The organism is Mycobacterium sp. 2-64, from assembly GCF_035918375.1.
Classification (GTDB): Bacteria; Actinomycetota; Actinomycetes; order Mycobacteriales; family Mycobacteriaceae; genus Mycobacterium; species Mycobacterium intracellulare.
On record NZ_CP142361.1, the window covers coordinates 3,237,166 to 3,350,498 of the forward strand.

The 113,333-nt window shown below is 69.9% G+C and carries 105 protein-coding genes, 1 tRNA gene, 1 other RNA gene and 5 pseudogenes (1 of these 112 running past the window's edge); 42 read left to right on the forward strand and 70 right to left on the reverse strand.

The features are described from left to right. Positions 1-147: 147 nt before the first annotated feature. The 5 genes from QGN31_RS15130 to QGN31_RS15150 all read right to left on the reverse strand — a co-directional run bounded on the left by QGN31_RS15130 (position 148) and on the right by QGN31_RS15150 (position 3,568). Positions 148-915, reverse strand: coding sequence for a 3'(2'),5'-bisphosphate nucleotidase CysQ (locus tag QGN31_RS15130; RefSeq protein WP_085976493.1), 768 nt, complete (start codon positions 913-915; stop codon positions 148-150). Positions 916-990: 75 nt separating this feature from the next. Beyond that, entirely contained in the window at positions 991-1,806 is an 816-nt protein-coding gene (locus QGN31_RS15135) for an SCO1664 family protein (RefSeq protein ID WP_263646723.1), read from the reverse strand. Then, positions 1,790-2,377: a DUF3090 domain-containing protein gene (locus QGN31_RS15140; protein ID WP_008256222.1), complete on the reverse strand. Its 588-nt coding sequence runs from the start codon at positions 2,375-2,377 to the stop codon at positions 1,790-1,792. Before QGN31_RS15140 ends, QGN31_RS15135 begins: the two co-directional genes overlap by 17 nt. Before the next feature lie 61 nt (positions 2,378-2,438). Continuing rightward, complete coding sequence (locus tag QGN31_RS15145; RefSeq protein ID WP_043954796.1) at positions 2,439-3,191, reverse strand: histidine phosphatase family protein; 753 nt, start codon at positions 3,189-3,191, stop codon at positions 2,439-2,441. Between the two features lie 74 nt (positions 3,192-3,265). Then, positions 3,266-3,568, reverse strand: a complete 303-nt coding sequence (locus QGN31_RS15150; protein WP_008256218.1) for a hypothetical protein — start codon at positions 3,566-3,568, stop codon at positions 3,266-3,268. Positions 3,569-3,704: 136 nt separating this feature from the next. Here QGN31_RS15150 and QGN31_RS15155 point away from each other — a divergent pair, with 136 nt between their 5' ends. From QGN31_RS15155 to QGN31_RS15165, 3 genes are read left to right on the forward strand one after another with little or no spacing between them, the layout of a single operon-like run. Beyond that, a complete protein-coding gene (locus QGN31_RS15155) occupies positions 3,705-4,745 on the forward strand; it encodes a YncE family protein (protein WP_233425333.1) in 1,041 nt (346 codons plus the stop codon). Continuing rightward, positions 4,742-5,011 (forward strand): DUF5703 family protein, encoded by a 270-nt coding sequence (locus tag QGN31_RS15160; RefSeq protein WP_008256210.1) that lies wholly within the window; start codon positions 4,742-4,744, stop codon positions 5,009-5,011. The genes QGN31_RS15155 and QGN31_RS15160 overlap by 4 nt, the downstream gene beginning before the upstream one ends. A 32-nt stretch (positions 5,012-5,043) precedes the next feature. Continuing rightward, positions 5,044-6,108: a quinone-dependent dihydroorotate dehydrogenase gene (locus QGN31_RS15165; RefSeq protein ID WP_162137764.1), complete on the forward strand. Its 1,065-nt coding sequence runs from the start codon at positions 5,044-5,046 to the stop codon at positions 6,106-6,108. Between the two features lie 2 nt (positions 6,109-6,110). On the opposite strand, the gene QGN31_RS15170 is transcribed toward QGN31_RS15165, so the two are convergent. Both QGN31_RS15170 and QGN31_RS15175 read right to left on the reverse strand, forming a co-directional pair. Then, entirely contained in the window at positions 6,111-6,641 is a 531-nt protein-coding gene (locus tag QGN31_RS15170) for a YbhB/YbcL family Raf kinase inhibitor-like protein (protein WP_014380005.1), read from the reverse strand. A gap of 36 nt (positions 6,642-6,677) precedes the next feature. Then, positions 6,678-8,051: a M20/M25/M40 family metallo-hydrolase gene (locus QGN31_RS15175; protein ID WP_373307895.1), complete on the reverse strand. Its 1,374-nt coding sequence runs from the start codon at positions 8,049-8,051 to the stop codon at positions 6,678-6,680. A 112-nt stretch (positions 8,052-8,163) separates the two neighbouring features. Here QGN31_RS15175 and QGN31_RS15180 point away from each other — a divergent pair. Together QGN31_RS15180 and QGN31_RS15185 are read left to right on the forward strand one after the other, a co-directional pair. After that, positions 8,164-8,249 (forward strand) — tRNA-Leu (locus tag QGN31_RS15180). Positions 8,250-8,531: 282 nt separating this feature from the next. Continuing rightward, positions 8,532-9,215, forward strand: a pseudogene (locus QGN31_RS15185) (phosphoribosyltransferase); the annotation flags it as partial. 3 nt (positions 9,216-9,218) lie between these two features. Here the strand turns inward: QGN31_RS15185 and QGN31_RS15190 are convergent. From QGN31_RS15190 to QGN31_RS15265, 16 genes are all read right to left on the reverse strand, one after another. Continuing rightward, positions 9,219-9,557, reverse strand: coding sequence for a phage holin family protein (locus tag QGN31_RS15190; protein ID WP_014379976.1), 339 nt, complete (start codon positions 9,555-9,557; stop codon positions 9,219-9,221). A 92-nt stretch (positions 9,558-9,649) separates the two neighbouring features. Beyond that, entirely contained in the window at positions 9,650-10,453 is an 804-nt protein-coding gene (gene wag31 / locus QGN31_RS15195) for a DivIVA-like cell division protein Wag31 (RefSeq protein WP_043954793.1), read from the reverse strand. A gap of 264 nt (positions 10,454-10,717) precedes the next feature. After that, complete coding sequence (locus QGN31_RS15200) at positions 10,718-11,008, reverse strand: YggT family protein (RefSeq protein ID WP_003878110.1); 291 nt, start codon at positions 11,006-11,008, stop codon at positions 10,718-10,720. Positions 11,009-11,173: 165 nt separating this feature from the next. Continuing rightward, complete coding sequence (locus QGN31_RS15205) at positions 11,174-11,818, reverse strand: cell division protein SepF (RefSeq protein ID WP_008256149.1); 645 nt, start codon at positions 11,816-11,818, stop codon at positions 11,174-11,176. 66 nt (positions 11,819-11,884) lie between these two features. Continuing rightward, positions 11,885-12,661 (reverse strand): YggS family pyridoxal phosphate-dependent enzyme, encoded by a 777-nt coding sequence (locus tag QGN31_RS15210; protein WP_009956061.1) that lies wholly within the window; start codon positions 12,659-12,661, stop codon positions 11,885-11,887. A 5-nt stretch (positions 12,662-12,666) separates the two neighbouring features. Further along, complete coding sequence (pgeF, locus tag QGN31_RS15215) at positions 12,667-13,374, reverse strand: peptidoglycan editing factor PgeF (protein ID WP_036458813.1); 708 nt, start codon at positions 13,372-13,374, stop codon at positions 12,667-12,669. Between the two features lie 100 nt (positions 13,375-13,474). Next, positions 13,475-14,632 (reverse strand): cell division protein FtsZ, encoded by a 1,158-nt coding sequence (gene ftsZ / locus QGN31_RS15220; protein WP_326544709.1) that lies wholly within the window; start codon positions 14,630-14,632, stop codon positions 13,475-13,477. A gap of 268 nt (positions 14,633-14,900) precedes the next feature. Beyond that, positions 14,901-15,863 (reverse strand): cell division protein FtsQ/DivIB, encoded by a 963-nt coding sequence (locus QGN31_RS15225; RefSeq protein ID WP_036458811.1) that lies wholly within the window; start codon positions 15,861-15,863, stop codon positions 14,901-14,903. Continuing rightward, positions 15,863-17,341 (reverse strand): UDP-N-acetylmuramate--L-alanine ligase, encoded by a 1,479-nt coding sequence (gene murC / locus QGN31_RS15230; protein WP_014941808.1) that lies wholly within the window; start codon positions 17,339-17,341, stop codon positions 15,863-15,865. The genes QGN31_RS15225 and murC overlap by 1 nt, the downstream gene beginning before the upstream one ends. Then, a complete protein-coding gene (murG, locus tag QGN31_RS15235; protein ID WP_043954784.1) occupies positions 17,338-18,555 on the reverse strand; it encodes an undecaprenyldiphospho-muramoylpentapeptide beta-N-acetylglucosaminyltransferase in 1,218 nt (405 codons plus the stop codon). Before murG ends, murC begins: the two co-directional genes overlap by 4 nt. Then, positions 18,552-20,249, reverse strand: coding sequence for a putative lipid II flippase FtsW (gene ftsW / locus QGN31_RS15240; protein WP_014941806.1), 1,698 nt, complete (start codon positions 20,247-20,249; stop codon positions 18,552-18,554). Before ftsW ends, murG begins: the two co-directional genes overlap by 4 nt. An 8-nt stretch (positions 20,250-20,257) precedes the next feature. Further along, the gene (gene murD / locus QGN31_RS15245) at positions 20,258-21,715 is read right to left on the reverse strand and encodes a UDP-N-acetylmuramoyl-L-alanine--D-glutamate ligase (RefSeq protein WP_326544629.1); all 1,458 of its coding nucleotides are present in this window, start codon (positions 21,713-21,715) and stop codon (positions 20,258-20,260) included. Continuing rightward, on the reverse strand, positions 21,715-22,794 hold the full coding sequence (gene mraY, locus QGN31_RS15250) for a phospho-N-acetylmuramoyl-pentapeptide-transferase (protein WP_008256140.1): 1,080 nt from the start codon (positions 22,792-22,794) through the stop codon (positions 21,715-21,717). Before mraY ends, murD begins: the two co-directional genes overlap by 1 nt. Beyond that, positions 22,791-24,338, reverse strand: a complete 1,548-nt coding sequence (locus tag QGN31_RS15255; protein ID WP_014941804.1) for a UDP-N-acetylmuramoyl-tripeptide--D-alanyl-D-alanine ligase — start codon at positions 24,336-24,338, stop codon at positions 22,791-22,793. Before QGN31_RS15255 ends, mraY begins: the two co-directional genes overlap by 4 nt. Further along, positions 24,335-25,903, reverse strand: a complete 1,569-nt coding sequence (locus QGN31_RS15260; protein WP_201359472.1) for a UDP-N-acetylmuramoyl-L-alanyl-D-glutamate--2,6-diaminopimelate ligase — start codon at positions 25,901-25,903, stop codon at positions 24,335-24,337. The genes QGN31_RS15255 and QGN31_RS15260 overlap by 4 nt, the downstream gene beginning before the upstream one ends. Before the next feature lie 65 nt (positions 25,904-25,968). Continuing rightward, positions 25,969-26,574, reverse strand: a complete 606-nt coding sequence (locus QGN31_RS15265; RefSeq protein WP_196771126.1) for a TetR/AcrR family transcriptional regulator — start codon at positions 26,572-26,574, stop codon at positions 25,969-25,971. A gap of 62 nt (positions 26,575-26,636) precedes the next feature. On the opposite strand from QGN31_RS15265, the gene QGN31_RS15270 reads away from it, so the two are divergent. Next, positions 26,637-27,767, forward strand: a complete 1,131-nt coding sequence (locus QGN31_RS15270) for an FAD-dependent monooxygenase (RefSeq protein ID WP_201359474.1) — start codon at positions 26,637-26,639, stop codon at positions 27,765-27,767. Here the strand turns inward: QGN31_RS15270 and QGN31_RS15275 are convergent. The 6 genes and pseudogenes from QGN31_RS15275 to QGN31_RS15300 all read right to left on the reverse strand — a co-directional run bounded on the left by QGN31_RS15275 (position 27,764) and on the right by QGN31_RS15300 (position 33,654). Then, positions 27,764-29,767, reverse strand: coding sequence for a peptidoglycan D,D-transpeptidase FtsI family protein (locus QGN31_RS15275; protein ID WP_009956031.1), 2,004 nt, complete (start codon positions 29,765-29,767; stop codon positions 27,764-27,766). The genes QGN31_RS15270 and QGN31_RS15275 overlap by 4 nt on opposite strands. A 68-nt stretch (positions 29,768-29,835) precedes the next feature. Then, positions 29,836-31,086 (reverse strand): hypothetical protein, encoded by a 1,251-nt coding sequence (locus QGN31_RS15280; protein ID WP_014384567.1) that lies wholly within the window; start codon positions 31,084-31,086, stop codon positions 29,836-29,838. After that, a complete protein-coding gene (gene rsmH, locus QGN31_RS15285; protein WP_414467988.1) occupies positions 31,086-32,201 on the reverse strand; it encodes a 16S rRNA (cytosine(1402)-N(4))-methyltransferase RsmH in 1,116 nt (371 codons plus the stop codon). The genes QGN31_RS15280 and rsmH overlap by 1 nt, the downstream gene beginning before the upstream one ends. A 77-nt stretch (positions 32,202-32,278) precedes the next feature. Further along, a pseudogene (locus tag QGN31_RS15290) lies at positions 32,279-32,405 on the reverse strand (16S rRNA (cytosine(1402)-N(4))-methyltransferase RsmH); the annotation flags it as partial. Continuing rightward, on the reverse strand, positions 32,380-32,811 hold the full coding sequence (gene mraZ, locus QGN31_RS15295) for a division/cell wall cluster transcriptional repressor MraZ (protein ID WP_014382396.1): 432 nt from the start codon (positions 32,809-32,811) through the stop codon (positions 32,380-32,382). The gene mraZ and the pseudogene QGN31_RS15290, both read right to left, overlap by 26 nt. Before the next feature lie 438 nt (positions 32,812-33,249). Continuing rightward, complete coding sequence (locus QGN31_RS15300; protein WP_008256119.1) at positions 33,250-33,654, reverse strand: DUF3040 domain-containing protein; 405 nt, start codon at positions 33,652-33,654, stop codon at positions 33,250-33,252. A gap of 326 nt (positions 33,655-33,980) precedes the next feature. Between QGN31_RS15300 and QGN31_RS15305 the strand changes: the two genes are divergently transcribed. Then, positions 33,981-34,589 carry a GNAT family N-acetyltransferase gene (locus QGN31_RS15305; protein WP_008256118.1) on the forward strand — a complete coding sequence of 203 codons (609 nt, stop codon included), beginning with the start codon at positions 33,981-33,983 and terminating at the stop codon, positions 34,587-34,589. Between the two features lie 166 nt (positions 34,590-34,755). After that, positions 34,756-35,406, forward strand: a complete 651-nt coding sequence (locus QGN31_RS15310; protein WP_009953480.1) for an LppM family (lipo)protein — start codon at positions 34,756-34,758, stop codon at positions 35,404-35,406. A 10-nt stretch (positions 35,407-35,416) separates the two neighbouring features. Here QGN31_RS15310 and QGN31_RS15315 read toward each other — a convergent pair whose 3' ends face one another. Further along, entirely contained in the window at positions 35,417-36,313 is an 897-nt protein-coding gene (locus QGN31_RS15315) for a mycobacterial-type methylenetetrahydrofolate reductase (protein WP_201407255.1), read from the reverse strand. Between the two features lie 261 nt (positions 36,314-36,574). Here QGN31_RS15315 and idsA2 point away from each other — a divergent pair, with 261 nt between their 5' ends. Further along, positions 36,575-37,624 (forward strand): bifunctional (2E,6E)-farnesyl/geranyl diphosphate synthase, encoded by a 1,050-nt coding sequence (gene idsA2 / locus QGN31_RS15320; protein ID WP_008256115.1) that lies wholly within the window; start codon positions 36,575-36,577, stop codon positions 37,622-37,624. A 4-nt stretch (positions 37,625-37,628) separates the two neighbouring features. Then, positions 37,629-39,176 carry an alpha-(1->6)-mannopyranosyltransferase A gene (locus QGN31_RS15325; protein WP_008256114.1) on the forward strand — a complete coding sequence of 516 codons (1,548 nt, stop codon included), beginning with the start codon at positions 37,629-37,631 and terminating at the stop codon, positions 39,174-39,176. On the opposite strand, the gene QGN31_RS15330 is transcribed toward QGN31_RS15325, so the two are convergent. Beyond that, positions 39,170-39,574 (reverse strand): Rv2175c family DNA-binding protein, encoded by a 405-nt coding sequence (locus QGN31_RS15330; RefSeq protein WP_008256113.1) that lies wholly within the window; start codon positions 39,572-39,574, stop codon positions 39,170-39,172. The genes QGN31_RS15325 and QGN31_RS15330 overlap by 7 nt on opposite strands. A gap of 80 nt (positions 39,575-39,654) precedes the next feature. On the opposite strand from QGN31_RS15330, the gene QGN31_RS15335 reads away from it, so the two are divergent. Beyond that, on the forward strand, positions 39,655-40,944 hold the full coding sequence (locus tag QGN31_RS15335; protein WP_008256112.1) for a protein kinase domain-containing protein: 1,290 nt from the start codon (positions 39,655-39,657) through the stop codon (positions 40,942-40,944). 6 nt (positions 40,945-40,950) lie between these two features. Here QGN31_RS15335 and QGN31_RS15340 read toward each other — a convergent pair whose 3' ends face one another. The 3 genes from QGN31_RS15340 to QGN31_RS15350 form a co-directional block, all read right to left on the reverse strand. Next, on the reverse strand, positions 40,951-42,339 hold the full coding sequence (locus QGN31_RS15340; protein ID WP_008256111.1) for a class II 3-deoxy-7-phosphoheptulonate synthase: 1,389 nt from the start codon (positions 42,337-42,339) through the stop codon (positions 40,951-40,953). A gap of 74 nt (positions 42,340-42,413) precedes the next feature. Further along, a complete protein-coding gene (locus QGN31_RS15345; protein WP_008256110.1) occupies positions 42,414-42,908 on the reverse strand; it encodes a polyadenylate-specific 3'-exoribonuclease AS in 495 nt (164 codons plus the stop codon). A gap of 9 nt (positions 42,909-42,917) precedes the next feature. Next, positions 42,918-43,778, reverse strand: a complete 861-nt coding sequence (locus QGN31_RS15350; RefSeq protein ID WP_172417573.1) for a hypothetical protein — start codon at positions 43,776-43,778, stop codon at positions 42,918-42,920. A gap of 117 nt (positions 43,779-43,895) precedes the next feature. On the opposite strand from QGN31_RS15350, the gene QGN31_RS15355 reads away from it, so the two are divergent. Then, positions 43,896-45,188 carry a glycosyltransferase 87 family protein gene (locus QGN31_RS15355; RefSeq protein WP_193375232.1) on the forward strand — a complete coding sequence of 431 codons (1,293 nt, stop codon included), beginning with the start codon at positions 43,896-43,898 and terminating at the stop codon, positions 45,186-45,188. Here the strand turns inward: QGN31_RS15355 and QGN31_RS15360 are convergent. The 5 genes from QGN31_RS15360 to QGN31_RS15380 all read right to left on the reverse strand — a co-directional run bounded on the left by QGN31_RS15360 (position 45,185) and on the right by QGN31_RS15380 (position 48,570). Next, positions 45,185-45,907, reverse strand: coding sequence for a lysophospholipid acyltransferase family protein (locus QGN31_RS15360; protein ID WP_008256099.1), 723 nt, complete (start codon positions 45,905-45,907; stop codon positions 45,185-45,187). The two genes, QGN31_RS15355 and QGN31_RS15360, sit on opposite strands and share 4 nt — an antisense overlap. Positions 45,908-45,994: 87 nt before the next feature. Then, the gene (locus QGN31_RS15365) at positions 45,995-46,378 is read right to left on the reverse strand and encodes a hypothetical protein (protein ID WP_014384562.1); all 384 of its coding nucleotides are present in this window, start codon (positions 46,376-46,378) and stop codon (positions 45,995-45,997) included. After that, complete coding sequence (locus tag QGN31_RS15370) at positions 46,375-47,634, reverse strand: ArsA family ATPase (protein ID WP_193375027.1); 1,260 nt, start codon at positions 47,632-47,634, stop codon at positions 46,375-46,377. Before QGN31_RS15370 ends, QGN31_RS15365 begins: the two co-directional genes overlap by 4 nt. Continuing rightward, positions 47,627-48,064, reverse strand: a complete 438-nt coding sequence (locus QGN31_RS15375; RefSeq protein ID WP_009953491.1) for an SRPBCC family protein — start codon at positions 48,062-48,064, stop codon at positions 47,627-47,629. Before QGN31_RS15375 ends, QGN31_RS15370 begins: the two co-directional genes overlap by 8 nt. A gap of 116 nt (positions 48,065-48,180) precedes the next feature. Continuing rightward, positions 48,181-48,570, reverse strand: coding sequence for a hypothetical protein (locus QGN31_RS15380; RefSeq protein WP_009953492.1), 390 nt, complete (start codon positions 48,568-48,570; stop codon positions 48,181-48,183). Positions 48,571-48,717: 147 nt separating this feature from the next. Between QGN31_RS15380 and QGN31_RS15385 the strand changes: the two genes are divergently transcribed. Further along, positions 48,718-50,520 (forward strand): AMP-dependent synthetase/ligase, encoded by a 1,803-nt coding sequence (locus QGN31_RS15385; protein WP_014384560.1) that lies wholly within the window; start codon positions 48,718-48,720, stop codon positions 50,518-50,520. 12 nt (positions 50,521-50,532) lie between these two features. Here QGN31_RS15385 and pimB read toward each other — a convergent pair whose 3' ends face one another. The 4 genes from pimB to QGN31_RS15405 form a co-directional block, all read right to left on the reverse strand. After that, a complete protein-coding gene (gene pimB / locus QGN31_RS15390) occupies positions 50,533-51,663 on the reverse strand; it encodes a GDP-mannose-dependent alpha-(1-6)-phosphatidylinositol monomannoside mannosyltransferase (protein WP_201407254.1) in 1,131 nt (376 codons plus the stop codon). Positions 51,664-51,718: 55 nt separating this feature from the next. Next, on the reverse strand, positions 51,719-52,534 hold the full coding sequence (locus tag QGN31_RS15395) for a DUF4157 domain-containing protein (RefSeq protein ID WP_008256084.1): 816 nt from the start codon (positions 52,532-52,534) through the stop codon (positions 51,719-51,721). A 58-nt stretch (positions 52,535-52,592) separates the two neighbouring features. After that, a complete protein-coding gene (gene ripC, locus QGN31_RS15400; RefSeq protein ID WP_201407253.1) occupies positions 52,593-53,744 on the reverse strand; it encodes a peptidoglycan hydrolase RipC in 1,152 nt (383 codons plus the stop codon). Between the two features lie 179 nt (positions 53,745-53,923). Next, on the reverse strand, positions 53,924-54,178 hold the full coding sequence (locus QGN31_RS15405) for a hypothetical protein (protein WP_263646885.1): 255 nt from the start codon (positions 54,176-54,178) through the stop codon (positions 53,924-53,926). A 107-nt stretch (positions 54,179-54,285) separates the two neighbouring features. Between QGN31_RS15405 and QGN31_RS15410 the strand changes: the two are divergent. Beyond that, positions 54,286-56,154, forward strand: a pseudogene (locus QGN31_RS15410) (DEDD exonuclease domain-containing protein); the annotation flags it as partial. On the opposite strand, the gene trpD reads toward QGN31_RS15410, so the two are convergent. Continuing rightward, positions 56,092-57,174, reverse strand: coding sequence for an anthranilate phosphoribosyltransferase (gene trpD / locus QGN31_RS15415; RefSeq protein WP_162130197.1), 1,083 nt, complete (start codon positions 57,172-57,174; stop codon positions 56,092-56,094). The pseudogene QGN31_RS15410 and the gene trpD overlap by 63 nt on opposite strands. Before the next feature lie 139 nt (positions 57,175-57,313). Between trpD and ctaE the strand changes: the two genes are divergently transcribed. The 4 genes from ctaE to qcrB are packed head-to-tail and all read left to right on the forward strand — an operon-like array spanning position 57,314 to position 61,741. After that, entirely contained in the window at positions 57,314-57,925 is a 612-nt protein-coding gene (gene ctaE, locus QGN31_RS15420) for an aa3-type cytochrome oxidase subunit III (protein WP_008256075.1), read from the forward strand. Between the two features lie 29 nt (positions 57,926-57,954). Continuing rightward, complete coding sequence (gene qcrC / locus QGN31_RS15425; RefSeq protein WP_026071573.1) at positions 57,955-58,818, forward strand: cytochrome bc1 complex diheme cytochrome c subunit; 864 nt, start codon at positions 57,955-57,957, stop codon at positions 58,816-58,818. Continuing rightward, positions 58,815-60,041, forward strand: a complete 1,227-nt coding sequence (gene qcrA / locus QGN31_RS15430; RefSeq protein ID WP_008256067.1) for a cytochrome bc1 complex Rieske iron-sulfur subunit — start codon at positions 58,815-58,817, stop codon at positions 60,039-60,041. Before qcrC ends, qcrA begins: the two co-directional genes overlap by 4 nt. Beyond that, complete coding sequence (gene qcrB / locus QGN31_RS15435) at positions 60,038-61,741, forward strand: cytochrome bc1 complex cytochrome b subunit (protein ID WP_014384554.1); 1,704 nt, start codon at positions 60,038-60,040, stop codon at positions 61,739-61,741. The genes qcrA and qcrB overlap by 4 nt, the downstream gene beginning before the upstream one ends. A gap of 167 nt (positions 61,742-61,908) precedes the next feature. On the opposite strand, the gene QGN31_RS15440 is transcribed toward qcrB, so the two are convergent. The 4 genes from QGN31_RS15440 to ctaC form a co-directional block, all read right to left on the reverse strand. Continuing rightward, complete coding sequence (locus QGN31_RS15440) at positions 61,909-62,553, reverse strand: DUF2561 family protein (protein WP_008256063.1); 645 nt, start codon at positions 62,551-62,553, stop codon at positions 61,909-61,911. Continuing rightward, on the reverse strand, positions 62,553-63,485 hold the full coding sequence (locus tag QGN31_RS15445; protein WP_201407016.1) for an MmpS family transport accessory protein: 933 nt from the start codon (positions 63,483-63,485) through the stop codon (positions 62,553-62,555). Before QGN31_RS15445 ends, QGN31_RS15440 begins: the two co-directional genes overlap by 1 nt. 188 nt (positions 63,486-63,673) lie before the next feature. Beyond that, positions 63,674-64,093: a cytochrome c oxidase subunit 4 gene (locus QGN31_RS15450; protein WP_008256055.1), complete on the reverse strand. Its 420-nt coding sequence runs from the start codon at positions 64,091-64,093 to the stop codon at positions 63,674-63,676. Between the two features lie 13 nt (positions 64,094-64,106). After that, the gene (gene ctaC / locus QGN31_RS15455; RefSeq protein WP_026071572.1) at positions 64,107-65,201 is read right to left on the reverse strand and encodes an aa3-type cytochrome oxidase subunit II; all 1,095 of its coding nucleotides are present in this window, start codon (positions 65,199-65,201) and stop codon (positions 64,107-64,109) included. A 145-nt stretch (positions 65,202-65,346) separates the two neighbouring features. Between ctaC and asnB the strand changes: the two genes are divergently transcribed. After that, the gene (asnB, locus tag QGN31_RS15460; RefSeq protein WP_008256053.1) at positions 65,347-67,305 is read left to right on the forward strand and encodes an asparagine synthase (glutamine-hydrolyzing); all 1,959 of its coding nucleotides are present in this window, start codon (positions 65,347-65,349) and stop codon (positions 67,303-67,305) included. Positions 67,306-67,455: 150 nt separating this feature from the next. Here asnB and QGN31_RS15465 read toward each other — a convergent pair whose 3' ends face one another. Then, a complete protein-coding gene (locus tag QGN31_RS15465) occupies positions 67,456-68,430 on the reverse strand; it encodes a carbohydrate kinase family protein (RefSeq protein ID WP_008256052.1) in 975 nt (324 codons plus the stop codon). Between the two features lie 183 nt (positions 68,431-68,613). Between QGN31_RS15465 and QGN31_RS15470 the strand changes: the two genes are divergently transcribed. Further along, positions 68,614-69,300 carry an Rv0361 family membrane protein gene (locus tag QGN31_RS15470; protein WP_008256051.1) on the forward strand — a complete coding sequence of 229 codons (687 nt, stop codon included), beginning with the start codon at positions 68,614-68,616 and terminating at the stop codon, positions 69,298-69,300. A 79-nt stretch (positions 69,301-69,379) separates the two neighbouring features. Here the strand turns inward: QGN31_RS15470 and QGN31_RS15475 are convergent, their stop codons facing one another. Continuing rightward, the gene (locus QGN31_RS15475; RefSeq protein ID WP_008256050.1) at positions 69,380-69,736 is read right to left on the reverse strand and encodes a HesB/IscA family protein; all 357 of its coding nucleotides are present in this window, start codon (positions 69,734-69,736) and stop codon (positions 69,380-69,382) included. A 79-nt stretch (positions 69,737-69,815) separates the two neighbouring features. Beyond that, positions 69,816-70,892, reverse strand: coding sequence for a glycerate kinase family protein (locus QGN31_RS15480; protein ID WP_008256049.1), 1,077 nt, complete (start codon positions 70,890-70,892; stop codon positions 69,816-69,818). A 242-nt stretch (positions 70,893-71,134) separates the two neighbouring features. On the opposite strand from QGN31_RS15480, the gene QGN31_RS15485 reads away from it, so the two are divergent. The 4 genes from QGN31_RS15485 to QGN31_RS15500 are packed head-to-tail and all read left to right on the forward strand — an operon-like array spanning position 71,135 to position 74,150. Further along, entirely contained in the window at positions 71,135-71,767 is a 633-nt protein-coding gene (locus QGN31_RS15485; protein WP_225331213.1) for a DUF3043 domain-containing protein, read from the forward strand. Positions 71,768-71,794: 27 nt separating this feature from the next. Continuing rightward, a complete protein-coding gene (locus tag QGN31_RS15490) occupies positions 71,795-72,331 on the forward strand; it encodes a bifunctional adenosylcobinamide kinase/adenosylcobinamide-phosphate guanylyltransferase (RefSeq protein ID WP_014382384.1) in 537 nt (178 codons plus the stop codon). After that, the gene (cobT, locus tag QGN31_RS15495; RefSeq protein ID WP_014384553.1) at positions 72,331-73,392 is read left to right on the forward strand and encodes a nicotinate-nucleotide--dimethylbenzimidazole phosphoribosyltransferase; all 1,062 of its coding nucleotides are present in this window, start codon (positions 72,331-72,333) and stop codon (positions 73,390-73,392) included. Before QGN31_RS15490 ends, cobT begins: the two co-directional genes overlap by 1 nt. Further along, positions 73,389-74,150 carry an adenosylcobinamide-GDP ribazoletransferase gene (locus QGN31_RS15500; protein WP_014384552.1) on the forward strand — a complete coding sequence of 254 codons (762 nt, stop codon included), beginning with the start codon at positions 73,389-73,391 and terminating at the stop codon, positions 74,148-74,150. Before cobT ends, QGN31_RS15500 begins: the two co-directional genes overlap by 4 nt. Positions 74,151-74,229: 79 nt before the next feature. On the opposite strand, the gene QGN31_RS15505 is transcribed toward QGN31_RS15500, so the two are convergent. Together QGN31_RS15505 and gcvT are read right to left on the reverse strand one after the other, a co-directional pair. Further along, a complete protein-coding gene (locus QGN31_RS15505) occupies positions 74,230-75,336 on the reverse strand; it encodes a branched-chain amino acid aminotransferase (protein WP_008256044.1) in 1,107 nt (368 codons plus the stop codon). Positions 75,337-75,391: 55 nt separating this feature from the next. Continuing rightward, positions 75,392-76,495: a glycine cleavage system aminomethyltransferase GcvT gene (gene gcvT, locus QGN31_RS15510; RefSeq protein ID WP_014384551.1), complete on the reverse strand. Its 1,104-nt coding sequence runs from the start codon at positions 76,493-76,495 to the stop codon at positions 75,392-75,394. Positions 76,496-76,545: 50 nt separating this feature from the next. Here gcvT and QGN31_RS15515 point away from each other — a divergent pair, with 50 nt between their 5' ends. Next, the gene (locus QGN31_RS15515; protein WP_041784955.1) at positions 76,546-78,093 is read left to right on the forward strand and encodes a leucyl aminopeptidase; all 1,548 of its coding nucleotides are present in this window, start codon (positions 76,546-76,548) and stop codon (positions 78,091-78,093) included. A gap of 8 nt (positions 78,094-78,101) precedes the next feature. On the opposite strand, the gene QGN31_RS15520 is transcribed toward QGN31_RS15515, so the two are convergent. Beyond that, positions 78,102-79,697: a phytoene desaturase family protein gene (locus QGN31_RS15520; RefSeq protein WP_201409282.1), complete on the reverse strand. Its 1,596-nt coding sequence runs from the start codon at positions 79,695-79,697 to the stop codon at positions 78,102-78,104. Then, the gene (locus QGN31_RS15525) at positions 79,694-80,143 is read right to left on the reverse strand and encodes an SRPBCC family protein (RefSeq protein ID WP_008256037.1); all 450 of its coding nucleotides are present in this window, start codon (positions 80,141-80,143) and stop codon (positions 79,694-79,696) included. The genes QGN31_RS15520 and QGN31_RS15525 overlap by 4 nt, the downstream gene beginning before the upstream one ends. A gap of 141 nt (positions 80,144-80,284) precedes the next feature. Here QGN31_RS15525 and QGN31_RS15530 point away from each other — a divergent pair, with 141 nt between their 5' ends. After that, a complete protein-coding gene (locus tag QGN31_RS15530) occupies positions 80,285-80,626 on the forward strand; it encodes a hypothetical protein (RefSeq protein ID WP_008256029.1) in 342 nt (113 codons plus the stop codon). A gap of 5 nt (positions 80,627-80,631) precedes the next feature. Here the strand turns inward: QGN31_RS15530 and QGN31_RS15535 are convergent, their stop codons facing one another. Beyond that, positions 80,632-82,410, reverse strand: coding sequence for an SDR family oxidoreductase (locus QGN31_RS15535; RefSeq protein ID WP_201407014.1), 1,779 nt, complete (start codon positions 82,408-82,410; stop codon positions 80,632-80,634). A gap of 195 nt (positions 82,411-82,605) precedes the next feature. On the opposite strand from QGN31_RS15535, the gene sucB reads away from it, so the two are divergent. Genes sucB through QGN31_RS15560 form a run of 5 tightly spaced genes read left to right on the forward strand, consistent with a single transcriptional unit; the run spans position 82,606 to position 87,782 of the window. Next, complete coding sequence (gene sucB, locus QGN31_RS15540) at positions 82,606-84,387, forward strand: 2-oxoglutarate dehydrogenase, E2 component, dihydrolipoamide succinyltransferase (protein WP_201409283.1); 1,782 nt, start codon at positions 82,606-82,608, stop codon at positions 84,385-84,387. 8 nt (positions 84,388-84,395) lie between these two features. Further along, positions 84,396-85,313 (forward strand): TIGR01777 family oxidoreductase, encoded by a 918-nt coding sequence (locus QGN31_RS15545; protein WP_008256026.1) that lies wholly within the window; start codon positions 84,396-84,398, stop codon positions 85,311-85,313. 48 nt (positions 85,314-85,361) lie between these two features. Continuing rightward, positions 85,362-86,063, forward strand: coding sequence for a lipoyl(octanoyl) transferase LipB (gene lipB, locus QGN31_RS15550; protein ID WP_014382376.1), 702 nt, complete (start codon positions 85,362-85,364; stop codon positions 86,061-86,063). Continuing rightward, positions 86,060-87,001 (forward strand): lipoyl synthase, encoded by a 942-nt coding sequence (gene lipA / locus QGN31_RS15555; protein ID WP_008256024.1) that lies wholly within the window; start codon positions 86,060-86,062, stop codon positions 86,999-87,001. The genes lipB and lipA overlap by 4 nt, the downstream gene beginning before the upstream one ends. A gap of 28 nt (positions 87,002-87,029) precedes the next feature. After that, positions 87,030-87,782, forward strand: coding sequence for a DUF4191 domain-containing protein (locus QGN31_RS15560; protein ID WP_008256022.1), 753 nt, complete (start codon positions 87,030-87,032; stop codon positions 87,780-87,782). A gap of 23 nt (positions 87,783-87,805) precedes the next feature. On the opposite strand, the gene QGN31_RS15565 is transcribed toward QGN31_RS15560, so the two are convergent. Then, entirely contained in the window at positions 87,806-88,228 is a 423-nt protein-coding gene (locus QGN31_RS15565; RefSeq protein WP_008256021.1) for an RDD family protein, read from the reverse strand. Between the two features lie 244 nt (positions 88,229-88,472). Here QGN31_RS15565 and glnA (QGN31_RS15570) point away from each other — a divergent pair, with 244 nt between their 5' ends. Further along, positions 88,473-89,909: a type I glutamate--ammonia ligase gene (gene glnA, locus QGN31_RS15570; RefSeq protein ID WP_008256020.1), complete on the forward strand. Its 1,437-nt coding sequence runs from the start codon at positions 88,473-88,475 to the stop codon at positions 89,907-89,909. A 130-nt stretch (positions 89,910-90,039) separates the two neighbouring features. On the opposite strand, the pseudogene QGN31_RS26360 reads toward glnA (QGN31_RS15570), so the two are convergent. Then, a pseudogene (locus QGN31_RS26360) lies at positions 90,040-90,758 on the reverse strand (NAD(P)-dependent oxidoreductase). 254 nt (positions 90,759-91,012) lie between these two features. On the opposite strand from QGN31_RS26360, the pseudogene QGN31_RS15585 reads away from it, so the two are divergent. Next, positions 91,013-91,456 (forward strand): annotated as a pseudogene (locus QGN31_RS15585) (MarR family winged helix-turn-helix transcriptional regulator). 23 nt (positions 91,457-91,479) lie between these two features. On the opposite strand, the gene QGN31_RS15590 reads toward QGN31_RS15585, so the two are convergent. From QGN31_RS15590 to QGN31_RS15615, 6 genes are all read right to left on the reverse strand, one after another. Continuing rightward, complete coding sequence (locus tag QGN31_RS15590) at positions 91,480-92,340, reverse strand: TIGR03619 family F420-dependent LLM class oxidoreductase (RefSeq protein WP_008255973.1); 861 nt, start codon at positions 92,338-92,340, stop codon at positions 91,480-91,482. Next, positions 92,337-92,981: a PaaI family thioesterase gene (locus QGN31_RS15595; RefSeq protein ID WP_008255971.1), complete on the reverse strand. Its 645-nt coding sequence runs from the start codon at positions 92,979-92,981 to the stop codon at positions 92,337-92,339. Before QGN31_RS15595 ends, QGN31_RS15590 begins: the two co-directional genes overlap by 4 nt. Beyond that, entirely contained in the window at positions 92,978-95,962 is a 2,985-nt protein-coding gene (locus QGN31_RS15600; protein ID WP_014941789.1) for a bifunctional [glutamine synthetase] adenylyltransferase/[glutamine synthetase]-adenylyl-L-tyrosine phosphorylase, read from the reverse strand. The genes QGN31_RS15595 and QGN31_RS15600 overlap by 4 nt, the downstream gene beginning before the upstream one ends. A gap of 50 nt (positions 95,963-96,012) precedes the next feature. Continuing rightward, on the reverse strand, positions 96,013-97,353 hold the full coding sequence (gene glnA, locus QGN31_RS15605; protein ID WP_008255967.1) for a type I glutamate--ammonia ligase: 1,341 nt from the start codon (positions 97,351-97,353) through the stop codon (positions 96,013-96,015). 81 nt (positions 97,354-97,434) lie between these two features. Further along, a complete protein-coding gene (locus QGN31_RS15610) occupies positions 97,435-98,997 on the reverse strand; it encodes an alpha/beta hydrolase (RefSeq protein WP_085978340.1) in 1,563 nt (520 codons plus the stop codon). Positions 98,998-99,134: 137 nt separating this feature from the next. Next, entirely contained in the window at positions 99,135-100,691 is a 1,557-nt protein-coding gene (locus tag QGN31_RS15615; protein WP_008255962.1) for an alpha/beta hydrolase, read from the reverse strand. Between the two features lie 189 nt (positions 100,692-100,880). Between QGN31_RS15615 and panB the strand changes: the two genes are divergently transcribed. Continuing rightward, positions 100,881-101,726 carry a 3-methyl-2-oxobutanoate hydroxymethyltransferase gene (panB, locus tag QGN31_RS15620; protein ID WP_008255960.1) on the forward strand — a complete coding sequence of 282 codons (846 nt, stop codon included), beginning with the start codon at positions 100,881-100,883 and terminating at the stop codon, positions 101,724-101,726. A 187-nt stretch (positions 101,727-101,913) separates the two neighbouring features. Beyond that, positions 101,914-103,122: a 1,4-beta-xylanase gene (locus QGN31_RS15625; RefSeq protein ID WP_201409285.1), complete on the forward strand. Its 1,209-nt coding sequence runs from the start codon at positions 101,914-101,916 to the stop codon at positions 103,120-103,122. A 10-nt stretch (positions 103,123-103,132) separates the two neighbouring features. Here QGN31_RS15625 and QGN31_RS15630 read toward each other — a convergent pair whose 3' ends face one another. Next, positions 103,133-103,513: a heme-binding protein gene (locus tag QGN31_RS15630; protein WP_026071569.1), complete on the reverse strand. Its 381-nt coding sequence runs from the start codon at positions 103,511-103,513 to the stop codon at positions 103,133-103,135. Between the two features lie 128 nt (positions 103,514-103,641). On the opposite strand from QGN31_RS15630, the gene QGN31_RS15635 reads away from it, so the two are divergent. The 3 genes from QGN31_RS15635 (at position 103,642) to QGN31_RS15645 (ending at position 106,867) form a co-directional block, all read left to right on the forward strand. After that, positions 103,642-104,853 carry an FAD-dependent oxidoreductase gene (locus QGN31_RS15635; RefSeq protein ID WP_080588010.1) on the forward strand — a complete coding sequence of 404 codons (1,212 nt, stop codon included), beginning with the start codon at positions 103,642-103,644 and terminating at the stop codon, positions 104,851-104,853. Positions 104,854-104,958: 105 nt separating this feature from the next. Continuing rightward, positions 104,959-105,213, forward strand: coding sequence for a hypothetical protein (locus QGN31_RS15640; protein WP_008255952.1), 255 nt, complete (start codon positions 104,959-104,961; stop codon positions 105,211-105,213). Positions 105,214-105,304: 91 nt separating this feature from the next. Further along, complete coding sequence (locus QGN31_RS15645; protein WP_008255950.1) at positions 105,305-106,867, forward strand: CYTH and CHAD domain-containing protein; 1,563 nt, start codon at positions 105,305-105,307, stop codon at positions 106,865-106,867. Positions 106,868-106,886: 19 nt separating this feature from the next. Here QGN31_RS15645 and rnpB read toward each other — a convergent pair. Beyond that, an RNA gene (gene rnpB / locus QGN31_RS15650) (RNase P RNA component class A) lies at positions 106,887-107,288 on the reverse strand. Positions 107,289-107,375: 87 nt separating this feature from the next. On the opposite strand from rnpB, the gene QGN31_RS15655 reads away from it, so the two are divergent. After that, the gene (locus QGN31_RS15655) at positions 107,376-108,086 is read left to right on the forward strand and encodes a 2OG-Fe(II) oxygenase (protein WP_008255948.1); all 711 of its coding nucleotides are present in this window, start codon (positions 107,376-107,378) and stop codon (positions 108,084-108,086) included. A 3-nt stretch (positions 108,087-108,089) separates the two neighbouring features. Here the strand turns inward: QGN31_RS15655 and QGN31_RS15660 are convergent, their stop codons facing one another. Further along, positions 108,090-108,719 carry a class I SAM-dependent methyltransferase gene (locus QGN31_RS15660; RefSeq protein WP_014941786.1) on the reverse strand — a complete coding sequence of 210 codons (630 nt, stop codon included), beginning with the start codon at positions 108,717-108,719 and terminating at the stop codon, positions 108,090-108,092. A gap of 46 nt (positions 108,720-108,765) precedes the next feature. Here QGN31_RS15660 and QGN31_RS15665 point away from each other — a divergent pair, with 46 nt between their 5' ends. From QGN31_RS15665 to QGN31_RS15675, 3 genes are all read left to right on the forward strand, one after another. Then, positions 108,766-109,338, forward strand: a complete 573-nt coding sequence (locus QGN31_RS15665) for a helix-turn-helix domain-containing protein (RefSeq protein WP_014379934.1) — start codon at positions 108,766-108,768, stop codon at positions 109,336-109,338. 84 nt (positions 109,339-109,422) lie between these two features. Continuing rightward, on the forward strand, positions 109,423-110,265 hold the full coding sequence (locus tag QGN31_RS15670; protein ID WP_014941785.1) for a helix-turn-helix domain-containing protein: 843 nt from the start codon (positions 109,423-109,425) through the stop codon (positions 110,263-110,265). After that, complete coding sequence (locus tag QGN31_RS15675) at positions 110,219-110,623, forward strand: VOC family protein (protein ID WP_014941784.1); 405 nt, start codon at positions 110,219-110,221, stop codon at positions 110,621-110,623. The genes QGN31_RS15670 and QGN31_RS15675 overlap by 47 nt, the downstream gene beginning before the upstream one ends. Here the strand turns inward: QGN31_RS15675 and QGN31_RS15680 are convergent. The 3 genes in view from QGN31_RS15680 to QGN31_RS15690 are tightly spaced (each overlapping or abutting the next) and all read right to left on the reverse strand, a layout consistent with a single transcriptional unit that may run on beyond the window. Continuing rightward, positions 110,612-111,751: a bifunctional RNase H/acid phosphatase gene (locus QGN31_RS15680; RefSeq protein ID WP_014941783.1), complete on the reverse strand. Its 1,140-nt coding sequence runs from the start codon at positions 111,749-111,751 to the stop codon at positions 110,612-110,614. The two genes, QGN31_RS15675 and QGN31_RS15680, sit on opposite strands and share 12 nt — an antisense overlap. After that, the gene (locus QGN31_RS15685; RefSeq protein ID WP_014941782.1) at positions 111,748-112,485 is read right to left on the reverse strand and encodes a zinc ribbon domain-containing protein; all 738 of its coding nucleotides are present in this window, start codon (positions 112,483-112,485) and stop codon (positions 111,748-111,750) included. The genes QGN31_RS15680 and QGN31_RS15685 overlap by 4 nt, the downstream gene beginning before the upstream one ends. After that, on the reverse strand, positions 112,482-113,333 hold the 3' portion of the coding sequence (locus QGN31_RS15690; protein ID WP_043954764.1) for a Nif3-like dinuclear metal center hexameric protein. 297 nt of this gene lie beyond the right edge of the window; 852 of the gene's 1,149 nt are visible here — the last part of the coding sequence; its start codon lies off the right edge, out of view; it ends in the stop codon at positions 112,482-112,484. Before QGN31_RS15690 ends, QGN31_RS15685 begins: the two co-directional genes overlap by 4 nt.

The following is a 113,333-nucleotide window of genomic DNA, read 5'->3' on the forward strand; positions in this document are numbered from 1 at the left end:
GCGTCGACGATGCGGCCCGCGCAGTGGGCCGCGGAGGAGCCGCGCAATCAGCCCCAGCGCGTCGACGATGCGGCCCGCGCAGTGGGCCGCGGAGGAGGCGCGCAATCAGCACAGCGCGTCGACGAAGCTGCCCGGAATCGCCCACCCTTAGCGCCAGGCGTCGCGGATGGCTCCCAGCAGGATCGGGGCCAGCTCGGCGCGGCACATGACGAAGTCGGGCAGGTACGGGTCGAGCTGGTTGTAGCGCATCGGCGATCCGTCGAGCCGCGAGGCGTGCATCCCGGCGGCCATCACCACCCCGGCCGGGGCGGCCGAGTCCCACTCCCACTGGCCGCCGGCGTGCACGTAGGCGTCGACGTCGCCGTCGATGATGGCCATCGCCTTGGCGCCCGCCGAGCCGATCGCGACCGGCTGAATGGGCAGCGTCTGCCGCATCCGGTGCAGGACCGCCGGGGGCCGGGTGGCGCTGACGGCGATGCGGATGGTGTCGGTGACGCCGGCGCGGGCGGCGCCGGCCGTCACGGTGTCGCTGCGGTAGACGATGTTGCCGCGCGCGGGCAATGACACCGCCGCGTCGGTGATCTCGCGTTGGCCATCGCTGGGTCGCTGCCACAGCGCGATGTGGACCGCCCAGTCGTCGCGGCCCGGCGTGGAGAACTCGCGGGTGCCGTCCAGCGGGTCGATGATCCACACCCGGTCGTGCTGCAGCCGGGACAGGTCGTCGTAGGCCTCCTCGCTGAGCACCGCGTCGCCGGGCCGCTCGACGCGCAGCCGCCGCAGGATCAGGTCGTTCGCCAGGCTGTCACCCGCGTCGCCCAGCGCCCAGGGATAGCCGAACCCGACCTCGTCGCGGACCTTTAGCAACAACTCCCCCGCTTCGGCGGCGAGATCGGCGGCCAGCGCGGCATCGGTCATCTCGTCCGACTCGTCGTCGGGGGCATGGCTCACCGGTTCAGTATCGCCGACGCCGTGCCGCGCTTGCGATCACCGCTAGAAAGCCGGCCACGGGATCGGGCGATGCCGGTTGGGTCCCGGCATCACCGGATTGTCCAGCAGCGCGTGCGCGCGCATGCGCAGCGCGGCGATCTCCGCGGACGTGATGTGCTCGGCCAGTTCGTCGCCGAACGAGCCGGTGAGGGCCTCGGCGAGGCCGGCGACGGCCTTACACGTCTGACTGTCGATCGGCTTGCCGGCCCACCCCCACAGCACGGTCCGCAGCTTGTCCTCCACGTGCAGGCACACACCGTGGTCGACCCCGAAGATGTGGCCGTCGAGGTCGCGCAGGACGTGGCCGCCCTTGCGGTCGGCGTTGTTGACCAGCACGTCGAACACCGCCATCCGCCACAGGCGAATGTCGTCGGCGTGCATCAACACGACCTCGTCGCCGGCGTAGTCGTAGGCGCGCAGCACCGGCAGGTAGCCGGGCTGGGCCTTGCCCGCGGGAAACAGGTCGACCAGATCCGGGCCCGGCCGCGGCTCGGTGTCCACCGTGTCGCCGGGTTGCTGCACCCACTGCTGCAACATGCCCGGGCCCGCCGGCCCGTGGCGAATGATCGTGTAGGGCACGATGTTCCAGCCCAACTGCGCCGACACCAGGTATGCGGCCCGCTCGCGGCCGGCCAGCGTTCCGTCGGGAAAGTCCCATAGCGGCGCCTCGCCGGCGACCGGCTTGTAGACGCAGTGCACCGCGCGCTCGTCGAGCGTCGATTCGCACAGGAAGGTGGCGTTGCTGGCCGAGCGGATCCGTCCGATGACCGTCAGCTCGCCGTTGCGCAACACCTCATGGTCGTCACACCTCGGGGTCATCGTCAGACCCGAGAAGCGCATTGCGCCGATAGCCGTTGGCGCGCGCGCAGATATGTCCCTCCGGGTCCAACGGTTCGTCGCACAGCGGGCACGGCGGACGCCCGGCCGAGATCACCCGGTTGGAGCGGCTGGCGAACTGCCGCGCCGACTCCGGCGTCAGGAACACCCGCACCGCGTCGGGACCCTCCTCGGTGTCGTCGAGCACCACCGACGCATCGAACTCGGCGTCGGTGACGGCCAGCAGCTCGACCACCACGGTCTGGGCCTCCGAATCCCAGCCCAGACCCATGGTCCCGACCCGGAACTCGGCGTCCACGGGCGTGATCAACGGCTTGAGGTCCTCGACCTCGGCGGGCTCGGGCGGAACCGGCGTGCCGAACCGGCGATTCACCTCGAGCAACAGCGCGCCGATGCGTTCGGCCAGTACGGCAACCTGCTGCTTTTCCAGGATCACCGAGACCACGCGCGCGTCGTGCACCGCCTGGATGTAGAACGTGCGATTTCCGGGCTGGCCAACGGTCCCGGCCACGAAGCGGTCGGGGGTGCGGAAGACGTGAATTGCGCGGGACATGGCACCTCCAAAATACCGGCTGTTGCCGTCGCCGTGCGATCCGATAGTGGTGGCAGTCGAATTAATCCGTCGAACCGCCGACCACGGCGTCGCTGGACGGGACTCCGCCGGCCGGTGGTGCCTGCGCCTCGCCGTTGGACTGCCCGTCGGTTTCCGCCTTTGCGTCTTCCTTCGGCGGCGGTCCGGCCCGCAGTGCGGCGGACAGCCGCGCGCCGGTGTGGTTGACGTGCAACACAAACGGGCGCAGTTCGGTGTACCGGATCACACTGACCGACGCCGGGTCGGCGGTGACGCGCTGGAACCCGTCCAGGTGCATGCCGTACGCGTCGGCAATGACCGCCTTGATGACATCACCGTGAGTGCAAGCGACCCACAGCCCGTCGCCACCGTGCTCCGAGGCCAGCCGGCGGTCGTGCTCGCGGACGGCGGCCACCGCCCGGGCCTGCACCTGCGCCAGGCCCTCGCCGCCGGGAAAGACCGCCGCGCTGGGATGGGCCTGCACGACCTTCCACAACGGCTCGCTCACCAGCTCGGCGATCTTGCGGCCCGTCCATTCCCCGTAGTCCACTTCGGCGAGGCGGTCTTCGACGAGCGGCGCGAGACACAGCGCGTCGGCCAGTGGCTCGAGGGTGCGACGGCAGCGCAACAGCGGCGAGGTGATCAACTCGCGGATCGGCAGATCACCGATCCGGTCGATCAGCGCGGCGGCTTGCTCGCGGCCCTTGTCGTCGAGGTCGACGCCCTCCGAACGACCGGCGAGGATGCCGGCGGTGTTCGAACTGGATCGGCCGTGTCGCAGCAGAATGACGGTCATGTCGACCACGACGCTACCCGGTAGGAGGCCCCGAGACCGCAGCTGAGTGGCCCGACGCCGGCGACCCGGGCGCCCTAGCGGGAAACCGGCTCCGCGTGCGCCACGGAGTCGCGCACCGCAGCGCTCAGGCTGCGCTCGTCGGTGAGGTCGATATCGACCAGGCTGCGGACTGCGGTGGCGACCACCTCGTCGGCCTGCGGAACGGGCCCGGCCAGGCGTGGCCGGTAAACTTCCACGACAAGTGATCGGTTCTCGATGTGGAACGAGAAACTTCGCCCATCACCGACTTGTCCGTATCCGCTAGCGAAAATACCTGTCGACATGTCTTCGACAGCAAACTCTTTCTGCGTCATATGACGGTCAGCGGTGACGGCCATGAGCCGACGATACCTCGCCGGTCCGGCCAGACGCGGGCAGCATGGCCCTGTGGGACCGACCTCGTTCCTTAGAATTTGTGTTCCACCGCCGCACCACGAGGGAAAGCACTTGCTGTCACAACCATGGCGCCACAAGCTGGCAGCTCAAGGCGGTGTGTTGAGCCTCGCGGTTTTGCTCGGTGCGACGGTCGGTTGCTCGTCGAATCCGCTCGCCGGCGCGCCGCGCACCATCGAACCCGCGGCGGCGGCCGTGTCGCCGCCGGCGTCGCAGTCGCCGGCCGGCGCGGTGCGGCCGCTGCCCGCCCATGCCGCCGCGGCGGTGTTCGATGCCGGCACCCGCCGGCTGGCGGTCCTGGCGCCGGGCAGCGACCCGGCAGCGCCGGGCAGCCTCACCGTTTTCGGTGACGCGCAGGCCCCGCCGCGCGTCGTCGACCTGCCGGGGCCGGCCAGCGCGTTGACCGACGACGGCCAGGGCACCGCCTATCTGGCCGCGCGCGGCGGCTACTTCGCGGTCGACCTGTCCACCGGCCACACGGCGCAGGTGAGCGTGAGCGACGCGGCCCAGACCGAGTTCACCGCGGTGGCGCGACGCGCCGACGGCCGGCTCGTGTTGGGCAGCGCCGACGGCGCCGTCTACACCCTCGCCTCCCCCAAGCCGGGCGCGGTGAGCGCCGCGAGCGTCGCCAGTCGCAACAAGGTCTTCGCGCGCGTCGATTGTCTTGTCACACAAGGCGATACGACGGTGGTGCTGGATCGCGGGCAGACGTCGGTGACGACGATCGACGCCGACGGCCACGTCCAGCAGGCCCTGCGTGCCGGCCGGGGCGCCACCACCATGGCCGCCGACGCGCTGGGCCGCGTTCTGGTCGCCGACACCCGCGGCGGTCAGCTGCTGGTCTACGGCGTGGACCCGCTGATCCTGCGGCAGGCCTACCCGGTGTCGCAGGCGCCCTACGGCCTGGCGGGTTCCCGCGCGTTAGCCTGGGTTTCGCAGACCGTTTCCAATATCGTCATTGGTTACGACCTGTCCACCGGAATCCCCGTCGAAAAGGTGCGCTACCCGACCGTGCAGCAACCCAACTCACTGGCCTTCGACGAAGCGTCGGACACCTTGTACGTGGTGTCGGGATCCGGTGCGGGAGTTCAGGTCATCGATCACGCGGCGGGTAGGCGTTGACCGCGGCGCGGCACAGCCGCCTGCCCGCGGGCTGGGACACCGAGATGTCCGACGAATACGAATGGGTGCCGCTGCGCCTACCCCCGGAAGTGACCCGGGTCAGCGCGTCGACCCGATTGTCCATCGAGGCCGAATACCGCGGCTGGGAGTTGACCAGGGTGCGGCTCTACAACGACGGCAGCAGACGAGTGTTGTTGCGCCGCAAGAAGTCTCGCCTGGACGGTACCGGTTACGAGGGGCGGCGGCCCGACCAGCCGCAACTGTGACACCGCACCGGCCACGCGCGGGCGGCCACCGGCTGTACGGCCTGCTGCGGCAGCTGTTTTTCGTGATCCCGCCCGAGCGCATTCACACGCTGGTCTTCGGCTTCCTGCGCGGCGTCACGGCCGTCGCCTGGGCGCGCCGGGCCTTGCGCCGGTTGCTGGCCCCGACCGATCCGGCGCTGGCCAGCACCGTGTTCGGGGTGTGTTTCCCGGGTCCGCTGGGCCTGGCGGCCGGCTTCGACAAGGACGGACTGGGCGTACTCACCTGGGGCGCGCTGGGTTTCGGGCATGCCGAGGTCGGAACCGTCACCGCCCACCCGCAGGCCGGCAACCCGGCCCCCCGCATGTTCCGGCTGCCCGCCGACCGGGCCCTGCTCAACCGGATGGGCTTCAACAACCTCGGCGCCGGCGCGCTCGCGATGCGGCTCGCGCGCCAGCGGCCGGAGGTGCCGATCGGGGTCAACATCGGCAAGACGAAGGCAACGCCGGCCGATCAGGCAGTCGACGACTACCGGGCGAGCGCGCGGCTGGTGGGTCCGCTGGCCTCCTACCTGGTGGTCAACGTCAGCTCGCCGAACACCCCGGGGCTGCGCGACCTGCAGGCGGTCGAGTCGCTGCGGCCCATCCTGTCGGCCGTGCTCGCCGAGACGACCACACCGGTGCTGGTGAAGATCGCGCCGGACCTCTCCGATGCCGATGTGGACGCCATCGCGGACCTGGCGGTCGAGCTGGGCCTGGCCGGCATCGTCGCCACCAACACCACGATCTCGCGGCAGGGTTTGCGGACGCCCGGCGTCGACGAGCTGGGCGCTGGCGGCATCTCCGGGCCGCCGGTGGCGCGCCGCGCGGTCGAGGTCCTGCGCCGGCTCTACGGCCGGGTCGGCGACCGCCTGGTGTTGATCAGCGTCGGCGGCATCGAAAACGCCGACGACGCCTGGGAGCGGATCACCGCGGGCGCCTCGCTGCTGCAGGGCTACACCGGCTTCATCTACGGAGGAGGCTTGTGGGCCAAGCAGATTCACGACGGCGTCGCCCGGCGGCTGCACGACGGGGGGTTCGCCTCGCTTAGTGAGGCGGTCGGCGCGGCGGCTCGGGGCTGAGCCTACTTCTGTTCGTAGGTGGCGTGGATGACCGCGCGGGCGATGGCGTGCTGGAACAGGTTGAACCCGAGGAAGGCCGGGCTGGCGTCCTCGGGCAGATCCAGCTTGTCGGTGTCCACGGCGTGCACGGCGATGTAGTAGCGATGCGGGCCGTGCCCGGCCGGCGGCGCGGCGCCGAGGTAGCGGCGCAGCCCGGCGTCGTTGACCAGCGTGAGCGCGTCACCGGGCAGGTTGCTGCCGTCGCCGGCGCCCTCGGCCAGCTCGGTGACGTCGGCGGGCAGGTTCGCGACCGCCCAGTGCCAGAACCCGGAGGCCGTCGGCGCGTCGGGGTCATAGACGGTGACGGCGAAACTGCGGGTCCCTTCCGGGAATCCCGACCAGCTCAGCTGGGGGCTGACGTCCTCACCACCGGCGCCCATGATGCCGCTGACCTGGGGCTTGGCCAGGGGCTGACCGTCGGTGACCGATTGCGAGGTCAACGTGAACGTCGGCAGCTTGGGCAGCGATGCGTATGGGTCGGGCGCAGTGCTCATGGCGGTCCTCTCGGGTGATCGGCTTGCGTTCGTCAACTAGCAGTGGGTCAGGAAGTGGGTCAGCACGTCGGTGCCGAACCGCAACGCGTCGATGGGTACCCGTTCATCGACGCCGTGGAACAGCGCGGTGAAATCCAGGTCCGGCGGCAACCGCAGCGGGCTGAAGCCGAAACAGCGAATACCCAAGCGCGCGAAGGATTTCGCGTCGGTACCACCGGAGAGCATATACGGCACGGTGCGGGCGTCCGGGTCGAGCGCCAGCACGGCGGCGTTCATCGCGTCGACGAGGTCACCGTCGAAGCTGGTCTCATAGGACGAGAAGTCCTTGATCCATTCGCGGGTCACGTCCGGGCCGAGCAGCTCGTCGATCTCGGCCTCGAACGCCTCCTTGCGACCGGGCAGGATCCGGCAGTCCACCACCGCCTCGGCGATCGCCGGGACGACGTTGGCCTTGTACCCGGCCTTGAGCATCGTGGGGTTGGCGGTGTCGTGCAGCACGGCCTTGAGCATGCGGGCCATCGGACCCAGCTTCTCGACCGCTCCCCGCAGGTCGCCCGACTCGGTGTCGAAGGTCAGCCCGGTTTCCTCGCTGACGGCCGCGAGGAACTGCGCGACGGTGTCGGTCAGCACCAGCGGAAACTGGTGCCGGCCCAGCCGGGCGACGGCCTCGGAGACGGCCGTGACGGCGTTCTGGTCGTGCACCATCGACCCGTGACCGGCGGGGCCACGGGCGGTGAGCCGCATCCACGACAGCCCCTTTTCGGCCGTCTCGATCAGGTAGAGCCGACGTTCTCCCCCGTCGCGGCGCGGCACGGTCAGCGAGAACCCGCCCACCTCGCCGATCGCCTCGGTGACCCCGTCGAACAGATCCGGCCGGTTGTCGACCAGCCACTGCGCCCCGAAGGTGCCGCCGTGCTCTTCGTCGGCGATGAACGCGAAGACCAGGTCACGCGGGGGGACGATGCCGGCCCGCTTCAACTGCCGGGCCACCACGATCATCATCCCGACCATGTCCTTCATGTCGATCGCCCCGCGGCCCCAGACAAAGCCGTCTTTGACCGCGCCGGAGAACGGGTGCACGCTCCACTCGGTGGGCTCGGCCGGCACCACGTCGAGGTGCCCGTGGATGAGCAGGCCACCACGCGAGGGGTCGGCGCCGGGCAGGCGGACGAAGACGTTGCCGCGGCCGGGGGCGCCGGATTCGACATACTGGGGGGCGTAGCCGACCTCGGCGAGCTGCTCGGCGACCCATTGGGCGCACTCGGCCTCGCCCTTGGTGGTCTCGGGTTCGCCGGTGTTGGTGGTGTCGAACCGGATCAGCTTGCTGACCACCTCGACGACGTCGTCACTCGGGTTGGTCGGCTCCTCGGTCGCCCCGCTCTGAATGGTCACAACCCCCTTTCCTACCATTGCCGCGGCCGGACGGCCCGATGCCGAGCATCGCGGCGTCACGAGGAGTCGGATTGGGTTCGCGGCAGGCAATCCGATAGCCTTAGCTGCCAACCCATGCTGGTTTGGCCTTGTCCGAGTGGCGGAATGGCAGACGCGCTAGCTTGAGGTGCTAGTGCCCTACTAATGGGCGTGGGGGTTCAAGTCCCCCCTCGGACACACGACTGAGCCGAATGGAATGAATGCTCGCATTCATTCCTGAGGCGATGGAGTGTGTTGAGCGGCGAAGCCGCGATCACACCCGAGCCGATGGACCATGTTGAGCGGCGAAGCCGCGATCACACCCGAGCCGATGGACCATGTTGAGCGGCGAAGCCGCGATCACACCGATACTGCGCCGCCGGCCAAATCCAATCGCCTTCCCGCGCAACCGTATTGCGCTTGCGCCGGCCGTCCCACCGGGCATGCACCGCCGAAGTGAGCTTTCCCACGTAGGCTGGTATACGACCAATGAATCGACCGAACGGCTTTCTCCGGCGAACGGCGACGCGCAACTTCCGTGACCGCCGCGAGGCCGGTCGCGCGCTGGCCGAGGAACTGACGTCCTACCGTGGGCGCGACGTGCTGGTGTTCGGGCTGGCGCGCGGCGGCGTGCCGGTGGCCTGGGAGATCGCCGCGGCCCTGGGCGCCCCCTTGGACGTGTTCCTGGTGCGCAAGCTCGGGGTGCCGAACTGGTCGGAGCTGGCGATGGGCGCCTTGGCCAGCGGTGGCGGCCTGGTGATGAACGACGACGTCGTGGCCAGCTTGCGCGTCACCGATGAGCAGGTGCGCGAGGTGATCGACAGCGAGACCACCGAACTGCTCCGGCGCGAGCACGCCTACCGGGGCGGCCGGCCGATCGCCGACCCGCGCGACCGGGTCGTGATCCTGGCCGACGACGGGATCGCCACCGGCGCCAGCATGTTGGCCGCCGTGCGAGCGGTGCGCGCCGCGGGGCCGGAATCAATCACCGTCGCGGTCCCGGTGGGGCCGGAGTCCGCCTGCCGCGACCTGGCGCGGGAGGCCGATGACGTGGTGTGCGCGACGATGCCGCCCGGATTCGAAGCCGTCGGGCAGGTCTACGACGATTTTCATCAGGTCAGCGACGACGAGGTGCGCGAACTGCTCGCCACGCCGACGGCCTGAGCGTTACTTGGCGGACTCGTCGCCGCGGCCCTCGGCCGCGACGCTGGATTCCCCCGTCGGCTCGGGCCCGTCGGTGACCGCCTCCGCTTCGCCCTCGGCGGAAGCCTCCTCGGGATAGTCCACGTAGTCGTCCTCGTCGGGACGGGCCTCACCCGCATCCTGGTCTTCGGCACCACCGGGCTCGCGGTGCTGGCGCTCGCGCAAGGCGTCGAGGATCAACAGGACCACACCCACCACGCTGGCGGCGATGCACAGCCAGGCGACCAGCTCGTTGCTCGTGACGACGGCGAACACCAACGCGACGAGCCCGATCAGGGCCAATACCAGCGCAATGACGAGCATCGGGCATCCTCCAGGCGACGAGCGGGACTGCGGTGTTCAGGACCTAGTGTGCCAACCCCGAGCTCGGCGAGCGTCCGGCACAGCTGAAAACGCTAGTTATTGCCCCGGTTGAATTGGTCGAACCCGCCGGCATCGGCGCTGGAGTCCACGGGGGCCGCCGACCCGCGCTGGCCGAGTTCCTCGAGCTGAGACTCCAGGTAGGTCTTGAGCCGGGTCCGGTATTCGCGCTCGAAGGTGCGGAGCTGTTCGAGGCGACCCTCCAGGACCGTGCGCTGCTGGTTGATGGTGCCCATGATCTCGGAATGCTTGCGTTCGGCGTCGGCCTGCAGGGCGTCGGCCTTCTCCTGGGCCTGGCGCAACTGGGTCTCCGAGCGGGTCTGCGCGTCCGCCAACATCGCGTCGGCGCGCTGCCGGGCCTCGGCGACCGTGGTCTCGGCGGTGCTGCGGGCCTCGCTGAGGATCTGGTCGGCGTTGGCGCGGGCGTCGGACAGCATCTTCTCCGACTCGGCCTGCGCGGTGCTGGTGAGCCGGTCGGCGGTGTCCTGGGCCAGGCTCAGCACCCGAGCGGCCTTCATGGCCTGTTCCTCGTTGTTGACCGCGGCGGCCGGCGCAGCCGCGGCCTTGACGGGCTCGGGCTCGGGCTCGGGCTCGCGGACCGGAATGGCCTGCGTGGGCGCGGCGGCCGCGGCCGGGGCGGCGGCCCCGCCGCCGGAGGCCAGCTCCTGGTCGAGCTCTTCAATCCGTTGGCGCAGATCGCTGTTCTCTTCGATGAGTCGCGTCAGCTCGGCTTCCACCAGATCGAGGAAGGCATCCACCTCGTCTTCGTTGTAGCCCCGCTTGCCGATCGGTGGCTTACTGAACGCCACATTGTGGACGTCGGCTGGTGTAAGCGGCATTGTTTCGTCCCCTCAAGTTCCTGTCGAACGTTCTGGAAAGTGTAGAACGCAGTGGTAGCCGTGGTGCAACTGCCGTCCATCCTGTCACACCAGGCGCGACGGTTGCTGATTAGCCCAATAAATAAGAGCCAATTTCAAACATTGAGGCCAATAAAATCCGAAACCTTAGAAATTTTAAATCGCGGGAACCAAACCGACGCTAAAACGTGTCCGAACCGTCTCCGGGGGCGGCGCGGGGGCCTCAGGCGGCGGGCCGGAACGGGGTCACGCCGCGGCGCCGAACGCCAGCTGCATCCCGATGAACGCGACCAGTAACAGCACCATGATCGACAGGTCGAAGCGGACCGCTCCGATGGTGAGTTGGGGGATCAGCCGGCGCAGCAGTTTCACCGGCGGATCGGTGATCGACATGATGATCTCCAGCACCACCACGGTGATCCCGGTGGGATGCCAGTCCCGGCTGAACGAGCGGATGAACTCAACGACGACCCGAGCGATGAGCAGCAGCCAGAAGATGAACAGCGCAAACCCAAGGATCTGAAAGAACAACACCAACTGAAGTGCCCCGACCTTATCGATGAGATGCCAAGCGCCGCGGACGTGCGCGGCGCCTGCCAGCCTACCGACTCCGGGTCAGCGGCCCCACCTCACGTGGTCTCGGGACTCGTTCAACCGTTCGAGGGTGCGGTCAGCTCTCGCTGCCGAGCGCGGCGGGTGCGCCTATTGGTAAGCGTAGAAACCGGTTTCGGCGATCCGGCGACGCTCCTCCGGGGACACGTCGACGTCGGCGGGCGACAGCAGGAACACCTTGGTCGCCACCTTGTCGAAGGATCCGCGCAGCGCGAAGGCCAGGCCGGCCGCGAAGTCGACGAGCCGCTTGGCGTCGGCGTTGTCCATCGACACCAGGTCCATGATGACCGGGGTGCCGTCGCGGAAGCGCTCGCCGATGGTGCGGGCCTCGCTGTAGTCCTTGGGCCGCAGCGTGGTGATCTTCGACAGCGGGTGGCCCTCTTCGAACATCATCGCCATCCGGCGGGGGTCCATCGCCAGCGCGCCGCGGGTGGAGTTGCGCAACCACGAGCCGAAGCGCGGCCCGCCTCGCTCGGCCCGGTCGAATTCGCGGGGGTGCACGGAGCCGTAGCGGGGTTCGTCGGCGTAGCCGCCGCGGTAGCCGGCGGGCGGCGGGTAGTCGGCGGGCTCGCGACGCGGGTCCTCGTAGTCGTCGCCGTCGTAGCGGCCGTAGCCGTCATCAAATCGGGGGCGCGGGAAACCGCGGGACGGCGCGCGGTCGTCGTAATACTCGTCCTCGTAGTCGTCCATTGGGGCCATACCGAAATAGGCCTTGACTTTGTGCAGTGTGCTCATTGCGTTGACCCTTCTAGCCCCTGGGATTCCTGGTGTTAGTGATAAAGCTGTTACTGCAGTGACTACTTACGGTGACGGTAACCTCCGACGGCCCAATAGGGCGGTACCGACACGCACACATGTCGATCCGTGTTTGACCGCGATTTCGAAGTCGTTGGACATGCCGGCGGAGAGCCCGACCGCGTTCCGGTGCGACTCCAGGACCCGCCGATGTTCCGATTGCAGCCGGTCAAAGGCCTCGTCGGGATCGGAGTCCAGCGGCGGGATGGCCATCAACCCGGCCAGGTCGAGATTGGACGCCTCCTCGACCTGGGCGCACATCTGGTCGACGGCCCCCGGCCGGGAAATGTCCACACCGCCGCGGGACTCGTCGCCGTCGAGGCTGACCTGGACGTAGATCCGCATCGGGTCGGTGCGGCGCCCTTCGGCCAGCGCCGCCGCCACCCCCCGGTCGAGGGCGGTCACCAGCTGGGTGCTGTCGACCGAGTGCGCGGTGTGGGCCCAACAGGCCACCGACCGAGCCTTGTTCCGTTGGATATGACCCACCATGTGCCAGCGCGGATTTCCCACGTTCGCCCGTTCGGGAGCCGCCAGGAGCCGAGTGACTTCGGCCACTTTTGCGGTCGCTTCCTGGTCCCGCGATTCGCCGACGGCCCGGCACCCCAATCGGGACAAAGTCACGACGTCGATTGCTGGAAAATATTTGGTAATCGGCAAAACCTCGATTTCCGCGGCATTGCGGCCCGCGGCTTGTGCTGCCGCGGCAAGGCGGGAGCGCACCGCCGCCAATGCGTGGGTCAATTCCGATTCGCGATCTCCCCCATTGGACATGTCCACCGCCATCGCGGTCACTCCATCCAGACCAGCGAGGCCAGCCGGCCGGTGGGCGCCTCCCGGCGATGACTGAACAACGTCGGGTCGGCGACCGTGCACCGCGGATCGATATCGATCGCGGTGACGCCCAAACCCTTGAGCTGGCAAGCGATTCCGGCCCGCAGGTCAAGCCCGGGGGTTCCGGCACCGGTGATGGTGCGACTGCCCGGCAGCGCAGCTTCGACCTCGTCGGCCATCGCCTCCGGCACCTCGTAGTTGTGGCCGCTGACCGCCGGACCCAGCAGGGCCGAGATGTCGTCGGGCTGCGCCCCCAGCTCGAGCATCGCCTCCACCGTGCGCGCCACCACGCCGCGCTGGGCACCGACCCGGCCGGCGTGCACCGCCGCGGCCACCCCCGCGCGCGCATCGGCCATCAACACCGGAACGCAGTCGGCGGTCACCACCGCCAGCGCCAGTCGCGCCGTGCGGGTCACCAGCGCGTCGGTGTCCTCCACGGCGGCCTCGCGTGGCCCGTCCACCACCTCGACCCGATCGCCGTGGACCTGGTTCATCCACACCACGCGGCCGGGGCGCAGACCGACGGCGGCGGCCAACCGGGCCCGGTTCTCGGCGACCGCGGCCGGGTCATCGCCGACGTGGTCGCCCAGATTGAAGGTGTCGAAGGGCGGCTTCGAGACACCACCGGCGCGGGTGGTGGTCACCCGTCGGACGCGAACGCTCACGTGATCAGTATCCGGAAGTTGTTGCCTGCCAGGCTGCATCGACGTAGGGCCACTATCTTTCGAGGCCGGTTTGTCGCGCAGTGGCAAGCAAATCGAGACCTCAGCGGCGCATGAACGGCGGCACGTCGACGTCGTCGTCATCGCCACCGATATTCAAGGTCGAACCGTTCGTGTGCACCGGCACGCTGACCGCGTCGACCGGTTCGAACAACGTCGAGGTGAGCTTGCCGGCCTTTGCCGACTCGATGCGGTGCGCGCCGACTTTCTCTTCCTTGTCGGCATTGCCGCCGATGACGGGTTTGCGGCCGGGGCCGGTGGCATCGAAGCCCGCCGCGATGACGGTGACGCGCACCCCGTCGCCCAGCGAGTCGTCGATGACGGTACCGAAGATGATGTTGGCGTCCTGGTGCGCGGCGTCCTGCACCAGCGAGGCCGCCTCGTTGATCTCGAAGAGCCCGAGGTCGCTGCCACCGGCGATCGACATCAGCACGCCCTGCGCACCCTCCATCGACGCCTCCAGCAGCGGCGAGTTGATGGCGATCTCGGCGGCCTTGAGCGAGCGGCCCTCGCCGCGCGCCGAGCCGATGCCCATCAGCGCGGTGCCGGCGCCGGACATGATGCCCTTGACGTCGGCGAAGTCGACGTTGATCAGACCCGGGGTGGTGATCAGGTCGGTGATGCCCTGGACACCGTTGAGCAGCACCTCGTCGGCGCTGCGGAAGGCGTCCATGAGTGACACCGCGGCGTCGCCCATCTGCAGCAGCCGGTCGTTGGGGATCACGATCAGGGTGTCGCAGCTCTCGCGCAGCGCCGCGATGCCGCTTTCGGCCTGGTTGCCGCGCCGCTTGCCCTCGAACGAGAACGGGCGGGTGACCACACCCACGGTGAGCGCGCCCAACTTGCGGGCGATGCTGGCGACGACGGGAGCCCCGCCGGTGCCGGTCCCGCCGCCCTCGCCGGCGGTGACGAACACCATGTCCGCCCCGCGCAGCAGCTCCTCGATCTCGTCCTTGGCGTCCTCGGCGGCCCTGCGCCCGACCTCCGGGTCGGCGCCGGCGCCCAGGCCACGGGTGGAGTCGCGCCCGACGTCGAGTTTGACGTCGGCGTCGCTCATCAACAGCGCCTGCGCGTCGGTGTTGATCGCGATGAACTCGACGCCTTTGAGGCCCTGTTCGATCATTCGGTTGACGGCGTTGACGCCGCCGCCACCGATACCCACGACCTTGATCACGGCCAGGTAGTTGTGCGGGGGGGTCATCATTCGTCTTCCTCCCTGATGGGCTCGGCTCTCCCGGTGGTGGGCTCCTCCGGACGGTGGCGGTCCTCCCTGGCAAACCCTCAACCTCAACCATAGAGTTAGAGTTATGTCAAGTAGTTCCGCGCAACCAGAACGGTATGGGCATGGCGCGCGCGAACCCCGCAGGCGCGCCGACGCGCGTCCCGCAAATTTTGCGCATTTTTCCGCGGCTGAGCGGGCGTGAGCGCTGTTCGGCGGCGCCGCGACGCGCGCGACGTGACGAAGATCGCTACTTGACCGTCGGCAGGTCCGGGCTGGACACGTCGTAGGTCTTGCCGGGCTGGGTCAACAGCGCGGACAGCTTCTCGGCCTTCTCGTCCGTGCGGTCGGTGGTCCCCCAGATCACCACCCGGCCGTCGCCGAGTGTGAGCGTGATCGAGGCCACCGAGGGCGCCGCGACCCGGCCGACCTGGTCGGCGACCTCGGGACGCAGCGCGGTGAGCACCTGCAGGGCGGCCTTGGTGGCTGGGTCGTTGGGCCCGGGATCGGCGACATCGAGGTAGGGCAGCGCCGGTGGCGGCGGTCCGGTCGCAAAGTCCACGCCGTCCCGGTCGAACAGGTGTGGCCCGTCGGGAAAATCCTTGACCGCCACCGGGACTCGCTCGACGATCGTGATCCGCAGCGCGGACGGGTACTGGCGCTGCACGCGCGCGCTGGCCACTCGGCGGATCGCCGCCACCCGGTCGGCGACCTGGCTGGTGTTGATCTGCAGCAGCGGCGTTCCGAGCCGCACCTGAGCCGCATCCAGGACCTCTTCGCGGGTCACCACCCCGGTCCCGACGACGACGATGTTGCGGGCCGACATCGCCGGCGTGAAATAGAGGACCAATGCCAGGCCGATGCCGACGATCACCAGCAGGATGGTGACCAACAGCATCTTGAGCCCCCGAACAACCCCGCGCGCAACGGGTTTGGGCTCGTGGACCGGCCGCCCGGTGGCCCTGCGCTTGGCCTCCCGGCGCGCCTCTTCGATGGCCATGGCGCGGGCCTGGGCGGCGCGTCGTTCGGCGCGCTCCCGGCGGGCGCGCCGGCGCGGCCCCTCGACCTCGGCCGGATCGGGCTGTTGATCGGTTGCCGTCGGCTCGGTGCCCGTGCCGGTGACCAGCGGTTCGGTGGCGGCGTCGTCCGGGACCGGGTCGTCGGCCTGGCCGGCCCCGCCGCCCGGCGTGCCCGGGTCGAGCGGCTGGGTCATCACAGCGCTCCCGGCGCGCCGCGGTTGGCCCGCGCCCGCAGCGCCGTGACGATCTCGGGTCCCAGCAGGGTCACGTCGCCGGCCCCCATGGTGACGATGACGTCGCCGGGCCCGGCGACCGCGGCCACCTGCTCGGCGGCGGCGGAGAAGTTCGGCAGGTAGCGCACCGGGACGCTGACGTGCTCGGCGACGCTGGCACCACTGACGCCGGCCAGCGGTTGTTCGCGCGCGCCGTAGACGTCGAGGACGAAGACCTCGTCGGCGGCGTCCAGCGCGTGACCGAACTCCTCGGCGAAAGCCTTTGTCCGCGAATACAAATGGGGCTGGAACACCGCGATGCTGCGGCCGTCGCCGCTCTGCTCGAGCAGGGTTCGGACCGCCGCCAGCGTGGCGACGATCTCGGTGGGGTGATGGGCGTAGTCGTCGAACACGCGCACCGGCTGCCCGTTGCCCGCGGTGCCGACCAGTTCGAATCGGCGCCGCACCCCCTCGAAGCCCGCCAACCCGTCCAGCACCGCGTCGACGGGGGCGCCGATCTCGAGGGCCGCCAGCAGCGCGCCCATCGCGTTGAGCGCCATGTGGCGTCCGGGCACCGACAGCCGCATCACCCGCGGGCGTTGCTCGGGGTCCAGGTCGGGCGCCAGCTGGATCTGGGCGACCGCCTCGGTGCCCTGCTGCTGCCACGACAACAGGGTGGCGGCCAGGGGTTCACCGGGTAACGAGGTCCCGGATCCGTAGCGCAGCACCCGGATTCCCAGTTCGGCCGTACGTCGGGCCAGCGCCGCGGCCCCGGGGTCATCGACGCAGACCACCAGCGCCCCGCCGGGGGCCAGCCGGTCCACGAACGCGTCGAACACGTCGACGTAGGCGCCGGCGCTGCCGTAGAAGTCCAGGTGGTCGGTCTCGATGTTGGTGACGACGGCGACGTTGGGCGTGTACTCGAGTAGCGACCCGTCGCTTTCGTCGGCCTCGGCGACGAAGCAGTCGCCGCTGCCGTGGTGCGCGTTGGTCCCGGCCTCCCCCATCTCGCCGCCGACCGCGAACGACGGGTCGCGCCCGCAGTGTTGCAGCGCCACGATCAGCATCGACGTCGTCGTCGTCTTGCCGTGCGTGCCGGTGACCATCAGCGTGGTGCGCCCGTCCATCAGCTTGGCCAACACGGCGGGCCGCAGGATCACCGGGATGCCGCGCCGCCGGGCCTCGACTAGCTCGGGGTTGGTTTTCGGGATGGCTGCGTGGGTGGTGATGACGGCGGTGGCGCCGCCGGGCAACAGGTCCAGCGACGACGCGTCGTGCCCGATGTTGATCTGCGCGCCGCGGGCCCGCAGGGCATGGATGCCGCGCGACTCCTTGGCGTCGGAGCCGGAGACCAGCCCGCCGCGGTCGAGCAGGATGCGGGCGATGCCCGACATGCCGGCGCCCCCGATGCCGACCATGTGCACCCGCTGCAGCTCCGGCGGCAGCTGCTCGGTGGTCATGGCTTCCCTCCGGCCGACAAGCGGCCGAGCTGCGCCTTCCTGGCGATGTCCAGCGCCGCCTGGGCCACCTGGCGGGCCGCGTCGGGGTGTCCCACGCGCGCGGCGGCCGTCGTCATCGCCGCCAGCCGCGGCGGGTCGCCCACCAGGGCGGCCACCTCCCGGGCGACCAGCCCGGGGGTCAGGTCGGCGTCGGCGACCACCATGCCGCCGCCGGCGTTGACCACCGGTAGTGCGTTGAGCCGCTGCTCGCCGTTGCCGATCGGCAGGGGCACGTAGATCGCCGGCAGGCCCACCGCCGAGACCTCGGCGACCGTCATCGCCCCGGACCGGCAGATCACCAGGTCGGCGGCGGCGTAGGCCAGGTCCATCCGGTCGAGGTAGGGCACCGCCACGTACGGCGGGTCGCCCGGCAGTGGTTCGCGCAGGTCGAGTGTGTTCTTGGGGCCGTGCGCGTGCAGCACCGCCACGCCCGCGGCGGCCAGCCCGGCGGCCGCCCCGGAGACGGCGCGGTTCAGCGAGGCCGCCCCCTGCGAGCCGCCGAACACCAGCAGCACCCGGGCGTCGTCGGCGAAGCCGAAGTGTCGGCGCGCTTCGGCGCGCAGCGCCGCGCGGTCCAGCGAGGTGATGGCTTCGCGCACCGGCACCCCGACGACCTGGGCGCCCGGCAGGCCGCAGTCGGGCACCGCGGAGAGCACCCGCTCGGCGCTGCGGGCGCCGACCCGGTTGGCCAGCCCGGCGCTGGCGTTGGCCTCGTGGATCACCACCGGAACCCGGGGTCTGCGCGGCGAGACACCACGCGCTGCGAGATAGGCCGGCAGCGCCACGTATCCGCCGAAGCCGATCACGACGTCGGCGTCGACCGACCGCAGCACGGCGCGGGTTTCCCGGACGGCCCGCCACACCCGCGAGGGCAGCCGGGCCAGGTCACCGCTGGGCTTGCGGGGCAGCGGCACCGGCGTGATCAGCTCGAGGTCGTAGCCGCGCGCGGGCACCAGCCTGGTCTCCAGCCCCCGCGCCGTGCCCAGCGCGGTGATCCGGACCTTGGGATCCAGCGCGCGCAGCGCGTCGGCGACGGCCATCGCCGGTTCGACGTGCCCGGCCGTTCCCCCGCCGGCCAGCACGACCGACAAGGGCCTAAAAGCCGACAACGCGGCACCGGCGGGCAGAGGGTCTGCCCCCCGCCCGCCGGTCGGCTCGTTGACCGTGTCGTTCACCCGTAACGCTGACCTTCCAATGCGCGTGTGCGCCGTTGCTGGCGCCGGCCGGCGGCCTGATTGGCTCCCAGGGTCGCATAGCGCTGGCCAGATCCATGATGCCCCGCCCGTGAGCGGGGGCTACCCGCAGACCGGCGGACCGGGCGGCCGGCCGCCCGCGGGGGCGCCCCGCGCAGCGGCGCCTCGCCGTTGCGGGGCGCCTTGCGCCCGGGCGACCCGGCGCCCTTGCGCGGCGCGGCGCCCGATTGCGGGCGCGACCGCTTGCGGTCGCGGAACGCCTCCAGGCGCGTGGGCGAATAGGGCTCGGGCAGCGGCAGCCGCAGCAGCCGGTTCACCTTGTCGTCGCGGCCGGCCCGCAGCGCGGCCACCGCCTCGGGTTCGTGACGGGCCGCGTTGGCCATGATCCCGATCATGAAAAGCGTTGCCGCCGTGGAGGTTCCACCGGCGGAGATGAGCGGCAGCTGGATGCCCGTCACCGGGAGGATCCCGATCACGTAGCCGATGTTGATGAACGCCTGACCCAGGACCCACATCGTCGTGGTGGCGGTCAGCAGCCGCAGGAACGGGTCGGCCGACCGGCGGGCGATCCGCATCCCGGTGTAGGCGAACAGCCCGAACAGGACCAGTAACCCGAAGGCGCCGATAAAACCGAGCTCCTCGCCGATGATCGCGAAGATGAAGTCGTTGTGGGCGTTGGGCAGGTAGTTCCACTTGGCGGTGCCCTGGCCCAGGCCGTCGCCGAAGATGCCGCCGTGGGCCAGCGCGAATTTCGCCTGCCGGGCCTGGTAGCCGGTGTCCTGCGGGTCGTTCTCGGGATTGATCCAGGACCGCACCCGGTCGGACCGGTAGCCGGCCGACATCGCCAGGATCGCCCCGGCCATGAAGACCGCGAGCAGCGAGGTGGCGAAGACGCGCAGCGGCAGGCCGGCGTACCAGAGCAGGGCGAGCAGGATGATGCCCAGCGACACGGTCTGCCCGAGGTCGGGCTGCGCGACGATCAGCGCCAGCGCGATCACCGCCGCAGGCACCAGCGGAATGAGCAGTTCGCGCAGGCTGGCGCGCTCGAGTCGGCGGGCCGCCAGCATGTGCGCGCCCCAGATGGCGAAGGCGATCTTAGCCAGCTCGGAGGGCTGCATTGAGAAGCCGGCGACCACGAACCACTTGCGGGAGCCGTTGGCCAGGTTGCCGATGCCGGGAACGAGGACCAGGACCAACAGGATCACGGTGACGACGTAGCCGGTGAAGGCGACGCGGCGGATGAACCGCACCGACATCCGCAGCGAGGTGTAGCAGGCGATGAGGCCGATCACCGTCCACAGGACCTGCTTGCCGAAGATGATCCAGGCCGACCCGTCGGCGTCGTAGGACCGCACCCCCGATGCCGAGAGCACCATGATCAGGCCGAGCGTCGTCAGCAGGCCGGCGATGGCGATGATCAGGTGAAACGAGGTCATCGGGCGGCCGAGCCAGGCACCGAACCGGGCGGGCGAACCGCCATCGCCACCGGCGGCCTTGTCCTTTTTCGCCTTGGGCGCCTTCGCGGGCTTGGCGGGCTCGTCGGCCTTGTCGCCGTCGTCCGCGGCCGCGTCGGTGACCTCGGCCGTCGCGTCCGCGTCCTCCGCCGGCCCCGGCTCGGTCGCGGTTCCGCTGGTCGCTTTGCCCCGGCCCAGCAGCCGGGTCAGTGCGTTACCCACGCCCCGCCCTACCGGATCGCCGCGCGCACGGCGGCCGCGAACGCGTCGCCCCGATCGGCATACCCGGCGAACTGGTCGAACGATGCGCCCGCCGGTGCCAGCAGGACAGTGTCACCGGGTGCGGCCAGGCCACGAGCCGCGGCGACCGCCGCGGTCATGACGGCGGCGCCGAGATCTCCACCCGAATGTTTCACTTCTGTCACATCTGCACCAAGAACCACTGCAGTCGCATCCATACCAGCATCCTCGCCTGTCACAACCTGGAGGACGGGGACATCCGGCGCGTGTCGCGATAACGCCTCTGCAACCTCTTGCCGATCTCGGCCGATGAGCACCGCCCCGACCAGCCGCGACGCGATCCTGGCGACCTCGGCGTCGACCGAGGCGCCCTTCAGCAGGCCGCCGGCGATCCAGACGACGCGGGGGTAGGCGAGCACGGACGCCTCGGCGGCGTGGGGATTGGTGGCCTTGGAGTCGTCGACGTAGGTGACGCCCTCGGCGACGGCCACCACCTCGGCCCGGTGCCGCCCGACCCGGAAGGCCGCGAGCGCGGACGCGATCGCCTCGGCCGGCACCCCGACGCTGCGGGCCAGCGCGGCGGCGGCGAGCGCGTCGAGCACGCCGACGGGGCCCGGCACCGGTATCGAGTCGACGGGCGCCAGCGTCAGGTCGTCGGCGAACGCGCGGTCGATCAGGTGTCCGTCGCGCACGCCGAGCTCCCCCGGGCCCGGTTCGCCCAGCCGAAAGCCGGCCCGCACCGGCGCCCGCGCCGTGCCCAGCAGCGCCGCGGCCCGGGCGTCGTCCAGCCCGACGACGGCCACCCGGCCGTCGAGCACCCGGACCTTGGCCGCGGCGTAGTCGGCCAGGGTGCCGTGCCAGTCCAGGTGGTCTTCGGCGATGTTGAGCACCGCGCCGCCCTCGGGCCGCAGCGACGGCGCCCAGTGCAGCTGGAAGCTGGACAACTCGACGGCCAGCAGCTCGGCGGGTTGGTCCAGCACGTCGAGCACCGGGCTGCCGATGTTGCCGCACAACAGGTTTGGAAGCCCGGCCGCGGTGAGCATGGCGTGCAGCATCGATGTCGTCGTGGTCTTGCCGTTGGTCCCGGTCACCACCAGCCAGCGTCGCGGCGGGCCGTAGTGGCCGGCCGCGTCCAGCCGCCAGGCCAGCTCCACATCGCCCCAGACGGGCACGCCCGCCGCCGCGGCGGCGACCAGCAGCGGCGTGGTCGGCGAGAAGCCGGGGCTGGTCACCACCAGGGCGTAGCGGGAGACCTGCTCGGCGGCCACCGACGTCGGCGCGGTCGCCACCCCCGCGTCGGCGTACCCGCGCAGGGTGGCCGGGTCGTCGTCGCACAGGGTGGGCACCGCGCCGAAGCGGGTCAGAGCCGCCAGCACCGCCTTGCCCGTCACCCCGCCGCCGGCCACCAGCACCGGGGCGCCCGACGCCAAGGGGTCAAGCCCACTCATCAGGCACCGATCGCGGCCAGCCACTCACCGTAGAAAAGGGCCACGCCCAGCCCGCAGGCGATCGCGGTGAGCAACCAGAACCGGATGATGACCGTGGTCTCGGCCCAGCCGGCCAACTCGAAGTGGTGGTGGAACGGCGCCATTCGGAACACCCGACGCCCGGTGGTGCGGAAAGTCAGGATCTGCAACACCACCGAGCTGACCTCGGCGACGAACAGCGAACCCAGCACGACGGCGAGGATCTCGGTGCGGCTGGTGACCGAGATGCCGGCGATGATGCCGCCCAGCGCCAGCGATCCGGTGTCGCCCATGAAGATCTTGGCGGGCGCGGCGTTCCACCACAGAAAGCCGATGCAGGCGCCCGCGGTGGCGGCCGCGACGATCGCCAGGTCGAGCGGATCGCGCACGTTGTAGCAACCAAGCCCGGGCGCGGTGACGCACGCGTTGCGGTACTGCCAGAACGTGATCAGCACGTAGGCCGCGGTGACCATCGCCATGCTGCCGGCGGCGAGCCCGTCCAGGCCGTCGGTGAAGTTGACGGCGTTGGACCAGGCGCTGACGACGACCACGCAGAACAACACGAACAGCGCCGGGGCCAGCGCGACGGTGGCGATCTCGCGCACGTAGGACAGGTCCGCGCTGGCCGGGGTCAGGCCGTTGGCGTTGCGGAATTCCAGCACCAGCACGCCGAACAGCACCGCGGCGGCGACCTGCCCGACGGTTTTGGCCGTCTTGTTCAGCCCGAGATTGCGCGACCGGCGGATCTTGATCAGGTCGTCGAGAAAGCCGACGCCGCCGAGCACCGTGGCCAGGCTTAGCACCAGCAGACCCGACGCGGAGACGCCCTCGCCGTCGAACGCCAGCCCGGCCAGGTGGGTCCCCAGGTAACCGGCCCAGATGCCGGCCAGGATCGCCACGCCGCCCATCGACGGCGTGCCGCGCTTGGCGTGGTGGGTCGGCGGGCCGTCGTCGCGGGTGTGGTGGCCGAATCCCTGCCGGGTGAACAGCCGGATCAGTGCCGGGGTCAACAGGATCGACACGGTCAGCGCGACGGCGACGGCGATGAGGATCTGTCTCACGGGCGGGCACCGCCCTGCGAGCCTTGTGATACCAGGGCGTCGGCCAGCGCCCCCAGCCCGGCCGCGTTGGAGGCCTTGACCAGCACGACGTCGCCGGGTTGCAGCTCGGCCCGCAGCAACGCCAGGGCGGCCTCGCCGTCGGCCACGTTGACGGCCCCCTTATCGGCCGAGCCCCACGAACCCTCCATGACCGCTCCGTGGTGCATGGCGCTCATCGACCTCCCACTTCCCACGACAACGAGTCGAGACACATCTAAGCGCACGGCCAGCCGGCCGATGCGATCATGCTCGGCGATCGCGTCCTCGCCGAGTTCGGCCATCTCACCGAGCACCGCCCAACTCCTGCGCTTTTCGGCCGGCCGGTCCCCCCCGCCGTGGGCGATCCAGGCCAACGCCTGCAGCCCGGCGCGCATCGAATCGGGGTTGGCGTTGTAGGCGTCGTCGATCACGGTGACGCCGTCGGCGCGCGTGGTGACGTGCATCCGGTGCCGTGAGACGGGGCCGGCGCCGGCGAGTGCGGCCGCCACCTGGTCGACGTCGGCGCCGCATTCCAGCGCGACCGCGGCGGCGCACAGCGCGTTGGTGACCTGGTGGTCGCCGTAGACGCCGAGCCGGACCTGCGCCTGCGTGGTCCCGGAGGTGTCGCGGTGGTGCAGCGTGAAGCATGGCCTGGCCACCTCGTCGAGCGAGACGGGCCCGGCCCACAGCTGGCTGGGGCCCGCGCTGGTGTTCTCGGCGCGGCTGACCCGCACCACCCGGGCCGCGGTCACGCCCGCCATGGCCGCCACCGCCGGGTCGTCGGCATTGAGGATCACCACCCCGGATGCCGGAACAGATTGGGGCAGTTCGGATTTCGTCTGAGCGATGGCCTCGCGCGAGCCGAACTCGCCCAGGTGCGCGGTGCCGACGTTGAGGACGACGCCGATCGCCGGCGGGGCGATCTCGGCCAGCGCGGCGATGTTGCCCGGGTGGCGCGCCGACATCTCGAGGACCAGGAAGTCGGTCTCGGGCGTCGCGCGCAACACGGTCCACGGATGCCCCAGCTCGTTGTTGAACGAGCCGGGCGGGGCGACCACCTCGCCGAGCGGTTTCAGCACGGCGGCCACCAGGTCCTTGGTCGACGTCTTCCCCGACGATCCGGTGATCCCGACGATCCTGAGCCCGCCGGCGACCAGTTCGGCGGCCACCACCTGGGCCAACTTGGCCAGCGCGGCGAGCACCGCCGCGCCCGAGCCGTCCGGGTCGTGCTCGAGCACCCCGGCCCGAGATCCCGACGCGGCCGCGGGGGCGACGACGACGGCGGGAACGCCGACCGGCCGGGCGGCCAGCACCGCCACCGCACCGGCGGCGATCGCCGCGCCCGCGTGGTCGTGGCCGTCCGAGCGCGCGCCCGGCAGCGCCAGGAACAGTCCCCCGGGTCCGACGGCGCGCGAGTCGAATTCCACCGTCCCGGTGACGCGGCGTCGCGCGGCGTCCTGCGGCGAGATGTCGGCCAGGGTGCCGCCGACGATGTCGGCGATCTCGGCGACGGTCAATTCGATCATCGCGGTGCCCCGTCGAGGTCCCGCAGCGCCTGCGCCAGCTCGACCCGGTCGTCGAAGGGGCGGATGTGCCCGCCGGCGCTCTGGCCGGTTTCGTGGCCCTTGCCGGCGATCAGCACGACGTCGCCCGGGCCCGCCCAGGCGACGGCGTGCCTGATCGCGTCGCGGCGGTCGGCGATCTCGACAATGTCTGCCGCACAACCGCTTTCGGTCGCCCCGGCGAGGATTTCGCGACGAATCGACGCCGGGTCCTCACCGCGCGGGTTGTCGTCGGTGACGACGACCAGATCGGCCAGCTCGGCCGCCGTCGCGCCCATCGGCGCCCGTTTGCCCGGGTCGCGTTCGCCGCCGGCGCCGAACACCACGGCCAGCCGGCGATCCGGACGCGCCAGCGTGGTCAGCACCGCGCGCAACGCGCCCGGTTTGTGGGCGTAGTCGACCAGCGCCAGGAAGTCCTGGCCGGCGTCGATCTCCTCCATGCGTCCCGGCACGCGGGCCTGTAGCAGGCCCGTCGACGCCTGCTCCGGGGACACCCCGACCGCGTCCAGAATAGCCAGTGCGACAAGGCAATTGGCGACGTTGTAATGGCCGGGCAGCCGAACACCCAGCTGATGGCGCGCTCCGGCGGGATCGATGGCGGTGAACCGTTGTCCCGCGGCGCCCATCGGGGCCACGTCGGTGGCGCGCCAGTGGGCGGGCCGGCCCTCGGCGCTGACGGTGATCGCGTCGCCGGCGCGGGCGGCCATGGCGCGCCCGGCGTCGTCGTCGACGCAGACCACGACGCGCCGGGCCCGCAGCGGGGAGCTCGGGTCGAAGAGCATCGCCTTGGCCTCGAAGTAGTCGGCCATCGTCGGGTGGAAGTCGAGGTGGTCGCGGGACAGGTTGGTGAAACCGCCCACCGCGAACCGGGTTCCGTCCACGCGGCCCAGCGTCAGGGCGTGACTGGAGACCTCCATGACGACGGTGTCCACCCCCTGTTCGGCCATCGCCGCCAGCATCGCCTGCAGGGCGGGGGCCTCCGGGGTGGTCAGCGCGCTGGGAATGTCGGCGCCGTCGATGCGGATCCCGATGGTGCCGATCAGCCCGGCGGTGTGGCCGGCGGCGCGCAGTGCGGACTCGATGAGATACGTCGTGGTGGTCTTGCCGGACGTGCCGGTGACGCCGACGACCGTCACCCGCTCGGACGGGTTCCCGTACACCGTGGCGGCCAGCCCGCCGAGCACGCCGCGGGGGTCCGGGTGAACGAGGACCGGCACGGATTGCCCTAGGGCGCCCATCTCGGCGACCCCGCCGGCGTCGGTGAGCACGGCGACCGCGCCGCGTTCGATCGCGTCGCCGGCGTAACGCGCGCCGTGGGTGGTGGAACCGGGCAGCGCGGCGAACAGATCGCCGGGCCGCACCTCCTGGGCGCGCAGCGTGACCCCGGTGACCGACAGGTTCGGGACGGCCCGATCGCCGGCCGGCGCGGCTCCGATGTCAGCCGCCAACGCCGGCAAGCGCACGCCCGCTGCGGCGCTGGGCCGCAGCGCACTGGGCACCGACACCCCGTCACCACCTCCGTCAGCCATGATCGGCCATGACACCCTACCTAGGAGCACCGGCCGACGGATGTTCCCGCGCCCGGGCGCCGGTGTCACGACCCGCTGCGCCGCTCGAGCAGGGGGAGCCAGACGGTGTCGACGATCTCTTCGATGGCTTCGTCGGGCAGGGGCCGCAGCGTCATCAGGACCTCGTAGCGAAACAGGTCCACGGGCAGGCGCGCAATGCGCTCGGTCAACTGGTCGGGCTCGATTTCACCGCGATCGATGGCGCGCTGGATCGCCTGATCCAACGCGGCATCGCGCCGCCCTCGCACCAGCGTTTCGAGATCGGCCAGGCTGCTGCCGGTCTGCTGGTAGAAGCCGCCCAGCCGGGTCAGCAACGGGACCACCAACCCCACCCTGACCTTGTTCGCTTGCCGCAGCAATGCGATCGCGTCACCGCGCAGGCTGCCGGTGTCAGGGGCGACCACGACGTCCTTGGCGACCTCATGTGCCACCGCGGCGAGCACGAGTTCCTGCTTGTTCGGCCAGCGCCGGTAGAGCACCGCACGGCTGGTGCCCGCCCGCACGGCGACGCCGTCGATCGTGAGCTCGTCGTACCCGCGTTCGGTCAGCTCCGTCCACGCCGCATCCAGCAACGCCTCCTCCAACGCGGGACCCCGGCGCCGCCGGGCCACGCCGGTCGAGTTAAGAGACATTGCGTTTCCTAACGGTCGGGTCTACGTTCTTTGGATACAGAACGTATCTTATGCGAACAGGAGTGGAATCGATGCGCATTCTCGTCTCCGGTGCCGGAATCGCCGGCCTGAGCGCGGCGATAAACCTCGGCGCCGACGGCCACGACGTCACCTTGGTCGAACGCGCCAACCACCTGCGGGTGAACGGCTCCCCGATCGACATTCGCGGGGACTCCATCGGTGTCGCCGACAAGATGGGCGTGCTCGCACCGATCCGCGCGCACCGGGTCGACATGACCGAACGCGTCCAGTTCGTCGACGAAAACGGCACCGTGGTGGCCGAACCGCCGCTCGACGAGATCAACGACTCCGCCGGCGACATCGAAATCCCGCGGGAAGACCTCACAACCATCCTGCGCGACCGCCTGGGGCCGACGGTAGAACTGCGGTTCAACGAATCCATCGGCGAACTCGACGACGATGACCGTCGCGTCGATGTGCGGTTCAACTCCGGCGACCGCGAGCGCTATGACCTGGTTGTCGGTGCCGACGGGATGCACTCGGCCGTGCGACGCCTGACGTTCGGTCCCGAGCAACGGTTTCTGCGCCATCTCGGCTTCTATGTCGCGCTGGCCGACTTGCCCGGCTATACGCCGTCCGGGCGCGACAACCCGATGTACAACTTCCCCGGGCGCCTGGCCGGCATCGCCGCCTACAACGACAAAGCCTTGGCGGTCTTCATGTTTCGATCGCCCTGGATCGACTACGACTACCACGACCTCGCGGCCCAGAAACGGATACTCGTCGACGCGTTCGCCGGCCACAGCGAGTGGCGGGTACCCGAACTGCTCGACGCCGCGATCGCCGACCCGGAACTGTACTTCGATTCCGTCAGCCAGATTCACATGCCCAGCTGGCATCGCGGTCGCGTCGTCCTCGTCGGGGACGCGGCGCATTGTGCCTCGAGCCTGTCGGGCCGCGGCACCTCCCTGGCCCTGACCGGGGCCTGGTTTCTCGCGCGAGCGCTGCGCGACCATCCCGGCGATCTCGGCCACGCGTGCGAGCAATACGAACGCGACCAGCGACCCCACGCCCTGCGCTGCCAGGCCACGGCGGCACCCGGCGGCGACCTCCTGATTCCGGCCACTCAGGCTCAAATCGACGCGCGCAACAACGATTTCACCGTCGCAACCGGCCGCGGCCGGGAAGTCTAGGTGGCCTGCAGCGTCAGCGGCGGGCCCGGGTCCGGCGACAGCGGCACGTTCTCGCGCTGCATGAGCCAGCCGGCGATGTTGTGGAACAGCGGGGCCGCCGAGTGGCCCGGGGTGCCGTCGGCGTTGCGCTCCGGGTTGTCCATCATGATGCCGATGACATACCGGGGGTTGTCGACGGTGGCCATGCCGGCGAACGTGATCCAGTAGACGTTGTCGAAGTAGCAGCCGCAGGCCGGGTTGATCTGCTGGGCGGTGCCGGTCTTCCCGGCCATCTGGTAGCCCGTCACCGCGGCGGCGGGGCCGGTGCCCTGCTGATAGCCCATCGGGTCGTGTTGCACGACGGCGCGCAGCATGTTGCGGACGGTCTGAGCCGTCTGCGCCGACACCACCCGCACGCCGTCCGGGCGCGGTTCTTCGGTGCGGGTGCCGTCGGGCGCGATGGTGGCCTTGATGATCCGCGGCGGGATCCGCACCCCGTCGTTGGCGATCGTCTGGTACATGCCCGTCATCTGCAGCAGCGTCATCGAAAGGCCCTGTCCGATGGGCAGGTTGGAGAAGGTGCTGCCCGACCATTGGTCGATGGGTGGCACCAGCCCGGCGCTCTCCCCAGGCAGGCCCACATTGGTGCGCTGCCCGAGCCCGAACTTGCGGACCATGTCGTAGAAGCGCTCCGGCCCCACCCGCTGTGCGAGCATCAAAGTGCCGACGTTGGAAGACTTTCCGAACACGCCGGTGGTCGTGTAGGGCATCACGCCGTGGTCCCACGCGTCGTGGATGGAGACCCCGCCCATCTGGATCGTGCCGGGAACCTGCAGCACCTCATCGGGATTGGACAGGCCGTACTCGATGACCGACGACGCGGTGATCACCTTGTTCACCGAGCCGGGCTCGAACGGCGAGGACACCGCCAGGTTGCCCAGCTGTTTGTCGCCCTGACGCCCGATGTCCTGGGAGGGGTCGAACGTGTTGTCGTTGGCCATGGCCAGCACTTCACCGGTCTTCGCGTCGAGCACCACGGCCGAAACATTGTGCGCGCCAGACACATTCTTGGCCTGCTGAACCTGCTGCTGCACATAGAACTGGATGTCGTCGTCGAGGGTCAGCTGCACCATCGAGCCGTTGACCGCCCGATGCCGGTTGCGGTAACTGCCGGGGATGACCACACCGTCGGATCCGCGGTCATAGGTGACCGAACCGTCGGTCCCGGACAGCACGGAGTCCATGGCCTCTTCCAAGCCCAGCAGCCCGTGGCCGTCCCAGTCGATGCCGCCCACGATGTTGGCGGCCAGCGATCCGCCCGGATACTGGCGCAGATCCTGGCGTTCGGAACCGACCTCGGGAAATTTGTCCGAGATCGCGCTGGCGACGGCGGGATCGACGGCACGCGCGAGATAGACGAAGTTCTCGTCGCTTTGCAGCTTCTTCAGCAGGGTCGCCGAGTCGGGTTTGTTGCCGAGGCGCCCCGAGACGTCCTTGGCGATGTCGCGCAAGCGCTGCTGCGGGTCGGGGGCGGCCGAATTCTTGGCCTTGGCCTCCTCCAGCTGCTTGTGAATGCGTTTCGGTTGAAACGTCAGCGCACGAGATTCGATGGTGAACGCCAGTTGATCCTTGCGGCGGTCGATGATGCTGCCCCGCACCGCCTTTTCCACATCGGTGACCTTGAGCTGCCCGGCGGCCTGGGCGCGCAGCGTCGGGGCCTTGGTCACCTGCAGGACGAACAGCTGGGCGGCGGCCACCAGCATCAGCACCAGGATGACCACGTTGCCGGCGCGATGGCGGAAGACGAACGACCCACCGCGGCCGGCCATTTGCACGATCTGACGGGTGCGTCGCTCCCGCGCCGAATGCCCGGCCCCCACCGGCTCGGGGCGCTGCGCACCCCGGCTGGCCTTGGGCTGCTTGGCTTTCCGGAGTCGTTTCGGTTCGCGAACGTCACGGCCCTGGTCCGCCTGCTGCGGCTTCGCGCGGCGCTTGGGCTGCCGGACGGCGTTGTCCGCCATGTCCTTACGGGGACCGCGTGTCGGGCGTGCGGCCTGCGACCGGCGTGCCCGTGGGGTGTCGCCGCGGCTCACCTGGGAGCACCTGGCACCGCGCCGGGGGGCCCGGGCAGGGAGCCGGTACCCGGTTGCGGCATCGGGGCGGGCGCCGGAGCGGCGGGGGCGATCGGCTGGGGGGCGGCCGCGCGGCCCAGCGGCACCGGGACGGAAACCTCCGGTGGCAGGGGCGCGGGTAGCTGGCCCGGGGCCGGAATGGGCAGGCCGCCCAACGGGATCGGGACCTCGGCGGGCACCGGGGGGGTCGCGGGTCTGGCCGGCATCGGCAGCCCCGGCGTCGGCAGCGCGCCGGTCACCGGCCCGCCGGGCATGCCGGGGAGCGCACCGGTCACGGGGCCGCCTGGCATGCCGGGCAGCGTACCGGCAGGGGGTGCGCCGGCGGCGCCAGGCGCGCCGGGCACCGGCGGAACTGCCGGCGGGAAGTGTTGACCGCCCACCGTCGAGGCGCCGTCGGGTGCGCGCAGCAGCGCTTCGGGCCCCGACCTGGCCGGGGCGGGGGCGCCGGGGACCGGCTCGAGCCGCATCGGGACCTCCGCGGCGGGCGCCGCGGGTTTCGGGGGCTGCGGCGCTTCGTCGGGGAGCTTGGTGTTCAGCGGCGGCGGCGGAACACCGTCGGCGGGTTTGGGGGTGCCCACCACCACCCAGTTCCCGGACGGGTCCTGGACCAGGTGCGCGGTGTCCCGGGTGGGGATCATGCCCTGCTTGCGGGCCGCCTCCGCCAGCGCGGGGGCGGCTTCGGCCTCACGCACGTCGCGCTCCAGGGCCTCCTTCTGTTGCTGCAGCAACCGGGTCCGCTCGCGGGCGTGGCTCAACTTGTAGGAGCGTTCGGCGGAGTCGGTGGACAACCACAGCGTGAGCCCGAGCCCGACGCCCAGCGCTCCGATGACCAACACGACGAACGGAACCTTGCTCGCAAGTGTCCGCGGCCGCAGGTCGATCGACGCCAGCCGGGCGGCCAGACGCTCGGTGAGCTTGGGCCGAACGACCTTGGGCGCCTTGGCTTTGCGGGCCTTGGCGCGCGCCTTGGCCTGGCTGGCGTTCTTCGGCCGCGCCGACCGCTCGACCGGCCGGGCGACGGGGCTGCTCTGCGGACCGGCCTTGGGCGCGCGGGATTCGCGGGCGGGCGCCGTGGTCCTGGCGCCGCGGGCGCGCCGCGCCGCGCCGGGTTCGGGCGCCGGGCGCCTGCCCCGTCGGGCAGCACCGTCGCGGGCGCCCCGGCGGTCGCTGCCGCCGCGTCGTTTCGACGTCTCGCGGTCCGCTTTCATCAATCGCCTTTCCCGGTTGCCTGCTGTGATTCCATTCGCTGCAGGGCCCGCAGCCGCACCGCGGCGCTACGCGGGTTGCGTTCGATCTCGGTGGCGTCGGCCCGTCCGGCACCCTGCGTCAGGGCCCGGAATCGCGGCTGGTGACCGGGGAGTTCGACCGGCAGGTCCACCGGGGTGCGGGACGCGACCGCCTCGGCGAACAACCGCTTGACGATCCGGTCTTCCAGCGATTGGTACGCCATCACCACGATGCGCCCGCCGAGGGCAAGCGCGTCCAGGGCGGCCGGGAGCGCGGCACGCAGCGAATCCAATTCGTCGTTGACCGCGACCCGCAGCGCCTGAAAGGTGCGCTTGGCCGGGTGCCCGCCGGTGCGCCGGGCCGCGGCCGGAATCGCTTCGTAGAGCAGGGCCACCAGGTCCGCGGTCGACGCGAACGGCTGGCGGGCCCGCCGGCGCACGATGTGCGCGGCGATGCGCCGCGCGAAGCGCTCCTCGCCGTAGCGGTGCAGGATGTTCGCCAGCTCGGCCTCGTCGTAGGTGTTGAGGATGTCGGCCGCGGTCAGCGGCGCGTCGGGGTCCATCCGCATGTCCAGCGGCGCGTCCTGGGCGTAGGCGAAACCGCGTTCGGCGCGGTCGAGCTGCATGGACGACACGCCGAGGTCGAACAGCATCCCGTCGACCGATTCGGTTGCGGCATAGCCGGATTCGGCCAGCGCCGTGGCGACGCCGTCGTAGCGGGTGCGCACCAGCGTGACCCGGTCGGAGAATCGCGCCAACCGCGTTCGGGTGATGTCCAGGGCGGTGGGGTCGCGGTCGAGTCCGATCAGCCGCAGGCCGGGCAGTTCGGTGAGGAACCGCTCGGCGTGCCCTCCCGCGCCGACGGTCGCGTCGACGAGGGTCGCCCCCGTCCCGTCCGGGTGGTGGCGGGTCAATGCGGGTGTGAGCAGCGCGACGCAACGCTCCAGCAGGACGGGCACGTGTCCGCCTGATCCCGATGGCGGCGACGCGCTGCGCCCGGCTGCGTCCTTTAGTGGCGACCCGCTGCGCCCGGCTGCGCCGCGCTTGCGGTCACCACGGCCGCGCTTGCGATCACCGCGCCCTGAATTGTCAGCCACCGCAACGCCTCCCCGGTTCTGCCGCCACCCGTGGGCCGCACGCCCCGGTATGGCCCGAGCGTGCCGGAAAAGGTGTGGCGCCCTTGCATCGAGGTCCCTGTCCGAAGGCACGAACCTGGCGTTGGGGAAGTACGCCAGGGTCGGTTCGGGCAGAGGCCACGTTGCACGGGCATGCGCCTCAGATGATGTCGCCGAGTGCTTCATCGCTGGCCGCGGAGAAGTTCTCTTCGTGGGTCTGCTGGTAGTCCTGCCAGGCCTGCGCATCCCAGATTTCGAGGTAGTCGACCGCGCCGATCACCACGCACTCCTTGGACAGGCCGGCGTAACGACGGTGGTCGGCCGACAACGTGATGCGGCCCTGGGCGTCGGGGTGCTGCTCGTCGGTGCCGGCGGCGAGGTTACGCAGGAAGGCCCTGGCGTCAGGGTTGCTTCGCGACGCCTTGCTCGCCCGGCGGGCCAGTTGCTCGAATTCCGCCCGCGGGTAGACGGCGAGGCTGTGGTCCTGGCTCTTGGTGACCATCAACCCCCCTGCCAGCGCGTCACGGAACTTGGCGGGCAACGTCAGCCGCCCCTTGTCGTCGAGTTTGGGCGTGTAGGTGCCAAGAAACACCAGCTCACCTCCCGTTCGAGGTCACCCAAACACTGCAGCCACCATACCCCACAATCCCCCACTTCGCCCCATTCATGGCATGTCGCCGTGGCGTTTTCCGGGTTCTCCGTCGTCACGGGGCCCTCGACGCGCTACGAGAGGCGTGTCGGGCGGCCCTCGCACCGGGATTCAGGGTGGCGCCGGCAGCGCAGCTAGCAGGGAAAATGTCGCCGGTGGGGCGTAGTGGGGAACTCTAGTGGGGCCCGGTGGGGATTAACCGACGGCCCGCGCGTCGGCTAGGGCTCGGTTGGGGCGCAAAACGGTATCGACGGTTGCGCGGCGTCAGTCAGCCGGCCGGAAGCTGCGACGATGACGGCCGGGGCGGCGCGAGGCGCGGACGACGCGGGAGAAATGCAAAACGGGGCAGCCAGCAGCTACCCCGTGCGGGTGGGTCGGCGCTCAGTCGTCGAAGCGGCGGCGGAACCGATCCTCCATGCGACTGGTGAAGGAGCCCCCGCCCTTGTTGCGGCGCTGGCGCAGCGAGGTGGGCGCGGAGCCGGAATGGTCTGGCCTGCCTGACAATCGGGGACCGGTGATGCCGAACACCACGCCGCCGAACATGACGATGAACCCGAAAATGCTGAGAATGGGGACGCTGCCGCCGATCCAGGTGGCCTTGAACGCCACCCCCGACACCAGCATCGCCAGGCCGACGACGAACAGCGCCACTCCCTGCAGGCGCCGGCGGGCCGTGGGCGCGCGAAAGCCCCCGCCGCGGACGCTTGACGCGAATTTGGGGTCTTCGGCGTAGAGAGCGCTCTCGATCTGATCGAGCATTCGCTGCTCATGATCGGAGAGTGGCATTCGTCCCTCCTTGCCGACAGTTTGGCACGTGACTATCGATAGCACGCGATGCCCGTTGCGCGGGCAACTAATTGAATGATACGAGGTCAATCTGCCCCATACCACTGGTTCCGCGCCGATTCTATCCCGGCCGGATCGCGGCAATCCGCCAGACCGGAACGCCCGTGCGCTACAACCGGCTTCCCGACCCGGGGGCGTCCGTTGGTTCGGTGCCACGACCGCTCGTCGCGCCGGCCCGTGGGGGTCCGATAATGATTCTTAGCAGCCGGGTCAGAACGCCGCAGCATCGAACGAGACCGATCACCGGATGAGGAGGGCACCGCGAGTTGGGGATATTCCTCATCGATCTGCTCCCCCACGACATGGAGCGTCGCCTCACCGACGCCCTGACGGTGTACGTCGATGCGATGCGCTACCCGCGCGGCACCGAGCAACAGCGCGCCGCGATGTGGCTCGAGCACATCCGCCGCCGTGGCTGGCAAGGCGCCGGGGTCGTCGAAGCCGACGGGCCCGATGACGAGGGCGCGCCGATGCCCTCGGCGGAGGATCTGACCAGCGCCCCACTGCTCGGCGTGGCCTACGGCTATCCCGGGGCGCCCGGCCAATGGTGGCAGCAGCAGGTGGTGCTGGGCATGCAGCGCGGCGGCTCGCCGCCCCACGAGATCGCCCGGCTGATGAACAGCTATTTCGAGTTGACCGAGCTGCACATTCATCCCCGCGCCCAGGGCCGCGGCCTCGGCGAGGCGCTGGCTCGGCGGCTGCTCGCCGGGCGCGCGGAAAAGAACGTGCTGCTGTCGACGCCGGAAACCAACGGCGAGCCCAACCGCGCCTGGCGGCTGTACCGCCGGCTGGGCTTCACCGACGTCATCCGCCGCTACCACTTCGCCGGCGACCCGCGGGCGTTTGCGATCCTGGGCCGCGAACTACCGCTGTGACACCGCGGAACCGGGCGCGCATCGGACGCCCGCGCTCCGGAGTGGCCTTGTTCAAGTGGCACATCGGATCTGGCACGATGACCTGGTGCGCGCCAGCTCTCCCCCAGCCCGCGGCCGCGGCGTGAAAGCCCCCCGGGCCCGACGGCGCCGTCTGCTGGCCATCGCGATGTTGCTGCTGCTGGTGCCGCTGGCCACCGGATGCCTGCGGGTCCGGGCCTCGCTCACCGTCTCCCCCGACGACCTGGTCTCCGGGGAGATCGTCGCCGCCGCGAAACCCAAGACCCCCAAGGACACCGGCCCCCAGCTCGACAGCAACAACCTGCCGTTCAGCCAGAAGGTGGCGGTGTCGAACTACGACAGCGACGGCTACGTCGGCTCCCAGGCGGTGTTCTCCGATCTGACGTTCGCCGAGCTGCCGCAGCTGGCCAACATGAACTCCGACGCCTCCGGCGTCAACCTGTCGCTGCGCCGCAACGGCAACCTGGTGATCCTGGAGGGCCGCGCGGATCTGACGTCGCTGACCGATTCGGAGGCGGACGTCGAGCTGACGGTCGCCTTTCCGGGGGTGGTCACCTCCACCAACGGCGACCGGGTCGAGCCCGACGTGGTGTCCTGGAAGCTCAAGCCGGGCGTGGTGAGCACCATGACCGCCCAGGCCCGCTACACCGACCCCAACACCCGTTCCTTCACCGGCGCCGTGGTGTGGCTGGGCATCGCGTCCTTCGCGGCCGCCGGCGTGGTGGGGCTGCTGGCGTGGGTCGGCCGGGACCGCTCACCGCGGCTCACCGCGCCGCGCGACCAGCCGCCGCCCACCTAGCCTCGCCGCGCTAACCCTGCTGGGTGGGTGACCAGTACGCGAGCATCTCCGCGAAGGTCTGGAACGCGGGACCGGAGATCCCGTAGGTCGCCTCGAGATGGATGCTCAGCGGGAAACCGAGGTCGGCCACCCCGTCGATGACGCGCTTGTAGAGGTCGACCATCAGCTGACGCTTCTGCGGGGGCTCGCATTCGGCGAGCTTGCGGACGAACTCCTGCTCGGCGGCGACCGCGGCGTTGCCCGGGTCCTGGATGAGCCAGTTGATCAGTCCGACGCGGCTTTCCATCTTCGGCACGAAACCGAAGGACAGCAGGATCTCGGGCCGGTGATCGGTTTCCCTGGCGAACTCGCTCAGGAACCCCACGATCGCGTCGGAATACAGCAACTGGGTCATCCCGTAGGTGGCGCCCTGGTCGCACTTGAAGTTGAACCGGCCCTGTTCGCCGTCGCGGGTGGGGATCAGGATCACCCCGCGGTTGGTCACCAGCTCGCGATAGATCGACAGGGCGTCGGTCGGGGCGACGCCGGAGCCCTCGCCGTCGTTCATGGTGCGCGGCACGCCGACGAACACCACGCCTTCCATTCCGGCCGAGGACAACTCGGTCAGCCGGCCCCGCAGCGACGGCTCGTCCATGAACGCGGTGACCTGCGTGCACAAGCCCCTGATCCCGGTCAGTTCCGGCTTGACCACCGACCAGAAGTCGAGCACATCCAGCTTGGGCTTCATCTGAATGGGACGGTCGTCGTCCTCGGCGATGATCCCGGGGATCATCACGTGCCGGATCCGGCCGTCCAAACCGGCCTCGGCCGAATGCCGCACCACTTTGTGCGCCTCTTCGAGTGCCCGCTCCCGACCTTCGTCGGCGTTTGGTGGCACCAGTTCGAGCGCAATGGTGTTGAGGGTCACGCGGCTTCTCTCCGTCCGACGACTATGGGCCCGGGGCGTCTCTTGGCCGCGCAGCATCCGCGCGAGCCCCAGCGCACCCGCAAGCATAGGGGCGGGTTAGTGAGGCAGTCGAAGCAACTGGGTGCGCCCGGCGACCTCACGCGGGACCCACCCCGGGCCGCGCGACGAATACACTGGTCGGGCCTGGAACACCCAGCCAGCCGAGCAGAAAGGGGCGCCGCGCTGAGCGTCAAAGCCACAGCAGCGGCGGCAACCGTCGAGTTGACCGGCGCCATCACCGAACAGTTGCGGCGGTATCTGGACGAGCGGCGCGCCGAGACCGCCTACATCGGCGACGACTACAACGGCCTGATCGCCGCGCTCGAAGATTTCGTGCTGGGCGGCGGGAAGCGGCTACGCCCCGCGTTCGCCTACTGGGGGTGGCGCGCCGTGGCCACCGACGAACCCGACGAGCAAGTGCTGCTGCTGTTTTCCTCGCTCGAGCTGCTGCACGCCTGCGCGCTGGTGCACGACGACGTGATCGACGACTCCTCCACCCGGCGGGGACGGCCGACCACCCACGTCCAGTTCGCGACCCTGCATCGCGACCGGGGCTGGCAGGGCTCGCCCGAGCGGTTCGGCGCGTCGGCCGCCATCCTGCTCGGTGACCTCGCCCTGGCCTGGGCCGACGACATCGTCTTCGGTGTCGACCTGACGCCGCAGGCCCAGCGCCGCATCCGCCGGGTGTGGGCCAACATCCGCACCGAGGTGCTCGGCGGGCAGTACCTCGACATCGTCGCCGAAGCCAGCGCCGCCGCCTCGATCGCGTCGGCGATGAACGTCGACACCTTCAAAACCGCCTGCTACACCGTGTCGCGCCCGCTGCAGCTCGGCGTGGCCGCCGCCGCCGACCGACCCGACGTCCACGACATCTTCAGCCAGTTCGGCACGGACCTCGGGGTGGCGTTCCAGCTGCGCGACGACGTCCTGGGCGTCTTCGGTGACCCCGCGGTGACCGGCAAGCCGTCCGGGGACGACCTGCGATCCGGCAAGCGCACCGTGCTGCTGGCCGAGGCGGTGGAGTTGGCGGAGACGTCAGACCCGGTGGCGGCCAACCTATTACGGACCTCGATCGGCGCCCAGCTGACCGACGCGCAAGTGGATCGGCTGCGTGAGGTCATCGAGTCGGTGGGTGCCCTGGCCGCGGCCGAACAACGCATCGCCACGCTGACCCAGCGGGCGCTGGCGACGCTGGCCGCCGCCCCCATCAACACCGCGGCCAAAGCCGGGCTGTCCGAATTGGCCAAGATCGCCACGAACCGGTCCGCCTGAACCGATGACGACTCCGACCGACACCCCGGCCGACGACGCGCCGGCAGCCAAACCCCCTCGCGGCGAACGGTTTTCCCAGCTGAGGGCGTTCGTGGCGGCCGACGAATCGCGGCCGGCCAAACTGGGCCTGCTGGGGTCGGTGCTGATCACCCTGGGCGGGCTGGGCGCGGGCAGCACCCGCCAGCACGACCCGCTGCTCGAGTCGATTCACATGTCCTGGCTGCGTTTTGGCCACGGCCTGGTGCTGTCGTCGATCGTGCTGTGGACCGGCGTCGGCCTCATGCTGATCGCCTGGCTGGGCCTGGGCCGCCGCGTGCTGGCCGGCGACGCGACCGAGTTCGTCATGAAGACCACCACCGGATTCTGGCTGGCGCCGCTGCTGGTGTCGGTGCCCGTCTTCAGCCGGGACACCTATTCGTATCTGGCGCAGGGCGCACTGCTGCGCGACGGCCTGGACCCCTACGCCGTCGGCCCGGTCGCCAATCCAAACATCTTGTTGGACAACGTCAGTCCCATCTGGTCGATCACGACCGCCCCCTACGGTCCGGCGTTCATCCTGGTGGCGAAGCTGATCACCGTCCTCGTCGGCAACAACGTGGTGGCGGGCACCATGTTGCTGCGGCTGTGCATGCTGCCCGGTTTGGCGCTGTTGATCTGGGCCACTCCGCGAGTGGCGCGGCACCTGGGCGCCGACCCCTCGACGGCGCTGTGGATCTGCGTGCTCAACCCGCTGGTGCTCATCCACCTGATGGGCGGCGTGCACAACGAGATGCTGATGGTGGGCCTGATGGCCGCCGGCATCGCGCTGACGTTCGGCGGTCGCCACGTCGCGGGCACCGCGCTGATCACGGTCGCCATCGCGGTCAAAGCCACCGCCGGCATCGCGCTGCCCTTCCTGGTGTGGGTGTGGGCGCGGGATCTGCGCGACCGGCGGGGATATCGTTCCGCGCGAGCGCTTCTCGCGGCCGCGGCGGCGTCGCTGCTGGTCTTCGCGGTGGTGTTCGCGATCCTGTCCGCGGTGGCCGGCGTGGGGCTGGGATGGCTGACCGCGCTGGCCGGTTCGGTGAAGATCATCAACTGGCTGACCGTGCCGACCGCGGCGGCCAACCTGATCCACGCGATCGGCAGCGGGCTGTTTCCCGTGAGCTTCTATCCGCTCCTGCGGGTCACCCGGCTGGTCGGCATCGCGATCATCGCGGTCTCGCTGCCGCTGTTGTGGTGGCGGTTCCGGCGTGATGACCGGGCCGCGCTCACCGGCATGGCGTACTCGATGCTGATCGTGGTGCTGTTCGTCCCGGCCGCGTTGCCCTGGTACTACTCGTGGCCGCTGGCGATCGTGGCTCCCCTGGCCCAGTCACGACGGGCGGTGGCGATCATCGGCGGCGCGTCGACCTGGGTGATGGTGATCTTCAAACCCGATGGCTCGCATGGGATGTACTCGTGGCTGCACTTCTCGCTGGCCACCGCCGTCGCGCTGATCGCCTGGTACACCCTGTACCGGACACCCCGCCCTCGGACCGGCCCGGCCGAGGTCGCCGCACCGGCTCAGTAGGCCATCGCCTGCGCCCGGCGCACGACTTCGCGGGCCTGGTGGGCATGCAGCGCGTCGACGGGGCGGGCATTGCTGATGGCGTCCTTGGTGCCGTCGCGGGTCACCGTCAGCGACGGGTCGGGGGTGAACAGCCAGCGCACGATCTCGGTGTCGTGGTAGCCGCCGTCGTGCAGGATCGTCAACAATCCCGGCAGGCTCTTGACCACCTCACCGGACTGGGTGAAGAACACCTGCGGCACCACCACGCCCTCGCCGCGCCGGACCGCGACCAGATGGCCATCGCGGAGCTGTTGGTGGACCTTGGTTACCGGGATTTTAAGCAATTCGGCGACCCGCGGGAGGTCGTAGATCGGCTCGTCGGGATCTAGCACATCGTCGCCGGCAGGAATACTGCTCATCCGCGCAAGTGTAAGCCTTGATACGCGCCGTGAGCCCGTGTTCTTCCGCCCAATCATGGCGCCGCACCTACGATGGCCCCGTGGCCCAAGCTCATCCGCCCGGCCGGGCCGGTCCGCATCGTCCGCCGGCGGAGGCCGGGACGGCGGACCCGTTGGACAACGCGTTGCTGGACGGCCGCTACCTGATCCAGGCGAAGATCGCCAGCGGCGGCACCTCGACGGTGTACCGCGGTCTCGACACCCGGCTCGACCGTCCCGTCGCCGTGAAGGTGATGGATTCTCGCTACGCGGGCGACGAGCAGTTCCTCACCCGCTTCCAGCGCGAGGCCCGCACCGTCGCACGCCTGAAGGATCCCGGGCTGGTCGCGGTCTACGACCAGGGCTCCGACGCTCGGCACCCGTTTCTGGTGATGGAGCTCATCGAGGGCGGCACCCTGCGCGAGCTGCTGGGCGAGCGCGGACCCATGCCGCCCTACGCCGTGGCGGCGGTGCTTCGTCCGGTGCTCGGCGGGTTGGCCGCCGCGCACCGCGCCGGTCTGGTGCATCGCGACGTCAAGCCGGAGAACGTGTTGATCTCCGACGACGGCGAGGTGAAGATCGCCGACTTCGGGTTGGTCCGCGCCGTCGCCGCCGCCGGAATCACCTCTACCAGTGTGATTTTGGGCACCGCGGCGTATCTGTCGCCCGAGCAGGTGCGCGACGGCGACGCGAGCCCGCGCAGCGACGTGTACTCCGCGGGCATCCTCGCCTACGAGCTGTTGACCGGGCACACCCCCTTCACCGGCGACTCGGCGCTGTCGATCGCTTACCGGCGGCTGGACACCGACGTGCCGGCGCCCAGCGCGTCCATCGACGGTGTGCCCGTGCAGTTCGACCAGTTCGTGCAGCGGGCGACGGCCCGCGACCCGGCCGACCGGTACGCCGACGCGACCGAGATGGGTGCCGATCTCGACGCGATCGCCGATGAGCTTGCGCTGCCGGACTTCTCCGTGCCGGCGCCACGCAACTCCGCGCAGCACCGCTCGGCCGCGCTGCAGCACAGCCGGATGGGCCAGCGCCCGGCCACCGCGCAGCAGCCCGGGCCCGCCCCGGTGCGCCAGCCCACCCGCCAACTGACCCGGGGCCCCGAGGATTGGCCGCGCCCGCAGCGCCCGGCCGCGGCCGTCGACGAACCCGACGAGGACGACGATGACTACGAATATGAGCCTGTCGCAGGCGAATTCGCGGGCATCCCGATCAGCGAATTCGTGTGGACCCGCCAGCACAATCGGCGCATGGTGCTGGTGTGGGTGGCGCTGGTGCTGGCGTTGACCGGCCTGGTGGCGACCGCGGCGTGGACCGTCGGAAGCAACCTCAACGGGCTGCTGTAGGCGCGCTCAGTCGCGCAGCATCTCGGCGACCAGGAAGGCCAACTCCAGCGACTGTTGGGTGTTCAGCCGTGGGTCGCACGCGGTCTCGTAGCGGCCGACCAGGTCGGTGTCCGAAATGTCTTGCGCCCCACCAAGACACTCGGTGACGTTCTCCCCGGTGATCTCGACGTGGATGCCGCCGGGATGGGTGCCCAGCGCGCGGTGCACCTCGAAGAAGCCCTGCACCTCGTCGACGATGCGGTCGAAGTGGCGGGTCTTGTACCCGTTGGACGACTCGTGGGTGTTGCCGTGCATCGGGTCGCACTGCCAGATCACCTGGTGACCGGTGGCCTGGACCTTCTCCACGATCGGGGGCAGCAGATCGCGCACCTTGTTGTTGCCCATCCTGCTCACCAGTGTCAGCCGGCCGGGCTTGTTGTGCGGGTCGAGCCGCTCGACGTATTCGACGGCCAACTCCGGGGTGATCGTCGGGCCGATCTTGACGCCGATCGGGTTGGCGATCACCTCCGCGAAGGCGATGTGCGCCCCGTCGAGCTGGCGGGTCCGCTCGCCGATCCACACGGTGTGCGCCGACAGGTCGTACAGCTGGGGCTCGCCGCTGTCGTTCTCGGACAGCCGCAGCATCGACCGCTCGTAGTCGAGCACCAAAGCCTCGTGGCTGGCGTAGATTTCGGCGGTCTGCAGGTTGCGGTCGGCCACCCCGCACGCGCTCATGAAGCGCAGGCCGCGATCGATCTCGGTGGCCAGCGCCGTGTAGCGGGCGCCCGCCGGCGAGGTCCGGACGAACTCGCGGTTCCAGTCGTGGACCAGATGCAGCGACGCCAACCCCGACGACGTCAGCGCACGAACCAGATTCATCGCCGCGCTGGCATTGGCGTAGGCGCGCACCAATCGCGACGGATCATGCTCGCGCACCGCGGCGTCCGGGGCGAAGCCGTTGATCATGTCGCCGCGGTAGGACTTCAACCCCAGCGCGTCGATGTCGGCCGATCGCGGTTTGGCGTACTGCCCCGCGATGCGGGCCACCTTGACCACCGGCATGCTCGAGCCGTAGGTCAGCACCACCGCCATCTGCAGCAGGGTGCGCACGTTGCCGCGGATGTGGGGTTCGGTGTTCTCGGTGAACGTCTCCGCGCAGTCACCGCCCTGCAGCAGGAACGCCTCACCCCTGGCCACCTGGGCGAGCTGCTCCTGTAGCCGCACGATCTCCATCGGCACCGTGACCGGCGGCACGCTCTCGAGGACCGTGCGCATCGCCGACGCCTGATCGGCGGGCCAGCTGGGTTGCTGGGCGGCCGGCTTGGCCAGCGCGGCGTCCAATCGCGCCCGCAGATCGGTCGGCAGCGGCGGCAGCGGCGGCAGCTGGTCGATCGGGATGTCGACGGTCCAGTTCATCGGTCCATCGTAACCGGGTCGCGGACGCCCCCGGTCAGGGTTGATCAGCGTGAACGCCGTCGAGCGCGGCCGTCTTAGTCTCCCGCCGTGATCAACCGGAAGCGGCGGAGCTGATCGCGGGCGTCGACCAACGCGTCGTGGGCATCGGGCGACCGCGGGGGCATCCGGGGGCTGCCCCGGTCTTCCCAGAGTTGCCGCAGCTCGCGGGTGAAACGCGGGATGGCCCGCGGCAGGTCCGGCATCGGGCCCCACAACTGGCACAGGGCGACGTGGTCGTAGGCCGCCACCCACGCCCACAGTTCGATCGGCTCAGCGGCCGCCCGCCCGGAATTGACGCCGAAGAACTCCTCCAGGTCCTCGCGGATCCGCCTGCGTGAGCGCCACACCTGCGACGCCGGGGGCGGCAGCTTGGGCAGCACGTTGGCGCGCACCCACGGGCCGGCGCGCTCGGGATCGAATTCCGTGGACACCGCGTAGTACTCGCGGCCGTCCTCGGCGGCCACCCCGATCGAGATGAGCTCGATGGTGCGGCCGTCCTCGATGAATTCGGTGTCGTAGAAGTACCGCACGAAGGGAGATTATCTGCTGATCAGGATCGGACCGGTGGGCGCCGGGGCGGGATGAACCTCGTCGTCCAACCTGGCGTCCACCGCACGTTGATCCGGAAACCGCGGCGTGCCCGCGATGGCGCACTGCAGGTAGAGCTTGGCCCGCACCACCGGGCGGCGCAGCCGCCGTTCGCGCTGCAGCGCGCGGCGCATCTTGTCCGGCTGCGTGGCGTACCGCCAGCGGGCCCAGGGCGCGTGCGGGCGCGACAGCCGGACCGCCCCGATCACCAGCAAGATGACCAGGAACATGCCCAGCAGGCCGGTCCAGACCTTGCCCTTGAGCACCACCACGACGGCCAGCGGCAGCGTCAACGCCATGGCGCCCCCCACCACGGCGCGCAGCGCCCACGAGTTGGCGTCGTGCCAGATCGGCAGGAAGAACATCAGCGGGTGCAGGCCCATCATCAGCAGCCCGGCCACCGCGACCGCGGCAAAGACCGCATCGACCGAGGTGCGGCCGTCCTCGGACCAGTAGACGTCGGACAGGTGCAGGATCAACGCGTACTCGTCGAGGACCAGGGCGGCCCCGATCCCGAAAAACGTGGCGGCCATCATGAACTGGGGCTCGTGCCCGTCGATCGACAGGGTCACCAGCGTCAGCCCGGAGAGCAACGTGAGGACCACCCCGAACGTGACGTGGTGGATGTGCACTCCCCCGACGTGGACGTTGCGCGGGTGCCACCACTTGGTGGGCCGGCCGTTTTCGACGCGGTGCCGGATCAACCGCACGAACGTCCGCGTGACGAAAAACGTCAGGATGAAGGCCACCAGGCAGCACAACAGTGGCAGGTGGCCCCGGTCGTGAATGTCATGTTCGAACCATCGGGACATCTCGTCCACGAACGAGTGGAGCACCCTTGAAACCTACGCCTCCCCGCGCCGCGGCCGTGGGAGCCGCGCTGCACCAGGGGTGTCCGGGCGCGGGCACCCATTACGCTGTTGTGCGACATGAGTACACGGCAGGCGCCCGGGGCGGGCTTCTCAGGTAAGCGTGCCCCCGGGCGGGCGCTGGTGTGGGGCGCGGCTTGGCTGGCGGCCGCGGCGGGGCTGGGTTACGCGGCGTGGCAGCTGTTCGGGCACATCCCGTATCGCATCGACATCGACGTCTATCAGATGGGCGCCCGGGCCTGGATGGACGGCCGCCCGCTGTACCGCGGCGACGTGTTGTTCCACACGCCGATCGTCGATCTGCCGTTCACCTATCCGCCGCTGGCCGCCATCGTGTTCTGCCCGTTCGCCTGGATGCACATGCCGGCCGCCAGTGTCGCGATCACCGCCCTGACGCTGGTTTTGCTGGTCGTGTCGACCGTGATCGTGCTGACCCGGCTCGACGTCTGGAGCGCGTCGGCCGTGCTGCCCGGCCCGGCCTGGCTGCGCCGGTGGTGGCTGGCCGTCGTCGCCGCCGCGGCCGCGACGGTCTGGCTGGAACCCATCAGCTCGAACTTCGCCTTCGGCCAGATCAACGTGGTGCTGATGACGCTGGTGATCGCTGACTGCGTGCCGCGCCGCACGCCGTGGCCGCGCGGGCTGCTGCTGGGGGTGGGCATGGCGCTGAAGCTGACGCCGGCGGTTTTCCTGCTCTATTTCCTGCTGCGCCGCGATCACCGTGCGGCGTTGACCGCGCTGGCCTCGTTCGCTGGGGCGACGCTGCTGGGTTTCGTGCTGGCCTGGAACGACTCCTGGGAGTACTGGACGCACACCGTGCATCACACCGACCGGATCGGTTCGGCGTCGTTGAACACCGACCAGAACATCGCCGGCGCCCTGGCCCGGCTGGGGCTGGGACAGCAGGAGCGCTTCCTGCTGTGGGTGGCGGCGTCCCTGCTCGTGCTGGCGGCGACGGTGTGGGCGATGCGCCGGGTGCTGCGCGCCGGCGAGCCCACGCTCGCGCTGGTCTGCGTCGCCTTGTTCGGGCTGGTGGTCTCGCCGGTGTCGTGGTCGCACCACTGGGTGTGGGTGCTGCCCGCGGTGCTGGTGACGGCCGTCTTGGGCTGGCGGCGCCGCAACGCACTGCTGATGGTCGTCAGCGCCGTGGGGGTGGCGCTGATGAGGTGGACGCCGATCGACCTGCTGCCCAAGCATCACGAGGCGAGCGCGGTGTGGTGGCGCCAACTCGCCGGGATGTCGTACGTGTGGTGGGCGCTGGCGGTCATCGTCGCGGCCGGCGTCACCGTGACCGCCCGCGGCGTTTCGCGGGAGGCCGCGCCGGAGCCGCTGGCGCCGGCTACCGCCGTCGGTTAACCGGCCGCGGTCTCGGGAATCCGCGCGGCCTCACCGTCGGCCGCGTCACCGCCCTTTTTCAGGCTGGCCGCGTAGATGTCGACGTATTCCTGCCCGGACAGCCCCATCAGCTCGTAGATCACCTCGTCGGTGACGGCCCGCTCGATGAAGCGGTTGCCGGCCAGCCCGTCGAAGCGCGAGAAGTCCATCGGCTTGCCGAAGCGAACCGTGACCCGGCCGAACCGCAACATGTTGGTCCCGGGCGGGTTGACGACGTTGGTGCCGATCATCGCGACCGGGATCACCGGGACCCCGGTCTGCAGCGCCAGCCGCGCCAGCCCCGTCTTGCCCTTGTAGAGCCGGCCGTCCGGGGACCGCGTGCCTTCGGGATACATGCCCAGCAGCTTGCCCTCACCCAGCACCTGTTGCGCGGTGGTCAGCGCGGCCCGGGCGCTGTCGGCGTCGGTCCGGTCGATCGGCACCTGCCCGACGGCGGTGAAGAACCACCGCTGGAACCACCCCTTCAAACCGGTGCCGGTGAAATATTCCGACTTGGCCAGGAAGGTGATTCGGCGCCGCACCACCAGCGGAAGATAGAAGCTGTCCATCACGGCCAGGTGATTGCTTGCCAGTATCGCCGGCCCGGAGCTCGGAACGTGTTCTAGGCCTTCAACTTTCGGCCGCCCCAGCAGTGACAGCAACGGGCCGAGGAGCACGTACTTGAATAGCCAGTACCACATGGCCCTCCCTCTCGGCTACACCCCGCTGATGTACTGCGCCAACTGTACCTATCCCCACGGGAAGGGACCACCTGCGACGCAGCGCCCTCACTCGTCCAGCGTGACGGGGATGGGCTGATAACGCGTCCGCGCTTCGGCGTCGCCGCTGTCGGCCGCGCCGCCGGGCGGACCGTCGGGCGGCGGTTCCGGCGTCGGGCGCGACGCCCGGTCGATGTCGTCGACGATGTCGCGGATCACCTGAAGCAGGGCGATGCTGTGGTCGGCGATCGCGGTGAGCAAGGGGTGCTGGTCGCCGGTCGCCAGCGCGGCCAGGGCGCACACCGGGCACCACACCTGCTGGCACTTGCCGGTTCCCGGTCCGGCGCCGGCCGTCAGCGCCGCGGCCGCGCGCACCGCGGGGTCGATGCCGTCCAGGATCGTCTGGGCGAGCCTGCGTAGCTCCGGACCGATTTCGGGATGAGCCCCACTCACTTAGGCCACACCTCCGGATCTGGTCGAAAACGCACTGTCAGCTCACTACCCCGCAGGCGCGCGTCCAGCACGATGCAGCGCCGAAGCACCGACGCCAGCCTCACCCTGCGCCGCAATCCGCCGGCGCTGATGATGAGGTCGTCATCGACCCGCCCGAGGGTCAGCGCCGACGCATCGAGTTGCGGCAACGCTAGCCGCATCCGGTAGACGGACCCAAGTCCCGTCCCGGATTCGAGGTCGACGACGGGCCGCAACGGGCCCGGCGGCGCGGTGCCTCCCCGGCGGCGGGCGGCGTCGAGCAGCGCGCCCAGCGCCTTGGCGCCGATCGGCTCGCCGGACAGGTGTGGGGTCATCACGAGGGCCACCTCACCGATGGTGGCGTCGAGCTCGTCGAGCACACTGCGCTGCTCGGCGATGCGTTCGGTGTACCAGTAGAAGGCCGGGTGCTCGGGCAGGTTGCGGTACTCGTATGAGTCGTCTTGCGGCAGAACCTGATTCACGATCAGCTCTTCGACGCGCACGCCCATCAAGGCCAGCGACCCCAGTGTGCGGGCCGCCTCCGCGGCGACCACCCGCTCGGGGGTCAACACCAGGTGCGCACTGACCAGCTCGCCGTCGGTGAGCAGCGCGCCGAGCGTCTCCACGCTCGCGCTGATGCGCTCGAGCAGCTCGACCACCGCCGCCGAGCGGCCGTCGTCGGCGGTGACGGATAGCCGGCGATGCCGCGGCCACGCCCGCTCGACGTACAGCCCGAAGGTGGCGGGCAACGTCAACATCCGCAACGCGTCCGCGGTCGACGCGCAATCGACCACCACGCGGTCCCATCGTCCCGAGCCGGCCAGCTCACCGACGGCGTAGAGGCCGAGCACCTCCTGGACGCCGGGTAACGCCGAAAGCTCTTCGGGCGCAATGGTGCTCAATTCGGAGTCGGGGAACCGCCGGTCCAACGTGGCGACGGCCTCACGCCAACGGACCTCGAGCAGGGCAAGGGTGTCCAAGGCCAGCGCATCGAGAAATCCGCCGCCGGCCTCCGCGTCATCGGCGAGCACCCGCACCAGTTCGTCTTGGCTGGGCGGGACGGGGGTGCCCAGCACATCACCCAGCGAGTGCGCCTGGTCGGTGGACACCACCAGCACCCGCTGTCCCGCGCTCGCGGAACTGACCGCGGTGGCGCAAGCCAGGGTGGATTTCCCTACCCCGCCTTTCCCAACGAAGAGACTGATCCGGGCCGGGGCGGGCGCAGCCGTCTCACTCAGCCTCGACTCGTTTCTTCAGATCCTTCAACGCTGTGTCGGTCAGACGACGCTCGGCCTTGCGCTTGAGCAGGCCGATCATCGGCATGGCCAGGTCGACGGAGAGTTCGTAGGTGACCTCGGTGCCAGATCCCTTGGGCGCCAACCGATATGAGCCCTCGAGGGAACGCAGCAGCGAGCTCGAGACCAGCGTCCAGCTCACCGATTGGCGATCCTTGGGCCATTGGTAGGACATGACCATGGTGTCCTTGAGGACGGTGGCGTCCATGACGATCCGCGCCACCTTCGGGTAGCCGTCGGCGTCCTTCTCCTGAACCTCGGCTTCCTTGTACTCCGAGATCCACTGCGGGTAGGAATCGATGTCCGCGATCACCCGCATCACGGTGCCCGGGTCGGCGTCGATGTAGATGGTTTGCGTCGTCTTCTCCGCCACCTGGTTGCTGCCCTCTCTCCCGCGAGCGGATGGGTCCCGGCTGCTCCGAACCGGCCGTGCGGGGACCCCCGTGGGTCTCGGTCCGAAACGGTACTCTCCGCGCGGACCCGACCCGGCTAAACTACCGGAGAAACTCCGACCGGACGTGACCGTTCCAGTGTCGTCTTGACCTCGAAGGCCATTTTCTTGCCCGCCACTCGGCGGCGGTGTGTCATTTTCGCCAGATTCAGCTTGGCCAGCTGCCAGGCCGCCACGCCGGTGGGCTCGGCGTGCAGGAAGTAGTGCAGCACCACCCCGTCCAGCGACGGTTCCAGCCAGACCTCCATGGTCCCCGTCAACGCGCCGGTGACCGACCACCGGATGCCCTTGTCGGCGCGATCCTCGACGACCTGCAGCCGCAGGTCCGGCCACCAGCGGCGCCAACTCGCCCGATCTGCGACCGCGGCGCCCACCCGTGCGCCGTCGGCGGCGACAAACGTCTCATCCGCGATCTGGATGCTGTTCATGCCCACAGCTTCACACACCCGCGTGCGGCGGGCGTCGGGGTCCCGGCCGCACGGACTGTGGCCGTGCAGGCTCGATGCTCGGATTAGGCTGGTCGACAGCAACCCGGGCTGCCGGGAAACGTCACGAGGTCAATTGAGGTCATAAGAGTGCGTGAGTACAGCGTCCCCGCCCGCTTTCCGGTCGACGATGACGACAACATCGCGGCGATGGTCTTCGAGCACGAGCGCGATGACCCGAACTTTGTCATCTACCAACGCCAGGTCGACGGCGAGTGGACCGACGTCACCTGCGCCGAGGCCGCCGGTCTTATCCGCTCTGCCGCACTGGGTTTGATCGCCCTGGGGGTGCAGGCGGGCGACCGGGTGTCGATCTTCTGTGCCACCTGCTACGAATGGGCGATCCTCGACCTGGCCATCCTGGCGGTCGGTGGGGTCACGGTGCCGATCTATGAGACGTCGTCGGCCGAACAGGTGCGCTGGGTGCTGCAGGACTCCGAGGCGGTGCTGGCCTTCGCCGAAACCGACGAGCACGCGGCGATGGTCACCGAGCTGACCGCCGAACTGCCCGCCCTGCGCCGGGTGCTGCACATCAACGGGTCGGGCCCCAAGGCGCTCGACCAGCTCGTCGAGGCCGGCGAGTCGGTGGAACCGGCCGAGCTCACCGCACGCCTGGAGGGCCTGCGGGCCGCGGACCCCGCGACGCTCATCTACACCTCGGGCACCACCGGGCGGCCCAAGGGCTGCCAGCTGACGCACTCCAACCTGCTGTACGAGACCCGCGGCGCCAAGGAGAGCCTGCCGACGCTGCTCGATGAGGGCCAGCGGCTGCTGATCTTCCTGCCCCTGGCCCACGTGCTGGCGCGCTCGCTGACCCTGTCCGCGTTCGCCAACAAGGTGACCGTCGGATTCACCAGCGACATCAAGAACCTGCTGCCGATGTTCGCGGTGTTCAAACCGACGGTGGTGGTGTCGGTTCCGCGGGTGTTCGAGAAGGTTTACAACACGGCGGAGCAAAACGCCGCCAACGACGGCAAGGGGCGCATCTTCGCCATGGCCGTGCAAACCGCCGTCGACTGGAGCGAGGCCTCCGACGGGGGCCGGCGGGGGCCGGTGCTGCGCGCCAAGCATGCGCTGTTCGACCGGCTGGTGTACCGCAAGCTGCGCGCGGCGCTGGGCGGCGACTGCCACGCGTCCGTGTCGGGCGGGGCGCCGCTGGGGTCGCGGCTGGGGCACTTCTACCGGGGCGTCGGCCTGACCATCCATGAGGGCTACGGCCTGACCGAGACCAGCTCCGCGATCACGGTCAACCAGGTCGGCAACGTCAAGATCGGCACGGTCGGAACGTTGTTGCCCGGCAACAGCATGCGCATCGCCGAGGACGGCGAGCTGCTGGTGCGCGGCGGCGTGGTGTTCAGCGGCTACTGGCGCAACGAGCAGGCCACCGCCGACGCGTTCACCGACGGCTGGTTCAAGACCGGCGACCTTGGTGTGCTCGACGACGACGGGTTCCTGAAGATCACCGGGCGCAAGAAGGAGATCATCGTTACCGCGGGCGGCAAGAACGTCGCCCCCGCTGTGCTGGAGGACCGGCTGCGGGCCCATCCGCTGATCAGCCAGGCCATGGTCGTCGGCGACGCCAAGCCGTTCGTCGGCGCGCTGATCACCATCGATCCAGAGGCGTTCGACGGCTGGAAACAGCGCAACCAGAAGGGATCCGGCGCGTCGGTGGCCGATCTGGCCACCGATCCCGACCTCGTCGCCGAGGTGGACGCGGCCATCAAGGACGCGAATCAGGCGGTGTCGCACGCCGAGTCGATCCGCAAGTTCCGCATCCTGCCCGTCGACTTCACCGAGGACACCGGGGAACTGACGCCGACGATGAAGGTCAAGCGCAACGTCGTGGCCGAGAAGTTCGCCTCCGACATCGAGGCCATCTACGAAAAGGACTGACCGCGCGCACCGCTAGCCGAGCAGCCCGGCCAGCCGTGTCGCCAGGGTGTCCCAGCGCCACTGGGCCGTCACCCAGTCGCGCCCGGCCGCGCCCATCGCGGCCGCCCGGTCCCGATCCGTCAGCAACTCGGTGACGGCGTCGGCGATCTCGGTCACCGAGCAACCGTCGACGACGAGCCCGGTTTCGTTGTGCCGCACGGTTTCCGGGGCTCCGCCGGACTTTCCGGCGACGACGGGCACGCCACTCGCGGAGGCCTCCAGGAAGACGATGCCCAGTCCCTCGACGTCCAGTCCGGCGCCGCGGGTGCGGCAGGGCATCGCGAACACGTCCGCCAGCGCGTGATGCGTTGGCAGTTCGGCGGCCGGCACGCCGCCGGTGAAGATCACGTCGTCGGCCACCCCGCAGTCGCGGGCCAGCGTCCGCAGTGATTCCAGGTAGGGTCCGCCGCCGACGATGACCAGGGCGGCCCCGTCGACGCGTCGCCGGATCGAGGGCAGCGCCTTGATGAGCATGTCCTGGCCTTTGCGGGGCACCAGCCGAGACACGCACACCACCGTGGGCCGCTCGCCCAACCCGTAGCGCCGACGCAACGCGGCGCGCCCGGCGGGATCGGGCCGGAACTTGTCGGTGTCCACCCCGGACGGCAGGTATTCCAGCGAGGCCTTGGGCCCGAAGGCGGGTGCGAACCGGGACCGCGTGTAGCGGCTGACGAACGTGACGATGTCGGTGTCGTCGCCGATGCGCCGCAGCACGGACCGCGCGACCGGCAGCATCGACCAGCCGACCTCGTGGCCGTGCGTGCTGGCCACCACCCGCTTCGCCCCCGCGCCCCGCGCTCGCCGGGCCAGCAGCGCCAGCGGCGCGGCCGCCCCGAACCAGACGGTCTCGATGCCGTCGTCGGCGATCAGCCGCCGCATCCGGGTGTCGACCGCCCGGCCGGGCAGCATCAGGGTGCCCGGATGGCGCACCACGCGGTAGCCGGCCGCCTCGTCGTAGGCCTCGGAGCCCTTCCAGTGCGGCGCGTACACCGTCACCGAATGCGACCCGGCCTCGACGAGTCGGCCGACGAACTCACCGAGGTACGACTGGATGCCGCCCGGGCGGGGCGGAAAGTCGTTGGTTACCAGCAGGACCCGACTCACCTGCGACAGGCTAGCGTGGCGGCGGCGCCGTGCGTGCACACGGCCCGGTGCGTCGTTAGTGGGTCAGCCACTGGCGCCAGGCGGTGAGCAGGCCCGCCTCGCTGGTGTCCAGCACGTCGTGGGCGGCGGTCGCCATGTCGGCGCGCCTGAGGCCGCAGGTCGCCAGGTAGAGATCGTGCAGCTTCGGCGCCCCGAAGGTGTCGGCCACGAACCGGGCGAACCACCAGGCGCGGTCATAGGCCAGCGAGCGCGGCGCCCCCGGCACATCCAGGTCGGCGTCCGAGGGCAGCGTCATGGGCAGCAACCCCTCCTTGGGCACCGGCGTCGGGGGGCGGCCGACGAAGTCGGCGACGCCCTCGGTCAGCCAGCGGGGCGCGTCGGCAACGGTGTCCGCGCGTGCGGCGTAGTGAAAAAGCTCGTGGGCCAACACGATTCGCAGGGACGCCGCGCTCATGTTGGCCGCACCCGGCGCGAACACGATCCGCTGGCCCAGGGCGACCCGGCGAACGGGATCGATCCGGTCGGAGACCGTCGCGGCGGCGATGTCGGCCCACTGCGCCGCCGGTCCCCCGCCGGCGGCGGCGCGAAATTCCTCGTCGGTGCCTGCCGCGACGATCGAGATTTCCCGTGGCCAGTCGAGGCCCCAGAACGCCTCCACGGCGCCGATCGCGGCGCCCATGTCCGAGGCCACCCGAAACAACAGGCGCTCGCTGGACGGGCCGCCGAGGCCCAGCAGCCGGACGGTGCGGTCGCCGACGACGATCGACTTCGTCGAGGCGCTGACCTGGCTGCGCGCGGGCGTGATCAGCTGCGGGGGCCGGATCCGGCTGCTGCGTTCGGCGTCGAACGGCACGGCCGCGGCCACGATCAACTCGACGACGAAGACCCAGGCCAGCAGTAGCGGAAGCCGCCGACGCAGCGTGGAGTGTCTAGTAACGGCGGGCGTCGTAGATCGGGCCCGAGGAGTTCATCGGCACGACCTGTACCGGCACACCGTAGGTGGACGAATGGATCATCATGCCGTCACCGATGTACAGGCCGGCATGCGAGGCGTCGGAGTAGAAGGTGAGCACGTCACCGGGCTGCAGGTCCGACAGCGAAACGGGTTGACCGCCGTGGGCCATCGCCTGGCTGGAGTGCGGCAACGAGATGCCGGCTTGCTGGAACGCCCACATCACCAGTCCGGAGCAGTCGAATCCGCCGGGCGCGGCGCCGCCCCATACGTAGGACGAGCCGACCTGGGTCAGCGCGGCCTGCACGACCGTGGCACGGTCACCGCCGCCGACCCCACCGCCGGGAGCCATACCGGGCATGCCGCCTGGAGGCGGAGCCTCACCCGGCGCCTGCCCGGGTCCCGGGGGTGCCGCTTCCGGCGCCGGGGCACCGGGCGCCGGCGCCGCCGCCGCGGGGACGGCGACGGGTGCGGGATTGGCCAGCGCGGTGCGCTGGTCGGCGGTCAACGACATGTATTGCGACTTGACCACCGCGATCTGCACCTGCAGCTGACTTTGCTTGGACTGCAAGCTCGCTCGCACCGCGGCGGCCTGCTCGGCCGCGCTCTTGGCGTCGGCGGCGGACTTCGCGGACTCCCGCTCGGCCTTGGCGGCCTGCTCGCCGGCGATGCGGTAGCTCTTCATCTGGCTGGCCATCTGGGTGGCCATCACGCGTTGCACCGCGAGCTTGTCGATCAGCCCCTGCGGCGAACCGGCGGTCAGGATGGCCTGCATGCCGTCGACGCGACCACCCATGTACGCCGCCGCGGCCAGGTTGTTGACGGAGTTCTGGTACGACGCCAGATGGGCCTTCGCCGCGTCGACGGCGGCCTGGTCGTCGTTGTGCTTCTTGTCGGCGGCGCGCTGAGCGGCCAGCTTGTCATTCAGGTCGAGCTGGGCGCTGTGCATCGCCTCGGTGGTCTGCTCCGCCTGGCGCGACAGCTCGTTGAGTTTTGCCATGGCGTCCTGGGCCGGGTCCGCCCACGAGGGGGCGATCACCACACTGCACAGAATCGCGAAGCCAGCTAGCGTCCCTAGGGCCGAACGTGTCAGGACACGCGCAACCAGGCAACTAGAATCAAGCCTCAAGATTTGCTTCCTTAAACGGCCATCGACGAACACTGGTCGTCGAGCGGGTTTAGGTCTCAAACAGGTTACGAAACGATATCGGCGTTTGTCCAAAGCGGGCGGTTAAGAAATTAGAAAGAATTCTGTCATTTTCATGTGATCCATTCCGCCTGACCGAGGGCCGTTGGCGGACAAGGCATTTACGCTACACCAGATCCGCGGTCCCGACGAATCGGCACCAGACGAAGTCGCGGAGCCAGGCCGACCTCGGCGAGAACCTCCAATGCCGCTTGTTCGTCCTGCAATAAAGTATCCGGGACCCCGAGTATCACGCTGACCACGCAGTCGCGGCATCCGGGTCCGCGCACCGCGCAGTCGTCACAGTCGATCACCACCGGCGCGCCCGGCTCGGGCGGCGGCATGGCGACGTCGGTGGGTCCAGTTCTTGGTGCCATCGGGATCGGTCCTCTCGGTCTGGCTCCGACGAACATCACGCCGGTCTGCCCGAACGGTAACCGCGGGCACCGACATCTCCCCGGGGCCGCGGCGTGGGACGCCGCGGATGTCAGCCGTCGTGCTTAACGTCACCCCCGTGACTGCACGCGGGGCGACTCAGCTGAGCTTCGCCGACGTGGGATCACCCTTCACGCCCGACGAACTCTCGTTGCGCGACACCACCTTCGTCGTGGTGGACCTCGAGACCACCGGCGGACGCACCAAATCCGCCGCGGGAACCGAGCCGGACGCCATCACCGAAATCGGGGCGGTCAAGGTGCGCGGCGGCGTGGTGCTCGGCGAGTTCGCCACGCTGATCGATCCGCAGCGCAGCATCCCGCCCCAGGTCGTGCGGCTGACCGGCATCACCACGGCCATGGTGTCCGACGCGCCGACCATCGACGCCGTGCTGCCGATGTTTTTGGAGTTCGCCCGCTTGGATCAGGGGGCCGTGCTGGTCGCGCACAACGCCGGTTTCGACATCGGCTTCCTGCGGGCCGCCGCGCAGCGGTGCGACATCGCCTGGCCGCGGCCGCAGGTGCTGTGCACGGTGCGGTTGGCCCGCCGGGTGCTCAGCCGCGAGGAGGCGCCCAGCGTGCGGCTGGCGTCGCTGGCGCGGCTGTTCGCCGTCACCACCCAGCCCACCCACCGCGCCCTCGACGACGCACGCGCCACCGTCGACGTGCTGCACGCCCTCATCGAACGCGTGGGCAACCAGGGCGTGCACACCTACGCCGACCTGCGCTCCTATCTGCCCGACGTGGCACCGGCCCAGCGCCGCAAACGCGTGCTCGCCGACGGGCTCCCGCACCGGCCGGGTGTCTATTTGTTCCGCGGGCCGTCGGACGAGGTGCTCTACATCGGCACCGCGGTCGACCTGCGGCGGCGGGTCTTGCAGTACTTCACCGGCGCCGATCCGCGCGGCCGCATGAAGGAGATGGTCACGCTGGCCTGCGCGGTCGACCATGTCGAGTGCGCCCACGCGCTGGAGGCCGGTGTGCGCGAGCTGCGGCTGCTGGCCGCGCACGCCCCGCCGTACAACCGGCGATCCCGGTTCCCGCAGCGCTGGTGGTGGGTGGCGCTGACCGACGAGGCCTTCCCCCGCCTGGCGGTGGTGCGCGCCCCGCGCCACGACCGCGCCGTCGGCCCGTTCCGGGCGCGCGCCGACGCCGCTGACACCGCCGCCCTGCTGTCCCGCTTCACCGGGCTGCGCACCTGCACGAACCGGTTGGGGCGCACGGCATTACACGGACCGCTGTGCGCCGAGGCGGAGGTCTCACCGTGCCCGGCCGCCCGCGACGTCACCGCCACCCAATACGCCGCGGCCGTCGCGCGCATGGCGGCGTTGGTCGACGGCGCGGACAACGCCGCTCTGACGTCCGCCGTGGCCCAGGTCGCCGCCCTCGCCGAGCGGCGTCACTTCGAGAGCGCCGCGCGGCTGCGCGACCGCACCGCCGCCGCGGTCGAGACGCTGTGGCGCGGTCAGCGGCTGCGCGCCCTGGTCGCCCTGCCCGAGCTGGTCGCCGCCGCGCCCGACGGCCAGGGCGGCTATCACCTCGCCGTCATCCGCCACGGCCAACTCGCCGCCGCGGGCAACGCCCGACGGGGGGTGCCGCCGATGCCGGTCGTCGACGCGATTACCGCTGGGGCACAAGCGATTCTGCCCGCGCCGGCCCCGCTGGGCGGGGCGCTGGTCGAGGAGACCGCGCTGATCGCGCGCTGGCTGGGCGCTCCCGGCGTGCGCATCGTTCGGGTCGAGGCAACCGGGGACGGCGCGGGCTGGGCGTCCCCGCTGCGATCGGCCGGCGGGTGGGCGGCGTGGGCGGAGGCGGCCCGCTCGGCGCGGCTGGCCGCCGAGCAAGCCCTGCGCGATTCAGACCTGCTGGCCGAACCGCACCCAACGCGCGAGCAGCTGTTCGGCCGCGCCGGAGTCGATGGCCTTGCCGGCGCGGGCCAACCCGTCCTCCCACGCCGGCAGCCATTCGGCGCGACTGGATAACCCGGCGTGGGCCACGATCGCGCCGGCGGCGTTGAGGACGACGGCGTCGCGCACCGGGCCCTTGGCTCCGGCCAGCACCGCACGCACCTCCGCGGCGTTGGCCTGCGCGTCGCCGCCCAACAGGTCGTCGAGGTCGGCGCGGGGAAAGCCGAACCCGGCCGGATCGAACGTCAGCCGGTCCACGGTGCCGGCCTGTACCCGCCAGATCGTGCTGGTGGTCGTGGTCGTCAACTCGTCGAGCCCGTCGTCGCCGTGCACCACCAGCACGCTGGAGCGCCGGGCGGCGAACACCCCGGCCATCACCTCGGCCAGGTCGGCGAACGCGCAGCCGATCAATCCGGCCCGGGGCCGGGCCGGATTGGTAAGCGGCCCAAGGAGATTGAACACCGTCGGCACGCCGAGCTCGCGGCGCACCGCGGACGTGTGCCGGTACGACGGGTGGAACAACGGCGCGAAGCAGAACCCGATGCCGACCTCGGCGAGGCTGCGCGCCACCTCGTCGGGTCCGAGGTCGATGCGGATGTCGAGCGCCTCGAGCGTGTCGGCGCCACCGGACAACGACGAGGCCGCCCGGTTGCCGTGCTTGACCACCGGCACACCCGCGGCCGCCGTCACGATCGCCGCCATCGTGGACAGGTTCACGGTGTTGACGCCGTCGCCGCCGGTTCCGACGATGTCGACGGTGTCCTGGGGCATCCCGGAATCGGGCATCGGCAGCGCGTGGCCGAGCATGACCTCGGCCAGCTCGATCACCTCGGCCGACGTGGGCACCTTCACCTGCATCGCCACCGCGAAGGCCGCGATCTGGGCGGCGCTCGCCGCGCCGGTCATGATCTGGTCCATGGCCCAGGCGGCCTGGCCGCGGGTCAGGTCCTGACCGCCCGTCAGCCGGCCCAGCACCCGCGGCCACGACGTCGCGGACCCGCCGGACGGCGAAACCTCAGATGACAAAGCCACGCGCCGATGGTCCCACGAGCACCACAGCGGCCCCAACCGTCGGCCGCGGGCGGCCCGAACACACGCGCGCGCGACGCGCGAGGCATCAAATTGCGCCCCGGGTGGAGATCAACAACTACAAAGCGTCATACTTGCGGATGTGACCAGCGCTGTCGGGACCTCAGGTACTGCAATCACGTCGCGCGTTCATTCGCTGAATCGACCCAACATGGTCAGTGTCGGCACCATCGTCTGGCTCTCCAGCGAGTTGATGTTCTTTGCCGGCCTGTTCGCGATGTACTTCACCGCGCGTGCCCAATCCGGCGGAAAATGGCCGCCGCCGCCGACCGAGCTCAACCTGTACCAGGCCGTGCCCGTGACGTTGGTGCTGATCGCGTCGTCGTTCACCTGCCAGATGGGCGTGTTCGCGGCCGAGCGCGGTGACGTGTTCGGGCTGCGCCGCTGGTACGTCATCACCTTCCTGATGGGCCTGTTCTTCGTTTGCGGGCAGGGGTATGAGTACTTCCACCTGGCGACCCACGGGACCACCATTCCCGGCAGCGCCTACGGCAGCGTGTTCTATCTGGCCACCGGGTTCCACGGCCTGCACGTGACCGGCGGCCTGGTCGCCTTCATCTTCTTGCTGGCCCGCACCGCGATGAGCAAGTTCACGCCGGCGCAGGCTACGGCCAGCATCGTCGTCTCGTACTACTGGCATTTCGTCGACATCGTGTGGATCGCGCTGTTCACCGTGATCTATTTCATCCGATGAGCAGGCGCTGGACGAACAGGAGTGCTCGGTTGAAGAAACTGGGGTCTACCCGATCCGGTTCGCGGCTTCCTCAGTCGCACCAGGGGCAGCGTGACCGTTCGCGACGGCGGTTGCGCCGCCGCTTGTCGGGCGGCCTGCTGCTGCTGATCGCGCTGACCATCGCCGGTGGTGTGGCCGCCGTCCTGACCCCCCGCCCGCAGGTGGCCGTCGCGGACGAGTCGAACTCGGCGCTGCTGCGGACCGGCAAGCAGCTGTTCGACACGTCGTGCGTGTCCTGCCACGGCGCCAACCTGCAGGGCGTGCCCGATCGCGGGCCGAGCTTGATCGGCGTCGGCGAGGAAGCCGTCTACTTCCAGGTGTCCACCGGCCGGATGCCGGCGATGACCGGCGAGGCGCAGGCGCCCCGCAAGGAACCGATCTTCGACGAGGGCCAGATCGACGCCCTGGGCGCCTACGTGCAGGCCAACGGCGGCGGCCCGACGACCGTGCGCAACCCCGACGGCAGCCTGGCGATGCACTCGCTGCGAGGCGAGGACCTCGGCCGCGGCGGTGACCTGTTCCGGCTCAACTGCTCGTCCTGCCACAACTTCACCGGCAAGGGCGGGGCGCTGTCGTCCGGCAAGTACGCGCCGGACCTGGAGCCCGCCAACGAGCAGCAGATCCTGGCGGCCATGCGGACCGGTCCGCAGAACATGCCGAAGTTCTCCGACCGCCAGCTGTCCTTCGAGGCCAAGAAGGACATCATCGGCTACATCAAGGCGGTGACCGAAGAGCGCCAGCCGGGCGGCTACGGCCTCGGCGGATTCGGACCCGCGCCCGAGGGGATGGCCGCCTGGATCATCGGGATGGTCGCCGCGATCGGGCTGGCACTGTGGATTGGGGCACGGGCATGAGCGACTCAGCTGACCACGGAAACGTTCGCGGCTCGGACACCGGCGGAAACCCGCACGGCACCGGCGAGCGGGAGCCCGACGACGCCGCGCTGGCCGCGATGTCTCAGCAGGAGCTGGTGGCGCTGGGCGGCAAGCTCGACGGCGTCGAGACCGTGTTCAAGGAAAACCGTTGGCCGGTCGAGGGCACCAAGGCCGAGAAGCGCGCCGAGCGTGGCGTTGCCCTGTGGCTTTTGCTGGGCGGCGGCGGTTTCGGGCTGGCGCTGCTGCTGATCTTTTTGTTCTGGCCGTGGGAGTACAAGCCCAAGGAGGCCGCGGACAGCTGGCTCTACTCGCTGACCACCCCGCTGTACGGCCTGACCTTCGGGATGTCGATCCTGTCGATCGGGATCGGCACCATCCTGTACCAGAAACGCTTTATCCCCGAAGAGATTTCGATTCAGGACCGGCACGACGGCGCCTCCCGCGACGTCGACCGCAAGACCGTCGTGGCGAACCTGGCCGACGCCTACAGCGGCTCCACCATCGGGCGGCGCAAGCTGGTCGGGCTGTCGCTGGGCGTGGGGCTGGGCGCGTTCGGCCTGTCCACGTTGGTGGCGTTTGCCGGCGGCCTGATCAAGAACCCGTGGAAGCCGGTGGTGCAGACCGCCAACGGCAAGAAGGCGGTGCTGTTCACCTCCGACTGGACCCCGCGCTACCACGGCGAGACCATCTACCTGGCGCGCGCCACCGGCAGCTTCGCCGGGTCGCCGTTCGTCAAGATGCGGCCCGAGGACATCGACGCCGGCGGCATGGAAACCGTCTTCCCGTGGCGGGAGTCCGACGGTGACGGCACCACCCCGGAGTCGCAGGAAAAGCTGCGCGCGATCAACCAGGGCGTGCGTAATCCCGTGATGCTCATCCGGATTCGCCCCACCGACATGCACCGTGTGGTCAAGCGGCAGGGCCAGGAGAGCTTCAACTTCGGCGAGCTGTTCGCCTACACGAAGGTCTGCTCGCACCTGGGCTGCCCCGCGTCGCTGTACGAGGAGCAGTCCTACCGAATCTTGTGCCCTTGCCACCAGTCGCAGTTCGACGCGCTGCACTTCGCCAAGCCGATCTTCGGGCCGGCGGCGCGTGCGTTGGCGCAACTGCCGATCACCATCGACACCAACGGGTATCTGGTCGCCAACGGTGACTTCATCGAGCCCGTCGGACCGGCATTCTGGGAGAGGACGACATCATGAGTCCCAAACTGAGTCCCCCGAAGATCGGCGACGTCCTGGCCCGCCAGGGCGAGGACATCGACACGCGCTATCACCCCTCGGCTGCCGTACGCAGACAGCTCAACAAGGTGTTCCCCACCCACTGGTCGTTCCTGCTGGGCGAGATCGCGATGTACAGCTTCATCGTGTTGCTGCTCACCGGGGTGTACCTGACGCTGTTCTTCGACCCGTCCATGGGCGAGGTCACCTACAACGGCGCCTACCAGCCGCTGCGCGGGGTGGACATGTCGAAGGCGTTCGCGTCGACCCTCGACATCTCCTTCGAGGTGCGCGGCGGCCTGTTCGTTCGTCAGGTCCACCACTGGGCCGCGCTGATCTTCTCGGCGTCGATCATGGTGCACCTGGCCCGCATCTTCTTCACCGGCGCGTTCCGTCGGCCGCGCGAGGCCAACTGGGTCATCGGTTCGTTGCTGCTGATCCTGGCCATGTTCGAGGGCTACTTCGGCTACTCGCTGCCCGACGACCTGTTGTCGGGCATCGGGTTGCGCGCGGCCCTGTCCTCGATCACGTTGGGCATGCCGGTGATCGGCACCTGGCTGCACTGGGCCCTGTTCGGCGGTGACTTCCCCTGCGGCGGCGTCGGAAACGAATGCGCCACAGCGGGTTACATCATCCCCCGCATGTATGCCCTGCACATCCTGCTGCTGCCCGGCATCATCCTGGCGCTGATCGGGCTGCACCTGGCCATGGTGTGGTTCCAGAAGCACACCCAGTTCCCGGGACCGGGCCGCACCGAGCACAACGTGGTCGGCGTGCGGGTGATGCCGGTGTTCGCCGTGAAGTCCGGCGCGTTCTTCGCCGCGATCGTCGGCGTGCTGGGTCTGCTCGGCGGTCTGCTGCAGATCAACCCGATCTGGAACCTGGGGCCCTACAAGCCATCTCACGTCTCGGCGGGCTCGCAGCCGGACTTCTACATGATGTGGACCGAAGGTCTGGCCCGTATCTGGCCGCCATGGGAGTTCTACTTCTGGCACCACACCATCCCGGCGGTGGTCTGGGTGGCGCTGATCATGGGCGGGGTCTTCGTCCTGCTGATCATCTACCCGTTCCTGGAGAAGCGGTTCAGCGGTGACTACGCGCACCACAACCTGCTGCAGCGCCCGCGCGACGTGCCGGTGCGCACGTCGATCGGCGCGATGGCGATCGCGTTCTACATGGTGCTCACGCTGAGCGCGATGAACGACATCATCGCGTTCAAGTTCGACATCTCGCTGAACGCGACGACGTGGATCGGCCGCATCGGCATGGTGATCGTCCCGCCGATCGTCTACTTCGTCACCTACCGGTGGTGCATCGGGCTGCAGCGCAGCGACCGCGCGGTGCTCGAGCACGGCATCGAGACCGGCATCATCAAGCGGCTGCCGCACGGTGCCTACATCGAGCTGCACCAGCCGCTGGGCCCGGTCGACGACCACGGCCACCCGCTGCCGCTCGAGTACCAGGGCGCGGCGCTGCCCAAGAAGATGAACAAGCTGGGCTCGGCCGGGACGCCGGGCAGCGGCAGCTTCATGTTCGCCGATCCGGCGTCCGAGGACGCGGCGTTGCGGGAGGCGGCGCACCGCTCCGAGCAGCGTGCCCTGACCGCGCTGCGCGAACACCAGGACAGCCTCAACGGTTCGACGAACGGTTCGTCCAACGGCTCGACCAACGGCGCGCACTGACCCGCTCAGCCCGGCTCCCCATCGGCCCCCTGGCCGACGCGGGAGCCGGGCAATCGAGCACCCGCAATCACCCACGAGCGCGCGCGACACATAAGCATTGCGACGACGCACGACGTGTCGTCGCAATGCTTATGTGTCGATGGTTTACACCTCGACGGCGATACGCGTCAGCGCTCGTCGACCACGCGGCGCAGCTGGCGGATATGCAGCCACTCGACCGCCGGCATCGCCGCGGTGATGGCACCGGCGAATACATACGCCGTCCAGGACGCGCCGTCGTGGCCGACGGCCATCAGGTAGGTCGCCGTCGCGACCGCGATCAGCGCCGCACCCATGGTGCCGGTCAGTATGACCGTGCCGCGCAACCAGACTCGGTCCACCGTCTCCCCTGACCACTCGGCATCCGTCTTCGCCGGCGCCGCCTGCACCGTGGCCTGCCGGGCCCGCTCGGCCGCCGTGCGCGGCGCCTGAGACATCAGGCGCACCGGCGGCCGGTTCGGCGCTGTCATCGCCCGGGCGGCCGGCTCGGACTGAGACATCCGCCGGGCCCGCAACAGTATTGGGATCGCGCCCGCGATGATCAGCGCGGAAACGATGATGACCGCATACAACACCCAGGTGGTGTGCGGGCTGCTGGCCGATTTGTGAAAGCCCCGGCCCAGATCGGTGAGCGCGACGGCCGCGGCCACGCTGACGCCCAACAGCACCAGGTAGATGGCGGCGCAGGCGCCGAGCAAAATGCGGTCGATCACCTCGGGCGAAACGGTGTCGTCGCCGATTCCGCGCCGGTATGCCGAATATCTGCTGACCATCAGCAGCTCGTCTGCGGCGAGTCGTTGCTGTTCGACGACAGCACGGTTCCGTCGCTCGTCGTGATCGAGCAATTGAGCCTGCTGACCCGGAACAGGCTGGAGGCCTCCACCGAGCCCACGTCGGATTGCGAGATCGGGGTGACGGTCATCGACCAGGGGATGTACACGTTGTGCTGGGTGCGCCGGCGGCCGGACGCGTCGACGTAGGTCACCGAAATGATGTCGCCCGGGGCCTTGGTGCCGGTCACCGAGTAGGTGACCTGCCGCGGCCCGGCCGGCGTCGTCGGCGGCGGTGGCGCCGCCGCGGTGGAGGTCGCCGGCGGTGCCGGAGCGGGTGCGGGCGGGGGCGGCGGTGCCGGAGAGGGCGTCACCGTCACAGTCTGTGTCTCCGTTGCTGTCGGGGGCGGCGGCGGTTCGGTCGTGGGTGGCGGTGGAGGCGGCGGCGGTGGTTTGGTGGTCGTGATCTCGTCCTGCATCGGCGGCGTGGACGGGGCGGTGGTGGTGTTGGGGTTGGCCAGCTTGGTGGTGTCGGTCCGGGCGAACAGCAACGACACCGATACGACGAGCGCGATCGCGGCCACGATGGCGGCGATCCCCACCACCCACGGCCAGCGCGCGGTGCTGCGTTCGTCCTCGTCGGCGGACTCGTCGTAGTCCTCATAGTCGTAGAGCCGCAGATCGGCGGGTAGGTAGGGGCCGCTGGTGAAGTGCTCGGACTCCGGGGCCGAGTAGGCACGCGAGTATGCGTCCGTCTGGCCAGCGGCGGCCAGTTCGGCGCTGTCGTCGAAGGGTTCCGCCGCGCCCTCGACGTCGTGGTCGCCGCCGGGCTCCCCGTCGTCAGCGGGGTCGTCACCGGCGTCCGCGTGGTGGCTGATCGGGTCGACAGGATCGGATTCGTCAGGTTCCCATCCCGGGGGTTTCGACCCGCTCATCTCTGCCCTTTGCCTACCCTGTTCGACTGCATCACCTGCGCGTAAAACTCCGCAATCACCTCGTTGCCGGGCGCGCTGGGAACTTCTCATTGCCTGCGCGAAACACTACCGAACCCAAAACGGGCAGAGCCGCCGTGGCGATCGGCGCAAGCGATCACGTGATCGGATTGTGACCTTTATGCCGCGAATCAGTGCTTCTCAGGACCCAGGTAGTACTCGAAGACCAGTCCGGCCACCGACGACAGGACGAACATGACGCCGGCGAAGATCAGCCACGGCAGCCACAGCCCGATGCCCACCGCCACCACCGAGCCCGACAGCGCGATCAGGATCGGCCACCAGCTGTGCGGGCTGAAGAAGCCCAATTCCCCTGCTCCGTCGCTGATCTCGGCGCCTTCGTAGTCCTCGGGCCGGGTGTCGAGCCGGCGCGCCACGAACCGGAAGAAGGTGGCCACGATCAGCGCCAGCCCACCCGTCAGCGCGAGCGCGGTGGTGCCCGCCCACTCTTCCCCGCCGGTGGCGAACAGCGCGGTCAAAACCCCGTAGAGCAGCGCAACCACAAAGAAGAACCCGGCGATGAACTCGAATAGCCTGGCTTCGATATGCATTTGGTGTCCTAACCTACTGGCTTAACTGGCCGCGGCGGGTGTCGAACGGGTGCGTGGTCACCGCGGCGGGAGGTTGTCCGATCGCCTGCAGCGCCGCGGCGTTGCTCTTGCCATCCATCCGCTGCTGCAGGTAGGCCTTGAAGTCGTTGGGCGACACCACGCGAACCTCGAAATTCATCATCGAGTGATAGGTGCCACAGAACTCGGCGCAGTGGCCGACGAACGCCCCGGGCGTGTTGATCTCTTCGACCTGGAAGACGTGCACGGAGTTGTTCGCGTCGGCGTTCGGGATGACGTCGCGCTTGAACAAGAACTCGGGAACCCAGAACGTGTGGACGACGTCGGCGGACGCCAGATCGAATTCGATGCGCTTGCCGGTCGGGAGCACCAGCACCGGGATCTCGTCGCTGGTTCCCAGCGTCTCGACCTTGTCGTAGTTCAGGTAGGTGCGGTCCGAGGTGTTGAGGCCGCGGACGGGCCCGACCAGCTCTTCGCCGTGCTCGTCCTTGCCTTCCGGCTTGGACACCATGGCCTTCTTGCGCGCCGCGTCCGCCCCGTCGTAGGTCAGCGTGCCGTCCTTGAAATCGACGCGCTGATAGCCGAACTTCCAGTTCCACTGGAATGCCGTGACGTCGATCACCACTTCGGGATCCTTGGCGATGTGCAGCATCTTCTCCTGCACCACGACGGTGAAGTAGAACAGCACCGAGATGATGAGGAACGGCGTCACGGTGAGCGCCAGCTCCAAGGGCATGTTGTAGCCGAACTGGCGGGGCAGCTCGGTGTCGGTCGCCTTTTTGCGGTGGAACGCCGAGGACCAGAAGATCAGGCCGTAGACGATGACGCCGACGACCAGCGAGGCGATCACCGCGCCGATCCACAGCTCCCGGTTGAGCTGCGCCTGCGGCGTGATCCCCCTCGGCCAGCCCAGGGCCAGCGCGTCGGCCCAGCTGCTGCACCCGCTCAGGAACATCGCCAGCACACCCAGCGTCACGGCCAGCGCCAGCGGCCGGAGACGGCGGGAAAGACCGGTGGCGGAGCCCCCAGGACGGCGCTGAAACCTACCCTGCGACAAAGATTGCGAACGGTCCTGCTCGCGAGGGGTCACGTTGGCGCCTCCTGCTCGGATATCGAATACTACGCAGCGTAGACCACGCGCCTGAGGCGGGCGACGAAACCCCGGCCCGCCAGTCTCGCGCCGTGCCGGGTGCGACGTCCACGAGCGGTCGCCAAGTGCGGCATACTGGGGCGCCGTGTGTGGTCTGCTGGCGTTCGTTGCCGCCCCCGAGGACGGGGACAAGGAGGCGGCCGCCGCCCGCGCCGACGACGCGATCGCGCGCGCGTCGCATTCGATGCGCCACCGCGGGCCCGACGAGCCCGGCACCTGGGTCGACCCGGACACCGACGGTTCGGTGGTGTTCGGCTTCAACCGGCTGTCCATCATCGACATCGCGCATTCGCACCAGCCGCTGCGCTGGGGGCCGCCGGAGGCGCCCGACCGCTACGTGCTGGTGTTCAACGGCGAGATCTACAACTACCTGGAGTTGCGCGACGAACTGGCCACCTCCCATGGGGCCGTCTTCGCCACCGATGGTGACGGCGAGGCCGTCGTCGCCGGCTACCACTACTGGGGCACCGATGTCCTGACCCGATTGCGCGGCATGTTCGCCTTCGCGCTGTGGGACACCGTTACCCGCGAATTGTTTTGCGCCCGAGACCCTTTCGGCATCAAACCGCTGTTCATGGCGACCGGTGCCGGCGGCACCGCGGTGGCCAGCGAGAAAAAGTGTCTGCTGGATTTGGCCGAGCTGATCGGGTTCGACACGCGCATCGACGAGCGGGCGGTGCAGCACTACACCGTCCTGCAGTACGTGCCCGAGCCCGAGACGTTGCACCGCGGGGTGCGCCGGCTGGAATCGGGCTGCTACGCCCGGATCCGCCCCGACCGCCTGCAACCCGAGGTCACCCGGTACTTCGTGCCCCGGTTCGCCGCCACCCCGATCGCCCGCGGCAGCGAGCAGGCCCGGTACGACGAGATCACCGCGGTGCTCGAGGACTCGGTGGCCAAGCACATGCGCGCCGACGTGACGGTCGGGTCCTTCCTTTCCGGCGGCATCGACTCCACCGCCATCGCGGCGCTGGCCATCCGGCACAACCCGCGACTGATCACGTTCACCACCGGCTTCGAGCGGGAGGGATTCTCCGAGATCGATGTCGCGGTGGCCTCGGCGGAGGCGATCGGCGCGCGCCACATCGCCAAGGTGGTCACGCCGGACGAGTTCGTCGCCGCCCTGCCAGAAATCGTCTGGTACCTCGACGAGCCGGTCGCCGACCCGGCGCTGGTGCCGCTGTTCTTCGTCGCTCGCGAGGCCCGTAAGCACGTCAAGGTGGTGTTGTCCGGCGAGGGCGCCGACGAGTTGTTCGGCGGCTACACGATCTACCGGGAGCCGTTGTCGCTGAAGCCCTTCGACTATCTGCCGCGTCCGCTGCGGCGGTCGATGGGCAAGGTGTCGCGCCCGCTGCCCGAGGGGATGCGGGGCAAGAGCCTGCTGCACCGCGGCTCGCTGACGCTCGAAGAGCGTTACTACGGCAACGCCCGCAGCTTCTCCGACGCGCAGCTGCGCGACGCGCTGCCCGGCTTCCGCCCGGAGTGGACCCACACCGACGTGACCGCGCCGCTGTACGCCGAGTCGGCGGGCTGGGACCCGGTGGCCCGCATGCAGCACATCGACCTGTTCACCTGGCTGCGCGGCGACATCCTGGTCAAGGCCGACAAGATGACGATGGCCAACTCGCTGGAGCTTCGGGTGCCGTTCCTGGATCCCGAGGTGTTCGCCGTGGCGTCCCGGTTGCCCGTCGACGCCAAGATCACCCGCACGACCACCAAGTACGCGTTGCGCCGCGCGCTCGAGCCGATCGTCCCCGCGCACGTCCTGCACCGGCCCAAGCTCGGGTTCCCGGTGCCGATCCGGCACTGGTTGCGCACCGGCGAGCTGCTGGAGTGGGCCTACGAGCTGGCGGCGTCGTCGCAGGCGGACCACCTGGTGGACCGGGCGGCCGTGCACCGGATGCTCGACGAGCACCGCAGCGGCGCCGGCGATCACAGCCGCCGGCTGTGGACGCTGCTGATCTTCATGCTCTGGCACGCGATCTTCGTCGAGCGCAGTGTGGTGCCGCAGATCAGCGAGCCGATGTATCCGGTGCAGCTCTAGGCCACGCCCGGGCTTCGCGTGTGAATCCTGGGCTTTCATCGTGAACCCTGGGCGCGGTGTGTCGGCGTGTCGGCGCCGTCAGCGCACACGCGACGCCGTGGGTTCACACTCGATGCGGCCCGGGCGAGAAAGGGCGTCGGGGAAACGGCGCTAACCCAGCACCGCGGCGATCTCGGCGGCCGCCTCGTCGCCGTAGGCGTCGGCCAGACGGGTCTTGGCGACCTCGCGGTCCCACGCCCATTCCTGGGTTCCGGTCGACTCCAGCACCAGCACGGCCACCAGCGAGCCCAGCTGTGCCGAACGCTCGAGGTTCAGCCCGGCGCTGCGCCCGGTGAGGAAACCGGCCCGGAACGCATCGCCGACACCGGTGGGGTCGGTCTGGCTGGTCTCGGGGACCACGCCGACGTGCGTGGTGGTGCCGTCACGCTCGACGATGTCGACGCCCTTGGCGCCGAGCGTGGTCACCCGCAGGCCCACCTTCTGCTGCACGTCGGCCTCGGACCAGCCGGTCTTGGAGAGCAGCAGCTCCCACTCGTAGTCGTTGGTGAACAGGTAGGCCGCGCCGTCGACCAGCTTGTCGATCTCCTCCCCGGACAGGCGGGGCAGCTGCTGGGACGGGTCGGCGGCGAACGGCAGGCCGAGCTTGCGGCACTCCTCGGTGTGCACCACCATCGCGTCGGGGTCGTTGGCCCCGATGATCACCAGGTCGGGTGTGCCGACCGACGACGCGACGTCGGCAAGCTTGATGTTGCGGGCCTCGGACATGGCGCCGGGATAGAACGACGCGATCTGGGCCATGTCCTCGTCGGTGGTGCACACGAAGCGCGCGGTGTGCGCGGTCTTCGAGATCAGCACGTGGTCGCAGTTGACGCCGTGGCTCTGCAGCCAGTCGCGGTACTCGCCGAAATCGTCACCGGCCGCGCCGACCAGCGCGACGTCGCCGCCCAGCACACCGATGGCGAAGGCGATGTTGCCCGCCACGCCGCCGCGGTGAATCACCAAGTCGTCGACCAGGAAGCTCAAGGACACCTTCTGCAGGTGCTCGGCCAGCAGGTGCTCGGAAAACCGGCCGGGGAACCGCATCAGATTGTCGGTCGCAATCGAACCTGTCACCGCGATCGTCACGAAATCTCCATCCTTCGTTAGTAAGGTTATCTAGCTTACTCAGGCGCCTCCGACCGTCGTCGCGTGCACGGTCGCCGCAAGGTCTGCGCTAGCCTCCCTAGGGAACTCACTCAAGTCGCCGGGATCACAATGCGTGCGCCGCAACCCGCTTGCAGTCCCGTCTACCACCGTAGGAGAACCACGATGGCAGGCCCGCACTCGCCGAACCACGCTGGCGGCGGCAACGGACCGAGCGGACACGAGCCCCCACGCGAATCCGAGCCACTCGAGTTCCCCGATGACCCCGCCACCGGCGGCCCGGGCTTCACCCCGGCTCCGCAGGCGGGACCCCCTTCGGGCAATTATGCCGGGCCGCCCCCGGGGCCGGCGCCGTATCCGCCGCCACGCTCCAGGCGGCGGCTGATCGTCGGCGTGGCGCTGGCCATCGCGCTCGTCGCGGTGATGACGGTGGCCATCGTCTACGGGGTGCGCACCAACGGGGCCAACACCGGCACCACGTTCTCCGAGGGCGCGGCGAAGACGGCGATTCAGGGATACCTGGACGCGCTCGAGCACCGCGACATCAACGAGATCGCCCGGAACGCGCTGTGCGGCCTCTACGACGCCGTCCAGGACAAGCGATCCGACCAGGCGCTGGCCAAGCTCAGCAGCGACGCATTCCGCAAGCAGTTCTCCGAGGTGGAGATCACCTCGATCGACAAGATCGTGTACCTGTCGCAGTACCAGGCTCAGGCTTTGTTCACCATGCGGGTGTCGCCGGTGAGCGGGGGACCCATGCGCGGGCAGGTGCAGGGCATCGCGCAGCTGCTCTTCCAGCGCGGCCAGATCATGGTGTGCTCATACGTGCTGCGCACCGGGGGCTCGTACTAGAGCTTTTCTTGCCGCGAGACCGCAACCGCCGACGGCCCTACTCGGGGAACGCGTCGGTAGTCGCAGTCTCGCGGTGAAATCAGTTGAACGAGTCGCCGCAGGCGCACGACCCGCCGGCGTTGGGGTTGTCGATGGTGAACCCCTGCTTTTCGATGGTGTCCACAAAGTCGATGGACGCGCCCTCGACGTAGGGCGCGCTCATCCGGTCCACCGTCAGGGTCACACCCCCGAACTCCGCGATCAGGTCGCCGTCCAGCGACCGGTCGTCGAAGAAGAGGTTGTAGCGCAGCCCAGCGCACCCGCCCGGCTGGACCGCGATGCGCAGCGCCAGGTCGTCGCGACCCTCCTGGTCCAGCAGCGACTTGGCCTTGGTGGCGGCGGCCTCAGTCAGGATCACGCCGTGGGTCTTGGCGTTCGACTCGTTTTGCACCGTCATTGCTTCTCCTACATGCCTCATTTGTTGAGCGGGGACCGATCACGCCCGGCGCCGCCGGACTGCCGGAAAGTCCACACCATCAACGGTACCTTGCAGGACCGCTATTCCCGAGTCGCGCCGCCACAACGGAGGCCAGACCCATGAGCTGATTGGCGGCGTCGGCCTGGGCCAGCCGCACCGATCCTGCGTGCTCGGCGATCGACAACGCGGCCATGATCCCCGACGAGCGCACCGTCGCGTTGTCCAGATCGACCTGGCCGGCCAGGACCACCACCGGGATGCCCCGCGGCCGGGCCGCGTCGGCCAGAAAGCCCACCACCTTCCCGTGCAGGGACTGCTCGTCGAAGCGGCCCTCGCCGGTGACGATCAACTCCGCCGTGTCGAGATCGTCGGAAAGCCGGGTGTGTTCGGCGATGATGGCGGCCCCGGACTCACACCGCCCGCCGAGCGCGAGCAGCCCGGCGCCGATGCCGCCGGCGGCGCCCGCGCCCGGTTCGGCGCTCACGTCGCGCCCGGCCACCGCCTCCAAAATGAGCGCCCAGGCCTGCAGCCGAACTTCCAGCGCCGCGACGGTGGCCGTGTCGGCGCCCTTCTGCGGCCCGAACACTCGGGCCGCTCCCCACGGACCGAGCAGGGGGTATTCGGTGTCGGAGGCGGCGATCAGCTCCACGTTGCCCAGTTGGCGGCGGGCGGTGTCCAGGCCGCCCAACTCGGCGATCATGCCCTGGCCGCCGTCGGTGCACGCACTGCCACCCAACCCGACGACGATCCGCGTCGCCCCCACCCGCAGCGCCTCGGCGATCAGCTGCCCCACGCCTTTGCTGTGGGCCGCCATCGCGGTCTCTGGGGTGGGCGGACCGCCGAGCAGCGCCAAACCGCAGGCCTGGGCGCACTCCAGGTATGCGGTCGCCGACCCGGGATCGAAGACCCATTCGGCCTCCACCATGGCCTTTAGCGGCCCCGACACCCGCAATCGCCGCATCTCCCCCAGCCGGCTGGCCAACACCTCGACGAAGCCGGGCCCACCGTCGGACTGCGGCGCGACGATGAACCGGTCGCCCGGACGCGACCGTGTCCAGCCCGTCGCGATGGCGGCGGAGGCTTCCAGGGCGGACATGCTGTCGGCGTAACAGTCCGGGGCCACCAAAACCTGCATCGCGGGTAGCTGAAGGCGGCCGGGCGCCAGGCCGGGGGCAGCATCATCCGAGGCCATCGACCCGTCGTCCATCAAAGGCAGCCATTCATCACGTGTAAGAGTAGGGCCAAGTGCGGCACTAACGCAGGTCTAATAGCAAGGCATTCCAGGCGAATTCCGGCGCGCGTCATCCGCGAAGTAACCTGGCCCCTGTGAAGCTTTTGGGTCGCAAGAAGGGCCAGGACACCGACCTCGACGAAACCGTGGCCGTGTCGGCCGCCTCCGACGTTGCTGGCGGCCCGGACGCCGCACCCCGCCGGACCGGACCCAAGGGGCGCCCCACGCCCAAGCGCAACGAGGCCCGCCGGAACGCGAAGAAGGGCCCCGTCGCGCCCGCACCCATGACCTCCGCCGAGGCGCGGGCCCGGCGCAAATCGCTGGCCGGCCCCAAGCTCAGCCGCGAGGAGCGCCGCGCCGAAAAGACCGCCAACCGCGCGCGCATGTCGGAGCGCCGCAATCGCATGATGGCCGGCGAAGAGGGCTACCTGCTGCCGCGCGACCAGGGCCCGATCCGACGCTACGTGCGCGACGTGGTGGATTCCCGGCGCAACCTGCTGGGCCTGTTCATGCCGTCGACCCTGTTTTTGATGTTCGTCATGTTCGGCGTCCCGCAGCTGCAGCTCTGGATTTCCCCGGCGATGCTGGCGCTGATGGCGGTGATGAGCGTCGACGGCCTGATCCTGGGCCGCAAAGTCAGCAAGCTGGTCGACGCGAAATTCCCCGACAACACCGAAAGCCGTTGGAAGCTAGGCCTTTACGCCGCCGGCCGCGCCTCCCAGATGCGCCGGCTGCGGGCGCCGCGGCCCCAGGTCAAGCATGGCGCCAGTGTCGAATAACCGTTACCCGAAGGCCGGCTGACGCCGGTGCGCACCCTGGTGCTCGGCGGGATCAGGTCAGGCAAGTCACGGTGGGCGGAGGACGCCATCGCCGCGGGGTTGCCGCCCGGCCGGCCGGTCCATTACCTGGCTCCCGGGCCGGCCGGTGCCGACGACGCGGCCTGGGCGCACCGGGTCGCCGAGCATCGTGAGCGCCGGCCCGCGCATTGGTCGACGATCGAAGCCTGCGACATCGCAACGCAATTGCGCCAATCCGCGGACACCCCCACCCTGGTCGACGATCTCGGCACCTGGCTGGCCGGCGCGATGGACCGCGAGAACGCATGGGAGGGCGGCTCGGTGGCGGCGCCGGTCGACGACGTGCTGTCCGCGGTCGAGGGCTTCGCCTCCACACTGGTGCTGGTCAGCCCGGAAGTCGGGCTGACCGTCGTGCCCGCCACCGCCGCCGGGCGCCGGTTCGCCGACGAACTCGGCGGCCTCAACCAGCGCCTCGCCCGGCTGTGCGATCGGGTGGTGCTGGTGGTGGCCGGGCAGGCGGTGCCGATCAAACCGTCGGGGGCCTAATGGAATTCGCCGTCGTGTCACCGCCCGACGCGGGCGCCGCGGCCGCCGCCCGCGCGCGCCAGGACGCCCTCACCAAGCCGCGCGGCGCGCTGGGCCGCCTCGAGGACCTGTCGGTGTGGATCGCGTCGTGCCAGGGGCAATGCCCCCCGCGACAGTTCGAGCGCGCCCGGGTGGTGGTGTTCGCCGGTGACCACGGCGTCGCCCGCTCGGGGGTGTCGGCGTACCCGCCGGAGGTGACCGCGCAGATGGTCGCCAACATCGACGCCGGCGGGGCAGCGATCAACGCGCTGACCGGCATCGCCGGGGCGAGCGTGCGCGTCGCGGACCTGGCGGTCGACGCCGAGGCGCTCAGTCCACCGATCGGCGCCCACAAGGTGCGGCGCGGCAGCGGCGACATCGCGGTGCAGGACGCGTTGAGCGACGAGGAGACCGAGCGGGCCCTGGCCGCCGGCGCCGCCATCGCCGACGAGGAGGTCGACGCGGGCGCGGATCTGCTGATCGCCGGCGACATGGGCATCGGAAACACCACGGCCGCAGCGGTTTTGGTGGCGGCTTTGACCAACGCCGAGCCGGTCGTGGTGGTGGGCTTCGGCACCGGGATCGACGACGCGGGGTGGGGACGCAAGACCGCCGCGGTGCGCGACGCCCTGTTCCGCGCGCGGCAGGTGCTGCCGGACCCGGTCGCGCTGCTGCGCTGCGCGGGCGGGGCGGATCTGGCGGCGATGGCGGGCTTTTGCGCGCAGGCCGCGGTGCGGCGCACGCCGCTGCTGCTCGACGGCATGGCGGTGACGGCGGCCGCGCTGGTCGCCGAGCACCTGGCTCCCGGCGCCCGGATGTGGTGGCAGGCCGGTCACCGGTCCACCGAGCCGGGCCACGCGTTGGCGCTCACGGCACTGGATCTGGAGCCGATCCTCGACCTGCGCATGCGGCTGGGCGAGGGAACCGGCGCCGCGCTGGCGGTGCCGGTGCTGCGCGCCGCGGTGGCCGCCCTGTCGTCGATGGCCACGTTCACCGAGGCCGGCGTGTCCAACCGCCCCGACCAGGCCGCTCCCCCATCGTGATCCGTTCGCTGGCAACGGCTTTCGCGTTCGGGACGGTGCTGCCCGTCCCGGGTGCGCGGACCGCGCCGATGGGCCGCGGCGCCCTGACGGCGCTTCCGGTGGTGGGCGCGGGCCTGGGGGCGTTGGCCGCGGCCATCACCTGGGGCGCGGAGCTGGCCTTCGGCCGGTGCACCCCGCTGGCGGGGGTGCTTGCGGTCGTGGTGCTGCTGCTGATCACGCGTGGCCTACACGTCGACGGTGTCGCCGACACCGCCGACGGCCTGGGCTGCTACGGGCCGCCGCAGCGGGCGCTGGCGGTGATGCGGGAGGGATCGACCGGGCCGTTCGGGGTGGCCGCCGTCGTCGTCGTGGTGCTGCTGCAGGGGCTGGCGTTCTCGGCGCTGGGCGCGGGCGGCGGGGTGCGCGGCGTCGTCGGGATCGCCGTGGCGGTGTTCGCCGGGCGGGTCGCCGCGGTGCTGGCCGGTCACCGCGCGGTGCCGGCCGCCGAGGGCAGCGCGCTGGGTGCCGCGGTCGCCGGCAGCCAGCCGACGGCGGTGGTGACGGCCTGGGTCGCGGTGCTGCTGGCGATTTCACTGGCGGCCGGGCCGCGGCCGTGGCACGGACCGGCGGCGGCGTTGCTGGGCCTGGGCTGCGGCGCGGTCCTGGTGCGGCACTGCGCGCGCCGCTTCGGCGGGATCACCGGCGACGTGCTGGGCGCCGCGATCGAGCTGACGACGACGGTGTGCGCGGTGGCGCTCGCGGCCCTGGTGCGGTTCTAACGCGCCGAGCGCCCGGCCAGCCGGGCGCCGACACCCGAGCGCCCGCCTGGCCGGGCGATCGAGCGGCTACCCGAGCCGCCTACCCGAGCCGGGCCATCCAGCCGTGGGTGTCGGCGAAGGTGCCCCGCTGAATCCCGGTGAGCGTGTCGCGCAACGCCATCGTCACCTCGCCGGATTGGCCGTCGGCGATGGTGAATTCGGCGTCGCCGTACTTGACGTGGGAGACGGGTGTGATGACCGCGGCGGTGCCGCAGGCGAACACCTCGGTGATCTCGCCGGCGGCGGCCTTCTTCTGCCACTCGTCGATGTCGATCTTGCGTTCCTCGACGGAGAACCCGGCGTCAATGGCCAACTGCAGCAACGAATCTCGCGTGATCCCGGGTAGCAGTGAGCCGGACAGTTCCGGGGTGACCAGCCGCGCCGACCCGCCGCTGCCGAACACGAAGAAGATGTTCATGCCGCCCATCTCCTCGACGAAGCGTCGCTCGACGGCGTCCAGCCACACCACCTGGTCGCAGTCGTGGGCCGCGGCTTCGGCCTGGGCGGACAGCGAGGCGGCGTAGTTGCCGCCGAACTTGGCCGCGCCGGTGCCGCCGGGGCTGGCCCGCACGTACTCCGTCGACACCCAGACCGTGACGGGGTTGATGCCGCCCTTGAAGTAGGCGCCGGCCGGCGAGGCGATCAGCAGGTAGCGGTATTGCCGGGAGGGCCGCACGCCCAGTCCGGGCTCGGTGGCGATGACGAACGGGCGCAGATACAGCGCCTCTTCCCCACCGGCGGACGGGACCCAGGCGTTGTCGACGGCGATGAGCTGGCGCAAGGATTCCATGAACAGCTCTTCGGGCAGTTCGGGAATCGCCAGCCGTCGCGCCGACGAACGCAGCCGGGCGGCGTTGGCCTCGGCGCGAAACGAGACGATCGAGCCGTCCGCCCAGCGGTACGCCTTGAGGCCCTCGAAGATTTCCTGGGCGTAGTGCAGCACGAGCGCCGACGGGTCCAACTCGATCGGGCCGTAGGGGATGACGCGCGCGTCGTGCCAGCCCCGGCCCTCGTCGTACTCGATCGCCACCATGTGGTCGGTGAAGTATTTACCGAAACCCGGCTCGGCCAGGATGGTTTCGCGTTCGGTGTCGGTCGCCGGACGTGTCGAGCGCGAAACCGTGAACTCGAGGGAGCCACTGGTCATCCGCCGATTGTATATCCGCCCGCCGAATCGGATTTCGCCCGCGCGGGCGGCGTGGCTAGCGGGTTTTCACCGCGACGAACGGCGGGCGCACGACTTCGCAGGCGGCGAGACGGCCGCGGACGTCGACGGTGATCTCCTGGCCGTCCTCGACCCCGGCGTCGGTGTCGACGAGCGCCAGCGCGATGCCGGCCTGCAGCGTCGGGGAGAAGGTGCCCGAGGTGGTCACCCCGACCGGGGTGTCGCCGGCCAGCACGGTCTGCCCGGCGCGCAGCACCCCGCGGCCGGTCATCCGCAGCCCGCGCAGCAGCCGCCGCGGCCCCGCCTCCTTCTCGGCCAGCAGGGCGTCGCGGCCGAAGAACGCCTCCTTCTTCCAGCCGATCGCCCAGCCGCAGCGGGCCTGCAGCGGGGAAATGTCGAGCGACAGTTCGTGCCCGTGCAGTGGATAGCCCATCTCGGTGCGCAGCGTGTCGCGGGCGCCCAAGCCGGCCGGCTCGCCGCCGGCCGCCTTGACCGCGGCGGCCAGCGCGTCGAACACCACACCGGCGGACTCCCACGGCGGCAGCAGCTCGTAGCCGTGCTCGCCGGTGTAGCCGGTGCGGCAGACCCGCACCGGTACCCCGGAATACGAGGTGTCGGCGTAGGCCATGTAATCCATGTCGGTGGGCAGGCCCAGCTCGCCGAGCACGTCGGCCGAGCGCGGGCCCTGCACGGCCAGCACCGCATAGGAGCGATGCAGGTTGGTGATGGTCAGTTCGGGTGGCGCGGCCGCCTGTAGCGCGTCGACCACGGCCGCGGTGTTGGCGGCGTTGGGCACCAGAAAGATCTCGTCGTCGTCGACGTAGTAAGCGATCAAATCGTCGACGACCCCGCCGGATTCGGTGCAGCACAGGGTGTATTGCGCCTTGCCGGGCCCGATCCGGTTCAGGTCGTTGGTGAGCGCGGCGTTGACGAACCGCGCGGCGCCCGGCCCGCGCACCAACGCCTTGCCCAGGTGGCTGACGTCGAACAGGCCGACCGCGTTGCGCGTCGCGTTGTGCTCGCTGACCGTGCCCGCATACGACACCGGCATCAACCAGCCGCCGAACTCGGCGAAGCTGGCACCCAGGTCGCGGTGACGGTCTTCTAACGGTCCGTGCAGAAGGTCGGCTTCGTTGCTCACGACTCTTCACCCTAAGGGGCCGCGACGGGCGGCCCGTTAGGGTAATGCGGATGAGCACAGAACCCGGTTACGCCTCCCCCGCTGTCACTGTCGCCTCCTCGCTGCCCCGGCGCGCCGCCGCGTCCACCGTGCTGATCGTGCCCGTCGTCTCGACCGGCGACGACGACAAGCCGGGCGCGGCCGTCACCGAGGCCGGGCCGTTCCTGTCCTCGGATGCGGTCGCCGAGATCGAGTCCGGGCTGCGCGCGCTGGAGGCCACCGGCGGCGCCGACCAGGTGCACCGGCTGGTGGTGGGTTCGCTGCCGGTGTCCAGCGTGCTGACGATCGGGCTGGGCAAGCCGCGGCCGGAGTGGCCGGCCGACACGGTCCGCCGCGCCGCCGGGGTGGCCGCGCGGTCGCTGGGCAGCACCGCGGCCGTGATCACCACGCTGGGCGAGCTGCCCGGTGACGGCGTCGTCTCGGCCGCCGTCGAGGGCCTGATCCTGGGCAGCTACCGGTTCACCGACTTCCGCAGCCCCAAGTCCGCACCCAAAGACAAAGGGCTGGGCAAGATCACGGTGCTCGCCACCGCCAAGGACGCCAAGAATGAGGCCGCGCACGGTGCGGCCGTCGCGACCGCGGTCGCCACCGCCCGCGACTTCGTCAACACCCCGCCGAGCCACCTGTTCCCTGACGAATTCGCCAAGCGCGCAAGGGCTTTGGGCGAGTCGGTGGGGCTCGAGGTCGAGGTGCTCGACGACAAGGCGCTGCGCAAGGGCGGTTACGGCGGGATCATCGGCGTCGGCCAGGGGTCGTCGCGGCCGCCGCGGCTGGTGCGGCTGACCCACCGGGGCGCGAAACTGGCCAAGCGGTCCAAGCAGGCGAAGCGAGTCGCCCTGGTGGGCAAGGGCGTCACGTTCGACACCGGCGGCATCTCGATCAAGCCGGCGGCCGGGATGCACCACATGACCTCGGATATGGGCGGGGCCGCGGCGGTCATCGCGACGGTCACGCTGGCCGCGCAGCTGCAGCTGCCCATCGACGTGATCGCCACCGTGCCGATGGCCGAGAACATGCCGTCGGCGACGGCGCAGCGCCCGGGTGACGTGCTGACGCAGTACGGCGGCACCACCGTCGAGGTGCAGAACACCGACGCCGAGGGCCGGCTGATCCTGGCCGACGCCATCGTGCGCGCCTGCGAGGACAACCCGGACTACCTGATCGAGACGTCCACGCTGACCGGCGCGCAGACGGTGGCGCTGGGCAGCCGGATCCCCGGGGTGATGGGCAGCGACGAGTTCCGCGACCGCGTGGCCGCGATCTCGCAGCGGGTCGGCGAAAACGGTTGGCCGATGCCGCTGCCCGACGAACTCAAGGAGGACCTGAAGTCCACGGTGGCCGACCTGTCGAATATCAGCGGGCAGCGCTTCGCCGGCATGCTGGTGGCGGGCGTGTTCCTGCGCGAGTTCGTCGCCGACGGCGTGGGCTGGGCGCACATCGACGTGGCCGGCCCGGCCTACAACACCGGCGGGCCGTGGGGCTATTCGCCCAAGGGCGCCACCGGCGTTCCGGTCCGCACCATGTTCGCGGTCCTCGAGGACATCGCCGAAAACGGCTGACGCACAGACTATTTCGTCAGCAGCGACATCGCGGCGCGGGTCAGCCTGCGCCGCGGCCAGCCGCTGACCCCGCCCGCGGCCAGCGCCGCGTTGGCCGCGTTGCGCCCGCAGGCGCCGTGCACCGAACCGCCCGGGGTGGCCGACGCGCTGCCCAGATACAGCCCCTCGACCGGGGTTTCGGCCCGGCCCATCCCGGCCGCCGGTCGAAAGATCAGCATCTGCTGAAGCTGCGCGGTGCCGCCGTTGAGCGCGCCCAGGTGCAGGTTGGCGTCGCTGGCCTCCAGGTCCGACGGCCGCTGCACGAACCGGTCGATCACAGCCGCGCCGAAGCCGGGCGCATGCTCCTCGATGACCCGGTCCACCGAGCCGGCGAGGCGCTCGGCAGAGGAGTCGTCGGCGACATTGCGGGGCAAATGCGTGTACGCCCACACACTTTCGGTGCCCGCCGGCGACCGGGTCGGGTCGGCGGTGGTGGTCTGCCCCAGCAACATGAACGGATGCTCGGGCACCGTCTTGGTGTTCAGGTCGGCCATCCAGCGCACCAGCCCGTCGCCGTCGGCCCCGAGGTGCACGGTGCCCACCCCGCGCAGCCGTTGCGCCCGCCACGGAACCGGCTCGCGCAGCGCATAATTCACCTTGACCACCGGCGGATCCCACGCGAAGTGCTCGAGGTCGCGCCGCACCTTGGGCGGCACCGCGTCGGCGGGCAGCATGTCGCAGAACAGTCGCGGCGCCGTCACGTCGGCCACTACCGCCCGACGCGCCCGCACCGTGCGCCCCCCGGCCGTCGTCACCGCGACCGCCCGGCCGCCCCGCACCTCGATGCGAGAAACGTTCTCGTTGCACTCGATTCGCGCGCCGGCGGAGCGGGCACGGCTGACCAGCGCGGCCGTCAGCTGACCCGACCCGCCGACCGGCACCGGCCAGCCGCAGTCCTGGGCCAGCATCGTCATCAAAAAGCCCATGGCGCCACTGATCGGCGCATCGGGCGGGGCGTCGGCGTGCATGGCGTTGCCCAACAACAAGACTCGCGGTGCCTCCCCGGCGAACAGCTCGCTCGCCATGGTGTTGGCCGGCTGCACCAGCAGGCGCGCGACCCGGATCGCTTCCGACGTACCGAGTTCGGCCAGCAGCCGCAGCAGCGGGCGCACGGGTGGGAACGGCGCCAGCATGGCGTCGAGCAGGGGCGCCTTGATGCGCTCCCACAACTTCACGACGCGCCACCAGTTTTCGCCGTCGGCGGGCTCGCGGCGCGCGAATTCCGCGGCGGTGCGCGCCGGGTCGCGGTAGATGATGGGCGGGTCGTCGTCGGCGCCGCCGCGGGGGTGGCCCACCACCGCGGGCGCGTGTGACCATCGCAGGCCGTGGTCCTCGAGCCGCAGCGCGGCGATCGCGGGCGAGGCCACCGTCATCGGGTAGTACGAGCTGAACAGGTCGGTGATGTAGCCCGGGGTCAACTCGGCGCTGCGCACCGCGCCGCCGGGCTCCGGCTGGGCCTCCAGCACCAGCACGTCCCACCCCGCGTCGGCCAGCATCGCGGCGGCAACCAGCCCGTGGTGCCCGGCACCGATGACGACCGCGTCGGCAGCGTCGTGCACGGTCACTTCACCTGGCTCGGCTCCAGACGTTCCGCTAGTGCCGCCAGCCGCAACAGGCACTCCTTGTTACGCGGGTAGGCCGCGGCCAACGCGACCGAATCGGGAACGAGGCTCATCGGTCCCTCGACCGGCACCTCGATCATTTCGATCCGGCACCCCTGCGGAATCTCGTGCAGCAGCATCGTGATCCGCGCGGCGCCCATCGGCCCCAGGCGGGCGCACAACACCAGCCTGTGCGGCGGTTCGCTTTCCTCCACGATGGTGGCGTCGTCGATCACCAGCGGCCAGATCCCGATGGAATGCCTGATCGAGGAGCCGGCCTCCGGCCAGTTCGGATCCACGGCGCGCATGCGGCTGTTGCCGACCACCCACTGGGTGTAGGTCCAGCCCTGCGCAAGCACCTCCCACACCCGCTCGCACGGGACGGGCACCTCTCGCGTCGCAGTGATCACCGCACATCCTTTCCGCTCGTGACTACTGCGGCGGGATACCCACCAACGGGCGCTGTATCCGTCCGGGTTTATCGGCGCTTCGCTCCGGTTAATCTGCAAGCGGTCGTAATCCCCGGCAGTAAATGGCGAGAAAGGCGGACCATGACGGCGCGACGGTTGATCATCGGTGTGGGCGCGGTGCTGTTGCTGGCCGGGGTCATCGGTTTGTTGGCGCCGGTGTCGGTCACCGACAGCAATGGCCACTCGGTGGGGTGTGGCAACGCCGTCGCGACGGATCTCTCCGAGGCCAGAAGCGCGAACAACAGCAACGGCGCGAATATCCCGATCCTCAACCAGATCGTCCCGCACACCGACTTTGTCGCGCAGTGCCAGTCGTCGGTGGGTGGCCGCCGGGCGTGGGCCATCCCGCTGGCCGTGCTCGGCGTCATCGCGATCGGCGCCACCCTGCTGACCGGGCGCCGCGGCGCGGCCACGGGCCCGTAATCGCCTCAGATCACCCGCATCCGCGCGGCGTTGCGCAGACCCTGCGGCGCCACCCGCGAAAGTCCGTACAGCGCATAGGCTTCCGGCGCGACCGGGCGGATCGGTTTCTTCTTCCTGACCGACGACAGGATCGCGTTGGCGACCTTGTCGGGGCCGTAGCGCCGCAGCGCGAACATCGTGCCCAGCTGCCCGCGGCGCCCGTCGACGGCCTCGGCCAGCTTTCCCGCGGGCGCGTCGAAGCGGGTGGTCTTGATGATGTTCGTGTCGATGACGCCGGGACAGATCGTGGTCAGGCCGACGCCGGCGGTGTCGAGTTCGGCGCGCAGGCAGTCCGAGAACATGTAGGTGGCCGCCTTCGACGTGCAGTACGCGCTCAGCGACTGCAGCGGGGCGTAGGCGGCCATCGACGACACGTTGACGATGTGGCCGCCGGTGCCGCGCTCCACCATCCGCCGCCCGAACGAGCGGCAGCCGTTGACCACCCCGCCGAGGTTGACGTCGAGCACCCGGTCGAACTGCTCGGCCGGGGTGTCCAGGAACCCGCCCGCCTGCCCGATGCCGGCGTTGTTGACCACGATGTCGGGTACGCCGTGCTCGGCGCTGACCCGCTCGGCGAACGCCTCCACCGCCTGCGCGTCGGACACGTCGAGCACGTAGGCGTGCGCGACGCCGCCGCGGGTGGCGATCTCGGCGGCGGTGGCCTTGACGGCCGCCTCGTCGATGTCGCTGATCACCACCTCGGCGCCCTCGCGCGCGAACGCGAACGCGGTCTCGCGCCCGATGCCGCTGCCGGCGCCGGTGACCGACACCAGGGTGTCGCCGAACGATCCGCGCGGGCGCCCGATTTGCGCGCGCAACAGGGCGCGGCTGGGCTGCTTGCCCTCGGTCAGGTCGGCGAAGTCGTGCACCGCCGCCGCCATCACCTGCGGGTGCGACATCGGGGAGAAGTGACCGGCCCGGATGTCGCGGCGCCACAGCCGCGGCACGAAGCGCGGGGTGTGGTCGTACCCGTACGGCCGCACGTACTTGTCCCTGGTGTTGACGATCAGCTGCACCGGCACGTCGATGACCGCGACGCCGCCCTTGCGACCGGAGAACGAGCGAAAGTAGTTGGCGGGATAGGTTTTCACGGACTGGGCGGCGTCGCGCGCGAGCTTGTCGGAATGATGGATCTGCTCGACGGGAATGTTGTCGACCGCGTTGCGGCGCAGCGCCGGCACCGACAGCGTCAGCCGCAGGAACAACGGCGCCAGCACCGGGATCGAGAACAGCAGCATGTACGTGAACCGCAGCGCCTGGCTGAGCGCCCGGAGGAAAGTACGCGGACGCCACGGCGCGCGCAGGCCCGTGAAGATGTAGTCGACCAGTTGGTCCTGAGCGGGTCCGGACACCGACGTGAACGTGGCCACCCGGTCACCCGCGCCGGGGCGCTTGAGGTAGTGCCACACCCCCACCGAGCCCCAGTCGTGGGCCAGCACATGCACGGGCGCGCCCGGGCTCAGCTCGCCGGTCACCGCCGCGAAGTCGTCGGCGAAGCGATCCATGCTGTAGGCCGATACCGGCTTGGGCACCGAGGACAGGCCGACGCCGCGGTTGTCGTAGCGGATGATCCGGAACCGCTCGGCCAGCAGCGGCACGACCCCGTCCCACAGCACGTGCGAGTCGGGAAAGCCGTGCACCAGCACCACGGTGGGGCCCTCGGGGTTGCCCTCTTCGTAGACGGCGATGCGCGCGCCGTCCGCGCTGTCGACGAAATGCCGGGGTAGTTGTTGTGATGGCGGCATCGGACCTCCCGCTCTGGCTGCCGTGGCCACACGGTAGCAAGCGTGATCGGGGTCACCCGGCCAGCGCGCGGTATCTGCCCTGGCTGCGTGGCGGCGCGGCCGCAGTGACAGGATAGTTTTGGATTGCTACTTCGCCTTCCACAAGCGAGCTGCACGACCCGCCCCGACCCACGAGCGATCGAGGAGTCAGAAAAGATGGCCTTCTCCGTCCAGATGCCGGCACTCGGTGAGAGCGTCACCGAGGGGACGGTCACCCGCTGGCTCAAGCAGGAAGGCGACACGGTCGAACTCGACGAGCCGCTCGTCGAGGTGTCGACCGACAAGGTCGACACCGAAATCCCGTCGCCGGCCGCGGGTGTGCTGACCAAGATCGTCGCCCAGGAAGACGACACCGTCGAGGTCGGCGGCGAGCTGGCCGTGATCGGCGACGAGGACGGCGGATCCCAGGCGCCGAGCCAGCAAGAGCCGCAGGCGCAGTCGGCGCCCCCCACCCAGCCCGAGGCGCAACCCGAGCCCGAGCCGCAGCCCCAGGCCCAGCCCGAGCCGCAGCCGGCCCAGCAGAGCTCCGGCGGCGGCGACGCCACCCCGGTGCTGATGCCCGAACTGGGTGAGTCGGTGACCGAGGGCACCGTGACCCGCTGGCTCAAGAAGGTCGGCGATTCGGTCCAGGTCGACGACGCGCTTGTCGAGGTGTCCACCGACAAGGTGGACACCGAGATCCCGTCGCCGGTGGCCGGTGTGCTGATCAGCATCACCGCCGAGGAAGACGCCACCGTGCCCGTCGGCGGCGAGCTGGCCCGCATCGGCAGCGGTTCCGAGGCCGCCGCCCCCGCCGCGCCGCAGCCGCCGCCCGCGCCCAAGGCCGAACCCAAGCCGGAACCCGCGCCACAACCACAACCACAGCCCCAGGCGCAGCCGAAGCCCGAACCGACGCCGGCCCCCGCACCGCAACCGAAGGCGGCACCCGAGCCGAAAGCCCAACCCGCACAGGCCCAGCCGGCGGACGCAAGCGGCGACGGCACCCCCTATGTGACGCCGCTGGTGCGAAAACTGGCCGCCGAGAACAACATCGACCTCAGATCGGTCACCGGCACCGGAGTGGGCGGCCGCATCCGCAAGCAAGACGTGCTGGCGGCCGCCGAGCGCAAGCAGCAGGCCGACAAGGCGCCCGCCGCCGCCGCTACTCCCACCCCCGCTGCCGGCGAGGCCCGCAAGGCCGCTCCCGCGCCCACCCCGGCACCGGCGCTGGCGCACCTGCGCGGCACCACCCAGAAGGCCAGCCGGATCCGTCAGATCACCGCCAACAAGACGCGCGAATCCCTGCAGGCCACAGCCCAACTCACCCAGACCCACGAGGTCGACATGACCAGGCTGGTCGGGTTGCGGGCCAGGGCCAAGGCGGCGTTCGCCGAACGCGAAGGCGTGAACCTGACCTTCCTGCCGTTCATCGCCCGCGCGGTGATCGACGCCCTCAAGATCCACCCGAACGTGAACGCGAGCTACAACGAGGAAACCAAGGAGATCACCTACTTCGACGCCGAGCACCTCGGCTTCGCGGTCGACACCGAACAGGGTCTGCTCTCGCCCGTCGTGCACAACGCGGGCGACCTGTCGCTGGCCGGGCTGGCCAGGGCGATCGCCGACATCGCCGCGCGCGCCCGCTCGGGCAACCTGAAACCCGACGAGCTCTCGGGCGGCACGTTCACGATCACCAACATCGGCAGCCAGGGGGCGCTGTTCGACACCCCGATCCTGGTCCCGCCGCAGGCCGCGATGCTGGGCACCGGCGCCATCGTCAAACGCCCCCGGGTGATCGTCGACGAATTCGGCAACGAATCGATCGGTGTCCGCTCGATCTGCTACCTGCCGCTGACCTATGACCACCGGCTGATCGACGGCGCGGACGCCGGGCGGTTCCTGACCACCATCAAGCACCGGCTCGAAGAGGGAGCGTTCGAGGCAGACCTCGGGCTCTGAGCGCGAACGTGGCTGGTCAAAAGTTCGTCGTCGCGGTCGCAGGGTCGTCCGGGCTGATCGGCTCCGCCCTCACCGCGGCCCTGCGGGCCGCCGACCACCGCGTGCTGCGCATCGTGCGTCGCGCGCCGAGCAACGCCGACGAGGTGCACTGGAACCCCGAGAGCGGCGACCTCGACCCCGACACGCTGGGCGACGTCGACGCCGTCGTCAACCTGTGCGGCGTCAACATCGGCAAGCGCCGCTGGTCGGGCGCCTTCAAGCAGAGCCTGCGCGACAGCCGCATCGCCCCCACCGAAGTCCTGGCGCACGCGGTCGCCGACGCCGGGGTGGCGACCCTGGTCAACGCCAGCGCGGTGGGTTTCTACGGAAACACCAAGGACCGCGTGGTCGACGAAAACGACCGTGCCGGAAGCGGTTTCCTGGCCCGGCTGTGCGAGGACTGGGAGGCCGCCACGCTGCCGGCCCAATACGGCGGCGCCCGCGTGGTGCTGGCCCGCACCGGGCTGGTGTTCTCCCCCGCCGGTGGCGCGCTGGGGCGGTTGCGGCCGCTGTTCCGCACGGGCCTCGGGGCCCGGCTGGGCAGTGGTCGGCAGTACATGTCGTGGATCACGCTGGAGGACGAAGTGCGCGCGCTGCTGTTCGCGATATCGAACACCGCGCTGTCGGGGCCGGTGAACATGACCGGGCCCGCGCCGGTCACCAACGCCGAGTTCACCACCGCGTTCGGGCGGGCGGTCAACCGTCCGACGCCGTTGATGCTGCCCGGGTTCGCGGTGCGGGCCGCGCTCGGGGAGTTCGCCGACGAAGGCCTGCTGACGGGCCAGCGGGCCATCCCGTCGGCGCTCGAGCGCGCCGGTTTTCTGTTCCACCACAACACGATTGGTGAGGCGCTCGGCTACGCCACCGCCCGGCGCGACCACGACTAGCGGCACGTGCGTCACCCTCGCGCGGGCGGGCCGAGTACCGTCGCGAAGGTGATCGATTCCATCCGGTCCAGCCGGTCCCTGATCGACGTCCGCCAGCTCGGAACCGTCGACTACCGCGTGGCCTGGCAGCAGCAGCGCGACCTGGCCGACGCCCGGGCCGCGGGCGGCGCCGACACGTTGCTGTTGCTCGAGCACCCGGCGGTCTACACCGCGGGACGGCGCACCGAGCCGCACGAGCGGCCCACGGATGGCACCCCCGTCGTCGACACCGACCGGGGAGGCAAGATCACCTGGCACGGACCCGGCCAGTTGGTCGGGTATCCGATCATCGGCCTGGCCGAACCGCTCGACGTGGTCAACTACGTGCGGCGGCTCGAGGAAGCGTTGATCAAGGTGTGCGCCGACCTGGGCCTGGACACGGTCCGCGTCCCGGGCCGGTCCGGGGTGTGGGTGCCGGGCGCCGACGGCCGGCCCGACCGCAAGGTCGCCGCGATCGGCGTGCGGGTGTCGCGCGCCACCACCCTGCACGGGTTCGCGCTCAACTGCGACTGCGACCTGGGCGCCTTCAACGCCATCGTGCCGTGCGGCATCAGCGACGCCGGGGTGACGTCGTTGTCGGCCGAACTGCGCCGCCCGGTGAGCGTCGACGACATCCGCACGAGCGTCGCCGATGCCGTCTGCGACGCCCTGGACGGGGTGCTGCCGGTGCGCGAGCACGACAGCGCCGCGCGCGTAGCATCAGCGATGTGACTGTCGCACCCGAGGGACGCAAACTCCTGCGCCTGGAAGTGCGCAACGCCGAAACCCCGATCGAGCGCAAACCGCCGTGGATCAGGGTGCGGGCCAAGATGGGCCCGGAATACACCGAGCTCAAGAGCCTGGTCCGGCGCGAGGGCCTGCACACGGTCTGCGAAGAGGCCGGCTGCCCCAACATCTTCGAATGCTGGGAGGACCGCGAGGCCACCTTCCTGATCGGCGGTGACCAGTGCACCCGTCGCTGCGACTTCTGCCAGATCGACACCGGCAAGCCCGCCGAGCTGGACCGCGACGAGCCCCGGCGGGTGGCCGACAGCGTGCGCACGATGGGGCTGCGCTACGCCACGGTTACCGGGGTGGCCCGCGACGACCTGCCCGACGGGGGCGCGTGGCTCTACGCCGAGACGGTGCGCGCCATCAAGGAACTCAACCCGTCGACCGGCGTCGAGCTGTTGATCCCCGACTTCAACGGCGAGCCCGCCCGCCTGGCCGAGGTGTTCGAGTCGCGCCCGGAAGTGTTGGCGCACAACGTCGAAACCGTGCCGCGGATCTTCAAGCGCATCCGGCCGGCCTTCACCTACCAGCGCAGCCTGGACGTGCTCACCGCGGCGCGTGACGCCGGGCTGGTCACCAAGAGCAACCTCATCCTCGGCCTCGGCGAGACCCCCGACGAGGTGCGCACCGCCCTGGCCGACCTGCGTCACGCCGGCTGCGACATCATCACCATCACCCAGTACCTGCGGCCCTCGGCGCGGCATCACCCCGTCGAGCGGTGGGTGAAGCCGGAGGAATTCGTCGAGTTCGCGCAGCACGCCGAGCAGCTGGGGTTCTCCGGGGTGCTGTCGGGGCCGCTGGTGCGCTCGTCGTATCGCGCGGGGCGGCTGTATCAGCAAGCGGCCGCCGCCCGCGCCTCGGACGCCGCGGCACGGTGACCGTCGGGGCACTACGTATTCTTTGACTATGGCTAAATCCCGCACTGCCGCTGAGAACAAGGCCGCCCGAGCGCAGGCGCAGGCCGCCCGCAAGGCCGCCGCGCGGGAGCGCCGCACCCAGTTGTGGCAGGCGTTCAACCTGCAACGCCAGGAGGACAAGCGCCTGCTGCCGTACATGATCGGCGCCTTCGTGCTGATCGTGGGCGTCTCGGTGGGCGTCGGGCTCTGGGCCGGCGGGCTGACGATGATCACCTTGATCCCGCTCGGCGTGGTGCTGGGCGCGCTGGTCGCGTTCATCGTCTTCGGGCGCCGCGCCCAGAAGTCCGTCTACCGCAAGGCCGAAGGCCAAACCGGGGCGGCCGCATGGGCATTGGACAACCTGCGCGGCAAGTGGCGGGTGACCCCCGGCGTGGCCGCGACCGGCCACTTGGACGCCGTGCACCGCGTCATCGGCCGTCCCGGCGTGATCCTGGTCGGCGAGGGCTCGGCGACCCGGGTGCGCCCACTGCTGGCGCAGGAGAAGAAGCGCACCGCCCGCCTGATCGGGGACGTGCCGATCTACGACATCATCGTCGGCAACGGCGAGGACGAGGTGCCCCTGGCCAAGCTGGAGCGCCATCTCACCCGGTTGCCGGCCAACATCACCGTCAAGCAGATGGACACGCTGGAGTCCCGGTTGGCCGCGCTGGGGACGCGGGCCGGGGCCGCCGTCATGCCCAAGGGTCCGCTGCCCAACGCCGGCAAGATGCGCGGCGTGCAGCGCACGGTGCGCCGCAAGTAATCGCAGCGGGTCGAACTCGGCGCTCAGCGCCTCACCACGGCCGTCGCGGTCAGCCGATCCTGCAGCCCGCGACCGTCCCAGTCGGTGAACAGCGCCGGGACCACGGTGCCGACGAGGAGGCCGCGCACCACCGCGCGGCCCGTGCCGACCAGCCCGCGCCCGTCCACCGTCACCACCTGCAGACCCAGCGCCAGCTGGCCGGGCGTGAAGCCGAACAGTCGCACCGAGACCACGCCCAGCACGAACCAGACGACCAGCTCGGCGGTCGCCAGCGCCCCTTCGGGTAACCACCCGAGCCGCATGGCCAGCGCCGCCAGCCCCAACGCGATGAGCCAGTCGATGGTCAGCGCGCCCAGCCGTCGTCCCATCCGCGCCAGCGAGCCCGGCCCGCTCTCAGGCAATCCCAGCTTTTCACCGGGGTAGGCGGATCGCGATTCCGGCATCATCGCCGCGGACCGGGGTCCGAATAAACCGACGGCCGGGTCCGGAACGGTGGGCGGACGGTGCGCTCTGCCACCAGAAAAGATACGATCTTGCGATCCATGGCCCCACAATAGAACCCGCCGCCAAAGCGGCCACTTTTTGCGTGTGGCATGGTCACGTAACGTGCGCGCAACATCGGGTTGACTGACGGGCAACATCTGCTCCCTAGCGTCAGGCCGCGGATCTCACCAAGTAAAGGAGCACTCTGTGACGGAAAAGACGCCCGACGACGTCTTCAAACTCGCGAAGGACGAAAACGTCGAGTTTGTCGACGTGCGGTTCTGTGATTTGCCCGGCATCATGCAGCACTTCACCATTCCGATTTCGTTTTTCGACGAGAGCGTTTTTGAGGACGGCTTGGCATTCGACGGCTCGTCCATTCGCGGATTCCAGTCCATTCACGAATCGGACATGTTGCTCCTGCCCGACCCCGCGACGGCGCAGATCGACCTGTTCCGCGAAGCCAAGACCCTGAACCTGAACTTCTTCGTGCACGACCCCTTCACCCTCGAGCCGTACTCGCGCGACCCCCGCAACATCGCCCGTAAGGCCGAGAACTACCTGATCAGCACCGGCGTTGCCGACACCGCGTACTTCGGCGCCGAGGCCGAGTTCTACATCTTCGACTCGGTGAGCTTCGATTCGCGCACCAACGGCTCGTTCTACGAGATCGACGCGATCTCGGGTTGGTGGAACACCGGCTCGCCCAACGAGCTCGACGGCAGCCCCAACCGCGGCTACAAGGTCCGCCCCAAGGGCGGCTACTTCCCCGTCGCCCCCGTCGACCACTACGTCGACCTGCGCGACAAGATGCTGTCCAACCTGATCACCGCCGGCTTCAGCCTGGAAAAGGGTCACCACGAGGTGGGCACCGGCGGCCAGGCCGAGATCAACTACAAGTTCAACACGCTGCTGCACGCGGCCGACGACATGATGCTCTACAAGTACATCGTCAAGAACACGGCCTGGCAGCACGGCAAGACCGTCACGTTCATGCCCAAGCCGCTGTTCGGTGACAACGGCTCCGGCATGCACACCCACCAGTCGCTGTGGAAGGACGGCAGCCCGCTGATGTACGACGAGACCGGTTACGCCGGCCTGTCGGACACCGCCCGCCACTACATCGGCGGCCTACTGCACCACGCCCCGTCGCTGCTGGCGTTCACCAACCCCACCGTGAACTCGTACAAGCGTCTGGTTCCCGGCTACGAGGCCCCGATCAACCTGGTCTACAGCCAGCGCAACCGCTCGGCCTGTGTCCGGATCCCGATCACCGGCACCAACCCGAAGGCCAAGCGCCTCGAGTTCCGTTGCCCCGACTCCTCGGGCAACCCGTACCTGGCGTTCTCGGCCATGCTGATGGCCGGCCTGGACGGCATCAAGAACAAGATCGAGCCGCAGGCCCCGGTCGACAAGGACCTCTACGAGCTGCCGCCCGAAGAGGCCGCCAACATCCCGCAGGCGCCCACGCAGCTGTCCGCGGTGATCGACCGGCTGGAAGAAGACCACGAATACCTCACCGAGGGCGGCGTTTTCACGCCCGACCTCATCGAGACGTGGATCAACTTCAAGCGCGAGAACGAGATCCTGCCGGTCCAGATCCGGCCGCACCCCTACGAATTCGCGCTGTACTACGACGTTTAAGGACGCTTGACGAAACCACCCGCGCGGTTCGGTTGCCGCGCGGGTGGTTTCGTTTTCGGCCGCCGCGACTGCATCCGCGGCGAGTTCCGCCGCCGAAACCTGCCCCGTGGGCAGCGCCCGCTGCGGCGACCTATTTGGCGTCGGTGACGACGACGACCTGACGGATGAACGTGTCCTCTAAGGCGGAGTGGAGGAGAAAGTCGGCGACGTTTCCGCGAGAGGTTGAGGGGAGCATCGGCAACGTCGTGACGTCATCGAGCGCCCTCGCGGTGTAACGGCCGCCGACCCCGTCGTTCAATGCCCCGGGGTATTCGAGGGTCCATTTCAGGCCGCTGGCTTTCAAGAGCACTTCGGACGCAGCTTTGTCTTCGTACTTCTTGCGCAGCGCCGTGCGAAATATCAGGCCGGCGAGAAACGATGCCTTGGCCAGGGAGTCGCCGACTCCGAATGCGGACACGATCACAAACCGGTCAACACCCGATGTTTGGCGGACGCGATGACGGCGCGGACAGTGTCCGTGATCAGCGTCGGGGTTTGGCGGACGTTTTTGACTCCGAGTGCGCTGATGACCGCGTCGTGCCCTCGGGCTGCTGTTGCGATGACGGCGGCGTCGGTGACGTCGCCGCCGACGACGTGGGCGCGCGGGTCAACGGTGGCGTCGGCCCGCCGAACGAGGGCGGTGACCTGGTGACCCTGGTCGAGGGCCTTCGTGACGAAGAGACGGCCGGTGCGGCCGGTTGCTCCAAGGACAAGAAACTTCACAAAATTTTCGCTTTCTCTAGAACGGATGAAACGGATGAAAGGGCGTGATGGTGAGCGGGGCCCGCCTCGCGGTAGCCACCCCTCCATCGCCGGGTAACTCGTCAGGAACGTTGACTACTATCGTCCATGCTCTCGGCTAATGTCAAGATTCCATAACAGATTAGGACCAAGCCGACGTCTATGGTAGTCAATGATATTTACTAATCTGATGGTCGGAGGCCATGCCCGCAACAGCGGCATGTAGCAAGTCACCCAGGTGATGCAGGGCCGCCGAGCGCAGTAGCGGTGGACGTAGGGTGTGAATTTCGTTGGACCACGTGGGCGATGGAGCCGAGGGCAGCATGAACGACGAGCAGCGGATTGATCTAGGGGTGTCGTTGTTCATCCCGTACCGGTACACCGAAGACCGGATTTTCCGGGCGCTCCAGGATGCCGGATTCGACGACTGGACCCTTGCCCAGTGCCGCGTGTTCCAGCGCATCGCCCCGGACGGTTCGCGCCTCACAGACCTCGCCGAACAGGCGCAAATGAGCAAGCAGAGCGCGGGCGTCCTGGTCGATCAACTCGAACGCTTGGGCTATGTCCGCCGGGTCCCCGACCCCGCGGATGGCCGCGCCCGATTGATCGTCATCGAGCAACGTGGCCGGCGCGCGGTCGCGGTAGCCACGGCAACTCTCGACTAGATCCACTCGGAGTGGAAGGCCTACCTGGGTACCCGCAACTTCACACTGCTGCAGCAGATCTTGGATCAGCTCCGCGAGATCACCGACCCCTACGCACGGTAAACCCGCCGCAAAGCAGGTGTCTCCTACCCGTCGAGTGACAGGTCCTTCCGGAAGCGCTGCATGCCGTCGATCTTGTCGTCGAGGCTGGCGTCGGGCCCGGCGTAGAACATCCACGGCATCGTGATGATGCCGGTGATGCCGCCGGCCTCCGCGCGCCGATAATCGGCGGTGGTGAACGCGTCGGTCAGCGGGGTCAACACAGTGAAATCGTCCATGGACAAACCGTTTTCGGCCCGCATCTCCCGCAGCCGGCCGATGGCATCGAGCGCCCGCTGGGTGTTGATCAGATCCCCGATCCAGCCGTCGTTGCGGGCGGCACGGCGCAGCGCGATCTCGCTGAGTCCCCCGACGTACACCGGGATCGGCGGCGGGGTGGGCTGCATCTCGAGGCGCGGCGCGGTATAGAACTCACCCTCGAACTCCGTCCAGCCCGGCGACCACAGCGCCCGCATCAGCCCGATCATTTCGTCGGTGCGTTTGCCACGGGCCTCGAATCGCTCACCCATCAACGCGAATTCCTCGCGGCACCAGCCCACGCCGATGCCCAGCTCCACCCGGCCCGACGCCAAAACCGCCGCGGTACCAATGGCTTTCGCCGCCGAATACGGGTTGCGCATCGCGGGAATGTAGACGGTGTTGACGAAGCGCAACCGCGTGGTGACCTGGGCGAGCGCGCCGACGAGCACCCACGGGTCGGGCCAGTCGGTGAACGGCTGCCAGCGCCGTTCCCCATCCTTGGTGTACGGGTACGGCGTGTCCAGCGTCTCGAGGTTGACGACGTGGTCGGGAATGCCGATCCCGTCGTAGCCGAGTTCGTCGGCGGCCTTGGCCAGCTCGATGATTTCGCGGGTGTTCAAAAAGGCGCTGCTGATGTAGAACTTCACTGCTCCTCCGCCGCCCACGCCGGCTCGATGAAGACGCCGTCGGCCTCGACGGTGACGCCATTGGAATCCGAAATGGTGCCGCGCGCAAAGACTTTGCGGCCCTCCTTGCCGTCGACCCACGCCTCACAACGAAGCGGGCCCAGCGGCGTGCCGCGCAGATACTTCACGGTGATGGTCCCGGTGAACCGCGCCTTGGACAGGCCCTCGCTGGCCGCCTCGCCGAGCATGTGGTCGAGCACCAGGGCGCTGACGCCCCCGTGCACCAGCTTGGGCGGGCCCTCGTAGGCCGAGCCGAGAACGAACTCGCTCCAGCAGCGCCCGTCGCCCTCGTGGTGCACGACGATCGGCGGGGCGATGGGGTTGCACACGCCAATCGCGGCGTTGCCCAACGGCAGCGGGCGGCCGTCGACGCGGTAGCTCACCCCGATCGGGCGGGTGCGTTCCCGCAGCGATGCGGTGACGGCCTCGATCGCGCGCCGGGCCTCGGCGACGACGTCGTCGTCGGCCTCGGTGCGGATGGTCGCGTCGACGAGCTCGCGGACCGCATCGGCCAACGGTGCATACAGCGCGGTCACGCGATCGGCTTCCGTCGCGCTGAGCACCTCGAATATGGCGTCCAACGCGCCGGCCTCCTGACTCAACTTCCAAACACCTTGCGCACGACGGCCTTTGCGCGTCGCGTCACCCGTAAATAGTTGTCCAAGAATTCGCCGCCCTCGTCGGTCGGCCAGCCCGCGGCCACGGCGACCGCGTTCAGCTGGCGTCCGTGGCCCGGCAGCTGGTCGGTGGGCTTACCCCGGACCAGCACCAGCGCGTTGCGGGCCCGGGTGGCCGTCAGCCAGGCCTGCCGCAGCAGCTCCACCTCGTCGGCGGGCACCAGGTCGGCCTCGGCGATCGCGTCCAGGCACGCCAGCGTCGTTGTGGTGTGCAGCGCGGGGATCTCGTGGGCGTGCCGCAGCTGCAGCAGCTGCACGGTCCATTCGATGTCGGCGAGTCCCCCGCGGCCCAGCTTGGTATGCGTGTTCGGGTCGGCGCCGCGCGGCAGCCGCTCGGCGTCGACGCGGGCCTTGATGCGGCGGATCTCGCGCATCGCCTCCGACGACATCCCGTCGGGTGGATAGCGCGTCTTGTCGGCCATCAGCAGGAACCGCTGCCCCAGCTCCGCGTCGCCGGCGACCGCGTGCGCGCGCAGCAGCGCCTGGACCTCCCACGGCTGCGCCCACTGCCCGTAGTAGGCGGCGTAGGAGGCCAGGGTGCGCACCAGCGGACCGTTGCGGCCCTCGGGCCGCAGGTTGGCGTCGACCTCCAGCGGCGGGTCGACGCTGGGCGTTCCCAGCAGCGTCCGGACCTGCTCGGCGACCGTCGTCGCCCAGCGCACGGCGACGGAATCCTCGACGCCGGAAGCCGGTTCGCACACGAACATCACGTCGGCGTCCGAGCCGTAGCCCAGTTCGGCGCCGCCCAGCCGGCCCATGCCGATGACGGCGATGGCCGCCGGCGCCTTACCGTCCGCGGGAAGGTTGGTCCGGATCATCGCGTCCAGCGCGGCCTGCAGCACGGCCACCCACACCGAGGTCAGCGCCTTGCACACGTCGACGACCTCGAGCATGCCGAGCAGGTCGGCCGACGCCACCCGGGCCAGCTCGCGGCGCCGCAGGGTGCGCGCCCCGGCGATCGCCCGCACCGGGTCGGAATAGCGGGCGGCCGAGGCCACCAGCGCGCGGGCCACCGCGGCGGGCTCGGTCTCGAGCAGGTGCGGGCCGCTCGGCCCGTCGCCGTAGTCCTGGATGACCCGGGGCGCGCGCATCAACAGGTCCGGCACGTACGCCGAGGTCCCCAGCACGTGCATGAGCCGGCGGGCGACGGCGGGCTTGTCGCGCAGGGTGGCCAGATACCAGCTTTCCCCGGACAGCGCCTCGGACAGCCGCCGGTAGGCCAGCAACCCGCCGTCGGGGTCGGGCGTGTACGACATCCAGTTCAGCAGCCTGGGCAGCAGCACCGACTGCACCCGGCCGCGCCGCCCGCTCAGGTTGACCAGCGCCGACATGTGCTTCAAAGCGGACTGCGGGCCCTCGTAGCCCAGGGCGGCCAGCTGACGCTCGGCGGCCTCGGAGGTCATGCCGTGCGCGATCTCCAGCCCGGCCGGGCCGATCGATTCCAGCAGCGGTTGGTAGAAGAGCTTCGCGTGCAGCTGCGACACCCGCAGGTTCTGGTGCCGCAGCTCCTCGCGCAGCACCCCGGCCGCGTCGTGGCGGCCGTCGGGCCGGATATGGGCGGCCCGCGCCAGCCAGCGCACCGCCTCCTCGTCGTCGGGCTCGGGCAGCAGGTGGGTGCGCTTGAGCCGCTGCAGCTGCAGCCGGTGCTCGAGCAGGCGGAGGAACTCGTAGGAGGCGGTGAGGTTCGCGGCGTCCTCGCGCCCGATGTAGCCGCCCTGGCCGAGCGCGGTCAGCGCGTCCACCGTCGACGCCACGTGCAGCGACTCGTCGCTGCGCCCGTGCACCAACTGCAGGAGCTGCACGGCGAATTCGACGTCGCGCAGCCCGCCGCTGCCGAGCTTGATCTCGCGGCCGCGGACCTCGGCGGGCACCAGCTGCTCGACCCGCCGCCGCATCGCCTGCACCTCGACCACGAAGTCCTCGCGCTCGCAGGCGACCCAGACCATCGGCATCAGCGCGTCCAGGTAGCGCTGTCCGAGCTCCGCGTCGCCCACCGCCGCGCGCGCCTTCAGCAGCGCCTGGAACTCCCAGGTTTTCGCCCACCGCTGGTAGTAGGCGATGTGCGACTCGACGGTGCGCACCAGCTCGCCGCTGCGGCCCTCCGGCCGCAAGCCGGCGTCGACCTGAAAGAACGCCTCGGAGGCCAGCCGCATCATCTCGCTGGCCACCCGGGTGGTGAGGGTGTCGGCGTGCTCGGCGACGAAGATGACGTCGACGTCGCTGACGTAGTTCAGTTCGCGGGCACCGCATTTGCCCATCGCGATGACCGCCAGCCGCGGCGGCGTCTTGTCGCCGCACACGGTGCTCTCGGCCACCCGCAACGCGGCGGCCAGCGCGGCGTCGGCCAGGTCCGACAGGTGCGCGGCCACCACGGTGAACGGCACCACCGGCTCGTCCTCGACGGTGGCAGCCAGGTCCAGCGCGGCCAGCACCAGCAGCTGATCGCGATACAGGGTGCGCAGGCGCACCATCGCCGAACCGGGGTCGGCCAGCACCTCCTCGACGCACTCAGTGAACTTCGTGCGCAGCTGGTCGTGGGTGGGCAGGGTGACGTTGCCGCGCAAGAGTTTCCAGGACTGCGGCTGGGCGATCAGGTGATCCCCGAGGGCCAGCGACGCGCCGAGCACACCGAACAGCCGCCCGCGCAGGGGGCGCTCGGTGAGCAGGGCGGCGTTGAGCTCGTCCCACCCGGCGTCCGGGTTCTCGGCCAGCCGCACCAGGGCGAGCAGGGCGGCGTCGGGGTCCGCGGCGCGCGACAGCGACCACAGCAGGTCGACGTGGGCCTGGTCGTCGTGGTCGTGCCAGCCCAGTTGCGCTATGCGTTCGGCCGCTTGCGGATCGACCAACCCGAGCCGGCCCACGCTGGGCAGCCGGGGGCGCTGCGTCGCGGGTTTGGTCACGACCACGACGGTATCGCAACCCGCCGATCTTCAGGCGCGGGCGGCGCATGAAACCGCTACAGCGACAGGTACGTGCTCAGTTCGTACGGGGTGACGTGGCTGCGGTAGTTCGCCCACTCGGTGCGCTTGTTGCGCAGGAAGAAGTCAAAGACGTGCTCCCCCAAGGTTTCCGCGACCAGCTCGGAGGACTCCATGGCACGCAGCGCGCTGTCCAGGCTGGTCGGCAGCTCGCGGTATCCCATCGCCTGGCGCTCGGCGGGGGTCAGGTCCCACACGTTGTCCTCGGCCTGCGGCCCCAACACGTAGCCCTTCTCCACCCCGCGCAGCCCGGCGGCCAGCAGCACGGCGAAGGTCAGGTACGGGTTGCAGGCCGAGTCGGGGCTGCGGACCTCGACGCGCCGCGACGACGTCTTGTGCGGGGTGTACATGGGCACCCGCACCAGCGCGGAGCGGTTGGCCGCGCCCCAGGACGCGGCGGTCGGCGCCTCGCCGCCACCCACCAGTCGCTTGTAGGAGTTGACCCATTGGTTGGTGACGGCGCTGATCTCCGAGGCGTGCTCGAGGACCCCGGCGATGAAGGACTTGCCCACATCGGACAGTTGCAGCGGGTCGTCGGGGCTGTGGAACGCGTTGACGTCGCCCTCGAACAGGCTCATGTGGGTGTGCATCGCGGAGCCGGGGTGCTGCCCGAACGGCTTGGGCATGAAGGACGCGCGGGCGCCGTTCTCGATCGCCACCTCCTTGATGACGTAGCGGAACGTCATCACGTTGTCGGCCATCGACAGCGCGTCGGCGAAGCGCAGGTCGATCTCCTGCTGTCCGGGCGCGCCCTCGTGGTGGCTGAATTCCACCGAGATGCCCATGAACTCCAGCGCCTCGATCGCGTGGCGGCGGAAGTTCGAGGCGGAGTCGTGGATCGCCTGGTCGAAGTAGCCGGCGTTGTCGACCGGGACCGGCGGCGTCCCGTCGTCGGCGCCGGCCTTGAGCAGGAAGAATTCGATCTCGGGATGCACGTAGCAGGAAAAGCCCAGGTCGTTGGCCTTCTGCAGCTGGCGGCGCAGCACGTGCCGCGGGTCCGCCCAGGACGGCGAGCCGTCCGGCATCGTGATGTCGCAGAACATCCGCGCCGAGTGGTGGTGACCGTTGGGCGACGCCCACGGCAGCACCTGGAAGGTGGACGGGTCGGGGTTGGCCACGGTGTCGGACTCCGAGACCCGCGAGAAGCCCTCGATCGAGGATCCGTCGAAGCCGATGCCCTCCTCGAAGGCGCCCTCGAGTTCGGCCGGGGCGATGGCGACCGACTTGAGGAAGCCGAGCACATCGGTGAACCACAGCCGAACGAAGCGGATGTCTCGTTCCTCGAGCGTGCGCAGCACGAATTCCTTCTGACGATCCATAACTCGAACAGTATGCAACGGCTGTTAATTCTGTGTTACCGATGCCCGCTCAGAACCGTTGCGATGGCCGCGACAGGCTGGTCAGGACCGGCAGGTGTAGGCGGCCGGCGGCGGCGTGCCCGCGACCAGGTAGCGCACCACGGCGTTGTCCACGCATTGGTCGCCGTTGAACACCGCGGTGTGCTGCGTGCCGTCGTAGGTGATCAGCGGGCCACCCAGCTGGCGCGCCAGGTTCACCCCGGCCTGATACGGGGTCGCCGGGTCGTGCGTGGTGGAGACGACGACGACCTTGCCCGGCGCCATGGCCGGCGCGGCGTGCGGCGCCGACGTCGGCGGCACCGGCCAGAGCGCGCACAAATCGCGGGGAGCGTTTCCGGTGAACGGCCCGTAGCTGAGGAAGGGCGCGGCCTGGCGGATCCGCTGATCCGCGGTCACCCAGCTGGCCTGGTCCGTCGGGTTCGGGGCATCGACGCAGCGGATCGCGTTGAACGCGTCCTGGTCGTTGGAGTAGTGCCCGTCGCGGCCGCGTCCCTGATAGTCGTCGGCGAGCAGCAGCAGGTCGCCGGCGTCGGTGCCGCGCGCCAGGCCGAGTAGGCCGCTGGTCAGGTATTTCCAGTGCGTCGGGGTGTAGAGCGCGTTGATGGTGCCGGTGGTCGCGTCGGCGTAGCTCAGCCCGCGTGGGTCCGCGGTGCGGGCGGGCTTGGTGGCCAGCGGGTCGACCAGGGCGTGGTAGCGGGCGACGAATTGGGACGGGTCGGTGCCCAGCGGGCAGCCCGGCGAGCGGGCACAGTCGGTGGCGTAGTCGTTGAAAGCCGTTTGAAATCCGGCCATTTGGTTGACGTTCTCGTCGATGGGGCCGACGGTCGGGTCGATGGCGCCGTCGAGCACCATCGCCCGCACGTGGTTGCCGAACTTCTCCAGGTAGGCGGTGCCCAGCTCGGTGCCGTAGCTGTATCCCAGGTAGTTGATCTGTTCGTCGCCCAGCGCCTGGCGCACCGCGTCCATGTCACGCGCGACGGACGCGGTGCCGGCGTTGGCCAGAAACGCGCTGCCCATCCGGTTGACGCATTGCTGGGCCAGCTGCCGGTAAAGCTGCTCGATGTGCGCGACACCGGCCGGGCTGTAGTCGACCATCGGTTCGCGCCGGTACGCGTCGAACTCGGCGTCGGTGCGGCAGCGCAGCGACGGAGTGGAGTGGCCCACCCCGCGCGGGTCGAAGCCGACCAGGTCGAAGTTGCGCCGCACGGGCGAGTTCTCCAGGTCCGGCGCCATCGCGGCCACCATGTCGACCGCCGAGCCGCCGGGCCCGCCGGGATTGACCAGCAACGACCCCATCCGTTGTCCGGTCGCGGGCACGCGGATGACCGCCAGTTTGGCCTGGGCGCCCCCGGGGCTGTTGTAGTCGATCGGGACCGACACCGTGGTGCATCGCGCGGCGGGGATATCGCTTGTGTCCGAGACGAATTGGTCGCAGCTCCCCCAGCCCTGCGGCACCGCGGCCGCCGGCGGGTTCGGCGCCGGGGTCTGCCCGGCACCGGGCTCGGGCGTGGCGCCGGCCACCGGCAGCGCGGCGGAACCACCGAGCACCAGACCGAACGAAAGCAGCGCCGAGCTCAACGATCTCAGGCGCGACATGGCAGTCATCGTTGCAGCCGCGGGTACCCGTGGCAGCGCGAAACGATTACGCCTTGGTCTCGGCTCTCAACCGGCTCGCGTCGCCACCGAGCGTGCACGCACGGCGACGAATCGACGAAAAACCCGCCGGGAGTGCACGTTCGGCGTCAGCACTTGGCGCCGCTGGGCGGCGTGGTGCCGCCGACCAGATAGGCCGTCACGTAGTTGTCGATGCAGCTGTCGCCCTGGAAGACGACGGTGTGCTGGGTTCCGTCGTAGGTCAGCAGCGAGCTGCGCAGCTGGTCGGCCAGGTCCACGCCGGCCTTGTAGGGGGTCGCCGGGTCGTGCGTGGTCGACACCACCACCGTGGGCGCCAGGCCGGGCGCGGAAATGGTGTGCGGCTTACTCGTCGGCGGTACCGGCCAGAACGCGCAGGTGCCCAGCGGCGCGTTGCCGGTGAACTGCCCGTAACTCATGAACGGTGCGATCTCCCGGGAGCGGCGGTCTTCGTCAATCACCTTGGCGCGGTCGGTGATCGGCGGCTGGTCGACGCAGTTGACCGCCACCCGCGCGTCGGTGGCGTTGGTGTAGTGGCCGTGGGCGTCGCGGCGCATGTACATGTCGGCCAGGGCGAGCAGGGTGTCGCCGTGGTGGTCGACGAGTTCGGACAGGCCGTCGGTCAGGTGGTGCCACAGGTTCGGTGAGTACAGCGCCATGATGGTGCCGACGATGGCGTCGCTGTAGCTCAGCCCGCGCGGGTCGTTGGTCGGGACCGGCCGGCCGATCATGGGGTTGTTGGGGTCGACCATCGGGTCGACCAGGCTGTGGTAGACGTCGACGGCCTTGGCCGGGTCGGTGCCCAGCGGGCAGCTCGGTTGCTTCGCGCAGTCGGCGGCGTAGTTGTTGAACGCGTCCTGGAATCCCTTGGCCTGCCGCAGGTCGGCCTCGATGGGATCGGCGTTGGGGTCGACGGCCCCGTCGAGGATCATCGCCCGCACCTTATTCGGGAACGCCTCGGCGTACGCCGAGCCGATCCGGGTGCCATAGGAGTAGCCGAGGTAGGTCAGCTTGTCGTCGCCAAGCGCGGCCCGGATGGCGTCGAGGTCCCTGGCGACGTTGACCGTCCCGATGTTGGCCAGAAAGCCCTTGCCCATCTTGTCGACGCAACGGCCGACGAACTGCTTGGTCTCGTCCTCGATGTGGGCCACGCCGGCCGGGCTGTAGTCGACGTTGGGCTCGGTGCGCAGCCGGTCGTTGTCGGCGTCGGAGTTGCACCAGACCGCGGGGCGCGACGCGCCCACCCCGCGGGGATCGAAGCCGACCAAATCGAACCGTTCGCGGACCCGCTTCGGCAGCGACTGGACGACGCCCAACGCCGCTTCAATGCCGGACTCCCCCGGCCCGCCGGGGTTGATCACCAACGAACCGATCTTGTCGCCGGTCGCGGGAAAACGGATCATCGCCAGCGTGGCGTCGTCGCCGTCGAGGTTGTCGTAGTCGACCGGAACCGCGAGCTTGCCGCACAACGCGCCGGCCGGCAGCTTGACCTTCGGGTTCGCGGCCCGGCACGGCGTCCACTCCACCGCCTGGCCCAGCTTGGGTTCGGACATGACGGCGCGCCCCACCACCACGCGCGCGCAGCCCGCCACCAGCAGCGCGACGGCAGCGACCGACGTCCAGATCAGCAGCGTGCGCGCGCGCGTGCCTCGGCGAGTCAAACCCATGCCAACATATGCTGCCAGAGGAAACCTGAGATCCTGATCAGCGGCACCGCCGCGCGCGGAGCATGGCCTGTCTCACACTGTCGCGCCGTTTCAACCGCGCCGAAGAAATGGCAGAATGACACCGTCAGACGAACCCGGGGACCCGCTTTGGGCCACGAGGATCGACCCGACCACCCACTAGGGACAATGATGTCTGAGCACAACGTTTACGGTGCCAACTCGCCTGCGCCCGCGCAGCCGCTCACCAAGATCCGCACCCACCACCTGCAGAAGTGGAAGGCCGAGGGGCACAAGTGGGCGATGCTCACGGCCTACGACTATTCGACCGCCCGCATTTTCGACGAGGCGGGCATCCCGGTCCTGCTGGTCGGCGACTCGGCGGCCAACGTCGTCTACGGCTACGACACCACCGTGCCGGTGTCGGTCGACGAACTGATCCCGTTGGTCCGCGGCGTGGTGCGCGGCGCCCAGCACGCCATGGTCGTCGCGGACCTGCCGTTCGGCAGCTACGAGGCCGGGCCCGCCGCCGCGCTGGCCGCCGCCACGCGGTTCATGAAGGAGGGCGGCGCGCACGCGGTGAAGCTCGAGGGCGGCGAGCGGGTCGCCGAGCAGATCGCCTGCCTGACCGCCGCCGGCATCCCCGTGATGGCGCACATCGGGTTCACCCCGCAGAGCGTGAACAGCCTCGGCGGCTTCCGGGTCCAGGGCCGCGGCGACGCGGCCGAACAGACCGTCGCGGACGCGATCGCCGTCGCCGAGGCCGGGGCGTTCTCCGTGGTGATGGAGATGGTGCCGGCCGAGCTGGCCACCCAGATCACCGGCAAGCTGACCATTCCGACCATCGGGATCGGGGCCGGACCGAACTGCGACGGCCAGGTCCTGGTCTGGCAGGACATGGCCGGCATGAGCAGCGGCAAGGCCGCCCGCTTCGTCAAGCGCTTCGCCGACATCGGCGGGGAATTGCGCCGCGCCGCAACGCAATATGCGCAAGAGGTGGCCGGTGGGGTTTTCCCCGCCGACGAACACTGCTTCTGATCCGGCGCGCCACCGCACGATTCACGGCACGTCCTGCTGCGCGCCGGGACCACCGCGCTGAGGGTCCCGCCTCGTTGACCACCACGTTACCCCGGTCACAACGAAAGTGCCGAAAAACGTTGTGTGGCAGGCATGTACGATCGTTGTTAAGAGACGATCCGGACTCAAAAGAGCAAAGGTGGACCACATCGACCGGGGGGACCGTGGTGGCTTCGTACACCGTCGAACGGTGCTGAAGTTCCCGCTGCTAGTGGCAGGAGGCATCGTTTTGGCCCGCACACCGCACGCGTCCGCGCAGCCGCCGCGCACCTCGCCGCAGGCAAGCCGATGGTCACCCGAGCGCGCCAACCGCTGGTATCAAGCGCAGGGCTGGCCGGTGGGCGCCAACTACATCACGTCCAATGCCATCAACCAGCTGGAGATGTTCCAGGCCGATACCTTCGATCCCGGGCGCATCGACACCGAACTGGGCTGGGCCCAGTCCAACGGGTTCAACGCGGTGCGGGTCTTTTTGCACGATCTGCTCTGGGCGCAGGACCACCGCGGGTTCCAGGGCCGGCTCGCGCGGTTTGTCGACATCGCGGCCCGCCACGGCATCAAACCCCTGTTCGTGCTGTTCGATTCGTGTTGGGATCCGTTCCCGCGCCCGGGTCCGCAGCCCGCGCCGCGACCCGGCATCCACAACTCCGGCTGGGTGCAGAGCCCGGGCGCCGAGCGCCTCGGCGACCGCGGCTACGTCCGCACCCTGCGCGGTTATGTCACCGGGATCCTGACCCAATTCCGCAATGACGACCGCATTTTGGGCTGGGACCTGTGGAACGAGCCGGACAACCCCGCGGACACCTACGCCTCAGTGGAGCGCAAGGACAAGCTCGACCTGGTCGCCAACCTGCTGCCCCAGGTGTTCGAGTGGGCGCGGTTGGTCGATCCCCGCCAGCCCTTGACGAGCGGCGTGTGGCACGGCGAGTGGGCCGACCCGGCGCGCCGCAGCGTCATCGCCGGGATCCAGCTCGACAACTCCGACGTCATCACCTTCCACTGCTACGGCGAGCCGGCGGCGTTCGAGAGGCGCATCGCCGAGCTCGTCCCGCTGGGGCGCCCGATCCTGTGCACCGAGTACATGGCCCGGCCGCTGGGCAGCACGGTGCAAAACATCCTGCCGATCGCGAAGCGCACCGGCGTCGGCGCGTTCAACTGGGGATTCGTCGCCGGCAAAACCCAGACGTACTTTCCCTGGGACTCCTGGGACCACCCGAACCCGGATCCAGCGATGCCGCAGGAATGGTTTCACGACTTGCTCGGTCCCGACGGACGGCCGTTCCGCGACACCGAGATTGAGACGATCCTCGAGTTGAGCGACCTAGCGATGCATCTGCGGCCGCCGCCGGCCGGCTGACCCGCAGGCGTCAGCGGCACCGATTCTGGAAGTCGGTGAGCGGCTGGCGAATGCCCTCGAGGTCGGCGTGGGTCTGCGGGTTGGCGTCCATGTACTGCTTCAACTGATCACGCATGTCGCTGCGCGGCTGGCCCTTCAAGCTGGTGAAGTAGTCGTTGACGTCGGGGTGCGTGAACAGGTACGCGGACGTGGCCGCGGCGACGCCCGAGGACACCTGGGCCAGGTCGGCCGCCGTGCAATTGGGTTGCGACGCGGGCGCCGGCTCCGGCTCGTCGGCCGGCACGTCCGCGGCGGCCCAACCCGCCGTCGCGAAAAGCATTGCCACAGTGGCCGCGCAGGCCGCCATCCCGCCGGCAACGGCCCGGGCCGCCGGGCGAACAAAAGACCCCATGCAAACGCTCCTTCGTCGACCATCGCCCAAGGCGAGTGGTATTCGTACCGCAAACCATAAGGGGTTTGCCCGCCGCGCACGCGCGAATCAGGCGGCAAACAAGTGCGCGACCGCGGTAGGGTCGGGCCGTGGCGGAAGTGCTTCAGACCCAGGTTTGCGTAGCCGGTGGGGGCCCCGCCGGTCTCGTTCACGCGCTCTTGCTCGCCCGCGCGGGGATCCGGGTTGTCGTCTTGGAGAAGCACAATGACTTCCTGCGCGACTTCCGCGGCGACACGGTGCACCCAAGCACCCTGCGGATCATGGACGAGCTCGGGCTGGTCGATGAGCTTCTGCGCCTGCCGCACACCAAAGTCGACCGTGTCGCGTTCGACACCGACGGCACGATCCGCACCTTCGGCAACTTCGGCGTGCTCAAACGGTTGGGTTTCAAACAGCCGTACATCGCGTTGATGCCGCAGTGGGACTTCCTCGACTTCCTCGCCGAAAAGGCCTCTGCCTACCCGGAATTCACGCTGATCCGCAACGCCGAAGTCAAGGACCTGATCTTTGACGGCGATCGGGTGATCGGGGCGCGCACGCCCGAAGTGGAGGTGCGCGCCGACCTGGTAGTCGGCGCGGACGGGCGCAAGTCCGCGGTGCGGGCGGCGGCCGGCCTAAGGACCGCCGCCGCGCACTCCCCGATGGACGTGCTGTGGTTTCGGCTCAACTGGCGACCCGGCGATCCGCAGGAGCTGTACGGGGTGGCCCGTCGGGGCCTCACCATGGCGCTGATCTACCGGGGCGACTATTGGCAGATCGCGTATCTGATGCCCAAGGGGTCCGACCCCCGCGACGGGTCGCTGGAGGCGTTCAAAGAGCGCATCGTGGCGGCGCGGCCACAGCTGCGCGAACACGTCGACGACCTTCGTTCCTGGGACCAGACCAGTCAGCTCGACGTGCGGGTGGACCGGCTCGAGAGGTGGTGGCGCACCGGCCTGCTGTGCATCGGGGACGCGGCCCACGCCATGTCGCCGATCGGTGGCGTCGGCATCAATCTGGCTGTCGCCGATGCGGTGGCGGCCGCCAACATCCTGTGCGCCCCACTGCGCGACGGACGTCTGCGCGACGCGGACCTCGCCAAGGTGCAGCGTCGGCGAGAGCTGCCCGCCCGGGTCATCCAGGCGATCCAGGTGTTCGCACAGGACCGGGTGATCGCGCCCAATCTGAACGGCGGTGACCTGTCACCCATCCCGATCCCCGCGATCGTGGGACGGGGCCCGCTGCGCTCCATCCCGCCGATCGCCTTCGGGCGCGGCCTTCGTCCCGAACACGTCCGCACCCCGAACGTGCACACCGCTTAACACTTTTCTGCGGCGGCGTCGGAGGCGGCGTCGATATTCAGATTCCGGGCCCGCCCGCCGCGCTGTGACGGCACAATGCACTGAGGGGTCGGAAGGAGAGTGCAGATGAATCGCCGCCGCGGGCTTGCCGCATTGCTGGTGTTCTCGGGCGTGGTGTCCGTCCCCGCGATTCTCACCGCGGCGCCATCCGCCGATCGGGTCGAAGCGACCGTGTGCGTGGGCGCGGGCCGACGCATCTCGGTAAGCGGCTGCACCAACATCGCCGACAACATCGCCCGCTATGCCCCTCCACCCGCGGTCTATGCGCCGCTGCCGGAGGACGAGACGACGGCTCCGCCCCCTCCTCCGCCGCCGCCATAACGTCGTCACCTCCGTATGGCAGGCTATGGGTCTCATCCCCACCGTCCACCACGTTCAAGGCCGCGGCGACGCGCCCTCAACGGAGCCGAAGATGCCTGCAAAAACGCCGCAGACCTCGCGTCACCTGGAGGTAGAGCGCAAATTCGATGTCGGCGAGTCCACCGTGTCGCCGTCGTTCGAAGGGATCGCCGCGGTCGCCCACGTCGAGAAGGCGCCGACGCAAACCCTGGATGCGACGTACTTCGACACGCCCGCACATGACCTCGCGCGCAACAAGATCACGCTGCGCCGCCGCACCGGCGGCTCCGACGCCGGGTGGCACCTGAAGCTGCCGGCCGGGCCCGACGCGCGCACCGAGGTCCGGGCGCCGCTGGACGCGTCCGGACCCGACGGCAACAACACCGTGCCCGCCGAGTTGGCCGACGTCGTGCTGGCGATCGTCCGTGACCGTCCGCTGCAGCCGGTCGCGCGCATCACCACCGAGCGCGAGAGCCAGGTGTTGTACGACGCCGCGGGCGTCGCGCTGGCCGAGTTCAGCAACGACTCCGTCACCGCATGGTCGACGCGGGGGCCCGATGACAGCTCCGATGAATCCGGTGCGCCGCCCACCGAGCTCGAATGGCGGGAGTGGGAATTGGAGCTCCTCGAAGCGGGCGGCCACTCCAACGGCGCGGCCGGCACCGAACTGCTGAACCGGTTGAGCAACCGGCTGCTGGACGCCGGCGCCGCGCCCGCCGGACACGGCTCCAAGCTGGCGCGGGTGCTCGGCACCCCGCCACCGCCCAACGGCGCGCAGCCGAGCGAGGATCCGTTGCAGCGCGCCATCGCCGAGCAGGTCCGCGAGCTGCTGGTGTGGGATCGCGCCGTGCGCGCCGACGCCTACGACTCCATCCACCAGATGCGGGTGACCACCCGCAAGCTGCGCAGCCTGCTGCGCGACTACCAGGATTCGTTCGGCTTGCCCGACGAGGGGTGGGTCCTGGACGAGCTGCGTGAGCTCGCCGGGATTTTGGGGATGGCGCGCGACGCCGAGGTGCTCGCCGAGCGCTACGAGCGTGACTTGGACGGGCTCGCACCGGAATTGGTGCGCGGTCCGGTGCGCGAACGGCTGGTCGGGGGCGCGCAGCGCCGCTACCAGACCGGCCTGCGCCGCTCGTTGATCGCGATGCGCTCGCAACGCTACTTCCGGTTGCTCGACTCCCTGGAGGCGATCGCGGTCCAAACCCCCGGCGCCGCCGCGGCCGAGGAGCAGGCCCCGGTCACCGTCGAGGCCGCGTACAAGAAGGTCCGCAAGGCCGCCAAGGCCGCCGCCCAGGTCGATCGGGAGAACCCCGGCGACCACCACCGCGACGAAGCGATACATCGAATCCGCAAGCGCGCCAAGCGACTTCGATACACCGCGGCCGCCACCGGGGAAGCCAAAGTGTCCGAGCGGGCCAAGGCCGTGCAGTCGCTGCTCGGTGATCACCAAGACAGCGTGGTCAGCCGGGAACACCTGCGCCAGGAAGCGGACATCGCACACGCCGCCGGCGAGGACACCTTCACCTACGGCCTGCTGTATCAGCGGGAAGCCGACCTGGCGCAGCGGTGCCGCCGCGAACTCGACGGCACGCTGCGCAAGCTCGCCAAGGCGGTGCGCAAGGCCGGGCACTAGTCGCCGAAGGGGCTGAAGGCGGACGAGTTGGCCTGTAAGCCGGATTCTGTTCCCCACCGCCGCGCGTGAGCAACGGCGGTGCGGCGGCGACCATCCATCTGGACACACCGTCACCGGGTGCCTCGAGCGGCCTACCCGCAGGCTCGGGCGAGCAGCCCTCGAACGCCTGCGCGGCCGCACCAGCGGTGCGGCCTTCTTGGCCTTGCTTCGGGTGGGGTTTGCCGAGCCACCCCGGTCACCCGGGATGCTGGTGCGCTCTTACCGCACCGTTTCACCCTTACCACCGCGAGGGTGGCGGTCTGTTTTCTGTGGCACTTTCCCGCGAGTCACCTCGGATTGCCGTTAGCAATCACCCTGCTCTGTGAAGTCCGGACTTTCCTCGAACCGCCTTGCGACGGCCCGCGGCCGCCCGGCCAACTCGTCCGCGACGATAAACGGTACCCGCTGCACCGGGCCGGGGCCAGCAACCGTTTACCGTGGACTCGGATCACGAATGGGAAGGCCCGCGATGTCCCGGTGGAAAAGGCGTGTCGATTCAGGCGATTGGGACGCGATCGCCGCCGCGGTCGACGAGTACGGCGGGGCGCTGCTGCCGCGACTGATCACGCCCAGCGAGGCGGCGCGGCTGCGCGCGCTCTACGCCGACGACGCCCTGTTCCGCTCCACGATCGACATGGCGCCCAAGCGGTACGGGTCCGGGCAGTACCGCTATTTCCACGCGCCCTACCCGGCGCCGATCGAGGAACTCAAACAGGCGCTCTATCCGCGGCTTCTGCCGATCGCCCGCGACTGGTGTGCCAAGCTCGGCCGGGACGCGCCCTGGCCGGACCGCCTCGACGACTGGCTGGCGGCCTGCCACGCCGCCGGCCAGACCCGATCCACCGCCCTGATGCTGAAATACGGTGCCGGCGACTGGAATGCGCTGCACCGGGACCTCTACGGGGACCTGGTGTTCCCCCTGCAGGTGGTGATCAATCTCAGCGACCCGGCCACCGATTACACCGGCGGGGAGTTCCTGCTGGTCGAGCAGCGACTGCGGGCGCAATCCCGGGGCACGGCAACACAATTGCCGCAGGGACACGGCTACGTCTTCACCACGCGGGAGCGGCCGGTGCCCTCGGCCCGCGGTTGGTCCGCGGCACCGGTGCGCCACGGCGTGTCCGTGGTTCGCACCGGGCAGCGCTACGCCATGGGACTGATCTTTCACGACGCGGCGTGAGGGTTATCGGTCTCGCCGCAAGGCGATCACGTGGTCGGGCACCCTGGCCGTTTCCCCGTTGACGGTCATTTCGCGTTCGACGGCCTCGGCCCGCAGCCGCGTCCAGGCGGCGGTGTCCAGCCGCAACGAGGCGATCACCTCCTCGATGCCGAGGAAGGAGTGATCGTGGTGCTGCGCCCACGGCGGCACCGCCCCGTGGTCCACGATCAGCAGCACGCCACCGGGATTCACCCGTTCGGCGGCGTGCCGCAGCACGTCTTCGCGGTCCAGGCGGGCCGGCGAATGAAAGTACTGGGCGGAGATCAGGTCGAACATCCCTTGCGGGAACGTCTCGTTGAGGTTGTGCCGCTGAAAGTCGATGCGGGAGGCCATATTCCGCGCCGATGCGGCCGCGCGGGCGCGTTGCAGCGCGGTGTCAGAGACGTCGACGGCCACCACCTGCCAGCCGCGGTCGGCCAGCCACAGGGCGTCGGCTCCCTCCCCGCAACCCAGGTCCAGGGCGCGGCCCGGCGGCAGGTCGGCGACCACCTCGGCGAGCCGGGGGTTGACCCGGCCGCTCCACACCCGCTCGGTCGAAAGGTAGCGGTCTTCCCAGAATTGCTGGGCGTCATCGGGTTTGCACGAACTGTCCATACCGCGAGCTTGCCGATTCCGCCCCGACTTGCCAAGCTGAATTGCCATGCAGGCAAAAACCCCCGATATCGACCTGGTGGTGCGGCGCAGACTGCGGGAGCTGCGCGCGCAGCGGGGCATGACGCTGCAGGAGGTCGGCGAGCGGGCGGGCATCGACGTCTCGACGCTGAGCCGCCTGGAGTCCGGCAAACGGCGCCTGGCACTGGATCATCTGCCGCGGCTGGCCCGGGCCCTGTCGGTGAGCACCGACGAGCTGCTGCAGACCTCGTCGGCGCCGGACCCGCGGGTGCGCGGCGCCGCGCACACCCACCACGGCGTCACCTACTGGCCGCTGACCCGTCAGGGTCCCGCCGGTGGCCTGCACGCGTTCAAGGTTCGGGTCAGCGCCCGGCGCCGCAACCCGCCCGCCGAGCTGCCCGTGCATGAGGGCCAGGACTGGATGTACGTGCTCTCCGGCCGGATGCGGCTCATCCTCGGCGACCGCGACTTCACCATCGACCCGGGCCAGGCCGTCGAATTCTCGACGTGGACGCCGCACTGGTTCGGCGTGGTGGACGGGCCGGTGGAGGCGATCGTGATCTTCGGTCCGCACGGCGAGCGGCTGCACCTGCACAGCTGACCGGTGCGGCGTTAGCGTGGAGCGATGGACCGGGGCTCGGAATACCATCTCGCACCGCCGCACAGTGCGCCGGGCGTGACGTCCATGGTCGGATACCGCACCCTCGACGTTCCCGAGACCGTGCACCGCGGCATGCCATCCGCGTTGTTGACGTTCATCGTCAGCCTCGACGACGGGGTGGAAGCCGGCGACACCGCCGACGCGCTGGCCGTCGCGCGCCCCAACCCGCTGCTGCTGAGCGGCCTGCACGTGCAGGCCAGCCACGTGCGGCAGCGCCGGGGCCAGGCCGGCGTGCAGCTGGCGGTGCATCCGCTCGCATCGCGCGCGCTGTTCGGCGTGCCGAGCGCCGAGCTTCCCGTCGCCGAGTACGACGCGACCGCCGTGCTGGATCGCGGCGGCCTCGAATTGCACGATCGCGTGACCGAGGCGCACGGCTGGCCGGACGTGTTCGCCCTGGTGGCCCGCTACCTCATCGAGGCGCGGCGGCGCCGCGAGTGCGCGACCGTGCGTCCCGAGGTCGCGCATGCCTGGCACCTGCTGGAGCGCAGCCGGGGCCGGATACCGGTGGCCGCGGTGGCGGAGACGGTCGGCGTGACCACCCGGCACCTGACGACGCTGTTCGGCCAGGAGGTCGGCCGCTCGCCCAAGACGGTGGCGATGCTGATGCGCTTCCAGCACGCGACGGCGCGCATCGCCGCGTCGGCGCGCCGGCACGGACGCGTCGACCTCGCGGGGGTCGCGGCCGCCACGGGGTACAGCGACCAGGCGCACCTGACCCGCGAATTCGTCCGGTTCGTCGGAGTGCCGCCGCGACGGTGGCTGGCCGACGAGTTCCGAAACATTCAAGACGGCGGCCACTCGTTCGGCGCACAGTGGGACCATGACCGCTTCGAATCCGACCGTCTGGTTGACATTGCAGGCCCATGACGCCCCCACGCTGATCGATTACTACGTCGAGACATTCGGCTTCGTCCTCACGGCGCGCTACGGCCAGGGCGAGACCGTCGATCACGCGCAACTGAACTGGCCGTACGGCTGCGGAGGGATCATGCTGGGCAGCCACAAGCCCGACGCGCAGTGGTGCCGCGAACCGGGCACCGCCGGCGGCTACGTCGTCACCGCCGATCCCCACGCGCTCTACGAACGGGTGCTGCGGCACAAGGCCGAGGTGGTGCGGCCGCTGGCCGAAACCGACTACGGCGCACGCGAATTCACCGTCCGCGATCCCGAAGGCAACCTGTGGTCCTTCGGCGACTACGGCGGCGCGTCGCCCTCAGCCGGCTAGGTACGCCGTCTGGTTCACCAATCGCACCGAAGAGGCTCCGTCGGAATAGAATTCGGCGATGCTCAGCGACGCCAGATCGAGGTGCAGCCGGTACAAGATGCCCGGCCCGGCGTCCAGCGCCTCCCGCAGCAGCATCTTGATCGGCGTCACGTGGGACACCACCAGCACCGTCGTGCCTTGCTGGGTGGCGAGGACGCGGTCACGGATCCGTGATACCCGGTCGTGCACCGCGTCGAAGCTCTCGCCGCCCGGCGGGGCGGTGCTGGTGTCGCGCAGCCAACGACGGTGCAGTTCCGGGTCGCGCTCGGCGGCCTCGGCGAACGTCAGCCCCTCCCAGGCCCCGAAATCGGTCTCGATCAGGTCGTCGTCGACGGTCACATCGAGGCCCAGGGCCTTGGCCGCCGCCGCCGCGGTGTCGTAGGCCCGCTGCAGTGGGGAGGAGAAGACCGCCGAAATCCCGCCGCGCTGAGCCAGATACCGCGCCGCCGCGTCGGCCTGCCGCCGCCCCACCTCGGTGAGCGCCGGGTTGCCGCGCCCCGAATAGCGGCGCTGCACCGACAGCTCCGTCTGGCCGTGTCGCAGTAACAGCAGCCGGGTGGGGGTGCCGCGCGCGCCGGTCCAGCCCGGCGCCGTCGGCGACGGTGCCGCAACGGTTTTCGCCGCCTCGGCGCCGGGGGGCTCGGGCTCTTCGGCCGGCTCGGGCGTCTCCGCCGCACCGTTGGCCCGGGCCGCGGCGTCCATCGCCTCGTTGGCCAACCGATCGGCGTGCGAATTGCGCTCCCGCGGAATCCACGAGTAGCTGATCCTGTCGAACCGCGCCGCCAGCGCTCGGGCCTGGGCATGCAGCTCGATCAGGTCGGGGTGCTTGACCTTCCACCGCCCGGACATCTGCTCCACCAACAGCTTGGAATCCAGATACACCGCGGCCTCGCTGGCGCCGAGCTTGAGGGCGTCGTCCAAACCGGCTATCAGGCCGCGGTATTCGGCGACGTTGTTGGTGGCCCGGCCGATGGCCTGCTTGTTCTCGGCGAGTACGGTCGCGCGGTCCTCGGTCCACACCACCGCGCCGTAGCCGGCCGGCCCGGGGTTGCCGCGTGATCCGCCGTCGGCTTCGATGACGACCTTCACTGATCGAATCCCTTGACCCGCAGCAGGATCGCGCCGCATTCCGGGCATCGCACCAGGTCGTCTTCGGCGGCGGCCGAGATGCGGGCCAGCTCCCCGCGGTCGATCTCGAGCCGGCAGGCCCCGCACCGCTTTCCCAGCAGCTGCGCGGCGCCCGGCCCTCCCCCGGCGCGCTGCCGTTCGTAGAGTGCGCACAGGGCCGGGTCCAGCGCGGCGCTCAGCGAGTCGCGTTGTGACGAATGCAACTCGCGGGCTTCGGTGAGCTCGGCGAGCGCGGCGTCGAGCGCCTGCCGCGCACCGGCCATTTCGGCCTCCAGGGTTTCGAGCGCCTTCTGCTCGGTGTCCAGCTGGGACTGCAGCTCCTCCCGACGTTCCATCACCTCGAGCAGGGAATCCTCCAGGCTGGTCTGGCGACGTTGCAGGGTCTCCAGCTCGTGCTGCAGGTCCGCCAGTTGTTTGGCGTCGGTCGCTCCCGACTGCAGCAGCGCCCGGTCACGGTCTTCGCGCTGGCGCACCGCGTCGATCTCCGATTCGAGCCGCTTGACGTGGGCGTCGATGTCTTCCAGGGCGATCCGCACCGCACCGATGCGGTCGCCGGCGGCGTCGTATTCCTCCTGCATGCGCCGGCAGGCCTCTTGCTCCGGCAGATGGGCCGCCCGGTGCGTGAGGCGGGACAGCTCGGCATCCAGTTTCGACAACTCGAGCAGCGAACGTTGCTGTGCCACTTCGGCTTTCATGACCCTTCTCCCCCGGACTCGTTGTCACCGCGCTCGACATTCCAAGGGTCGGTGCGAATCGCGCTCACCCGCACCGCAAGCTCCGCACCGAAACGCGACCGCAGCAGGTCGGCGGCCTGTTCGCACCACGGGAATTCACTTGCCCAATGTGCCACATCGATCAGGGCAACGTCCGAGGCGCGGCGGTGCTCGTCGGCGGGGTGGTGCCGCAGATCGGCCGTGACGTAGGCCTGCACCCCCGCGCCGGCCGCGACGGCCAGCAGCGAATCTCCGGCGCCGCCGCAGACGGCGACCCGCGAAACCGGCATGTCGGGGTCACCCGCGGCCCGCACCCCCCAGGACGTCCGCGGCAACGCGGCGTGCACACGGGAGACGAAGTCGCGCAACGGTTCCGGTCGGGCCAGCGTGCCGACGCGGCCCAGCCCGGCGTCGCCGGGTGGGGGGACCATCGCGAAGATGTCGAACGCGGGCTCCTCGTAGGGGTGGGCGGCGCGCAGGGCCGCCAGCACCGCGGCCCGGACCCGCGCGGGCGCGACGACCTCGAACCGGTCCTCGGGGACCCGCTCGACGTTGCCGACGCTGCCCACCGCGGGCGAGGCCCCCTCGTGCGGCAGGAACTGCCCGATCCCGGTGACGGTCCAGCTGCAATGCGAGTAGTCGCCGATGTGGCCGGCCCCGGCGTCAAACACCGCCGCCTGCACCGCTTCCGCGTTCTCGTTGGGCACGTAGATGACCCACTTGTCGAGGCCGGGCGCGCCCGTCGCCGGCTCCAGCGCGGCCTCGACATCGAGCCCGAGGGCGGCCGCCAGCGCGTCGGACACCCCCGGGTTGGCCGAGTCGGCGTTGGT

Bases quoted from the DNA above. Each gene is read 5' to 3' on its own strand.
- QGN31_RS15130 (WP_085976493.1), bottom strand. From the start codon at position 915: ATGACCGATGCCGCGCTGGCCGCCGATCTCGCCGCCGAAGCGGGGGAG.
- QGN31_RS15135 (WP_263646723.1), bottom strand. From the start codon at position 1,806: ATGACCCCGAGGTGTGACGACCATGAGGTGTTGCGCAACGGCGAGCTG.
- QGN31_RS15140 (WP_008256222.1), bottom strand. From the start codon at position 2,377: ATGTCCCGCGCAATTCACGTCTTCCGCACCCCCGACCGCTTCGTGGCC.
- QGN31_RS15145 (WP_043954796.1), bottom strand. From the start codon at position 3,191: ATGACCGTCATTCTGCTGCGACACGGCCGATCCAGTTCGAACACCGCC.
- QGN31_RS15150 (WP_008256218.1), bottom strand. From the start codon at position 3,568: ATGGCCGTCACCGCTGACCGTCATATGACGCAGAAAGAGTTTGCTGTC.
- QGN31_RS15170 (WP_014380005.1), bottom strand. From the start codon at position 6,641: ATGAGCACTGCGCCCGACCCATACGCATCGCTGCCCAAGCTGCCGACG.
- QGN31_RS15175 (WP_373307895.1), bottom strand. From the start codon at position 8,051: ATGGTAGGAAAGGGGGTTGTGACCATTCAGAGCGGGGCGACCGAGGAG.
- QGN31_RS15190 (WP_014379976.1), bottom strand. From the start codon at position 9,557: ATGCTCGTCATTGCGCTGGTATTGGCCCTGATCGGGCTCGTCGCGTTG.
- wag31 (WP_043954793.1), bottom strand. From the start codon at position 10,453: ATGCCGCTTACACCAGCCGACGTCCACAATGTGGCGTTCAGTAAGCCA.
- QGN31_RS15205 (WP_008256149.1), bottom strand. From the start codon at position 11,818: ATGAGCACACTGCACAAAGTCAAGGCCTATTTCGGTATGGCCCCAATG.
- QGN31_RS15210 (WP_009956061.1), bottom strand. From the start codon at position 12,661: ATGGCGGTGGACATGTCCAATGGGGGAGATCGCGAATCGGAATTGACC.
- ftsZ (WP_326544709.1), bottom strand. From the start codon at position 14,632: ATGACCCCCCCGCACAACTACCTGGCCGTGATCAAGGTCGTGGGTATC.
- QGN31_RS15225 (WP_036458811.1), bottom strand. From the start codon at position 15,863: ATGACCCAGCCGCTCGACCCGGGCACGCCGGGCGGCGGGGCCGGCCAG.
- murC (WP_014941808.1), bottom strand. From the start codon at position 17,341: ATGACCACCGAGCAGCTGCCGCCGGAGCTGCAGCGGGTGCACATGGTC.
- murD (WP_326544629.1), bottom strand. From the start codon at position 21,715: ATGAGTGGGCTTGACCCCTTGGCGTCGGGCGCCCCGGTGCTGGTGGCC.
- QGN31_RS15255 (WP_014941804.1), bottom strand. From the start codon at position 24,338: ATGATCGAATTGACCGTCGCCGAGATCGCCGACATCGTCGGCGGCACC.
- QGN31_RS15260 (WP_201359472.1), bottom strand. From the start codon at position 25,903: ATGGCTGACGGAGGTGGTGACGGGGTGTCGGTGCCCAGTGCGCTGCGG.
- QGN31_RS15265 (WP_196771126.1), bottom strand. From the start codon at position 26,574: ATGTCTCTTAACTCGACCGGCGTGGCCCGGCGGCGCCGGGGTCCCGCG.
- QGN31_RS15275 (WP_009956031.1), bottom strand. From the start codon at position 29,767: ATGGCGGACAACGCCGTCCGGCAGCCCAAGCGCCGCGCGAAGCCGCAG.
- QGN31_RS15280 (WP_014384567.1), bottom strand. From the start codon at position 31,086: ATGAAAGCGGACCGCGAGACGTCGAAACGACGCGGCGGCAGCGACCGC.
- QGN31_RS15300 (WP_008256119.1), bottom strand. From the start codon at position 33,654: ATGCCACTCTCCGATCATGAGCAGCGAATGCTCGATCAGATCGAGAGC.
- QGN31_RS15310 (WP_009953480.1), top strand. From the start codon at position 34,756: ATGTTGCTGCTGCTGGTGCCGCTGGCCACCGGATGCCTGCGGGTCCGG.
- QGN31_RS15325 (WP_008256114.1), top strand. From the start codon at position 37,629: ATGACGACTCCGACCGACACCCCGGCCGACGACGCGCCGGCAGCCAAA.
- QGN31_RS15330 (WP_008256113.1), bottom strand. From the start codon at position 39,574: ATGAGCAGTATTCCTGCCGGCGACGATGTGCTAGATCCCGACGAGCCG.
- QGN31_RS15340 (WP_008256111.1), bottom strand. From the start codon at position 42,339: ATGAACTGGACCGTCGACATCCCGATCGACCAGCTGCCGCCGCTGCCG.
- QGN31_RS15350 (WP_172417573.1), bottom strand. From the start codon at position 43,778: ATGTCCCGATGGTTCGAACATGACATTCACGACCGGGGCCACCTGCCA.
- QGN31_RS15355 (WP_193375232.1), top strand. From the start codon at position 43,896: ATGAGTACACGGCAGGCGCCCGGGGCGGGCTTCTCAGGTAAGCGTGCC.
- QGN31_RS15360 (WP_008256099.1), bottom strand. From the start codon at position 45,907: ATGTGGTACTGGCTATTCAAGTACGTGCTCCTCGGCCCGTTGCTGTCA.
- QGN31_RS15380 (WP_009953492.1), bottom strand. From the start codon at position 48,570: ATGAACAGCATCCAGATCGCGGATGAGACGTTTGTCGCCGCCGACGGC.
- QGN31_RS15405 (WP_263646885.1), bottom strand. From the start codon at position 54,178: ATGGCACCAAGAACTGGACCCACCGACGTCGCCATGCCGCCGCCCGAG.
- qcrA (WP_008256067.1), top strand. From the start codon at position 58,815: ATGAGCGACTCAGCTGACCACGGAAACGTTCGCGGCTCGGACACCGGC.
- qcrB (WP_014384554.1), top strand. From the start codon at position 60,038: ATGAGTCCCAAACTGAGTCCCCCGAAGATCGGCGACGTCCTGGCCCGC.
- QGN31_RS15440 (WP_008256063.1), bottom strand. From the start codon at position 62,553: ATGGTCAGCAGATATTCGGCATACCGGCGCGGAATCGGCGACGACACC.
- QGN31_RS15445 (WP_201407016.1), bottom strand. From the start codon at position 63,485: ATGAGCGGGTCGAAACCCCCGGGATGGGAACCTGACGAATCCGATCCT.
- QGN31_RS15450 (WP_008256055.1), bottom strand. From the start codon at position 64,093: ATGCATATCGAAGCCAGGCTATTCGAGTTCATCGCCGGGTTCTTCTTT.
- QGN31_RS15470 (WP_008256051.1), top strand. From the start codon at position 68,614: ATGGCAGGCCCGCACTCGCCGAACCACGCTGGCGGCGGCAACGGACCG.
- QGN31_RS15475 (WP_008256050.1), bottom strand. From the start codon at position 69,736: ATGACGGTGCAAAACGAGTCGAACGCCAAGACCCACGGCGTGATCCTG.
- QGN31_RS15480 (WP_008256049.1), bottom strand. From the start codon at position 70,892: ATGCAGGTTTTGGTGGCCCCGGACTGTTACGCCGACAGCATGTCCGCC.
- cobT (WP_014384553.1), top strand. From the start codon at position 72,331: ATGGAATTCGCCGTCGTGTCACCGCCCGACGCGGGCGCCGCGGCCGCC.
- QGN31_RS15505 (WP_008256044.1), bottom strand. From the start codon at position 75,336: ATGACCAGTGGCTCCCTCGAGTTCACGGTTTCGCGCTCGACACGTCCG.
- QGN31_RS15515 (WP_041784955.1), top strand. From the start codon at position 76,546: ATGAGCACAGAACCCGGTTACGCCTCCCCCGCTGTCACTGTCGCCTCC.
- QGN31_RS15530 (WP_008256029.1), top strand. From the start codon at position 80,285: ATGACGGCGCGACGGTTGATCATCGGTGTGGGCGCGGTGCTGTTGCTG.
- QGN31_RS15535 (WP_201407014.1), bottom strand. From the start codon at position 82,410: ATGCCGCCATCACAACAACTACCCCGGCATTTCGTCGACAGCGCGGAC.
- sucB (WP_201409283.1), top strand. From the start codon at position 82,606: ATGGCCTTCTCCGTCCAGATGCCGGCACTCGGTGAGAGCGTCACCGAG.
- QGN31_RS15560 (WP_008256022.1), top strand. From the start codon at position 87,030: ATGGCTAAATCCCGCACTGCCGCTGAGAACAAGGCCGCCCGAGCGCAG.
- QGN31_RS15565 (WP_008256021.1), bottom strand. From the start codon at position 88,228: ATGATGCCGGAATCGCGATCCGCCTACCCCGGTGAAAAGCTGGGATTG.
- glnA (WP_008255967.1), bottom strand. From the start codon at position 97,353: ATGGATCGTCAGAAGGAATTCGTGCTGCGCACGCTCGAGGAACGAGAC.
- QGN31_RS15610 (WP_085978340.1), bottom strand. From the start codon at position 98,997: ATGACTGCCATGTCGCGCCTGAGATCGTTGAGCTCGGCGCTGCTTTCG.
- QGN31_RS15615 (WP_008255962.1), bottom strand. From the start codon at position 100,691: ATGGGTTTGACTCGCCGAGGCACGCGCGCGCGCACGCTGCTGATCTGG.
- panB (WP_008255960.1), top strand. From the start codon at position 100,881: ATGTCTGAGCACAACGTTTACGGTGCCAACTCGCCTGCGCCCGCGCAG.
- QGN31_RS15630 (WP_026071569.1), bottom strand. From the start codon at position 103,513: ATGGGGTCTTTTGTTCGCCCGGCGGCCCGGGCCGTTGCCGGCGGGATG.
- QGN31_RS15640 (WP_008255952.1), top strand. From the start codon at position 104,959: ATGAATCGCCGCCGCGGGCTTGCCGCATTGCTGGTGTTCTCGGGCGTG.
- QGN31_RS15645 (WP_008255950.1), top strand. From the start codon at position 105,305: ATGCCTGCAAAAACGCCGCAGACCTCGCGTCACCTGGAGGTAGAGCGC.
- QGN31_RS15655 (WP_008255948.1), top strand. From the start codon at position 107,376: ATGTCCCGGTGGAAAAGGCGTGTCGATTCAGGCGATTGGGACGCGATC.
- QGN31_RS15660 (WP_014941786.1), bottom strand. From the start codon at position 108,719: ATGGACAGTTCGTGCAAACCCGATGACGCCCAGCAATTCTGGGAAGAC.
- QGN31_RS15665 (WP_014379934.1), top strand. From the start codon at position 108,766: ATGCAGGCAAAAACCCCCGATATCGACCTGGTGGTGCGGCGCAGACTG.
- QGN31_RS15670 (WP_014941785.1), top strand. From the start codon at position 109,423: ATGGTCGGATACCGCACCCTCGACGTTCCCGAGACCGTGCACCGCGGC.
- QGN31_RS15675 (WP_014941784.1), top strand. From the start codon at position 110,219: ATGACCGCTTCGAATCCGACCGTCTGGTTGACATTGCAGGCCCATGAC.
- QGN31_RS15685 (WP_014941782.1), bottom strand. From the start codon at position 112,485: ATGAAAGCCGAAGTGGCACAGCAACGTTCGCTGCTCGAGTTGTCGAAA.